Annotated in this window: 94 protein-coding genes, 3 tRNA genes, 1 other RNA gene and 3 pseudogenes (1 of these 101 running past the window's edge); 63 read left to right on the top strand and 38 right to left on the bottom strand. The window is 59.1% G+C overall.

The window, feature by feature from the left end; translation table 11 throughout:
• Positions 1-286 precede the first annotated feature (286 nt).
• The 6 genes and pseudogenes from recC to yfiB all read left to right on the top strand — a co-directional run bounded on the left by recC (position 287) and on the right by yfiB (position 12003).
• On the top strand, positions 287-3739 hold the full coding sequence (recC, locus tag AC1Q6D_RS20195; protein ID WP_103404070.1) for an exodeoxyribonuclease V subunit gamma: 3453 nt from the start codon (positions 287-289) through the stop codon (positions 3737-3739).
• Entirely contained in the window at positions 3736-7428 is a 3693-nt protein-coding gene (recB, locus tag AC1Q6D_RS20200; RefSeq protein ID WP_103404069.1) for an exodeoxyribonuclease V subunit beta, read from the top strand. The genes recC and recB overlap by 4 nt, the downstream gene beginning before the upstream one ends.
• Positions 7425-9533 (top strand): exodeoxyribonuclease V subunit alpha, encoded by a 2109-nt coding sequence (gene recD / locus AC1Q6D_RS20205; protein WP_103404068.1) that lies wholly within the window; start codon positions 7425-7427, stop codon positions 9531-9533. The genes recB and recD overlap by 4 nt, the downstream gene beginning before the upstream one ends.
• 119 nt (positions 9534-9652) lie before the next feature.
• Positions 9653-10228, top strand: coding sequence for a regulatory sequestration protein YfiR (yfiR, locus tag AC1Q6D_RS20210; RefSeq protein WP_103404067.1), 576 nt, complete (start codon positions 9653-9655; stop codon positions 10226-10228).
• Positions 10225-11493: pseudogene (dgcN, locus tag AC1Q6D_RS20215) on the top strand (diguanylate cyclase DgcN/YfiN). The gene yfiR and the pseudogene dgcN overlap by 4 nt, the downstream one beginning before the upstream one ends.
• Before the next feature lie 6 nt (positions 11494-11499).
• The gene (yfiB, locus tag AC1Q6D_RS20220; protein ID WP_256590213.1) at positions 11500-12003 is read left to right on the top strand and encodes an outer membrane lipoprotein YfiB; all 504 of its coding nucleotides are present in this window, start codon (positions 11500-11502) and stop codon (positions 12001-12003) included.
• Here yfiB and AC1Q6D_RS20225 read toward each other — a convergent pair.
• The gene (locus AC1Q6D_RS20225) at positions 12000-12947 is read right to left on the bottom strand and encodes a LysR family transcriptional regulator (RefSeq protein WP_103404066.1); all 948 of its coding nucleotides are present in this window, start codon (positions 12945-12947) and stop codon (positions 12000-12002) included. The genes yfiB and AC1Q6D_RS20225 overlap by 4 nt on opposite strands.
• A gap of 150 nt (positions 12948-13097) precedes the next feature.
• On the opposite strand from AC1Q6D_RS20225, the gene AC1Q6D_RS20230 reads away from it, so the two are divergent.
• Both AC1Q6D_RS20230 and mmsB read left to right on the top strand, forming a co-directional pair.
• Entirely contained in the window at positions 13098-14624 is a 1527-nt protein-coding gene (locus tag AC1Q6D_RS20230; protein ID WP_103404065.1) for a CoA-acylating methylmalonate-semialdehyde dehydrogenase, read from the top strand.
• A 10-nt stretch (positions 14625-14634) separates the two neighbouring features.
• Positions 14635-15522 (top strand): 3-hydroxyisobutyrate dehydrogenase, encoded by an 888-nt coding sequence (gene mmsB, locus AC1Q6D_RS20235; RefSeq protein WP_103404064.1) that lies wholly within the window; start codon positions 14635-14637, stop codon positions 15520-15522.
• Positions 15523-15673: 151 nt separating this feature from the next.
• On the opposite strand, the gene AC1Q6D_RS20240 is transcribed toward mmsB, so the two are convergent.
• From AC1Q6D_RS20240 to AC1Q6D_RS20255, 4 genes are all read right to left on the bottom strand, one after another.
• Complete coding sequence (locus AC1Q6D_RS20240; RefSeq protein ID WP_030128140.1) at positions 15674-16018, bottom strand: cupin domain-containing protein; 345 nt, start codon at positions 16016-16018, stop codon at positions 15674-15676.
• 153 nt (positions 16019-16171) lie between these two features.
• Positions 16172-16543, bottom strand: a complete 372-nt coding sequence (locus AC1Q6D_RS20245; RefSeq protein ID WP_103404063.1) for a MerR family transcriptional regulator — start codon at positions 16541-16543, stop codon at positions 16172-16174.
• A gap of 63 nt (positions 16544-16606) precedes the next feature.
• Positions 16607-17182 (bottom strand): NAD(P)H-dependent oxidoreductase, encoded by a 576-nt coding sequence (locus tag AC1Q6D_RS20250; RefSeq protein WP_103404062.1) that lies wholly within the window; start codon positions 17180-17182, stop codon positions 16607-16609.
• 46 nt (positions 17183-17228) lie between these two features.
• Positions 17229-18113, bottom strand: coding sequence for a LysR substrate-binding domain-containing protein (locus AC1Q6D_RS20255; RefSeq protein ID WP_103404061.1), 885 nt, complete (start codon positions 18111-18113; stop codon positions 17229-17231).
• A 215-nt stretch (positions 18114-18328) separates the two neighbouring features.
• Between AC1Q6D_RS20255 and AC1Q6D_RS20260 the strand changes: the two genes are divergently transcribed.
• Entirely contained in the window at positions 18329-19093 is a 765-nt protein-coding gene (locus AC1Q6D_RS20260) for a sulfite exporter TauE/SafE family protein (protein WP_103404060.1), read from the top strand.
• On the opposite strand, the gene AC1Q6D_RS20265 is transcribed toward AC1Q6D_RS20260, so the two are convergent.
• Positions 19083-19397, bottom strand: coding sequence for a putative quinol monooxygenase (locus AC1Q6D_RS20265; protein ID WP_103404059.1), 315 nt, complete (start codon positions 19395-19397; stop codon positions 19083-19085). The two genes, AC1Q6D_RS20260 and AC1Q6D_RS20265, sit on opposite strands and share 11 nt — an antisense overlap.
• Positions 19398-19561: 164 nt before the next feature.
• On the opposite strand from AC1Q6D_RS20265, the gene mdaB reads away from it, so the two are divergent.
• From mdaB to AC1Q6D_RS20295, 6 genes are all read left to right on the top strand, one after another.
• Positions 19562-20152, top strand: coding sequence for an NADPH:quinone oxidoreductase MdaB (gene mdaB, locus AC1Q6D_RS20270; protein ID WP_103404058.1), 591 nt, complete (start codon positions 19562-19564; stop codon positions 20150-20152).
• Positions 20153-20237: 85 nt separating this feature from the next.
• Positions 20238-21149 carry a LysR family transcriptional regulator gene (locus tag AC1Q6D_RS20275; RefSeq protein WP_103404057.1) on the top strand — a complete coding sequence of 304 codons (912 nt, stop codon included), beginning with the start codon at positions 20238-20240 and terminating at the stop codon, positions 21147-21149.
• Between the two features lie 103 nt (positions 21150-21252).
• A complete protein-coding gene (locus tag AC1Q6D_RS20280; RefSeq protein WP_103404056.1) occupies positions 21253-22146 on the top strand; it encodes an NAD-dependent epimerase/dehydratase family protein in 894 nt (297 codons plus the stop codon).
• 197 nt (positions 22147-22343) lie between these two features.
• A complete protein-coding gene (locus AC1Q6D_RS20285; RefSeq protein ID WP_103404055.1) occupies positions 22344-23789 on the top strand; it encodes a SulP family inorganic anion transporter in 1446 nt (481 codons plus the stop codon).
• A 103-nt stretch (positions 23790-23892) separates the two neighbouring features.
• A complete protein-coding gene (locus AC1Q6D_RS20290; protein ID WP_103404073.1) occupies positions 23893-25350 on the top strand; it encodes an N-acyl-D-amino-acid deacylase family protein in 1458 nt (485 codons plus the stop codon).
• 118 nt (positions 25351-25468) lie between these two features.
• Positions 25469-25837, top strand: a complete 369-nt coding sequence (locus AC1Q6D_RS20295; RefSeq protein WP_103404054.1) for a glyoxalase superfamily protein — start codon at positions 25469-25471, stop codon at positions 25835-25837.
• Positions 25838-25912: 75 nt separating this feature from the next.
• Here the strand turns inward: AC1Q6D_RS20295 and AC1Q6D_RS20300 are convergent, their stop codons facing one another.
• Entirely contained in the window at positions 25913-26776 is an 864-nt protein-coding gene (locus AC1Q6D_RS20300; RefSeq protein WP_404943280.1) for a methyl-accepting chemotaxis protein, read from the bottom strand.
• A gap of 42 nt (positions 26777-26818) precedes the next feature.
• Positions 26819-27832, bottom strand: a pseudogene (locus AC1Q6D_RS20305) (methyl-accepting chemotaxis protein); the annotation flags it as partial.
• Between the two features lie 292 nt (positions 27833-28124).
• On the opposite strand from AC1Q6D_RS20305, the gene pmrG reads away from it, so the two are divergent.
• Positions 28125-28796, top strand: a complete 672-nt coding sequence (gene pmrG, locus AC1Q6D_RS20310) for a lipopolysaccharide core heptose(II)-phosphate phosphatase PmrG (protein WP_103404052.1) — start codon at positions 28125-28127, stop codon at positions 28794-28796.
• Between the two features lie 27 nt (positions 28797-28823).
• On the top strand, positions 28824-29654 hold the full coding sequence (locus tag AC1Q6D_RS20315) for a phosphatase PAP2 family protein (RefSeq protein WP_103404051.1): 831 nt from the start codon (positions 28824-28826) through the stop codon (positions 29652-29654).
• Between the two features lie 51 nt (positions 29655-29705).
• On the opposite strand, the gene AC1Q6D_RS20320 is transcribed toward AC1Q6D_RS20315, so the two are convergent.
• The gene (locus tag AC1Q6D_RS20320) at positions 29706-31145 is read right to left on the bottom strand and encodes an ArnT family glycosyltransferase (RefSeq protein ID WP_103404050.1); all 1440 of its coding nucleotides are present in this window, start codon (positions 31143-31145) and stop codon (positions 29706-29708) included.
• An 83-nt stretch (positions 31146-31228) separates the two neighbouring features.
• Positions 31229-31816 (bottom strand): ribosomal protein S5-alanine N-acetyltransferase, encoded by a 588-nt coding sequence (gene rimJ / locus AC1Q6D_RS20325; protein WP_103404049.1) that lies wholly within the window; start codon positions 31814-31816, stop codon positions 31229-31231.
• A 443-nt stretch (positions 31817-32259) separates the two neighbouring features.
• Between rimJ and AC1Q6D_RS20330 the strand changes: the two genes are divergently transcribed.
• On the top strand, positions 32260-33192 hold the full coding sequence (locus AC1Q6D_RS20330; RefSeq protein WP_103404048.1) for an SDR family NAD(P)-dependent oxidoreductase: 933 nt from the start codon (positions 32260-32262) through the stop codon (positions 33190-33192).
• A 62-nt stretch (positions 33193-33254) separates the two neighbouring features.
• Positions 33255-33854 (top strand): annotated as a pseudogene (locus tag AC1Q6D_RS20335) (endo alpha-1,4 polygalactosaminidase); the annotation flags it as partial.
• A gap of 374 nt (positions 33855-34228) precedes the next feature.
• On the opposite strand, the gene AC1Q6D_RS20340 reads toward AC1Q6D_RS20335, so the two are convergent.
• The 8 genes from AC1Q6D_RS20340 to AC1Q6D_RS20375 all read right to left on the bottom strand — a co-directional run bounded on the left by AC1Q6D_RS20340 (position 34229) and on the right by AC1Q6D_RS20375 (position 44238).
• Positions 34229-35485 carry an integrase domain-containing protein gene (locus tag AC1Q6D_RS20340; protein WP_103404046.1) on the bottom strand — a complete coding sequence of 419 codons (1257 nt, stop codon included), beginning with the start codon at positions 35483-35485 and terminating at the stop codon, positions 34229-34231.
• Positions 35486-35669: 184 nt separating this feature from the next.
• Positions 35670-36059: a transfer-messenger RNA gene (gene ssrA, locus AC1Q6D_RS20345) on the bottom strand.
• 99 nt (positions 36060-36158) lie between these two features.
• Positions 36159-36434 carry a PA2433 domain-containing protein gene (locus AC1Q6D_RS20350; RefSeq protein WP_103404045.1) on the bottom strand — a complete coding sequence of 92 codons (276 nt, stop codon included), beginning with the start codon at positions 36432-36434 and terminating at the stop codon, positions 36159-36161.
• 204 nt (positions 36435-36638) lie between these two features.
• Positions 36639-39449 (bottom strand): FAD-binding and (Fe-S)-binding domain-containing protein, encoded by a 2811-nt coding sequence (locus AC1Q6D_RS20355; protein WP_103404044.1) that lies wholly within the window; start codon positions 39447-39449, stop codon positions 36639-36641.
• Complete coding sequence (locus tag AC1Q6D_RS20360) at positions 39446-40117, bottom strand: LutC/YkgG family protein (protein ID WP_103404043.1); 672 nt, start codon at positions 40115-40117, stop codon at positions 39446-39448. Before AC1Q6D_RS20360 ends, AC1Q6D_RS20355 begins: the two co-directional genes overlap by 4 nt.
• Complete coding sequence (locus AC1Q6D_RS20365; protein WP_103404042.1) at positions 40117-41571, bottom strand: LutB/LldF family L-lactate oxidation iron-sulfur protein; 1455 nt, start codon at positions 41569-41571, stop codon at positions 40117-40119. The genes AC1Q6D_RS20360 and AC1Q6D_RS20365 overlap by 1 nt, the downstream gene beginning before the upstream one ends.
• The gene (locus AC1Q6D_RS20370; protein ID WP_047537444.1) at positions 41568-42392 is read right to left on the bottom strand and encodes a (Fe-S)-binding protein; all 825 of its coding nucleotides are present in this window, start codon (positions 42390-42392) and stop codon (positions 41568-41570) included. The genes AC1Q6D_RS20365 and AC1Q6D_RS20370 overlap by 4 nt, the downstream gene beginning before the upstream one ends.
• A 151-nt stretch (positions 42393-42543) precedes the next feature.
• Positions 42544-44238 (bottom strand): lactate permease LctP family transporter, encoded by a 1695-nt coding sequence (locus tag AC1Q6D_RS20375; RefSeq protein ID WP_103404041.1) that lies wholly within the window; start codon positions 44236-44238, stop codon positions 42544-42546.
• Between the two features lie 264 nt (positions 44239-44502).
• Here AC1Q6D_RS20375 and AC1Q6D_RS20380 point away from each other — a divergent pair, with 264 nt between their 5' ends.
• The gene (locus AC1Q6D_RS20380; RefSeq protein WP_047537454.1) at positions 44503-45270 is read left to right on the top strand and encodes an FCD domain-containing protein; all 768 of its coding nucleotides are present in this window, start codon (positions 44503-44505) and stop codon (positions 45268-45270) included.
• Between the two features lie 72 nt (positions 45271-45342).
• Here the strand turns inward: AC1Q6D_RS20380 and smpB are convergent, their stop codons facing one another.
• Positions 45343-45825, bottom strand: coding sequence for an SsrA-binding protein SmpB (gene smpB / locus AC1Q6D_RS20385; RefSeq protein ID WP_047537457.1), 483 nt, complete (start codon positions 45823-45825; stop codon positions 45343-45345).
• Between the two features lie 118 nt (positions 45826-45943).
• Here smpB and AC1Q6D_RS20390 point away from each other — a divergent pair, with 118 nt between their 5' ends.
• From AC1Q6D_RS20390 to AC1Q6D_RS20400, 3 genes are read left to right on the top strand one after another with little or no spacing between them, the layout of a single operon-like run.
• A complete protein-coding gene (locus tag AC1Q6D_RS20390; RefSeq protein ID WP_103404040.1) occupies positions 45944-47347 on the top strand; it encodes a sodium-dependent transporter in 1404 nt (467 codons plus the stop codon).
• Between the two features lie 7 nt (positions 47348-47354).
• A complete protein-coding gene (locus tag AC1Q6D_RS20395; protein WP_047537463.1) occupies positions 47355-47789 on the top strand; it encodes a type II toxin-antitoxin system RatA family toxin in 435 nt (144 codons plus the stop codon).
• On the top strand, positions 47782-48096 hold the full coding sequence (locus AC1Q6D_RS20400; protein ID WP_103404039.1) for an RnfH family protein: 315 nt from the start codon (positions 47782-47784) through the stop codon (positions 48094-48096). The genes AC1Q6D_RS20395 and AC1Q6D_RS20400 overlap by 8 nt, the downstream gene beginning before the upstream one ends.
• Positions 48097-48155: 59 nt before the next feature.
• On the opposite strand, the gene AC1Q6D_RS20405 is transcribed toward AC1Q6D_RS20400, so the two are convergent.
• Positions 48156-48683 carry an outer membrane protein assembly factor BamE gene (locus AC1Q6D_RS20405; RefSeq protein WP_103404038.1) on the bottom strand — a complete coding sequence of 176 codons (528 nt, stop codon included), beginning with the start codon at positions 48681-48683 and terminating at the stop codon, positions 48156-48158.
• Positions 48684-48780: 97 nt separating this feature from the next.
• Here AC1Q6D_RS20405 and fur point away from each other — a divergent pair, with 97 nt between their 5' ends.
• The gene (fur, locus tag AC1Q6D_RS20410) at positions 48781-49185 is read left to right on the top strand and encodes a ferric iron uptake transcriptional regulator (protein ID WP_026013299.1); all 405 of its coding nucleotides are present in this window, start codon (positions 48781-48783) and stop codon (positions 49183-49185) included.
• A gap of 75 nt (positions 49186-49260) precedes the next feature.
• Here fur and recN read toward each other — a convergent pair whose 3' ends face one another.
• Complete coding sequence (gene recN, locus AC1Q6D_RS20415; RefSeq protein ID WP_103404037.1) at positions 49261-50934, bottom strand: DNA repair protein RecN; 1674 nt, start codon at positions 50932-50934, stop codon at positions 49261-49263.
• 240 nt (positions 50935-51174) lie between these two features.
• Between recN and grpE the strand changes: the two genes are divergently transcribed.
• From grpE to AC1Q6D_RS20455, 8 genes are all read left to right on the top strand, one after another.
• Positions 51175-51741, top strand: a complete 567-nt coding sequence (gene grpE / locus AC1Q6D_RS20420; RefSeq protein WP_047537475.1) for a nucleotide exchange factor GrpE — start codon at positions 51175-51177, stop codon at positions 51739-51741.
• 102 nt (positions 51742-51843) lie between these two features.
• Complete coding sequence (gene dnaK, locus AC1Q6D_RS20425) at positions 51844-53760, top strand: molecular chaperone DnaK (protein ID WP_103404036.1); 1917 nt, start codon at positions 51844-51846, stop codon at positions 53758-53760.
• Positions 53761-54058: 298 nt separating this feature from the next.
• Entirely contained in the window at positions 54059-55183 is a 1125-nt protein-coding gene (dnaJ, locus tag AC1Q6D_RS20430) for a molecular chaperone DnaJ (protein WP_090315903.1), read from the top strand.
• A gap of 9 nt (positions 55184-55192) precedes the next feature.
• A complete protein-coding gene (gene dapB / locus AC1Q6D_RS20435; RefSeq protein WP_047537484.1) occupies positions 55193-55999 on the top strand; it encodes a 4-hydroxy-tetrahydrodipicolinate reductase in 807 nt (268 codons plus the stop codon).
• 259 nt (positions 56000-56258) lie between these two features.
• The gene (carA, locus tag AC1Q6D_RS20440; RefSeq protein ID WP_103404035.1) at positions 56259-57395 is read left to right on the top strand and encodes a glutamine-hydrolyzing carbamoyl-phosphate synthase small subunit; all 1137 of its coding nucleotides are present in this window, start codon (positions 56259-56261) and stop codon (positions 57393-57395) included.
• Positions 57396-57513: 118 nt separating this feature from the next.
• Positions 57514-60735: a carbamoyl-phosphate synthase large subunit gene (gene carB / locus AC1Q6D_RS20445; RefSeq protein WP_047537489.1), complete on the top strand. Its 3222-nt coding sequence runs from the start codon at positions 57514-57516 to the stop codon at positions 60733-60735.
• A 2-nt stretch (positions 60736-60737) separates the two neighbouring features.
• Entirely contained in the window at positions 60738-61214 is a 477-nt protein-coding gene (gene greA, locus AC1Q6D_RS20450) for a transcription elongation factor GreA (RefSeq protein ID WP_047539307.1), read from the top strand.
• 34 nt (positions 61215-61248) lie between these two features.
• Positions 61249-61653 (top strand): MFS transporter, encoded by a 405-nt coding sequence (locus AC1Q6D_RS20455; protein ID WP_103404034.1) that lies wholly within the window; start codon positions 61249-61251, stop codon positions 61651-61653.
• A 9-nt stretch (positions 61654-61662) separates the two neighbouring features.
• Here the strand turns inward: AC1Q6D_RS20455 and AC1Q6D_RS20460 are convergent, their stop codons facing one another.
• Positions 61663-61971 (bottom strand): YhbY family RNA-binding protein, encoded by a 309-nt coding sequence (locus AC1Q6D_RS20460; RefSeq protein ID WP_007942889.1) that lies wholly within the window; start codon positions 61969-61971, stop codon positions 61663-61665.
• Between the two features lie 101 nt (positions 61972-62072).
• On the opposite strand from AC1Q6D_RS20460, the gene rlmE reads away from it, so the two are divergent.
• The 17 genes from rlmE to AC1Q6D_RS20545 all read left to right on the top strand — a co-directional run bounded on the left by rlmE (position 62073) and on the right by AC1Q6D_RS20545 (position 78248).
• Positions 62073-62702 carry a 23S rRNA (uridine(2552)-2'-O)-methyltransferase RlmE gene (rlmE, locus tag AC1Q6D_RS20465; RefSeq protein WP_047537498.1) on the top strand — a complete coding sequence of 210 codons (630 nt, stop codon included), beginning with the start codon at positions 62073-62075 and terminating at the stop codon, positions 62700-62702.
• Positions 62703-62903: 201 nt separating this feature from the next.
• A complete protein-coding gene (ftsH, locus tag AC1Q6D_RS20470) occupies positions 62904-64814 on the top strand; it encodes an ATP-dependent zinc metalloprotease FtsH (protein ID WP_047537502.1) in 1911 nt (636 codons plus the stop codon).
• Positions 64815-64822: 8 nt separating this feature from the next.
• Positions 64823-65674: a dihydropteroate synthase gene (gene folP / locus AC1Q6D_RS20475; RefSeq protein ID WP_103404033.1), complete on the top strand. Its 852-nt coding sequence runs from the start codon at positions 64823-64825 to the stop codon at positions 65672-65674.
• A 16-nt stretch (positions 65675-65690) separates the two neighbouring features.
• Positions 65691-67028, top strand: a complete 1338-nt coding sequence (gene glmM, locus AC1Q6D_RS20480; RefSeq protein WP_103404032.1) for a phosphoglucosamine mutase — start codon at positions 65691-65693, stop codon at positions 67026-67028.
• Positions 67029-67094: 66 nt separating this feature from the next.
• Complete coding sequence (gene tpiA / locus AC1Q6D_RS20485; protein WP_103404031.1) at positions 67095-67850, top strand: triose-phosphate isomerase; 756 nt, start codon at positions 67095-67097, stop codon at positions 67848-67850.
• 4 nt (positions 67851-67854) lie between these two features.
• Positions 67855-68238, top strand: a complete 384-nt coding sequence (secG, locus tag AC1Q6D_RS20490) for a preprotein translocase subunit SecG (protein WP_103404030.1) — start codon at positions 67855-67857, stop codon at positions 68236-68238.
• A 22-nt stretch (positions 68239-68260) separates the two neighbouring features.
• Positions 68261-68346, top strand: a tRNA-Leu gene (locus AC1Q6D_RS20495).
• A gap of 97 nt (positions 68347-68443) precedes the next feature.
• Positions 68444-68520: transfer RNA gene (locus AC1Q6D_RS20500), tRNA-Met, on the top strand.
• A gap of 139 nt (positions 68521-68659) precedes the next feature.
• Positions 68660-69118 carry a ribosome maturation factor RimP gene (rimP, locus tag AC1Q6D_RS20505; protein WP_047539309.1) on the top strand — a complete coding sequence of 153 codons (459 nt, stop codon included), beginning with the start codon at positions 68660-68662 and terminating at the stop codon, positions 69116-69118.
• Positions 69119-69165: 47 nt separating this feature from the next.
• Positions 69166-70647: a transcription termination factor NusA gene (nusA, locus tag AC1Q6D_RS20510; RefSeq protein ID WP_047537517.1), complete on the top strand. Its 1482-nt coding sequence runs from the start codon at positions 69166-69168 to the stop codon at positions 70645-70647.
• 27 nt (positions 70648-70674) lie between these two features.
• Complete coding sequence (gene infB / locus AC1Q6D_RS20515) at positions 70675-73203, top strand: translation initiation factor IF-2 (protein ID WP_047537520.1); 2529 nt, start codon at positions 70675-70677, stop codon at positions 73201-73203.
• Between the two features lie 159 nt (positions 73204-73362).
• Positions 73363-73764: a 30S ribosome-binding factor RbfA gene (rbfA, locus tag AC1Q6D_RS20520; protein WP_034148332.1), complete on the top strand. Its 402-nt coding sequence runs from the start codon at positions 73363-73365 to the stop codon at positions 73762-73764.
• A 3-nt stretch (positions 73765-73767) separates the two neighbouring features.
• A complete protein-coding gene (gene truB / locus AC1Q6D_RS20525) occupies positions 73768-74685 on the top strand; it encodes a tRNA pseudouridine(55) synthase TruB (RefSeq protein WP_047537524.1) in 918 nt (305 codons plus the stop codon).
• A 117-nt stretch (positions 74686-74802) separates the two neighbouring features.
• Positions 74803-75072, top strand: coding sequence for a 30S ribosomal protein S15 (rpsO, locus tag AC1Q6D_RS20530; RefSeq protein WP_046820615.1), 270 nt, complete (start codon positions 74803-74805; stop codon positions 75070-75072).
• A gap of 212 nt (positions 75073-75284) precedes the next feature.
• Positions 75285-77390: a polyribonucleotide nucleotidyltransferase gene (pnp, locus tag AC1Q6D_RS20535; protein WP_103404029.1), complete on the top strand. Its 2106-nt coding sequence runs from the start codon at positions 75285-75287 to the stop codon at positions 77388-77390.
• 138 nt (positions 77391-77528) lie between these two features.
• Positions 77529-77604, top strand: a tRNA-Thr gene (locus tag AC1Q6D_RS20540).
• A gap of 338 nt (positions 77605-77942) precedes the next feature.
• Complete coding sequence (locus AC1Q6D_RS20545) at positions 77943-78248, top strand: DUF6388 family protein (RefSeq protein ID WP_103404072.1); 306 nt, start codon at positions 77943-77945, stop codon at positions 78246-78248.
• 62 nt (positions 78249-78310) lie between these two features.
• On the opposite strand, the gene nadC is transcribed toward AC1Q6D_RS20545, so the two are convergent.
• Positions 78311-79159: a carboxylating nicotinate-nucleotide diphosphorylase gene (nadC, locus tag AC1Q6D_RS20550; RefSeq protein ID WP_047537530.1), complete on the bottom strand. Its 849-nt coding sequence runs from the start codon at positions 79157-79159 to the stop codon at positions 78311-78313.
• A gap of 247 nt (positions 79160-79406) precedes the next feature.
• Between nadC and AC1Q6D_RS20555 the strand changes: the two genes are divergently transcribed.
• From AC1Q6D_RS20555 to AC1Q6D_RS20575, 5 genes are all read left to right on the top strand, one after another.
• Positions 79407-81584 (top strand): DUF1631 domain-containing protein, encoded by a 2178-nt coding sequence (locus tag AC1Q6D_RS20555; RefSeq protein WP_103404028.1) that lies wholly within the window; start codon positions 79407-79409, stop codon positions 81582-81584.
• Positions 81585-81648: 64 nt separating this feature from the next.
• On the top strand, positions 81649-82218 hold the full coding sequence (gene ampD / locus AC1Q6D_RS20560; protein WP_090467112.1) for a 1,6-anhydro-N-acetylmuramyl-L-alanine amidase AmpD: 570 nt from the start codon (positions 81649-81651) through the stop codon (positions 82216-82218).
• Positions 82219-82220: 2 nt separating this feature from the next.
• Entirely contained in the window at positions 82221-83057 is an 837-nt protein-coding gene (gene ampE / locus AC1Q6D_RS20565; protein ID WP_103404027.1) for a regulatory signaling modulator protein AmpE, read from the top strand.
• 1509 nt (positions 83058-84566) lie between these two features.
• On the top strand, positions 84567-85271 hold the full coding sequence (locus tag AC1Q6D_RS20570; RefSeq protein WP_404943281.1) for a methyl-accepting chemotaxis protein: 705 nt from the start codon (positions 84567-84569) through the stop codon (positions 85269-85271).
• Positions 85272-85515: 244 nt separating this feature from the next.
• On the top strand, positions 85516-85905 hold the full coding sequence (locus tag AC1Q6D_RS20575) for a hypothetical protein (RefSeq protein WP_103404024.1): 390 nt from the start codon (positions 85516-85518) through the stop codon (positions 85903-85905).
• Here the strand turns inward: AC1Q6D_RS20575 and AC1Q6D_RS20580 are convergent, their stop codons facing one another.
• Together AC1Q6D_RS20580 and cra are read right to left on the bottom strand one after the other, a co-directional pair.
• On the bottom strand, positions 85906-86682 hold the full coding sequence (locus AC1Q6D_RS20580; protein ID WP_103404023.1) for a TatD family hydrolase: 777 nt from the start codon (positions 86680-86682) through the stop codon (positions 85906-85908).
• A gap of 3 nt (positions 86683-86685) precedes the next feature.
• A complete protein-coding gene (gene cra, locus AC1Q6D_RS20585) occupies positions 86686-87681 on the bottom strand; it encodes a catabolite repressor/activator (RefSeq protein ID WP_103404022.1) in 996 nt (331 codons plus the stop codon).
• 292 nt (positions 87682-87973) lie between these two features.
• Between cra and ptsP the strand changes: the two genes are divergently transcribed.
• Genes ptsP through AC1Q6D_RS20600 form a run of 3 tightly spaced genes read left to right on the top strand, consistent with a single transcriptional unit; the run spans position 87974 to position 93527 of the window.
• The gene (ptsP, locus tag AC1Q6D_RS20590) at positions 87974-90835 is read left to right on the top strand and encodes a phosphoenolpyruvate--protein phosphotransferase (protein ID WP_103404021.1); all 2862 of its coding nucleotides are present in this window, start codon (positions 87974-87976) and stop codon (positions 90833-90835) included.
• Complete coding sequence (gene pfkB / locus AC1Q6D_RS20595; RefSeq protein WP_047537557.1) at positions 90835-91776, top strand: 1-phosphofructokinase; 942 nt, start codon at positions 90835-90837, stop codon at positions 91774-91776. Before ptsP ends, pfkB begins: the two co-directional genes overlap by 1 nt.
• 11 nt (positions 91777-91787) lie before the next feature.
• A complete protein-coding gene (locus AC1Q6D_RS20600) occupies positions 91788-93527 on the top strand; it encodes a PTS fructose-like transporter subunit IIB (protein ID WP_103404020.1) in 1740 nt (579 codons plus the stop codon).
• A gap of 125 nt (positions 93528-93652) precedes the next feature.
• Here the strand turns inward: AC1Q6D_RS20600 and AC1Q6D_RS20605 are convergent, their stop codons facing one another.
• Both AC1Q6D_RS20605 and AC1Q6D_RS20610 read right to left on the bottom strand, forming a co-directional pair.
• Positions 93653-96181 (bottom strand): PepSY domain-containing protein, encoded by a 2529-nt coding sequence (locus AC1Q6D_RS20605; RefSeq protein ID WP_103404019.1) that lies wholly within the window; start codon positions 96179-96181, stop codon positions 93653-93655.
• Between the two features lie 248 nt (positions 96182-96429).
• Positions 96430-98748, bottom strand: coding sequence for a TonB-dependent receptor (locus AC1Q6D_RS20610; RefSeq protein ID WP_103404018.1), 2319 nt, complete (start codon positions 98746-98748; stop codon positions 96430-96432).
• A gap of 207 nt (positions 98749-98955) precedes the next feature.
• On the opposite strand from AC1Q6D_RS20610, the gene AC1Q6D_RS20615 reads away from it, so the two are divergent.
• Together AC1Q6D_RS20615 and AC1Q6D_RS20620 are read left to right on the top strand one after the other, a co-directional pair.
• Positions 98956-99636: a Fe2+-dependent dioxygenase gene (locus AC1Q6D_RS20615; RefSeq protein ID WP_047537568.1), complete on the top strand. Its 681-nt coding sequence runs from the start codon at positions 98956-98958 to the stop codon at positions 99634-99636.
• A 57-nt stretch (positions 99637-99693) separates the two neighbouring features.
• A complete protein-coding gene (locus tag AC1Q6D_RS20620; protein ID WP_371919900.1) occupies positions 99694-100434 on the top strand; it encodes a tetratricopeptide repeat protein in 741 nt (246 codons plus the stop codon).
• Positions 100435-100525: 91 nt separating this feature from the next.
• Here the strand turns inward: AC1Q6D_RS20620 and AC1Q6D_RS20625 are convergent, their stop codons facing one another.
• The 3 genes from AC1Q6D_RS20625 to AC1Q6D_RS20635 all read right to left on the bottom strand — a co-directional run bounded on the left by AC1Q6D_RS20625 (position 100526) and on the right by AC1Q6D_RS20635 (position 104159).
• Positions 100526-101539, bottom strand: coding sequence for an alpha-xenorhabdolysin family binary toxin subunit B (locus tag AC1Q6D_RS20625; RefSeq protein ID WP_103404017.1), 1014 nt, complete (start codon positions 101537-101539; stop codon positions 100526-100528).
• A gap of 77 nt (positions 101540-101616) precedes the next feature.
• On the bottom strand, positions 101617-102798 hold the full coding sequence (locus tag AC1Q6D_RS20630) for an alpha-xenorhabdolysin family binary toxin subunit A (RefSeq protein WP_103404016.1): 1182 nt from the start codon (positions 102796-102798) through the stop codon (positions 101617-101619).
• Positions 102799-102995: 197 nt separating this feature from the next.
• Complete coding sequence (locus AC1Q6D_RS20635; RefSeq protein WP_103404015.1) at positions 102996-104159, bottom strand: type III PLP-dependent enzyme; 1164 nt, start codon at positions 104157-104159, stop codon at positions 102996-102998.
• On the opposite strand from AC1Q6D_RS20635, the gene AC1Q6D_RS20640 reads away from it, so the two are divergent.
• On the top strand, positions 104158-104721 hold the full coding sequence (locus AC1Q6D_RS20640; protein WP_146041484.1) for a hypothetical protein: 564 nt from the start codon (positions 104158-104160) through the stop codon (positions 104719-104721). The two genes, AC1Q6D_RS20635 and AC1Q6D_RS20640, sit on opposite strands and share 2 nt — an antisense overlap.
• Before the next feature lie 88 nt (positions 104722-104809).
• On the opposite strand, the gene AC1Q6D_RS20645 is transcribed toward AC1Q6D_RS20640, so the two are convergent.
• From AC1Q6D_RS20645 to AC1Q6D_RS20660, 4 genes are read right to left on the bottom strand one after another with little or no spacing between them, the layout of a single operon-like run.
• Entirely contained in the window at positions 104810-105967 is a 1158-nt protein-coding gene (locus AC1Q6D_RS20645; RefSeq protein ID WP_047537579.1) for an osmoprotectant ABC transporter ATP-binding protein OsmV, read from the bottom strand.
• Positions 105964-106617: an ABC transporter permease gene (locus tag AC1Q6D_RS20650; RefSeq protein ID WP_103404014.1), complete on the bottom strand. Its 654-nt coding sequence runs from the start codon at positions 106615-106617 to the stop codon at positions 105964-105966. The genes AC1Q6D_RS20645 and AC1Q6D_RS20650 overlap by 4 nt, the downstream gene beginning before the upstream one ends.
• 13 nt (positions 106618-106630) lie before the next feature.
• Positions 106631-107524, bottom strand: a complete 894-nt coding sequence (locus tag AC1Q6D_RS20655; RefSeq protein ID WP_103404013.1) for a glycine betaine ABC transporter substrate-binding protein — start codon at positions 107522-107524, stop codon at positions 106631-106633.
• Positions 107525-107544: 20 nt separating this feature from the next.
• Positions 107545-108261 (bottom strand): ABC transporter permease, encoded by a 717-nt coding sequence (locus AC1Q6D_RS20660; RefSeq protein ID WP_103404012.1) that lies wholly within the window; start codon positions 108259-108261, stop codon positions 107545-107547.
• Between the two features lie 475 nt (positions 108262-108736).
• On the opposite strand from AC1Q6D_RS20660, the gene AC1Q6D_RS20665 reads away from it, so the two are divergent.
• The 3 genes from AC1Q6D_RS20665 to AC1Q6D_RS20675 all read left to right on the top strand — a co-directional run bounded on the left by AC1Q6D_RS20665 (position 108737) and on the right by AC1Q6D_RS20675 (position 112104).
• Complete coding sequence (locus tag AC1Q6D_RS20665; protein ID WP_103404011.1) at positions 108737-110320, top strand: peptide chain release factor 3; 1584 nt, start codon at positions 108737-108739, stop codon at positions 110318-110320.
• Positions 110321-110577: 257 nt separating this feature from the next.
• Entirely contained in the window at positions 110578-111465 is an 888-nt protein-coding gene (locus tag AC1Q6D_RS20670) for an Ig-like domain-containing protein (RefSeq protein ID WP_103404010.1), read from the top strand.
• 384 nt (positions 111466-111849) lie between these two features.
• Positions 111850-112104, top strand: a complete 255-nt coding sequence (locus tag AC1Q6D_RS20675; protein ID WP_103404008.1) for a hypothetical protein — start codon at positions 111850-111852, stop codon at positions 112102-112104.
• A 190-nt stretch (positions 112105-112294) separates the two neighbouring features.
• Here the strand turns inward: AC1Q6D_RS20675 and AC1Q6D_RS20680 are convergent, their stop codons facing one another.
• The 4 genes in view from AC1Q6D_RS20680 to AC1Q6D_RS20695 are tightly spaced (at most 11 nt apart) and all read right to left on the bottom strand, a layout consistent with a single transcriptional unit that may run on beyond the window.
• Complete coding sequence (locus tag AC1Q6D_RS20680) at positions 112295-113275, bottom strand: peptide ABC transporter ATP-binding protein (RefSeq protein ID WP_047537597.1); 981 nt, start codon at positions 113273-113275, stop codon at positions 112295-112297.
• The gene (locus AC1Q6D_RS20685) at positions 113275-114243 is read right to left on the bottom strand and encodes an ABC transporter ATP-binding protein (protein WP_103404007.1); all 969 of its coding nucleotides are present in this window, start codon (positions 114241-114243) and stop codon (positions 113275-113277) included. The genes AC1Q6D_RS20680 and AC1Q6D_RS20685 overlap by 1 nt, the downstream gene beginning before the upstream one ends.
• 10 nt (positions 114244-114253) lie before the next feature.
• Entirely contained in the window at positions 114254-115180 is a 927-nt protein-coding gene (locus tag AC1Q6D_RS20690; protein WP_103404006.1) for an ABC transporter permease subunit, read from the bottom strand.
• Positions 115181-115191: 11 nt separating this feature from the next.
• On the bottom strand, positions 115192-115343 hold the final stretch of the coding sequence (locus tag AC1Q6D_RS20695; RefSeq protein ID WP_047537606.1) for an ABC transporter permease subunit. Its footprint extends 859 nt past the window's final position; 152 of the gene's 1011 nt are visible here — the last part of the coding sequence; its start codon lies beyond the right edge, outside the window; it ends in the stop codon at positions 115192-115194.

The raw sequence follows: 115343 nt of genomic DNA on the forward strand, positions 1-115343 counted from the left end.
GCAGTGAAACGATGCATCGCCGATGGTAGTGTGGGGTTTCCCCATGTGAGAGTAGGTCATCGTCAAGATTAAATTCCGAAACCCCTATCTGCGTATGCAGGTAGGGGTTTTGTTTTTGTCCGCAGGAAAGTACTGCGCCGGAAATGGCCGCGGCAGCGATGACGTTACTGTCTGAGGCCACCCGCAGCCCTGAAGTTCTTCGCGAGCGAGCTCGCTCCTACAATGAAGCAAGTCGCCTTCAATGCTAAAGTCGTCCCTCGATTTTGAGCTTTCCAAGGAAGCCTTTATGCCGGATGCAACGTCCCTCAGTGCTGGTTTTATGGTGGTTCACGGCAACCGCCTCGACGAGTTACGCAGCCTGGTGGTGAGCTGGATGAGGCGTTACCCGCTGGCGCCCTTGGAAAATGAAATTGCACTTGTGCAGAGTAATGGCATTGCCCAGTGGCTCAAGTTGGCACTGGCTGAAGACTCTGAAGAAGATGACATGGGCGGCTGCGGTATCGCCGCTGCCATCGACGTACAGTTACCGGGCAGCTTCATGTGGCAGCTGTATCGCATGGTCCTTGGTCGTGACGAAATTCCGGTCACTTCCCTGCTCGATAAGGCTCCCTTGACCTGGCGCCTGATGCGTCTGCTTCCGCAACTGATCAATCAACCGCATTTCGAGCCCCTGCAGCGCTTCCTGACCCATGACACCGATCTGCGCAAACGCTATCAATTGGCTGAGCGGCTGGCGGATTTGTTCGACCAGTACCAGGTGTACCGTGCCGACTGGCTCGAAGACTGGGCTGAAGGCCGGCATCAATTACGCAACGGCAGAGGTGAAGCCAAACCGCTGACCCCGGCCAATTGCTGGCAAGCGGAATTGTGGCGCGCACTGCTGCTGGATGTCGGCGAAGAGGGCATGGCGCAAAGCCGCGCCGGTGTACACCAGCGGTTCATCGAGCGGATCAACCGCCTCGATGTTGCCCCTGTCGGGCTGCCTTCCCGGGTCATCGTTTTCGGCATTTCGTCTCTGCCCGCACAGGCCCTGGAAGCCTTGGCCGGACTGGCTCGTTTCAGCCAGGTGCTGCTGTGCGTGCATAACCCGTGTCGCCACCATTGGGCGGACATCGTCGCCGATAAGGACCTGCTGCGGCATCAATACAAACGCCAGGCTCGCAAGAACGGCATGCCGGTTGTACTCGACCCGCAAACCCTTCATCAGCATGCCCATCCGTTGCTGGCCGCATGGGGCAAGCAGGGGCGGGACTATATCAACCTGCTCGATAGCTACGATGATCCCAACAGCTATCGCTCTGCGTTTCGCGACGGCCGCATCGACCTGTTCAGTGACAACCAGCCCCTGAACATGCTCAATCAGTTGCAGGACGATATCCTTGAGCTGCGTCCCCTGAACGAGACTCGCGAACGTTGGCCGGCTGTAGATCTGGAGACAGATCAGTCGATCCGTTTTCACATCGCGCACGGCGCTCAACGTGAAGTCGAAATCCTTCACGATCAATTGCTCGCACGTTTCAGCGCCGATGCAGATTTGCGTCCACGGGATGTGATCGTCATGGTCCCGGATATCGACAGTTATGCCCCGCATATACGAGCAGTGTTCGGCCAGCTTGATCGTCATGATCCGCGTTTCATTCCCTTCACGCTCGCTGACCAAGGCCAGCGTGGCCGCGACCCGCTGCTGATCGCCGTCGAACATCTACTCAAGCTGCCGGACAGCCGTTTCCCTGTCAGCGAAATTCTCGATCTGTTGGATGTCCCGGCATTGCGCGCTCGCTTCGGCGTTGAGGAGCGTGATCTGCCCACCCTTCACCGCTGGATTGAAGGCGCGGGTATTCGCTGGGGCATGAATGCCGAGCAGCGGGCAGGATTGGGACTGCCGCAAGCGCTGGAGCAAAACAGTTGGCGTTTTGGCCTGCGCCGGATGTTGCTGGGTTATGCCGTGGGCAGTGGCAGCGCTTGCGAAGGTATCGAACCCTACGACGAGATCGGCGGGCTGGATGCCGCGCTCATTGGCCCGCTGGTGGCGTTGCTAGATGCGCTGGAGATCGCCCACCACGAACTCACGCAGCCGGCATCGCCCCAGCAATGGAGTGTGCGATTACAGGCGTTGATGTCATTGTTCTTCCAGGCCAGTAACGAGCATGACGACTATTTGCTGACCCAACTGGAAGCCTTGCGCGAAACCTGGCTCGAGAATTGTGAATCGGTAGGCTTGCAGGATGAACTGCCCCTGACCGTCGTCCGTGAGGCCTGGCTGGCCGGTCTCGATCAGGGACGCTTGTCGCAGCGTTTTCTGGCCGGAGCCGTTAACTTCTGCACCTTGATGCCCATGCGAGCCATTCCCTTCAAACTGGTCTGTCTGCTGGGGATGAATGACGGCGACTACCCGCGTGCACAGCCTCCATTGGATTTCGATCTCATGGGCAGTGACTACCGCCCCGGTGATCGATCGCGACGCGAAGATGACCGTTACTTGCTGCTGGAAGCGCTGTTGTCGGCCCGTGACCAGCTCTACATCAGTTGGGTCGGCCGTAGTATCCGCGATAACAGCGAACGCCCGGCGTCGGTGCTGATCGGCCAGCTCCGCGACCACCTGGCCAGCGGCTGGCGATTGACCGACGCCAACGAGGACCTGCTTGAGACCCTCACTCAGGAACACCCTTTGCAGCCTTTCAGCGCGCGTTACTTCCATGAAGGCGATGCGTTGTTTAGCTACGCCAATGAATGGCAGGTGCTTCATCACGCTGCCGAACAAGCAGTTGATATCGAAATACTGGAAGCCCACGTTCCGGAAGAGCCGCTGGGTCTTGGCCAATTGCAGGATTTCCTACGCAACCCTGTGCGGCATTTCTTCAGCCAGCGCTTGAAGGTGTTTTTCGAAGCTGCCGAAGTGCCCTTGGCGGATGAAGAGCCCTTTGTGCTCGATGCACTGCAACGCTATAGCCTCAGCGACAGTTTGCTCGACGCCGCACTGACGAAACCGGGCGAAGTCGATCAGGTATTGGAGGCGCAGGCCCGGCGCCTGCAAAACAGTGGGCTGCTGCCGATGGCAGGATTTGGCGAATGCCTTCAGCAAGAGTTGATAGAGCCGTTACCCGATCTGCTGCAACGCTACCATCAGCTCCTGGCCTTATGGCCGACGCCGCTGACCAGTGCCCTGCCGGTCAATCTGGAGCTGCATGGTCTGCCTGTCGAGGGTTGGCTCAGCGGTCTGCACCAACGAGCGGACGGTGGTTTGCTCTCGGTCACAACCATCCCCAACAGCATCGGCTCGATCAAGTCGCGCAAATGGCATCGCCTGACGCGACCCTGGGTCAATCATCTGGTCGCTTGCGCCAGCGGCATGGCCATGACGACTGCATTGGTGGCCAGTGACGACAGCCTGGTACTTGATCCGATGGAGCAGGCGTCTGCATCGCGAATTCTGGGGGACCTGTTGCTGGCCTGGCAATCGGGCATGCGCCAGCCGCTGCCGATTGCCGTCAAGACTGCGTTCGCCTGGTTGGGTCAAACCGAGCCGGTCAAAGCCGAAGCGGCCGCTCGCAAAGCGTATGAAGGTGATGGCGTGAACACTGACGGGGAGCGAAGGGAGAGCGTGGCACTGGCCCGTCAATTCGCTGATTACGATGCACTGACCGCCGATGAGACGTTCGTCGATTGGTGCAGCGCGTTGTATCGGCCGCTACTCGAGGCGCCTTGGCGCTCGTTGTCCAGCGAGGAGGCGCGCTCATGACCGGCAAGACACCTCTGGCCCTGGCATTCCCGCTGCGCGGCAGTCAACTGATCGAAGCCAGTGCCGGGACCGGCAAGACGTTTACCATTTCTGCCCTGTATCTGCGCCTGGTCCTTGGCCATGGCGGCGAACCGAGTGGTTTCGGGCGCGAGCTATTGCCGCCGCAAATCCTCGTCGTGACCTTCACCGATGCTGCCACCAAAGAGCTGCGCGAACGCATTCGCACACGGCTGGCAGAAGCCGCCCGGTATTTCCGTGATGAAACATCGGCACCCGATGGGCTGATTGCAGACCTGCGTAACGAGTACCCGCCCGAACAGTGGCCCGGTTGCGCGAACCGCCTGGACATCGCCGCCCAGTGGATGGACGAAGCCGCCGTTTCGACCATCCACAGTTGGTGTCAGCGGATGTTGCGTGAACACGCGTTCGACAGTGGCAGCCTGTTTACCCAGACCCTGGAAACCGATCACAGCGATTTGCTCGGCGAGGTCTTGCGCGATTACTGGCGACTGTTCTGCTACCCGATGCAAGGCGATACCCTGAACTGGGTGCGCAACAACTGGGGTGGCCCGGCCGCATTGTTACCGCGCGTTCGCGGACTGTTCGCCAGTGAGCGCGACAGTGTTGAAGGTAAAGAACCTGTCGAACTGATCACCGAATGTCTGCAGCAACGACGGGCGGCCTTGCTCGAACTCAAGAGGCCCTGGCGTCAGTGGGCGGACGAGTTGCTCGCCATCTGCCACGAGGGTGTTGCCAGCAAAAATGTCGACGGTCGCAAGATGCAGCCGCGTTACTTCGAGCCCTGGTTCGAGAAACTCAAAGCCTGGGCCGAGGATGAATCCCTTGAGCAACTGGACATCGGCACCGGTTTCACGCGCCTGACGCCCGAGGGTATGGCCGAAGCCTGGAAGAAGGGCGACGTGCCCAGTCACCCTGGCCTGGACGCAATGCCCGGCCTGAAAACCGCACTTGAGCAATTGCCGACGCCTGATGCCGCCGTGCTGCAACACGCCGCCCGTTGGGTCGGTGCACGCTTCGAAGAAGAGAAACGTCGCCGTGCGGAAATGGGCTTCGACGACATGTTGCTGCGTCTTGATGCTGCGTTGCAATCCGATGGCGGCGAGCGCTTGGCCGCCCTGATCCGCGAGCAGTTTCCGGTAGCGCTGATCGATGAGTTCCAGGACACCGACCCAGTGCAGTACCGGATCTTCGAGAGCATCTACTGCATCGAAGACAACAACCCCGAAAACGGCCTGTTTCTGATCGGCGACCCGAAGCAGGCGATTTACGCCTTCCGCGGTGCCGACATCTATACCTACCTTCGAGCGCGTCAGGCCACCGCTGGCCGACTGCACACCCTGGGCACCAATTTCCGTTCCAGTCATGGCATGGTCGGTGCCGTGAACCATGTCTTCGAGCGTGCGGAATCCCGTGAATCCGGGCGTGGTGCGTTCCTGTTCCGCGAAACGAACGGCGACAACCCGGTGCCGTTCCTGCCGGTTGACTCCCAGGGCCGTAAAGAAGTCCTGTGCGTCGATGGTCAGGTCGTACCGGCCCTGAACATCTGGCACTTGTCCGCCGAGCAACCGTTGTCCGGTGCGGTTTACCTGCAACAACTGGCGGCCGCCTGTGCCAGCGAGATCACCGGACTGCTTAATGGCGGGCAACAGGGGCGTGCGGGTTTCACTCAGGATGGCAAGGACTTCAGAGGGCTGTTACCCGCGGACATTGCGATCCTGGTCCGTGATGGCAAGGAAGCGCAGGCTGTGCGTACCGAACTCTCGGGCCGTGGCGTACGCAGCGTTTATTTGTCGGACAAGGACTCGGTGTTCGCCGCTCAAGAAGCTCACGATGTGCTGGCCTGGCTCAAGGCCTGTGCCGAGCCGGATGTCGAACGCCCTCTGCGGGCCGCATTGGCCTGCATCACGCTGAATCTGTCGCTGGCGGAACTGGAGCGGCTGAACCAGGACGAACTGGCGTGGGAAGCGCGGGTGATGCAGTTCCGCAGTTATCGCGAGATTTGGCGCAAGCAGGGCGTGCTGCCAATGTTGCGCCGTCTGCTGCATGACTTCCAGTTGCCCCAAGCGTTGATGGCTCGCAACGATGGCGAGCGAGTGCTGACCAACCTGTTGCACCTCTGCGAGTTGTTGCAGCAGGCGGCGGCCGAACTGGATGGCGAGCAGGCCCTGATCCGACATCTGTCCGAGCATCTGGCATTGTCCGGCCAGGCCGGCGAAGAGCAGATCCTGCGTCTGGAAAGCGATGAGCAACTGGTCAAGGTCGTGACCATCCACAAATCCAAGGGGCTGGAATATCCCTTGGTGTTCCTGCCGTTCATTTGTTCGGCGAAACCGGTGGATGGCAGCCGACTGCCGTTGCATTACCACGACGCCACGGGCAAGGCCCAGGTGACCTTGAGTCCGACCGCCGAGTTGATTGCCCTGGCCGATGATGAACGCCTGGCCGAAGATTTGCGCTTGCTCTATGTCGCCCTGACCCGGGCGCAGCATGCCTGCTGGCTGGGCGTGACGGACCTCAAGCGCGGCAATAACAACAGCTCGGTGCTGCACCTTTCGGCGCTGGGTTATCTGTTGGGCGGCGGCGCTGCATTGGCTGAGTCGGCAGGGCTGAAGCGTTGGCTGGAAGACCTGCAACAGGACTGTGCCGCGCTGGCTTACGGCGAAATGCCCGAAGCCACCGCCGAGCATTACCACCCACCGCAGAACGAAGCAGCGTTACTGGCCCCGTTGATGCCGAAGCGCAAGGCCAGCGAAAACTGGTGGATCGCTTCCTACAGCGCGTTGCGAATCAGCGACATCCTGAGTGTCGGCAGCGTTGAAGCGCCGGAGAGCCCGCAGGCGCAGAAACTCTTTGACGACGAACGTCTCGATCCACAAGCGCCCCATGAAATGGTCGCCGGGGGCGCCGATATCCATCGATTCCCTCGCGGTCCGAACCCGGGCACCTTTCTTCATGGATTGCTCGAATGGGCGGGCGGCGAAGGTTTTACCGCCAGCCCTCAGGCCGTGGAAGATGCGATCGCCCGTCGCTGCAATCGCCGTGGCTGGGAAGGCTGGATCACCACGTTGAGCGATTGGCTGCAGCACTTGCTCAAATCGCCGTTGCCGGTCGGTACAGGGCACCCGCCGGTGGTTTTCGAGCGACTGACCCAGTACCAGGTCGAAATGGAATTCTGGTTCGCCAGCCACAAGGTCGATGTGCTCAAGCTCGACGCGCTGGTGTGCCAATACACGCACAACGGCGTGGCGCGGGTAGCCGCCGAACCCGTGTTGCTCAATGGCATGTTCAAGGGTTTTATCGACCTGACCTTCGAGCACGACGGTCGTTACTACGTCGCTGACTACAAATCCAACTGGCTAGGCGTCGACGACGCGGCCTACACCGAACAGGCCATGGAGCAGTCGATCCTCGACAACCGCTATGACCTTCAATACGTGTTGTACCTCCTGGCCCTGCACCGGCAACTCAAGGCCCGGCTGGCCGATTACGACTACGACCGGCATGTCGGCGGCGCGTTGTACCTGTTCTTGCGCGGCACGCGTGCCTCCAGCCAGGGCGTGTACTTCGCCCGCCCTCCAAAAGAGCTGATCGAACGAATGGACCGGCTGTTTCAAGGTAAGCCAGAACCCAAGGCCGAACCCGCCTGGGAACAGGGAGTATTGCTATGAGCCGCACCTTCGCTGACCTGTTGCCCACTTCATTGGCCGCCGAGAGCCTCGCCGAGCTTGCCCCCCTGAGCCGTGCTGACGACTTGCTGTTGCTGCTCACCCGCTGGGTCGAACGTGGCTGGTTGCGTGCACTGGACAAAGCCTTCGTGGCCTTTCTTCATGAACTGGCGCCGGACGATGATCCATTGGTGCTGCTGGCCGCGGCATTGACCAGTCACCAGTTGGGCCACGGGCATGTTTGCCTCGACTTGTTCGAGACATTGAAGGAGCCGGACTTCGCCCTGTCGCTGCCACCGGAGGGTGATCTGCACAGTGGCGCGATGGTGTTGCCATCGCAGTTGCTGGTCGCGCTGGACGGCGCCCATTGGTGCAAGGTGCTGGCCTCCAGCAGTCTGGTCGCGTTGGCGGCCGACGGGTGTGAGGCGGTGCAAAGCCGTCCACTGGTGTTGTCGGGCAAGCGCCTGTACCTGCGCCGTTACTGGGCTTACGAGCGCCGTATTGACAACGCGCTGCGTCAACGCCTGGCCGAACACGAAGCAACCCCCGGCGACTTGTCCGAGCGCCTCAGCGGACTGTTCGGTGTGGCCAAACCGGGGGACGTGATCGACTGGCAGAAACTGGCCTGCGCCCTCGCTACCCGAGGCGCCTTCAGCATCGTCACCGGCGGACCGGGAACCGGCAAGACGACCACTGTCGTGCGCTTGCTGGCGTTGCTTCAGGCGCCAGCGGTGGAGGCGGGCAAACCGCTGCGCATTCGTCTCGCCGCCCCGACCGGCAAAGCGGCGGCGCGCCTGACCGAATCCATCAGTCAGCAAGTCAGAACGCTGAAAGTCACCGACGCCATACGCCAGAAAATCCCTTCGGATGTCACCACCGTTCACCGTCTGCTCGGCAGCCGCCCCGGTACGCGACATTTCCGTCACCACGCGGGCAATCGCTTGCCATTGGACGTGTTGGTGGTGGACGAAGCCTCGATGATCGACCTGGAAATGATGGCCAACCTGCTCGACGCGCTGCCAGCCCATGCTCGCCTGGTGTTGCTGGGCGACAAGGATCAGCTGGCATCGGTCGAGGCCGGTGCCGTGCTGGGCGATTTGTGTCGCGATGCCGAGGCCGGTTGGTACAGCCCGCAAACACGCCAGTGGCTGGAAGCAGTCAGTGGCGAAAGCCTGGCGGCCAGTGGCTTGCAGGAAGACACCCAGGGCACTCACCCACTGGCCCAGCAAGTGGTGATGCTGCGTCACTCGCGGCGGTTTGGCGAAGGCAGTGGAATCGGTCAACTCGCCCGTTGGGTCAATCAACAGCAACCGGATGAAGCCCGCAAATTGCTGGCGGCTCGCAGCCATGACGATGTGTTTTCCCTGTCCCTCAAGAACGAACAGGACCGGGCGCTGGAGCGCCTGTTGCTCGATGGCCATGGTGAAGGACCACAAGGTTACCGGCATTACCTGAGCCTGCTGCGCAACCAACGGCCAGCCCTCGACCGTCCGCTCGATGAGGCGTGCTGGATGGAGTGGGCGCGGGAAGTGCTGAACGCCTTCGACGCTTTTCAGTTGCTGTGCGCGGTGCGCAAGGGACCCTGGGGCGTCGAGGGCTTGAACCGGCGAGTGACCGACGCGTTGCTCAAGGCCCGTCTGATCGACAGCGACCAGCAGTGGTACGAGGGACGGCCAGTGCTGATGACCCGCAACGACTACGGCCTGGGCCTGATGAACGGCGACATCGGTATTGCGCTGAAGCTTCCCGAGCGTGATGGGCCTGACGCTGGCAAACAGGTGCTTCGCGTGGCGTTCCCGCGCAACGACGGACAGGGCGGGGTGCGTTTCGTCCTGCCCAGTCGACTCAACGACGTTGAAACCGTGTATGCCATGACCGTGCATAAATCCCAGGGCTCGGAATTTACCCACACCGCGTTGATTCTGCCCGATGCCCTGAACCCGGTGCTGACCAAAGAGTTGATCTACACCGGGATTACCCGGGCCAAGGACTGGTTCACCTTGATCGAGCCGCGCGCCGGGGTCTTTGAAGAAGCGGTCAGGCGCAAGGTCAAACGCTTGAGCGGGCTGATGCTGGAGCTCAAGAAAGAAGTCGAAACGATAGGCTGAGCCAGGCGTCACGAGGCTGCGCAAACGGTTCGAGGTACGATCGTGCACAGTCTCGCTGGCGTTTAAACGCTGTGCTATCGTTGCGGCATCATTTCGTTACGTTCGAAGAGAATCCCTGCATGAAGGTGGCTGTCAGGACGACAGGGCGTGTGGTTGGCTGCAAACAAGCGCTGCTTGCCGGTGTTCTCTTTGTGTTGTCTGGCGTGGTTTTCGCTCAGTCGCAAGCACCAACGGGCATGGCCGACCAGCGGGCCAGATCGGTCACGCAAGTGGTGCTCGGGATTCTCAGCTATGCCCGTTGGCCAGTTGAGCCTGCGCAACTTCGGCTGTGCATCGTCGGCCCCACCGAATACACCGACGATCTGGTCAAAGGCACGACCCAGTCGACCGGCCGGCCCGTGACGGTGCAGCGGCTTCTGGCTGGCAATCCGGCTATCACCAGTGAATGCGATGCGGTCTACATCGGCAAATTGACCCAGGGAGAGCGCGGACGGCTGTTTGCCTCGCTGACCGGTCGCCCGGTGCTGAGCATCAGCGAAAGCGACGATCAATGCGCAGTGGGCAGTCTGTTTTGCCTGCGGGTCAGTGATGATCAGGTGTCCTTTGACGTCAACCTCGACTCCGTTGCCCGCAGTGGTGTACGCATTCACCCAAGCGTGCTGCAACTGTCCCGACGCAAGCCGGCGGCACCATGAGCCTATTCAAACCGGGCAGTCGCCCGACTTTGCGCTCCGTCCTCGGCCGCGGTCATCTGATTGTCGCGCTGGTGGGCGTGGCGATGGCCAGTGTCTCCTTGACCTTGCTTGGCGTACTGGCCTTGCGCGTTTATGCCGACCACAACCTGCACCTGATCGCACGTTCGATCAATTACACCGTGGAAGCCGCCGTCGTGTTCAACGACAAAGCCGCCGCCACCGAGGCGCTGGCGCTGATTGCGTCCACCGAAGAAGTGGCCGATGCCCAGGTACTGGACGCACGTGGTCAATTGCTGGCGCGCTGGCAGCGGCCGGAAACCGGGTTATTTTCCAGACTCGAAATGCAGATCGCCAAGGCCTTTCTGGAAAAACCCATCAACCTGCCGATCATCCATCAGGATCGGCAGATCGGCAGCATTTTGCTGACCGGCCATGGCGGCAACCTGATGCGCTTTTTGCTCAGTGGCCTGATGGGTATTGTGCTGTGTACGGCGATCAGCGCCTAGGTCGCGTTCTCTCTGGCACGCCGACAGCTTCGCGGGATCATTGGTCCACTTCGTAATCTGGCCTCGGTGGCTCATGCCGTGCGCAGCGAGCGTGCCTTCGACCAACGCGTGCCCGCCGCTTCCATTGCCGAACTCGACAACCTGGGCAACGACTTCAATGCCCTGCTCGATGAGCTGGAATCCTGGCAAACCCACCTGCAAAGCGAAAACGAAACCCTGGCCCACCAGGCCAGTCACGACAGCCTCACGGGGTTGCCGAACCGGGCGTTTTTTGAGGGGCGGTTGATACGGGCATTGCGCAACGCCAACAAACTCAACGAGCGGGTGGCGGTGCTGTTTCTCGACAGCGATCGGTTCAAGGAAATCAACGACAACTTCGGTCATGCCGCAGGGGACGCGGTGTTGGTCGCCGTGGCCGATCGCGTGCGGGCGCAACTGCGGGAAGAGGATCTGGTCGCTCGCTTGGGCGGCGATGAGTTTGCCGTGCTGCTGACACCGCTGCACAAGATCGAAGACGCCGAGCGCATTGCCGACAACATCCTGGCCAGCATGGAAGTCCCCATCCCGTTGCCGGGCGATCATCAAGTGCTGACCTCACTCAGCATCGGCATTGCCGTCTACCCCGATCATGGCGCGACACCGGTCGCGTTACTCAACGCGGCCGACACGGCGATGTATCAAGCCAAGCGCCTTGCCCGAGGCGCTCAACACACGGCAGGGGCGGAGCACCCTGTCGCCGATGTTCAAATCAGGAGCTAATTTCCCGTGTCCTCACTCATTCAGCGTTCCCGGCGACTGTTCACGATCACCCTGGTAATGGCCATCCTGACCCTGACGGGTTGCCAGTCGGTCCCGCAAAAAGGTCTGACCCCGGCGCAGATTGCCGTGCTCAAGCAGCAAGGTTTCAAGCTGACCGATGAAGGCTGGGCGTTCGGCCTGTCCGGCAAAGTGCTGTTTGGCAGTGATATCGACAGCCTCAACCCGCAGAGCACCGCGATCGTCGAGCGCATTGGCAAATCGTTACTGGGTGTCGGGATCGAGCGAGTCAGAGTCGATGGTCATACCGATGCGTCCGGCAAAGAAGCCTATAACGAACAGCTTGCCCTGCGCCGGGCAAAAAGCGTCGCCACGGTGCTGGCCAGCACCGGTATGAAACAGGACAACATCCAACTGCGTGGGCTTGGCAGCAGCCAGCCCGTGGCCTCCAACGACACAGCGGACGGCCGCGCGGAAAACCGCCGCGTCTCCATCGTGGTGAGCGCCGACTAATCGGCGAACAACATCGCCCGACTCTTCCCCATCAACAGCTGCTGATTCTGCTCAGTGACCGAACGGATGTAATCCCACAACAGGGTAATCCGCTTGAGCTTGCGCAGGTCTTCGCGGCAGTACATCCAGAACTGCCGGGTGATGTTGATTTCTTCCGGCAGCACCGGCAGCAGGCGTGGGTCTTGAGCGGCGAGGAAGCACGGCAGGATCGCCAGTGACCGGCCCTGCTGCGCTGCCACGAATTGCGCGATCACGCTGGTGCTGCGCAGATTGGCACTGGCACCGGGTAGCACGTTGGCCAGGTACAGCAGCTCCGAGCTGAACGCCAGGTCGTCGACATAGCTGATGAATGAATGCTCACTGAGGTCGGCCGGGCGGCGGATTGCCGGGTGTTTGTCCAGGTATTCCTGGGTCGCATACAGCTGCAGGCGATAGTCCGTCAGTTTGCAGCAGACATACGGCCCGTGTTCCGGGCGCTCCAGGGCGATGACGATGTCCGCCTCGCGTTTGGACAGGCTGATGAAGTGCGGCAGCGGCAGGATGTCCACCGAAATGGCCGGGTAGGCGTCGACGAAATGGCTAAGCTGAGGCGTGATGAAAAAACTGCCGAACCCTTCGGTACAGCCCATGCGCACATGCCCTGACAACGCCACCCCGGAGCCGGACACCTGCTCGCAGGCCATGTGCAACGTGCTTTCGATCGACTCGGCGTAACCCAGCAATCGCTGGCCTTCGGCGGTCAGGACGAAACCGCTGGTCCGGGACTTCTCGAACAGCAACGTCCCCAATGAGGCTTCCAGCGAACTGATACGCCGCGACACGGTGGTGTAGTCGACGGCCAGGCGTTTGGCTGCGGTGCTGGCCTTGCGGGTCCGGGCAACTTCGAGGAAAAACTTGAGGTCGTCCCAGTTGAGCGAGCCTAAGGACGTGATGTTTTTTTGCATGATGGACCGGCTTTTATGTGCGTTCTTATTAGAAGTTTGCACATCTATACTCCAAAAACAGTCCCACAACCAATTCGCGACACACGCCTCATCGCAAGGCGACTTTTTCGCCTTGGCTCCCAAGATAAAAACAAGCATCCGGAGACCCACATGAACGCTTCGCTTACGCCTAACGAAACCACGCTGCACAAGGTCAAGCTGTTGATCGATGGCGAGTGGGTCGAATCCAAGACCACTGAATGGCACGACATCATCAACCCGGCGACCCAACAGGTGCTGGCCAAGGTGCCGTTTGCCACCACTGAAGAAGTCGACGCCGCGATCAGCGCCGCCCATCGCGCCTTCCAGACCTGGAAGCTGACGCCGATCGGCGCGCGGATGCGCATCATGCTCAAGCTGCAGGCGTTGATTCGCGAACATTCCAAACGTATCGCCGTCGTGCTCAGCAACGAGCAAGGCAAAACCATCGCCGACGCCGAGGGCGACATTTTCCGTGGCCTGGAAGTGGTTGAACACGCGTGCTCCATTGGCACCCTGCAAATGGGCGAGTTCGCTGAAAACGTGGCGGGCGGTGTCGACACCTACACCCTGCGTCAACCGATCGGCGTCTGCGCCGGCATCACCCCGTTCAACTTCCCGGCGATGATTCCGCTGTGGATGTTCCCGATGGCCATCGCCTGCGGCAACACCTTCGTGCTCAAGCCGTCCGAGCAGGACCCCCTGTCGACCATGCTGCTGGTGGAACTGGCGATCGAAGCCGGCGTTCCGGCGGGCGTGCTCAACGTCGTGCACGGTGGCAAGGACGTGGTGGATGCGCTCTGCACCCACAAGGACATCAAGGCGGTTTCGTTCGTCGGCTCCACCGCCGTCGGGACTCACGTCTACGACCTGGCCGGCAAGCACGGCAAGCGCGTGCAATCGATGATGGGCGCCAAGAACCACGCCGTGGTGCTGCCGGATGCCAATCGCGAACAAGCGCTGAATGCGCTGGTGGGGGCCGGTTTCGGTGCGGCCGGTCAACGTTGCATGGCCACGTCGGTGGTGGTGCTGGTGGGTGCGGCCAAACAGTGGCTGCCTGACCTCAAGGCGCTGGCGCAAAAGCTCAAGGTCAACGCGGGCAGTGAGCCAGGCACCGACGTAGGGCCGGTGATCTCGAAAAAGGCCAAGGCGCGGATTCTCGATCTGATCGAAAGCGGCATCAAGGAAGGCGCGAAACTGGAGCTGGACGGTCGCGACATCACGGTTCCCGGTTTCGAGCAGGGCAACTTTGTCGGCCCGACGCTGTTCTCCGGCGTGACCACCGACATGCAGATCTACACCCAGGAAATCTTCGGCCCGGTGCTGGTGGTGCTGGAGGTCAATACCCTCGACGAGGCCATCGCCCTGGTCAACGCCAACCCGTTCGGCAACGGCACCGGCCTGTTCACCCAGAGCGGTGCGGCGGCGCGCAAATTCCAGAGCGAAATCGACGTCGGCCAGGTCGGTATCAACATCCCGATCCCCGTGCCGGTGCCGTTCTTCAGCTTCACCGGTTCCCGTGGTTCCAAACTCGGCGACCTCGGCCCGTACGGCAAGCAAGTGGTTCAGTTCTACACTCAGACCAAGACGGTCACTAGTCGCTGGTTCGATGACGACAGCGTCAACGACGGTGTGAACACCACCATCAACTTGCGTTAAGGAGCCGGACATGAAAATCGCTTTTATTGGTCTGGGCAACATGGGCGCGCCGATGGCGCGCAACCTGATCAAGGCGGGCCATGCACTGCGCCTGGTCGACCTGAACAAAGCCGTGCTGGCGGAACTCGAGCAGTTGGGCGCCAGCATCAGTGCCTCGGCGCGGGAGGCGGCTGAGGGTGCAGAGCTGGTGATCACCATGCTGCCGGCGGCCGTGCATGTGCGCAGCGTCTGGCTGGGTGAAGACGGCGTTCTGGCCGGTATCGGCAAAGGCGTACCGGCTGTGGATTGCAGCACCATCGACCCGCAGACCGCGCGTGACGTGGCCGCCGCTGCCGCCAAACAGGGCGTGGCCATGGCCGATGCCCCGGTGTCCGGCGGTACGGGTGGGGCAGCCGCCGGGACGTTGACCTTCATGGTCGGCGCCACCCCGGAACTGTTCGCCACCCTGCAACCGGTACTCGCGCAGATGGGCCGCAACATCGTCCATTGCGGTGAGGTCGGCACCGGGCAAATCGCTAAAATCTGCAACAACCTGCTGCTGGGGATTTCGATGGTCGGCGTCAGCGAAGCCATGGCCCTGGGCGATGCCCTGGGCATCGACACCAAGGTGCTGGCGGGCATCATCAACAGCTCCACCGGGCGTTGCTGGAGTTCGGAGATGTACAACCCATGGCCGGGCATCGTCGAAACGGCGCCTGCGTCACGCGGCTATACCGGTGGTTTCGGTGCCGAACTGATGCTCAAGGATCTGGGGCTGGCCACCGAAGCGGCACGTCAGGCGCACCAACCGGTGGTGCTCGGCGCGGTGGCCCAGCAGTTGTATCAGGCGATGAGTTTGCGTGGGGAAGGCGGCAACGACTTTTCGGCGATCATCAACAGCTATCGCAAACCCTTGTAGGAGCGAGTTCGCTCGCGATGATCGTTAAGGATAACGCGACAAGCCTGACACCCCTTGGCGGTCTCAGGTTTTTCGCGAGCAAGCTCGCTCCTACAGGTATTGATGGACATTTACCGGGAGATCACGTCGGGTGATCTCCCGGTTTTTTGTATCAGGCAAACACGAAATACTTGCGCACGGTCTCCACCACTTCCCACGTGCCTTTCATGCCTGGCTCGATGACGAAAATGTCACCGGCGCGCAGGTGGATCGGCGCCATGCCTTCCGGGGTGATGATGCAGTAGCCTTCCTGGAAGTGGCAGTACTCCCACTTCACGTATTCCACGTACCACTTGCCCGGCGTGCAGATCCAGGTGCCCATGATCTTGCTGCCGTCTTCGCTGGTGTAGGCGTTGAGGTTGACGGTATGCGGATCGCCTTCGAGTTTTTCCCATTTGCAGGCGTCGAGCACCGGCAGCGGGTGAGTGTCGCGAAGAACAGTAATCGGTGCGGACATGATGACTCCGAGCGTTGGGGAGAACTGAAGTCGCACCCTATAGGGCTTGGTGGTGCGTCAGTTGTCTGTGCTCGACATCGAGGTATCCAGAAACGCAGCAGCCAGCGTCCGGCCGCGTAAGTCTTTCGAAGCCCTGTTGCCGGCCGATGATTATCAAAGTCTGTCGAGCCGGCACTGTTCTTGAGCATTCTGCAAGCTCGCCTCTAAGTCCTCCAGCGCCCGGTGGCGTTGTTGGAGAGCGTCGATGTTGTCCATCAGCTCGCGTTTTTTGTCGGCGATGGCGACTCGCGCAAGTGCCCATGGAAAGGCCTCGCCCCGGTGCTGTTCGAACATCGCCTGCATTTCCTTGAGCCTGAAGCCCAGCTGTTGGGCGCACTTGATGAACATCAGCAACTCGACGTGTTGCTGCGAGTAAGTGCGGTACTTTCCCTGGCGTTGCGCGGGGGGCAACAAGCCGATGGCTTCATAGTGGCGGATGCTTTTGACGGTGCTTCCCGAGAGTCGCGCGGCTTGACCGATGTACATGAAAGTCCCTTTTTAAATGTCCCGAACAATGCGCCTTTAGGCCCTGCGCATTATCCGGGACATTCAATGAGCGGCGATAGCATGCACCTGTTCGAGCCAGGTCTGCCGTTGCGCTGCGTTGGCCCCGAGAATCGGCCCGAACGTGAGGGTTTTGGTGGGCTTGATGCCGCAAAACTCCAGTGTGGTTTTGCGGACCTCGTGCAGCCCCGGCATGCGATAGATCCAGCGGTAGTACCAGGGTGGCGTATCCATGGTTACCAGCAAATGGGCGCTGCGACCGTGCAGCAGTTTGTCGGGAAAGGCCTTGCCTTCGCGGTACTTGAAGGCGAAACCGGACAGCAACACGCGATCGAAAAAGCCCTTGAGCAAGGCTGGAATCCCGCCCCACCAGATCGGATAGACCAGCGTCAGATGTTCGGCCCACAAAATATCTGCCTGTGCCTGGCGCAAGTCCGCTTCCAGTGGCTGAACCTGTTGATAGCCCTCGCGCAGGATGGGGTCGAAGTCCAGTTTCCCGAGAAGCAATTGGCGCACCTCGTGCCCGGCCTGCAGCGCCGATTGCGTGTAGCGCTCGGCGAGGGCGGCGCAAAAACTGTTGCTCGACGGATGACCCAGAATCACCAGCATTCGTTTGCCCATTGCCGCTGTCCTTGAAGTTGAAAGCCTCAAGGGTAAAGTCTGCCCCTCAGGGGAGAGTCAAGGCGTGCAGCAAGGCCTTGGCATAACCGGGCAGTGTCGCGAAATCCCTGGCGCAGAGCTGGAGCGTGCGTCGGGCCCAGGGTTCCTGCAGGGCGATGCAGTTGAAAGGGGCTTCTCCCGGCCAGCGTTCGACCGCCGCCAACGGCACAATCGCCAGCTCCGCGCCGCGAGCGACCATGCGCATCACGCCATCGAAACCGTCCGCACGGATGCGGATCTGCAAGCGCGCGCCGACGTGCAGCGCTTGTTCTTCGAGGTACGTCGCCAATGCGCTGTTGGCGTTCAATCCAACGTAATCGTGGTGCAGCGTATCGCTGAAGGCGATCGACCGGGTGTCGGCCAGAGGGTGATGACGGGGCACGATCAAACCCAGGGGATCGTCACGAAACGGCAGGGTCTGCAGGTTGTCGGTGTCCACGGCATCGGAGACGATACCGAGGTCGGCCGCGCCCTGACGCAAGGCATGGGTGATGCGGGCGCTGGGCAACTCCTGCAAGTCGATATCGAGGTTGGGATGTTCGCGCAGAAAGTCCGCGAGCAGTTCCGGCAGGTACTCGGTGAACGCGGTGGTGTTGCACAACAGCCGCACCTGACCTTTGACGCCATTGGCGTATTCGGCGAGGTCCTGCTGCATGCGTTCAGCGTGTTGCAGCAAGAGCCGGGCGTGCTGTGCCAGCGCTTTTCCCGCCGGCGTGGGAGTGACGCCACGCCGGCCACGCTCGAGAAAATCAATGCCGATTGATGCTTCCATGGCACGGATTCGTGCGCTCGCCGCCGCCAGCGACAAGTGACTGCGCGCGGCACCGGCGGTGATGTTGCCGCTGTCGAGGATATTCAGGTACAGGCGCAGGTCGGTCAGGTCGAAGTGCATCGTCAGCCTTTGGCTATCTGTTGTCTGAAGGGGACCTATCGCGACCAAACCCACTCCCACAAGGGATTGGTGTCGTTCGCAGGCCTCATGTAGGAGCGAGCCTGCTCGCGATGGCGTCAGTCGTCGCGCCTCATTTCTCAGCCTCTTGTTTTAAGAGAGGCAGCCTCAGTATATGGCAGATTTTCAAGCGACCACGGCGGGCTCACCATGGCCCCATGAATACACTTGCCGCGTTCTACCAAAATCTCGGTTTTACCCTGTCGTTGCTGGTCATGGTGACCTTTCTGCTGGCCGGCACGATCAAGGGTGTGATCGGCCTGGGTCTGCCGACCATCGCCATGGGCTTGCTCGGTCTGGCTATGGCCCCGTCACAGGCTGCTGCGCTGTTGATCATTCCCGCGACGCTGACCAACGTCTGGCAATTGGCATTCGGCGGACATTTGCGCGGTTTGATCAAACGACTCTGGCCGATGCTGCTGGCGATTTTCATCGGCACCGGGGCCGGCACTGTCTGGATCGGCATGGCGGGCGGGCACTGGGTGGTGCGGGGATTGGGGGCGGCGCTGTTGCTCTATGCGTTGAGCGGGTTGTTTCTGCCGACCTTGCGCGCAGGTGCCCGCAGCGAACCTTGGCTCGGTCCACTGTGCGGTGGACTGACGGGCATCATCACCTCGGCCACCGGCGTGTTTGTGATCCCGGCGGTGCCGTATCTGCAAGCGCTGGGCTTGAGCAAGGATGAACTGGTACAGGCGCTGGGCCTGTCGTTTACCGTGTCGACACTCGCCCTGGCGGGTGGCTTGTTATGGCGTGGCGCGCTCGGTGGCGGCGAGTTGAGCGCGTCCTTGCTGGCGCTGATTCCGGCAGTGCTCGGCATGTGGCTGGGGCAATCGCTGCGCCAGCGGATCAGCGCCGTGTTGTTCAAGCGCGTGTTCTTCATCGGCCTTGGCGTGCTCGGCGGCCACTTGCTAATCAACGGTTAGCGGACGACGGGCTGATCATCTCGATGGCGCGGATCTCGAAATCGCGCTCCAGGTATTCGTCGCGTTGATCGAGGAACTGCTTCATGTGCGGGAGATTAGCGTGCACGTCGAGGTGGGCCTGGGACTGCCAGATCTCATAGAAGATGAACAGGGTCGGGTCCAGCTTGTCGCGCAGCATGTGGTACTCGATACAGCCGGGTTCGGCGCGACTGGCTTCTACATAGCCGCTGAAAAAAGCTTCGAAGGCGTCGGATTTTTCCGGACGGGTCTTGGCGTGCAGGATGAAGCCTTGCAGTTCACTCATCGAAAAATGCTCCTCAAGTCAGAATGAGCGCCAGTCTAAGTCAACAATCACCAATCGATTCGTGCTTGTGGGTCAAATGAATTTTGCAATGAAGGCGCTTATTCCGCGCGAGGTGAATCGGTACGCTGCCGCCATCCAACTTTCTGACCTTTCCGAGATCCCCCATGAAAAAAGTCCTGTTGCTCAATGGCGGCAAAAAATTCGCCCATTCCGATGGCCGCTACAACACCACCCTCCACGAAACCGCATTGAGCGTGCTGGACCGTGGTGGCGTGGATGTCAAAACCACGTTCATCGACGAGGGCTACGACATCGCGGAAGAAGTCGCCAAGTTCCTCTGGGCCGACGTGATCATTTACCAGATGCCCGGCTGGTGGATGGGCGCGCCGTGGACCGTGAAGAAGTACATCGATGAAGTGTTCACCGAAGGCCATGGCAGTCTCTATGCCAGCGACGGTCGTACCCGTTCCGACGCTTCGCAGAAGTACGGCAGCGGCGGCTTGATCCAGGGCAAACAGTACATGCTGTCCCTGACCTGGAACGCACCGCAGCAAGCCTTTGACGACCCGACTGACTTCTTTGAAGGCAAAGGCGTGGACGCGGTGTACTTTCCGTTCCACAAGGCCAATGAATTCCTTGGCATGACCGGGTTGCCGACCTTCCTTTGTGTCGACGTGATGAAACGCCCGAACATCGAAGGCGATGTGGTGCGCTATGAGCAACATCTGATCGAGGTGTTTGGCCTGAAGGCGTGAGGCTCCGCTACTATCGATAGCTGGAGCGGGCACCTGGAGTCGGCTCGGCTTTGAAAATGAGCAGGACTATCGATAAGGAACACACGTGAAAGCCAGATCCGATGAGTTGCAGATTTTCGTCTGCGTGATTGAGTGCGGGTCGATTTCTGCGGCGGCCGAACAGGTGGGGCAAACGCCTTCGGCGGTCAGCCGCACGCTGTCGCGGCTGGAGGCCAAGCTCGATACCACGTTGATCAACCGCACGACGCGGCGCATGGACCTGACCGAGGAGGGCAAGTACTTCTTCGAACAGGCCAAGCTGATTCTCGATCAGATGGACGAACTCGAAGAACGCCTGTCCTCGCGCCAGCAAACGCCGTCCGGGCGTTTGCGCATCAACGCCGCATCGCCATTCATGCTGCACGCGATCGTGCCCTACATCGATGAGTTCCGCCGGCTCTATCCGGACATTCAACTGGAACTCAACAGCAACGACCTGATCATCGACCTGCTCGAACAGAGCACCGACATCGCCATCCGCATCGGCACCCTGGCCGACTCGACCCTGCATGCCCGCTCCCTGGGTTGCAGTCCGCTGCACATCGTCGCCAGCCCGGCGTACCTGGAAAAGCACGGCACGCCGACCGCCGTGACTGACCTCACCGCCCACACATTGTTGGGATTCACCCAGAACGAAGGCCTCAACCAATGGCCGCTGCGCTACGTGCACGGTGACCGCTGGCCAATCCAGGCCTCGCTCAGTGCCTCCAGCGGCGAAACCATTCGTCATCTGGCGCTGGAAGGGCAGGGCATCGCCAGTCTGTCGCATTACATGACCATCGACGACATCCGCGCCGGACGCTTGAAAGTCTTGCTGGCCGAGTTCAACAGTGGTTATCGCCAGCCGATCAACGCGGTGTATTACCGCAACTCGCAACTGGCCCTGCGAATTCAATGTTTCCTGGATTTCATCCAGAGCAAATTGGCGCTGTACGCAGCCGACGATTTCAGCGACTGATTCGTGATTCCTGCGCAAGAGTGAATTGGCCCGGCAGGGATTTTTCGTCAGGGATCGCTGCTTGATACTCGGTGCATCACTGATCAACGCAGGGAATTCCTCCATGAATGTATTCGTCACCGGCGCCGCCGGCTTCATCGGCGGCTCGATCGCCATGGGCCTGATCCGCGCGGGTCATCGGGTCACCGGTCTGGTGCGCAGCGCCGAACAAGCGGATGAACTGTCGGCGCTGGGCATCACCCCGGTCATCGGCACTCTTGACGACAGCGCACTATTGGCCGATCAGGCCCGCGCCGCCGACGCGGTGATCAACGCCGCCAGCAGTGACCATCGCGGTGCGGTGCAAGCCCTGCTCGATGCCTTGCGCGGTTCCAGTAAGGTATTCCTGCACACCAGCGGTTCGAGCATCGTCGGCGATGCGTCGGGCGGAAAGTCCAGCGATGTCATCTACTACGAAGACAACCTGCCGGAACCGACCGTCGACAAGGCTGCACGGGTGGCCATCGACAACCTGATCCTGGCGGCGGCCAGGGACGGCGTGAATTCGGCGGTCATCTGCAACACCCTGATCTACGGCCACAGCCTGGGCGTCCATCGCGACAGCGTGCAGTTGCCGCGTTTGCTGAAACAGGCGCGTAAAAGTGGCGTGGTGCGTCACGTCGGGACCGGCCAGAACATCTGGTCCAACGTGCACATCGAAGACGTGGTGGCCCTGTACCTGCTGGCGCTGAGCAAAAACGTCCCCGGCACGTTCTACTTTGTCGAAAGCGGCGAAGCGTCGTTCATCGACATGACCACGGCGATGGCCGAGGTGCTGAAACTGGGCAAGCCGCAAGACTGGGCGCTGAAAGACGCCGAAGCCGAATGGGGTTATGAAATGGCCAACTATGGCCTGGGCTCCAACAGTCGGGTTCGCGGCAAGCATGCGCGGGCGTTGCTGGGCTGGGTGCCGAAGCGCACGTCGGTGGTTGAATGGATTCTTAACGAGATGGTGTGAGTTCGCTCTGGACCGCGTCATCGTTCATCGCGAGCAGGCTCGCTCCCACATTAGACCGCGCCGGTATGGAGAACGCGGTTCACTGTGTGGCGAGCCTGCTCGCGATGGCGTTTTCGAAGTCGCATAAACTGGCCGGGCCGCCCTCGATTCCGTAACATCCGCAAACTCTTTCTTGCGACTCCCTGCATGCGGTCCCCATGAAACCAAAACATCTACGCGCCGATGCCCTGGCCGGCCTCACCACGTCTTTCGCCTTGCTGCCCGAATGCATCGCCTTCGCGCTGGTGGCCCACCTCAATCCGCTGATGGGGCTGTATGGCGCGTTCATCATATGCACCCTGACCGCGCTGTTCGGTGGTCGGCCGGGCATGGTCTCCGGGGCCGCGGGTTCGATGGCGGTGGTGATTGTCGCGCTGGTAGTGCAGCACGGTGTGCAGTACTTGCTGGCCACGGTGTTACTCGGCGGCCTGGTCATGCTGGCGTTCGGGCTGCTGCGGCTGGGCAAACTGGTGCGGATGGTGCCGCACCCGGTGATGCTCGGCTTCGTCAACGGCCTGGCGATCATCATTGCCCTGGCGCAACTGGAGCACTTCAAAAGCGGTGAGGCCTGGTTGAGCGGTGCGCCGCTGTACATGATGATCGGCCTGGTCGCGGTGACGATGGCGATTGTCTATGTGCTGCCGCGCCTGACCCGCACGGTCCCGCCAGCCTTGGTGGCGATTCTGGGCGTTGGCCTGGCGGTTTACCTGCTCGGCCTGCCGACCCGAACCCTGGGCGACATGGCGCACATCGCCGGCGGCCTGCCGACGTTTGCCCTGCCGGACCTTCCCTGGAACCTGGAAACCCTGCGCATCATCGCGCCTTACGCGATCCTGATGGCGCTGGTCGGTTTGCTGGAAACCCTGCTGACCCTGAACCTCACCGATGAAATCACCGAGAGCCGCGGCTACCCCGATCGCGAATGCGTGGCGTTGGGCGCGGCCAACGTGGTGTCCGGCCTGTTTGGCGGCATGGGTGGTTGCGCGATGATCGGCCAGACCGTGATCAACCTCAGTTCCGGTGGTCGTGGTCGCTTGTCCGGTGTGGTCGCCGGGGTGGCGATCTTGCTGTTCATTCTGTTTCTGTCGCCGCTGATCGAGCGCATTCCGCTGGCTGCTTTGGTCGGGGTGATGTTCGTGGTGTCGCAGCAGACCTTTGCCTGGGCCTCGCTGCGGGTGCTGAACAAGGTACCGCTCAATGACGTGCTGGTGATCATCGCAGTGACGGTGATCACGGTGTTCACCGATCTGGCGACGGCCGTGCTGTGCGGCATCATCATCGCGGCCCTCAACTTCGCCTGGCAGCAGGCCCGCGAGTTGTATGCCGACACTCACGTCGAAGCCGACGGCAGCAAGTTGTACCTGCTGCATGGCACGCTGTTCTTCGCCTCGACCACACCCTTTCTCAATCAGTTCGATCCTGCCAACGACCCTTCCGTGGTGACCCTTGATTGTCGCCACCTGAGCTTCGTCGATTACTCGGCCATCGCTGCGCTCAAGACATTGCGCGAGCGCTATGAAAAGGCTGGGAAGCACCTGCGGGTGTTGCACTTGTCCGAACGCTGCAAGAAGCTGCTCAAGCGGGCGCGCGTGCAGCACGACTGAGGTCCCGCCCGGGGCAGGCGCGATGAAAGTCCACCATCAAGAACGTCTGCGGCGGATCAAACTCGCCCTGGACGATTACCGCGGCGGCGGTTGGGAGACTGAGATGATGTACGACACGCTGATTCGCAACGCGCTGATCATCGATGGCAGTAACAGCCCCGGCTACCCCGCCGACCTGGCGATACTGAACGGTCGCATCGAGCGCATCGGCGACCTGCACGACGCCCGCGCCACCGAGGAGATCGACGCCGCCGGTCGCGTGCTGGCGCCGGGTTTCATCGACGTGCACACCCATGACGACACCGTAGTGATCCGCCAGCCGCAAATGCTGCCCAAGCTCAGCCAGGGCGTGACCACGGTGATCGTCGGCAACTGCGGCATCAGTGCTTCGCCGGTGAGTTTGCGCGGCGATCCGCCGGACCCGATGAACCTGCTGGGCAGCCGCGCCGCGTTTGTTTATCCGACGTTCAGCGATTACCGCGCGGCGGTCGAAGCGGCGAACACGACGCTGAACGTTGCCGCGTTGGTGGGCCACACCGCACTGCGCAGCAACCATCTCGACGATCTGTATCGCACCGCCACGGCCGATGAAATTGCCGCGATGCGCGAACAGCTGCGCGAGAGCCTGGAGGCCGGTGCGCTGGGACTGTCCACGGGCCTGGCTTATGCCAGCGCGTTTTCGGCGTCCACCGATGAAATCATGCAACTGACCGAAGAACTGACAGCTTTCGGCGCCGTCTACACCACCCACTTGCGCAGCGAATTCGAACCGGTACTGGAGGCCATGGACGAGGCGTTCCGGATTGGCCGTCATGCGAAAGTCCCGGTGATCATTTCCCACCTCAAATGTGCCGGCGCCGGTAACTGGGGCCGCAGCCCGCAGCTGCTGGAATCCCTCGAACGTGCCGCGCAAACCCACCCGGTGGGCTGCGATTGCTATCCCTATGCGGCGAGCTCTTCGACCCTGGACCTCAAACAAGTCACCGACGCCCATCGCATCACCATCACTTGGTCGACGCCGCATCCGGAGATGGGCGGCCGCGACCTGATGGACATCGCTGCCGAGTGGAACCTGTCGTTGCTCGATGCCGCCCGCCAACTGCAACCGGCCGGTGCGGTGTATTACGGGATGGACGAGGCGGACGTACGCAGAATCCTCGCGCATCCGCTGTCGATGGTCGGCTCCGACGGTTTGCCGGAAGACCCGTTTCCCCATCCTCGTTTGTGGGGCGCGTTCCCTCGGGTGCTCGGACATTTCAGCCGCGACGCAGGGCTGTTTGCGCTGCACACCGCCGTGCACAAAATGACCGGGCTCTCAGCGGCGCGATTCGGTTTGAAGGAGCGGGGCGAGATCCGCGAAGGACATTGGGCCGACCTGGTGTTGTTCGACCCGGCGACTATTCGCGACGTGGCGGACTTCAATGATCCGCAACGGGCCGCAGAAGGCATCGACGGCGTGTGGGTCAACGGGGTTCTGAGTTACTGCGACGGTCAGGCGAACGGGCGCAGGGCAGGGCGGTTTCTGGTGCGGGAAGGGGATTTGCGAGACGGGTTTGAGTGAGGATTGGGCGTTGCATCACAGTAGTGGCACATTGAGATTAAAGAATGCCATGACCAAGCCGAATTGCTGAGGTACAGCCCGGCTACACGCCGGGCAATTTCCGTCTGGGAGCAACGCGATGAGCTTGGGCAAAACCACCCCGATCCTGCGGATCTTCGATGAAATCAAGGCCGTTGAGTTCTACGTCGACTTCCTCGGGTTCAAGATCGATTGGCAGCATCGTTTCGAACCCGACTCCCCGTTGTACCTGCAGGTTTCCCATGGTGAATGCGTGCTGCATCTGTCCGGACACCAGGGTGACAGCATGCCGGGCTCGGCCCTGCGCATCGAGACCGATGAACTGGAAGCGCTCCAGCAACAATTATTGGCCAAGCAATACCCCTTCGCTCACCCGCAGATTCAGGCGATGCCGTGGGGCAGCCAGGACATGACCATCGCCGATCCGTTCGGCAATCGGTTGGTGTTTACCAACGCGATCAGTGTGTGAGCATGTGCGGTGACAATCAGATCGCCATCGCGGGCTTGCCCGCGATGGGATCTGTGGTTCAGCGCTGATCCAGCGTCAGACCCGAAAGTGGCTCACCATCGCTTGCAACTGATTCCCCAACCGCGCCAGTTCAACACTGGACGCTGCCGTTTCGTCGCTGGCCGCAGCGGTCTGTTCGGAGACGTCGCGCACGTTGATGATGCTGCGGCTGATCTCTTCGGCCACGGCGCTTTGCTGTTCGGCGGCGGCTGCGATCTGCTGGTTCATTGACTGGATGTTGGACACCGTGCGGGTGATGTTTTCCAGTGAAGCGCCGGCCTTGCGGGTCAGGGCCACGCTGCTGTCGGTCAGGACGCGGCTGTTGTTCATCACCATTGCCACTTGTTGGGTGCCGTTCTGCAGACCCGCCACCAGGCTTTCGATTTCTTCGGTGGATTTTTGCGTACGCTGGGCCAGGCCGCGGACTTCGTCGGCCACCACGGCAAAACCACGTCCGGCTTCACCGGCGCGCGCCGCTTCAATGGCCGCGTTGAGCGCCAGCAGGTTGGTCTGTTCGGCCACGGCCTTGATCACGTCCATGACGCTGCCGATCTTGTCGCTTTCCTGTTGCAGCACGCCCATGGCTTCGGTGGATCGCACCACTTCGCTGGCCAGGCGTTCGATCTGGTCGATCGCTTCGGCCACCACTTTGTCACCTTCGCGAGCTTCACCATCAGCCGCGGCTGCCGCTTGCGAGGCCTGCTCGGCATTGCGCGCAACTTCCTGCACGGTGGCGGTCATTTCGTGCATGGCGGTGGCGACCTGATCGGTTTCGACTTTCTGGCTGTTGACCCCGGCGCTGGTTTGTTCGGTCACGGCCGATAATTCTTCGGCAGCGCTGGCGATCTGGGTGACGCCGTCGCGGATGCCACTGATCAGGTCGCGCAGGGTCACGCCCATGCGCGCGATGCCTTGCTGCAATACACCGAGTTCGTCGCGGCGCGTCACCTGGACATCGTGGGATAAGTCGCCGCTGGCGATGCGATCGACCACGGCCAGGGTGTCGCGCAGCGGGCCGGTAATCTGTCGGGTAATGACGACGGCGGCAATGATGCCCACCAACAATGCCAGCAATGTGCTGACCAGTTGCAGGGTGCGGGCGTTGTCGCTTTCGGCGTCACGGCGGTCGAGTTGAATCTGATACAGCGCATCGCTCAGGCTGACGATGGCGGCACCCTCGTCAGTCATTTCCTTGCGTGCCTGTACCACATCACCGTTTGCGGTTTTGTAAGCCTGCAAGGCGCTACGGTAGTTGCCCAGCGCGGTTTCCAGTCGCTGCAGGGCGTCTGGCTGAACGTCGGCGAAATGCGCGTTGAGCTGTTTCAGGCTGGCGATGGCGGCGTCCAGTTGGGCGACGGCCTTTTGCTCGGTTTCGGCGTTGGTGGTCGCGGTGTAGCCGCGCACTTCGTAGCGGGCCAGCAAGAAGGCTTCCTTGGCGGCGGTGATGGCCTGGAACTGTTCGAAGCGCTGATCGCTCGGCGGCAGTTGTTGCACGCGGCTATTGAGATCGTTGATCAGCGTGTTGGCCGTTTCAGCATTGGCGATCATGACATCGCGGGCGCTGCTGCCGGCACGGTAGGCGCCGCGCATTTTGTTCAGGGACGTCTTGTAGGCGTCGATGACGGTGCCTTGCTCATTGAGCAGCTTGAGGTTCTCCGGGCTCTTGAACTTCACCAGCAGCGCTTGTTGTTGAGCGGAAAAGGCTTCGAGGGTGGTCTGCACGTTCTGGGCGGTGGCTTCGTCGCCGTTGGTCAGCATGTATTGCAGGCGCGCCACGCGCAGCTTGGTCAGGCTGGCGTTGAGCTGGGTGATGTCACTCATCCAGTTGCTGCGGTCAATCAAACCGCCCAGGCTGGTCCAGCCGGTCAAGGCGAGGATGCAAGTCAGTGCCAGAACCAGGCCAAAGCCCAGGCCCAGTTTCAGGTTCACGCTGATGTTGCCGAACCAGCTATTCATGAAAATTCCTCCAGTAACGCAGTGCTTCTTGATCGTCGGTGGCTGGAAGATTGTTGTTGTTGGGAGCCTCCAAGCTATGTAAGCAGGGTGTATCGGCCGCGATTCCTGGAGCTGAAACGTTTTTTGCAATGGCTTTTACGCGAAAGTGTTGCACTTTGTGTAGGGGCTGACCGTGCGTCGGACCGCGCCAATTCTTAAGCTTTTTTTCACATGGGTTTCACCTGTAGACGACGCCCGCCTCTCTAGCCTCGCCGCATAAAAATAATGGTGCATGCCGGCGAGGCGACTAGATATGGAATTGAGACTCACTCTGTTCGGAGTAAAACGCTCGATCGACCTGAGCCGATTTGCCCGTTATCGCAATACAATCGTGGTGCTGGCCTCGGCATTGCTGGTGGTACCCCTGATCCTTTTTCTGCTGCGGCCTGCCGCCGCGCCGGACCTGGCCCATGGTAATGTGGCCGGCGCTCAGGCATTGCTGGCCGGTTGGGCCAAGGGCGACATGATCGTGCTGGTACGCCATGTCGAGCGTTGTGATCACTCCAGCGCTGCCTGCCTGGTGGGCAACGATGGCATTACCGAACGTTCGCGTAGCGTCGCGGTGGAAGTCGGCAAGCACTTCGAGCAGTTGGGGCTGAGCAAGGCCGACATCTACAACAGCCCGATGCTGCGTACAGCACAGACAGCGGCCTTCATGTTCAACAAGGTCGGCACCGGTGAAGACTGGCTGATCAGTTGCAAGGGCACTATGCTGCGCGACGCTTTGGCGCATAAAGTGGCCGGACGCAACCTGATCCTGGTAACCCACAGCGAATGCATGGAGCAGCTCGAGAAAGACCTCAAGTTGTCAGGCTCCACTCCAGGCTATGGCGCTTCGTTGTTCGTTTCCGCCGAAACCCCACAGACACCTCGCATGCTAGGCTTCATCGACGCCTCGGACTGGCCATCGGTGACGAGTAAATGAATTCATCTTTTTTGATCAGGACACACGATGCAGAGTACTTCCCACCGTTTCTACTGGTTGAATTTCGGTATTCCGCTGGCCTGCGCCGCCGTGGTTTTCCTGATGTTCGACATGACCTCAATCGACATCGCGTTCAGCAATCTGTTCTTTGATCCGATTACCCAAACCTTCCCAATCGACCAGGTTCACTTCTTTGAGAAGCTCACCCACAAGTGGGCGCGGATCATTCCCAACTGGACCGCTGAAATTGCGTTGATCGGCGCGATCCTGTCGTTTGTCTGGCCATTGGTCACCCCGCAAAAACATCCACGCCTGGGCAACTTTCTGGAGCGGACCAAAGCCGCCCCTGTGCTTCGGTTTGCCAGGGACCATCGTCGGGATTTTCTGTTTGTGGTATTTGCGTTCGCGATTTGCACGGGAGTGATCCATTTCCTCAAGTCGCATACCAGCGTGTACTGCCCGATTGAAACGACGCTTTACGGTGGAAAAATCGCCCACATCGAGTGGTACCAGAACTTCCAGCTGTTCAGGGAAGCAGGCGATGGCCGTTGCTGGCCAGGCGGCCATGCCTCGGGTGGTTTCACCATGCTGGCGTTGTATTTCGTGGCACGTCGCTACCGCTGGCGCTTTTCCAAAGCGGTAATGTACGGCTCGCTGCTGCTGGGTTTCGTCTACGGCACCACGCGTGTTCTGCAAGGCTGGCACTACATGTCCCACACCTTCTGGGCCGGGATCTTCGTGTGGCTGGCGTGTTTGCTGACGGCGCTGGCGTTCTACGGCCGGGCGCGGCTGGATCAGCCGGTTCTGCAAAAGCACGAGCGGCGGGTAGCTGTAGCGCAGGCTCAAACGGCCAGTTAACTTCAGGCGCCGGATACGAAAAACCCGTGATCCCCAGGGATCACGGGTTTTTTATTGCCCGACAAAGTAGTAATGCTGTTTCCCGACCGTCATGGATTTGAGCACTTTCAATGGCGCGGGCGGCTCTGCATCGGCGCCCATGACCGCCACGTTGGAAGGCGACGCGGTCAGGAACTCATGCAGCTGCGCCTCGGTATCCAGTCCTTTGAGCACGCGGTGGGTGTAGAACACGCTGGCGCCGCCCAGTCGTTCGTTGGCCTGATACAGCGCGACTTGCTGACCGTTGGCCTGCAGGGCCCGGATCTGCTCGGTCAGCGGCAGGAACGACAATGTGCGATCGGCGTGGGGGAGCGCCCATTGTGCCGCGGCGAGGTAGCTGGCGATCACCACGGACAGCGTGCCAACCGCCACGCTGCGACGATGCCGGATAATGCTGCTCGCCAGGGGCGAGACGTCTTGCCGGGCCTTCAGTTTTGCGTACAGGACGCTCGCGTACTCGGCGGCGATGACGGCCGCTGCCGGTGTCATCGACATCAGGTACACCGTACGTTTACTCGACGCCAACGTCAGCATGACGAACTGGGCCAATATCCACAGGGTAAAGAACAACAGGTAACGGTTGGCCCTCAGGCTTTTGCGGAAATGCCACAGCCCCAGATACACCAGAATGTTCCAGGGCAAAAATGCCTCGGGCAGTTTGGCCAGGTAGTAGTAGAACGGTTCGTAATGACCGGCTTCCACGAAGGAGCCACTGAAGCGTCCGACGCTGTTGGTCAGCAGCAGTTCCGTCACTGCCTGGATGCCGCCGCGCTGATACAGCAGCGCCAGCCAGATCATCAGTGGCAGCAATCCCAGCAGCGTCAGCAGCCCTGGGCGTAGCCAGTGCGCCAGGTGCAGGCGCTTGTCCATCAGGCTTTCGGCCAGCAAAAAGGCGAAGATCACCACCCCCGGCATCGCCAGCCCCAGGATGCCTTTGCTCAAGGTGGCGATGGCGATTCCCAGGGCGAACAACAGCGCATTGCTCAGGCTCGATTGTCGGTGCCCCTGGAAGAACGCCAGTAGCGTCAGCGTCACACCGAGGGCGAGCAACGCGTCTTCGCCGACGCCGCGCACGTTGCTCCAGTAACTGGCCATGGTCGCCAACAGCAATGCGGCGGTCCACGCGAGGGTTGTCGGCCGGCCGAAGCGCCGCAGCATCGCGAACAACAGCATCACGCTGAACAACCCTGCACAGGCCGAGGTCAGCCGCACCGCCCACGGCGTGCTGCCGAACGCGCCGATGGCTCCGGCGTCGAGCCACAGGCTCAGGGGCGGTTTTTCCAGGAAGGGTTCGCCGAACAGGCGAGGGGTTACCCAGTCGTTGTCCAGGTGCATTTCCATGGCAATGCCGGCGACCCGCGCCTCGGTGGAGCCTTGCAGCTGGTGATTGCCCAGGGCGAAGAAAAACAGCAGCACGGCAAGCAATAACAGTGAGGAAGTGGAGCGCGACATAGGCGTTCGGGGACCGGGGAGGGAGTACGAATCCCGAGCATACGAAGCGAATCCTTAACAAAACGTGAACGAGGTGTGAAAGCTTAGGAAAGCTGTCTTGACCAGCATTGATCAGGGTCTTCGTAGACCTTGCTGACCAGCGCCGTCAGCACATGATCCTGCCAGCGCCCGCCGATGTTCAGGTACGCCTTGGCATAGCCTTCGCGCTCGAAACCCAGGCGCTCCAGCAACCGGGCGCTGCGCTCGTTGTCGGGGATGTAGTTGGCCATGATCCGGTGCAGGTTCATTGTCTCGAACATGTAACGGATACCCGCTTGCAGGGCTTCATGCATCAAACCCTGGCCCTGGTGGGATTGGTCGATGTGATAGCCGAGGTAACACGCCTGAAATGCCCCGCGAATGATGCCGCTGAAATTGCATGCGCCGATCATCTGCTGGCCGTCGCGATCCAGCACTGCAAAGTGCACCGCGTAGCCGTCCTCGAAGGCAAAGGCCTGTTGCGCCAGGCGCGAGCGGATTTTTTCCGGACGGTAGTAGTCGTCGGGGCGAACCGGTGACCAGGGGGCGAGGTGTGCCTGATTGCGCTGGTAGAAGTCGCTTTCCAGCGCAGCCTGGCTGGGGCTGAGGATGGCCAGCGTCAGGCGTTTGCAGGGGAGGGTGAGGATCGTCATCGGGCGCTCGAGGTTACGGTGGACGACCCACAATTTACAGGCAAAAAAAAGCCCGCGGGAGGGCGGGCAAACCGTAGTTTCTTGAATGAGCGAGAAAAATGTACAGGTTGTGGCCAATCGATGGGGTGAAGAAAAGTTCATTTGTCAGAGGGTTGGCGCTCCCCCGAGGCCGGACAAATGATCCGGCACGAAATCTGGAATAAATGTCGTCAAGAAAATGACAAATTTTCTATGGTTTTGAAAGCAATGAGAAAAATAGACGGTCTATTGACAGTTATCGCCCGATCTCCCATTATCGGCGGCGTTTTGATGGCCTACCGCCATAAAAATGTCACTCGCGACTGGCAAGTTTCACGGGGCATTCGCGACTGTGATGGCGCGAGCTCAAACCGTTGGCGGACTTCAAATCCAAGTATCCGCTTGATTTTTCAGGAAGAATTTTCATGTTTGTTGAGCGAATACTCGTTACTGGCGGTGCTGGTTTCATCGGATCACACCTGGTGGAAGCGTTGCTGGCGAAAGGTTACAAAGTGCGTGTGCTGGATAACCTGTCCTCCGGCAAAGTCAGTAACTTGCCAATGGATAATGCCAACCTGAACCTGGTCGTCGGTGATGTCGCCGACAGCGCCGCGGTGAGCCAGGCCATGCGTGATTGCAGCGCGGTCGTTCACCTGGCCGCCGTGGCCTCCGTTCAAGCGTCGGTGGACGATCCGGTCAGCACCCATCAAAGCAATTTTGTCGGCACCCTCAACGTCTGTGAAAACATGTTGAAGGCCGGGATCAAGCGTGTCGTGTTCGCCTCCAGCGCGGCCATCTATGGCAACAACGGCGAAGGTTCGGCCATTGATGAAAACACCGCCAAGTCGCCGCTCACGCCCTATGCCAGCGACAAACTGGCCAGCGAGTATTACCTGGATTTCTATCGCCGCGAACACGGCCTGGAACCGGTGATCCTGAGATTCTTCAACATCTTTGGCCCGCGCCAGGATCCGTCTTCGCCGTACTCCGGTGTGATCAGCATTTTCACCGAGCGGGCGATGAACCGGCAGCCGGTTTCGATTTTCGGTGACGGTGAGCAGACCCGCGACTTCGTCTACGTCCTGGACCTGGTGAGCATCCTGCTCCAGGCGGTGGAGGCGAGCGAACCGCAATCCGGTGCGGTGAACATCGGCTTGAGCCGCTCCACCAGCCTCAATGATTTGATCGCTGAACTGGGCGCGGCCACCGGCAACCCCTTGACGGTGAATTATCAGGCGCCACGTCAGGGCGATATTCGCCATTCGCGCGCCAATAACGCGCGCCTGCTCGAGCGCTTCAATCTTCCGGAACCGACGTCCATCGGCAATGGTCTAGCGCAACTTATCCGCAGTCTTTGATTCGGCCGGTTTTACTGCCCGATGTTCAAGCGGTAACGGTTCAGTCATTTCAAGAGTGAGTTATGGAAATCGTTTTTCGCAGGACGCGTGTCCGCTCGGTCGCCAAGCGACTGTTAGCCGCTCTGGCATTGTGTGTCAGTGGCCCCGCCGTACAGGCTGCCGCATTGACGCCACCTTCCAGCGTGACCTTTTGGTATGCCGACGAGCCGCCGATCTCCGAGCTGGCCCAGTTCGACTGGTCGGTGGTCGAGCCGGGGCATGTGTCGGCGGGGGACGTCAAAACCCTGCGCAAGTTGGGCAGCCAGCCGTTTGCCTACCTGTCCGTCGGTGAATTCAGCGGCAACAAGGCGGCCATCGACAAGGCCGGCCTGGGCAAAGCCGTCAGCCCGGTTCGCAACGGCGCCTGGGACAGCCAGGTCATGGACCTCGCCGCGCCGGCCTGGCGTGAGCATTTGTTCAGCCGCGCCAAGGCACTGCAAGCCGAAGGTTACGCCGGGCTGTTCCTCGACACGCTCGACAGCTTCCAGTTGATGCCGCAAGCGGAGCAAGAAGCGCAACGCCATGCCCTGGCCAGTTTTCTGCGGGAGCTGCACCAGCGTCAGCCGGAACTCAGCACACTTAACGAGAACTATCAGCGCATCTCCACGTTGTTGGGTACGAGCAAAGGAGAGCTCAAGTTCCAGGACGTCGTTGGTAGCATGGGCGCAGAAAGCGCGTTCGCGGCGTTCGAAGACGATATTAATCTTCCCGCTGTGCTTCAGTTCATCGCAAAAGAGTTGCCGGAGGACATGCAGCTAATTGTTGGACTGGAGACTCCAACGGACTTCCCCTTCGATAGAGAGATACACTTGGACGTGAAGTACTCGATGCTTCGTGAAGACTACTGGGACGAGGCGGAGCGCATCATTGAGCCACTGCTCAAGAAGATGTACGCAACGATGAAATCCGATGTCGAGGAGTCCAGCGACGATGTGTCGGAGCAATGACGTTCTCTCTATCCGAGAACCATGGGTTTTGTCCGACACCGGGCCGTAGATCAACGTATCGACACGACTTTTCTGTCCCTGTTTTCCTTGATTGCTGACACTGAGAGGTTGCCGGTGGCAGCTTCCTGGATGTGCTCGCTCCACCACTTCATCATTGGGCGTCTGCGCTCTATGTAGTCCGCTCGGTTATAGGCGCTGCGTACCTCGTCTTTATCGACGTGGGCAAGCGCAACCTCGATCAACTCAGGATCACAGCCCTGCTCGTTGAGGATGGTGCTCGCCATTGATCGCATGCCATGACTTACCAAACGCCCTTCGAAACCCATACGCTTTAGCGCCATGTTGGCGGTCTGGCTGTTGCAGTGAGTGCGAGGGTTCCGGTCTGCAGGAAAAACGTACTCCCTGTTTCCACTGTAGGGCTTGATGGCCTCTAGGAGTGCCAGAGACTGCTCCGTGAGAGGGATAATGTGTATGCGACGTTTCTTCATGCGCTCCGCTGGGATCGTCCAGATTTTCTTCTCGAAGTCGATGTCAGCCCAGCGAGTGGTGGCGGCCTCTGCGGGTCGGGTCATCGTGTGGAGCTGCCATTCGATTAGGCAGCGAGTTGTTCTTTTGATGCTGGCATTGGCAATTGCCACCATGAGCTCATTTAGCTCATCGGGCGGCAGTGCCGCCATATTTTTCTTTTTTGGTTTCTTAAAGACCGAGCGAATCCCGCTAAGGGGATTAGCATGGATGAGCCCGTAATTCACCCCATAAGTCATGATCTCGTTGAGGCGCTGGGTCAGCCGTTTAACAGTCTCCAAACTACCTTTGGTCTCAAGAGGTCTGAGCAAATTGATGACTTTAGGGGCGCTGATTGCGGAAATTGGGGTTGAGCCCAGGTCCGGGAAGATGTGGAGCGTGAGCGAGCGCCAAATATCTTCAGCGTAGGCAGTTGTCACTGAGTCTTTCTTTAGTTCAAACCATGCCGTCGCCACGTTTTGAAACGTGTGCTCTGTCGCGGCTTTTTTCACTTGGCGATCAGCATCGCGCTGCTCTTTCGGATCTAGTCCCTGGGCGACAAGCTCCCTAGCCTCAACAGTCCGTTTGCGGGCTTGGGCCAGGCTGACCTCGGGAAAGGTACCTAATCCCATATTGATCCGTTTTTTGGTCACGGGATGGATATAGTTGAAATTCCATAGCCTTGAGCCATTCACTCTCACTCGCATTTGGAGGCCGTTGCCATCCGTGAGTGTGTAGTCCTTTTCCTTAGGCTTGGCGGCTTTGACTTTCATGTCTGAAAGGCGCGTGGCTTGGGCGCACATGGTGTATTCCAATGCTGTTTGTGTATTCCAAAAATTACCAGCTGGGAGCTTGGAATACCACTTGGAATACACGTTTGCATGGATGTCTATGGACGCTGATAGATCATGATGGCGCTGAAGGCCCCATGTTTGCTGGGTTTAAGGCACAAAAAAAGACGTCCTTGGACGTCTTTAGATGTTTGATTGGTGGAGCCGGGGGGATTTGAACCCCCGTCCGCCAGTACTCCGCTGTCGGTACTACATGCGTAGCCGTGTCTATTAAGTTAACCCTCAGCGACCCGACGGGCAGGGTGCTTTGGGCGAGTTGTGTAAGTTTTAGCCGCTTCGTCCACAACGTACTGCACGGCGATTCTGTTCTATATGACAATCATTTCGGGTTTACAGACATCCCCTGATGATTGCTGGACCCGAAGGCACCAGGAGTGCATGTCAGCTGCAATTAAGCAGCGAGAGCAGCACCGTATTGGTCGTCATTGGCAACTATAAGTAGTTGCAACAGTGGATTTACGAGTTCTGTTACCAACTCGGCATGCACCTAAAGTTTCGCGACCGGCGTCGAATCCTAAACGGCCCCGAACTCATTGCTCGTGAATCTGAATGAGCAACAAGCCTGCGTAGTCTACGCCAATGTAGCCCGGAAGGCCAACCCGAAGGTTGGCCTGGCCGAGCGGTATTACTTGTTGGTTGGGTTTCGCAGTTGAATTTTCTCCAGCAAACCGCCGGTGATTCCAAGGCACCCCTTATCGTCTCCTTTGGCCTGGGCTGCTTTTGCTTTGTCCAGGCCTGCTTGTATGTTGTCATCGGAGTTTTCTGATATGGCGGGATCAGAGTCCAAGGCCGCTTGAATCTGCTTGATATTGTTTTCGCAAAGATCTTTATCCGCCGCGAATACCGGCGACGCCAACAGTGCAGCGGTGATGAACAATCCAGCAATTGCAGAGTGCTTCATGGGTGATCTCCTTGCGCATGAGGGCTCGGTGCTGCCGGCAGAAGAGGCCGCTGGCCGAGGTGGTTATAAGCCCGTTCACAGGGCCTAGCTAAATGACTATAGCTGCAAGGAGGAATTCGGTTTTTTTTTGCCGGTTTGCGCAAACCCTGTCGCAAATCGCAGTTGCATGAAAAAGGGGCTGAGGCCCCTTTCAATCCATTACCTTCAAGCCGGACGCGCTTGCGTCACGCGGTCCACCAGATAAACCAGCCCGTGATAGTCGATCCCGCCATGCTGGCTCAGGCCGATTTCACAAGTGCGACTGGTGGAGATGCCTTCCCCACAGTATTGAACGGCGTCTTTCAAGGTGCGCAGCGAATGGGCATTCAACTCGGGCGTGGTGAAGCCCTTGTCGCCGGCAAACCCGCAGCAGTGAATGCCTTCGGGGATGACCACGGTTTTGCTGCATTTGCGCGCCAGATCGATCAGCGCCTGGCTTTCCCCGAGGTGCTGGGTGCTGCAGGTGACATGCACCGCGATCGGCGTGTCCTGCGGGGTGAAGTCCAGTCGATCCATCAAATGCGTACGGATGAAGCGCACCGGGTCGTACAGGTCAAGGCGCACATCGCCCAGGTCCTGGGTCAGGCGCAAGGTGCAGGGGCTGGTGTCGCAGTAGATGGGATCGAGCCCGCCACGACTGGCGTGCAGTAGCGCGCCAATCAGTTCCTGGCGTTTGTGTTCGGCTTGTTCGGCATAGCCTTTGGAGGCGAAGGGCTGGCCGCAGCAGAGGTTGTCCAGATTGTCCGGGAACACCACCTGATAACCGGCCTTTTCCAGCAGGCCGCGAGTTTTGTCGTAGAGCGACATTTGTTCCTTGTCGCCGGCCGACGGCCCCATGGCCCGTGAGACACATGCGGCCAGGTACACCACGCGCGGGCGCTCGTCCGACACGGTCGGGCTGAAACGGATCGCCCGTTCAGGCTGCGGCATGGCATTGGTCCATTGCGGGATTTGCCCTTTGGAAAGTCGCGTGACCGTAGCGGACAGCCTGGTCAACCGCGGTGCGCCGAGCAACATCCGTGCACCATTGGCCACGTGCAGGGTCAAGCGCGCACCTTGCAGTGCCGTAGCGAAATTTCCTTCCAGCCAATTGGCGGTTTTCGTATGCGTGGCGTGTCGGCCGCGAAGCTTTTTCACCAGTTCGCCAGTGTTGATGCCTACAGGGCAGCGTTGAGCACAAAGACCGGTGGCGGCACAGGTGTCGATGCCTTGATATTCGTAAGCCGCTTCGAGTTCGGTGGTGTCCACACCCGCGCGTTTCTTCGCCTGAATGTCGCGCCAGATCACGATGCGTTGGCGCGGGCTCAGGGTCAGGCCTTTCGACGGGCAAACCGGTTCGCAGAAGCCGCATTCGATGCACTTGTCCACAATCTCGTCGGCGGCCGGCAAGGGCTTGAGATGCTTGAGATGGATCTGCGGATCTTCGCTGAGCACCACGTCCGGGTTGAGAATGCCGTTGGGATCGAGCAGGCGCTTGAGTTGCCACATCAACTGATAGGCATCGCTGCCCCACTCCAGTTCGACGAACGGTGCCATGTTGCGTCCGGTACCGTGTTCGGCCTTCAGCGAACCCCCGAACTCCACCGCGACCAACTGCGCGACGTCGTCCATGAACGCCTGATAACGTGCGACCTCTTCCGGGTTATTGAAGCCCTGGGTGAAGACGAAGTGCAGATTGCCTTCCAGTGCGTGTCCGAAGAGGATCGCTTCGTCGTAGTGATGTTTGTCGAACAACTCGATCAGCCGGTTCACGCCAATGGCCAGTTGTTCCACCGGGAAGGTCACATCCTCGATGATCACCGTGGTACCGGTTTTGCGCACCGCGCCGACGGCGGGGAAGGTGTCTTTGCGGATCGCCCAGAGACGTGCGTTTTCCAGTGGGTCCTCAGTGAAATCGACCTGTTTTTCCACCGGGAACGATGCCAGCGACGCCATGATCTGCGCCAGTTGTTCATGCAGTAGCGTGGACGACGCCGCGCGGGATTCGATCAGCAGGGCGCAGGCATTATTCGACAGCTGCTGTACGAAAGCCGGCATGCCGGGTTTGTTCTGTACCGAACGCAAACTGCGGCGGTCCAGCAACTCTACTGCCGACACCGGTTGGCTTTTCAGCACCGTGACCGCGTTGCAGCAGGTTTCCACATCCGGGAACACAATCAGCGCCGAGGCCTTGTTCGGGTGATCGATCACCGTGTCGTAAGTCACGGCGCTGATGAAACCGAGTGTGCCTTCGGAGCCCACCAGCAAGTGGCTCAAGATATCCACAGGCTCGTCGAAATCAACCAGGGCATTGAGTGACAGGCCGGTGGTATTTTTCAGACGGTATTTGTGGCGAATCTTCGCAGCCAGTTCGGTGTTTGCGCGTGTCTCGCGGCCCAATGTCGCCAGACGCTCCAGCAGCGCGGCATGGCTTTGGCGAAACGCCGCGACGCTGGCGGCGTCTTCGGTATCGACGCGACTGCCATCGGCCAGCACCAGACGAATCCCGGCCAGCGTGTGATAGGTGTTTTGCGCCGTGCCGCAGCACATGCCGCTGGCGTTGTTAGCGACGATGCCGCCGATTTTGCAGGCATTGATCGAGGCCGGATCCGGGCCGATCTTGCGCCCGAACGGCGCCAGCCAGGCATTGGCCTGGGCGCCGATCACGCCGGGTTGCAGGCGGATTTGTGTGCCCTGGCCACGGATCTCGCGACCGTTCCAGTTATCGCCCAGCACGATCAGCACCGAATCGCTGATCGCCTGACCAGAAAGGCTGGTACCGGCAGCGCGAAACGTCACCGGCACCCGGTCACGCTGGGCCAGTTTCAGCAGCGTGACGACTTCTTCTTCGGATTCGACGCGTATTACCAGTTTTGGAATCAGTCGATAGAAACTGGCGTCGGTGCCAAAGGCCAGCGTCGACAACGGGTCGTCGAAGCGTCGTTCCTGTGGAATCAGTTGCTGTGCATCACGCAAAAAAGCGGCCGGTAGACTCATTGCTCCTCCAGGATCAATACAACCAGGTCTTTCGGACCATGGGCGCCGTAGGCCAGCACCTGTTCGATGTCGGCCGTCTTCGACGGGCCGGACACCAATAACGCATTGGTCGGCATGCCTTCGGCCCATTCGAACTCCTGCTGCACCTGATAGAAGTTGTCGCGAATCTCGCTCGCCTTGAGCAGGGCGAAATGCACCGGTGGCGCGAGGCTCATCAATCGCGGCTCTTCACGCGTCGGCCAGAGGATCAGGCTGCCTGTGGCAGCGATTGCGCCGAGGGTGGCGGTCAGGCTGGCCGGGGTGTCGTTGAACAGTTCGGCTTTCCACTCCTCGACGGGACGGTCGTAGGCTTTGAGTGTCGGCAGGTGCGGATTATTCGACCAGTGTTGAGTGATGCGTTGACCATGGGGCGTCGTCGGTGCGATCAGCAGACTCGGTAACTGTCGTTCTTGCAGCAATTGCGCGAGCAGCGCAGGCCAGTCTTCACCCGAGGTCAGATGGATTTCCGTGTGTACCGCTTCCATCAATTTGCGCAATTGAGCGATGCGTTGCTCCGGCGCGTAGGTGTAGGGCTGCGTCACCAGATCGACATCGAAGTTGTCAGGCACCGGCGTGGTGCCTGTCAGACTTTTACGCAGTTTGGCGAGGATGTTTTGCTTGGCGCTCATCAACGATCTCCCTGTTTGGCCAGATGCTCGCGGGCCATGTCATGCAGTGAGCGGGCAGCGGGTTTTGGTGCGCTGTGGTTCTGTGTCCACGGGCCAACATTATTCGGTGTGAGGGCGCGCAGGCGTGTGGCGAAGAATCCGAACAGGCGATACAGCGTCGGCGAACTGTTTAGTTTCGCCCAGGCGTTCCAGATGAATCGCTCTTTGCGCGAATATTTGCTGCCCTGGCCGCGCATCACTTGATGAGGGCTGTCCGGGGCTTTGACGTTTTCTTCGCGCAGGCGACGCAGCAATGAAGGGATCGGAATCTTTACCGGGCACACTTCACCACAGGCGCCGCACAGCGACGAGGCGCTCGGGTGGTCCGGGACTTTCGCCAGGCCGACCATGTGCGGGGTGATGATTTTTCCGATAGGGCCAGGGTAAACCTCGCCGTAGGCATGGCCGCCGATTCGGGTGTAGACCGGGCAGTGATTCATGCAGGCGCCGCAGCGAATACAGTTCAGGGTCTGGCGCAATTCGCTGTCGGCAAAGGCCTGGCTGCGACCGTTGTCGAGCAAGACCAGATGCACTTCCTGCGGGCCGTCGAGCTCATGCTCCTTGCGTGGGCCGGAGATCATGTTGACGTAAGTGGTGATCGGAATGCCCAGGGCCGAGCGGGTCAGCAGTGACAGCAGTGGCACCACGTCGCGCAGGTTCTCCACGACTTTCTCGATGCCGGTGACGGCGATATGCACCGGCGGCACCGTGGTGGTCATGCGGCCGTTGCCTTCGTTTTCCACCAGCAGCAGGGTGCCGGTTTCGGCCACGGCGAAGTTGACACCGGAGACGCCGATGTCCGCTTCGAAGAATTTCTGCCGCAGGACCCTGCGACCGATCTGAATGAGTTGGTCAACGTCCTTGGTGTATTCCACGCCAAGTTTGTCGTGGAACAAGGACGCGACCTGACCGGCATTCTTGTGGATTGCCGGCATAATGATGTGTGAAGGCTTCTCGTTGTCGAGCTGGACGATGTATTCGCCCATGTCCGATTCAAGGCATTCAATGCCCTGATCAGCGAGGAAATGGTTCATCTCCATTTCTTCGCTGACCATCGATTTGCCCTTGATCACTTGCCGCCCCTCGTGAGCACGGATGATCGAGAGGACGATGCCATTGGCTTCGTCCACCGTTTCCGCCCAGTGCACTTTCACACCGTTGCGGGTCAGGTTCTGTTCAAGTTGCTCGAGCAGGTCGGGCAACTTGGATAATGCTCGGGCGCGGACGGCATTGCCCAGCGCTCGCAAATGTTCTCTTTCATGGGCATCGCTGAACGCCGCTGCCCGTTTTGTCATCAGTGAATCCATCGCCTTGCGAAAGTTGTTTCGCAATTGCGTGTCACCCAACGCCTCGTGAGCGCGGGTGCGGAAATCTTCTTCTACGGCGACCGTAGGAATAATCGTGGAAGTGCTCATCGGGCACCTCCGGTACGCTGCCAAAGGAAGCTGGCCAGATGTTGGCCGCGCAGCGCTTCCTTCTGTTTTTCCAGCGAGCCATTGATGTTCATCAGGCAACCGCAGTCGGCACTGAGTACCTTGTGCGCGCCGGATTCTTTCAATGACCGGGTCTTGTCGGCCACCATCGCGCCGGAAATGTCCGGCATACGGACGCTGAAAGTCCCGCCAAAGCCACAGCATTCACTTTCGTGACTGTGCTCCACTCGCTCCACATTGCTCAGTTGCGCCAGCAACTCGCGGCCATGCAAGTGGGTGTTCATTTCCCGGCGTGCCGAACACGAGGTATGCAACGCCACTTTCACGGGCTCGCCGCTGTCCTTGAGCCGCACCTTGCAGACATGCAACAGGAATTCGGCGAGTTCGTAGGTTCTGGCCGCCAGTGCCTGAACCTGTTTCAACGTTTGCGGCTCGTCCTTGAACAAGTCGGCATAGTGTTCACGCAGCATGCCCGCGCACGAACCGGACGGTACCACCACCGGATAATCCCCGGCGAACAGCGCCAGTTGCGAGCGCGCCACGGTCCTTGCCTGCTCGGTGTAACCAGAGGTGTAGGCCGGTTGGCCGCAGCAGCTTTGCCCTTGCGGATACTCGACACGGATGCCTTCGCGCTCCAGCAAGTGGATCGCGTCCATTCCGGCTTCCGGGTAGAACAAATCCACTACGCAGGTCCCGAACAGGTAGACCCTTTGCGGTTTTTCGCTGGGGTATTGCCGAGGCTCGGGCAGTGGCGGGGCGACACGGGTCGCATTCGGCACAGCGTTGTAAAAAAGTTCGCTCATCAGGCGTGTCTCCGGGTGATCCCGGTTATCCGTCCGCTGAGGCCGCTGAATATAGAGAGTGATTCTTTCAGCAGCCTTACAGACCGGGTGGTGAATAGCTGACGCCGGAATCGTGGTCCGGCGTCGGTTTTTTCCATGCCGCTTGTGGCGTTTAGTGCACCAGCATGCCGGTGAACCAGTAGGCCTGGGCCAACGTGATCAGGCCGACGATCGTTGCAAAGAATAGGCTGTGCTTGAGGGTGAAGCGGAACAGGTCCGATTCTTTGCCCACCAGGCCCGTCGCGGCGCAGGCCACGGCGATCGATTGTGGCGAGATCATCTTGCCGGTCACGCCGCCGCTGGTGTTCGCCGCCACCAACAGGGTGTCGTTAACGCCGATCTGGTGCGCGGTGGTCGCCTGCAACGAGCTGAACAGGGCGTTGGACGAAGTGTCGGAACCGGTCAGGAACACACCGAGCCAGCCGAGGAATGGCGAGAAGAACGGGAACGCGGCGCCAGTGGCTGCCAATACCAGGGCCATGGTCGAGGACATGCCCGAGTAGTTGGTGACGAAGGCGAACGCCAGCACCATGCCGATGGACAGGATCGGCCAGCGCAGTTCGTAGAAGGTCTCTTTCAAAGTGGTCAGACCAGTTTTGATGTTGATCTTCAGAATCAGCATCGAGATCAGCGCCGAGAAGAAAATCGCCGTGCCGGTCGCAGAAATCGGGTCAAGCTTGAACACCGCCGGAATAGCCGTCGGCGCTGAGACGATCGGTGCAACCTTGATCACCATTTGATCCAGGTGCGGAATGGCGAAGTTGAACACCCAGCTGTACATCGAGCCGCCGGCGGCGAACATGGCCTTGAACGGTTTCAGGGTCCAGATGGTGACCAGCACGGTCAGGATCAGGAACGGCGACCAGGCTTTGAAGATTTCACCCAGGCTGTAAGGCGAAGCGACGGTGGTGCGCTTCTGGCCAAAGCCGCCAGCGCTGGCGGTGACCACGGACGCCGAGACGGCGCCGGCGATGTGTTGGCCGGCGGCGCGTTTCGGCTGCCAGACCTTCAGGAACAGCGTCAGGGAAATCAGGCTGGCCAGGGCCGAGGTGATGTCCGGCAGTTCCGGGCCAATGAAGTTCGAGGTGAAGAACTGGGTGACGGCAAAGCTCAAGCCCGCCACCAGTGCTGCCGGCCAGGTCTCACGGACACCCCGCAGGCCGTCCATCATGAACACCAGCCAGAACGGTACGAACAGCGACAGCAGCGGCAGTTGACGACCGGCCATGGCGCCGATCTTGAACGCATCGATACCGGTCACTTGCCCGGCAACAATGATCGGAATGCCCAGGGCGCCAAACGCCACCGGGGCGGTGTTGGCGATCAGGCACAGGCCTGCGGCGTACAGTGGATTGAAGCCCAGCCCGACCAGCAGCGCGGCGGTAATCGCGACCGGCGCGCCGAAACCGGCTGCACCTTCCAGGAAGGCGCCGAAGCAGAAGCCGATCAGCAGCACTTGCAGGCGCTGGTCGTCGGTAATCGACAGCACGGAGCTGCGAATGATTTCGAACTGCCCGCTCTTGACCGTCAGTTTGTAGAGGAACACGGCGGCCACGATGATCCAGGCAATTGGCCACAGACCGTAGGCGAAGCCGTAGCCGGCGGCGGCGAATGCCATGTCGACCGGCATCTGGAAGGCAAAGATTGCCACCAGAATCGACAAGGCCAGGGTGATGCTGCCGGCCACGTGCCCTTTGAGGCGGAACACGGCCAGGGCCAGGAAGAAAAATACGATAGGGATAACGGCCGCGAGGGCGGACAAGCCGAGGCTGCCGAGCGGGCTGTAGAGCTGTTGCCAGGTTTGCATATGGGGTGGCCCCTAATTGTTGTTGGTCAGGCACTGATCAGCGTTCTTGGTTAATTGGTAATACCAATTTACAATCGCTGTTGGCTAGGGTAAAAGCCTTGGAGGCGGTGTGTCAATTTGCCGCTCTAAAATTCTTGTCGAATGCCTGTGCGTTCGGGTCGTCTGATCTGCTTGTGCAATGGCTGTCTGGCAGGTGTCGGCGCTGCGCCGATAGGCCAGAATAGAGCCGCCGGCGAATCGTCGGGGCCGTGGAGAAATTGAGTTATGGGGTTTGATCAGATTCGTCAGCGCCGTTTGTCTGACGATATTGTCGAGCGGCTTGAGGGCATGATTCTCGAGGGCACGCTGAAGGCAGGCGAGCGCTTGCCGGCCGAGCGCGTATTGGCCGAGCAGTTCGGTGTGTCTCGCCCTTCATTGCGTGAAGCCATACAAAAGCTGGCTGCCAAGGGGTTGTTGGTCAGTCGTCAGGGTGGCGGCAACTACGTCGTGGAGTCCCTGGGCACAACCTTCAGCGATCCATTGCTGCACCTGCTGGAGAGCAATCCTGAAGCGCAGCGTGATCTATTGGAGTTTCGCCATACCCTTGAAGCGTCCTGTGCCTATTACGCTGCGTTACGCGCTACGGATGTCGATCGTGAGCGGCTGACGGCGGCGTTTAACGAGTTGCAGGACTGCTACTCACGTCACGATGAAGTGAGCCGGGCGGAAGAGGGCGCGGCGGACGCGAAGTTTCACCTGGCGATCGCTGAGGCCAGTCATAACGCCGTGTTGTTGCACACCATTCGTGGGTTGTTTGATTTGCTCAAGCGCAACGTGGTGACCAACATTGGCGGCATGTACAAGCAGCGTACCGAAACCCGGGACATGCTGATCACACAGCATCGCGAGTTGTACCTGGCGATTGTCGAAGGTCGTGCGGAACAGGCGCGCGAAGTTTCCAGTCGACACATCCTGTATGTGCAGGAAGTGCTGGAGGAAGTGCGTCAGGAAGTGCAGCGCATGGCTCGGGCGGAGCGGCGCAAGGGGATGTAGCTGTCGTCATGAGATTCAATGTGGCGAGGGAGCAAGCTCCCTCGCCACAAAAGCAGTGACCAGGCTGGAAAATTACTCTTCCTTGCCCTTGTTGCGCACCGCACGCTGCAACTCGCGGCCGGCATCGCGCTCGCGCTCGGTATCACGCTTGTCGTATTCCTTCTTGCCCTTGCCCAGAGCGATCTCGCACTTGACCATGTGCTTGCTCCAGTACCAGGACAGACACACGCAGGCGTAACCCTTTTGCTGCACGGCGGCGGACAGCTTGTCCAGCTCGCGCCGGTTGAGCAGCAGCTTGCGGGTGCGTGTCGGGTCAGCGATGACGTGGGTGCTGGCGGTCATCAGAGGCGTAATGTGACTGCCGAGCAGCCAGGCTTCGCCATCCTTGAGCAGCACGTAACTGTCGACCAGTTGCAGCTTGCTCGCCCGCAGACTTTTTACTTCCCAGCCGGCCAGGACCAGACCAGCCTCGAACCGATGTTCGATGAAGTAATCGTGTCGCGCCTTTTTATTTTGCGCGATGGTCCCTGTTGGGTGTTTCTTCTGTTTAGCCATAGGGGCGGCATTATAGGGAGTTGCACGCGAGTCGGCTACGGTGTTGCTGCGTGCTTGAGCAGGTTGATTGAATCCCGGACAATGCGCGCTCATTTTTGAACGCTTGGTCGTAATAACGATGTCGACAGACAAGGTTTCTGTCCACGGCAGTTGGGCTAGCCGCTGGGTCTTCATACTCGCCGCGACCGGTTCGGCCGTGGGCCTGGGTAGTATCTGGAAATTTCCGTACATGGTTGGCGTCTATGGCGGCGGCGCCTTCGTGCTGATGTTCCTGGCCTGTATTGCGTTGATCGGGGTGCCAGTCATGCTGGCTGAAACCCTGATTGGTCGGCGTGCCCGGCAGAGTCCTGCCAACGCGCTGAAGGCGCTCGCGCGCGAAGCGGGGCGTTCGGGCAAGTGGTCCTGGGGGGCCTTTGCCGGGATGATCACGGCTTTGCTGATCCTGTCCTTCTATAGCGTTGTCGGCGGTTGGTCGCTGGATTACATCATCGATATGGGGCGTGGCGACTTCCAGGGTGTGACGCCGGATCAGGTGGGCGCTTACTTCGGCAATGTGATCGCTGATCCATGGCGGCTGACACTTTGGCACACGATTTTCATGCTGTTATCTGCCGTGGTGATCGCCAAAGGCGTGGTGGCGGGGCTTGAGCGCAGTCTGCGGATCATGATGCCGTTGCTGTTCGTCATGATCCTTGTACTGCTGGGGTACAGCATGACCACCGGGCATTTCATGGAGGGCGTGCATTTCATGTTCGACTTCCACCCGGAAAAAGTCCTCGATGGTTTGTTGCCAGCCATGGGGCATGCGTTCTTTTCCCTGAGCGTGGGCGTCGGCTCGATCATGATCTACGGCGCCTATATGCCGAAGAGCTCGTCGATTACGCGCACTGTGGTTGGCGTGGCGCTGCTCGATACCCTGGTTTCTCTCGTGGCCGGCATGGCACTTTTTCCGATTGTGTTCGCCGCAGGCCTGAACCCGAGCGAAGGCCCTGGCCTGATGTTTGTCAGCTTGCCATTTGCCTTTGGTAACGTAGTCTTCGGCCAATTGATGGGCGTCGTGTTCTTCGTGCTGGTAGCCATTGCGGCATGGAGTTCGGCTATTTCGCTGCTCGAGCCGATGGTGGCTTATCTGGTTGAGCGGACAAAAGTCAGCCGCGCCTGGGTTACCTTCTGGCTGGCGTTCAGTTGCTGGTTTGTCGGTCTCGGCACGGTGTTTTCTTTCAATATCTGGAAGCAAGCGAAGTTTTTCGTGAACGAAGGCGGTTTTTTCCACCTCTACCAATGGGGAGCCGCGGGCGGTCTGGATTTCTTTGGCGTGATCGATTTCTTCACCTCGCGGATCATGTTGCCACTCGGTGGTTTGTGTTTCGTGGTGTTCGCAGGCTGGGTGATGGGGCGGGAGGCGGTGCGCGACGAATTGGCGACCCGCAACCCAGCGATTTTTGCCCTGTCCTTGTTCTTGATGCGCTATGTGGCGCCCATCGGCATTCTCGTAGTGTTTGCCGCACAGCTGTGGAAATAACGCTGACATGACGACACACATTTCACGTTCGGCCTTGCTGCCCTATCCGGCGCAAGCGCTGTATGACCTGGTTAACGACGTAGCACGGTATCCGGAATTCCTGCCGTGGTGCTCGACAGCCGAAGTGCTGGATGCCTCCACCGAGCACATGCGTGCGAGTGTTGGGGTGGCCAAGGGGGGGCTGAGCCAGCATTTTGTGACGCGTAACACCCTGGTTCCCGGTCAGTCGATTGAAATGAACCTTGAAGAGGGGCCGTTCACTCAGTTGCATGGTGTGTGGGTGTTCAAGCCGCTGGGTGAGAAGGCCTGCAAGATCAGCCTGGATCTGTCGTTCGACTATGCGGGGCCGATTGTTCGCGCGACCCTGGGGCCGTTGTTCAATCAGGCGGCCAACACACTGGTGGATGCATTCTGTCAGCGGGCCAAGCAAATGTATGGTTGAGGCATTGAAAGAAGTCGAAGTGGCGTATGCCGCGGTTGATCGTCAAGTGCTTCTGTCAGTGGCGGTGCCGGCAGGAACGACTGTTCGTGCGGCACTGGTGGCATCCGGTATTGGAATGGTATTTCCGGACCTTGACTTGGCCGAGTGCCCGGTGGGGATCTTTGGAAAGGTGATCACCGATCCCGACACTCGTGCGGTTCAGTCAGGGGATCGCATCGAGATTTATCGGCCATTGCTCGCCGATCCGAAAGAGGTTCGACGGCTGCGTGCGGCCAAGGCGGCCGAGGCCAGATCGCGGAATCAGTAACTCGTATGAAACCAGACAATAAAAAACCCGGCATGCCGGGTTTTTTATTGTGTTGCAAATTATTGTGGCGAGGTGTCCAGCGGTTGTGGCGTCGGAACCGGCACGGTTTCTACACCGTCGACGTCTTTCTGGATCTGATCGAGCAGCGAGCCCGGTTTGACCGGTTTTTCCGGTTTTGGCTTCTCGGCGTTCTCTGCTGGAGCGGCCACTGTCGTGGCGCTGTCCTTGCCGAGAATTGCCTCGTCGCGACTCACGCCTGGCATGAAATCACCAGAGAGGCTGACAAGCTGATCATTAGGGTTGAAGATGACGCTAATGCGTTCTTGTTGGCGTTCACCGCCACCCGGTTGCAGGCTGTACAGATAATCCCAGCGATCGGCATGGAACGTGTCGGTCAGCAGAGGGTTGCCCATGATAAACCTTACTTGCTTACGGGTCATTCCCGGGCGCAACTGGTCTATCATGTCCTGCGTGACGACATTGCCCTGCTGGATGTCGATTTTGTAAACCCCGGGGAATGAACAACCGGCGAGTGCGAGCAGTCCCACAAAGGTGAAACTGGTTAGCAAGAGCTTGGTGTTTTGCATCGGTGGGCGACTTCCACTATCTTGGCTGGGACAACGTAAACGCCGATCATACCCGCATTAAGAGAAGCTGCGAAGCAGCATCGCGAGAAAGCTGACCATGGTTGAAAATAGCGAACTACGCAAAGCCGGCCTCAAAGTGACCCTTCCACGGGTCAAAATTCTGCAAATGCTCGATTCCGCCGAGCAGCGTCATATGAGTGCCGAGGATGTGTACAAGGCATTGATGGAGGCTGGCGAGGACGTCGGTCTGGCCACGGTTTACCGTGTACTGACTCAGTTCGAGGCAGCTGGCCTTGTGGTGCGGCATAACTTCGACGGAGGCCACGCGGTCTTCGAGCTGGACGACGGTAAGCACCACGACCATATGGTCAACGTCGAGACTAGCGAAGTGATCGAATTCTTCGACGAAGAAATCGAACGCCTGCAGAAAGCCATCGTCGAGAAATACGGTTTCGAAATGGTTGATCACAATCTTGTGCTGTACGTGCGCAAGAAAAAGTAAGCATGTCGCGCGAATCTGAGATTCGTGAAACGAACGAAGGCGACCCCAGGGTCGCCTTCGTGCTTTCGGCCGAACTTAAATCTTCGCGGTGACGACCATTTTCCTGGCGTGAGCCAGGGATTCCTTGGTCAGGTCGATGCCTCCCAGCATCCGTGCGACTTCTTCGACACGATCATTTTTGCTCAGTCTGGAGACGGCAGTGTGGGTGGCGTCGTCGCCGCGCACTTTGTGCACAAACAGATGTTGGTGACCTTGTGCGGCTACTTGTGGCAAGTGAGTAACGGTCAGAACCTGCCCTCGTTCCCCCAGGCGACGTAGTAGCTGGCCGACGATTTCGGCTGTTGGGCCGCCGATGCCCACGTCCACTTCGTCGAATACAAGGGTCGGTACACGGGAAGTTTGTGCGGTGATCACCTGAATGGCCAAGCTGATACGCGATAGCTCGCCGCCTGAAGCGACCTTCGCCAAGGCTTTCAGTGGCTGACCGGGGTTGGCGCTCACCAGCAGTTCTACCTGTTCCAGGCCGTTGGGCAAAAGCTCATCACTGCTGTTAGGGCGTAGCTCGATAGTGAAGCGTCCACCGGGCATGCCCAGTCGCTGAATTTCCTGCTCCACGGCACTGGCCAGGCTGCTCGAGGCCTGGTGGCGCAGCTCGCTGAGCTCCCGGGCTTTTTCCTGGTAGTGACGCGCATAGGCGGCCAACTCATCGCTCAGTCGCTCGATGGATTCGTCGTTGGCGTTCAGGGTTTCAATCTCATCCAGCAGCTTCTGTTGCATCTCGGCGACTTCGGTCGGCTGGATGCGATGTTTGCGCGCCAGGGTATAGATCGAATCAAGCCGCTCCTCGAGATATTGAAGGCGTGATGGGTCGGCATCGAAATTGTCGAGGAAGCGGTTCAGTTCGCCCACGGCTTCTTCAACCTGGATTTGCGCGCTGGTCAGCAGGCTGCTGGCTTCGCCCAGGGCGCCGATCGAGTTGTTCACGCTCGACAAACGGTTGAGGCTGGCGGTCAGGGCGTTCAGGACATTGCCCGAATCACTCTCGCTGCATTGCTCGACGACTTGCCGGCAGATGCCCAGCAAGGTTTCGGCGTTAGTCAGGTTCTTGTGTTCCTGTTCCAGCTGCTCCAGCTCATTGTCGCCCAGGCCCAGGTTTTCAAGCTCTTCGAGTTGATAGCTGAGCAATTGATGGCGGGCTCGCTGCTCGTCGCCCGAGTTGGAGAGACGCTCCAGTTCCTGGCGGGTCTGGCGCCAGCGTTGGGCAGCCAGTTGAACCTGGCGGGCGAGGTCCGTTGCGCCGGCGTATTCGTCGAGCAGGCGGCGGTGAGTGTCGGTCTTGAGCAGGGATTGGTGTTCGTGCTGGCTGTGGATGTCGATCAGCAGCTCACCCAAAGCCTTGAGATCGCCCAGGGGGCAGGGCGTGCCATTGATGTAGCCGCGCGAACGACCTTCGGCGGTGATCACCCGGCGCAGGATGCACGGGCCGTCATTTTCCAGGTCGCGCTCGGCGAGCCAGATGCGGGCTTCGGGAATGTCACACAGGTCGAAGGTGGCGAGGATATCGGCCTTGTCGGCGCCGGGGCGGACCACGCCACTGTCGGCGCGATCGCCCAGGGTCAGGCCCAGCGCGTCGAGCATGATCGACTTGCCGGCGCCGGTTTCCCCTGTGATCACGCTCATCCCGCGATCGAGTTCGAGATCGAGATGTTCAACGATGGCGTAGTTATGTACTGACAGGTGCACCAGCATAAAGGCCGCTCCCAGGCGTTAGGTCTGGTTATTTATACAGTGTTTTGTTTCGGGCTGACAATGCCCCCCATTAGCTCGATTTGCTTAATCCGACGAAATCCTTAGTGCGCCCCGGAATGATAATGCAGGTGTTTTTGTAGGGTTAATGCAAGGAGACCCCTTGAAGCTGGATTTTGCGGCCCCATATAGCTGGGCAGAAGCGTGAGTTGAGCTCACGGACGATATTGAAAGGAGAATTCTATGGCTGACGAACAGGCAGTGGATACGCAAAATCTGGACGCCGATCAGGCCTCCCAAGCCTCGGGTGATGATTTGGCAGCTCGTGTAAAAGTGCTCGAAGAACAGCTGGCAGGTGCGCAGGATCAGGCTTTGCGTGTGGCCGCCGATCTGCAGAACGTCCGCCGTCGCGCCGAGCAGGATGTAGAAAAGGCTCACAAATTCGCGCTGGAAAAATTCGCCGGCGATCTGCTGCCGATCATCGACAGCCTGGAGCGTGGCCTGGAGTTGTCCAGCCCGGATGATGAAAGCATCCGTCCGATGCGCGAAGGCATCGAGCTCACACTGAAAATGTTCCAGGACACCCTGAAGCGTTATCAGCTGGAAGCGATCGACCCGCACGGCGAACCGTTCAATGCCGTTCTTCATCAGGCAATGGCAATGCAGGAAAGCGCCGACCTCGAGCCGAACAGTGTGCTCAAGGTGTTCCAGAAGGGCTATCAGCTCAACGGACGCCTGCTGCGCCCGGCGATGGTCGTGGTCAGCAAGGCTCCGGCACCTGTTTCGCCTTCGATTGACGAGCAGGCTTGAAATTAGCCGCAAGGCCCCCATTTAGAAGTCAAGCGTTTAATTACTACCGCAGTTATCCATCACTGCTGCGGCAACCAAATCCAAAGTTTCGGGAGAGTGAACATGGGCAAAATCATCGGTATCGACCTGGGGACTACTAACTCCTGCGTCTCCGTACTTGAAAACGGCGTAGCCAAAGTTATCGAAAACGCCGAAGGCGCGCGTACCACGCCGTCGATCATCGCTTACGCCAACGATGGCGAGATTCTGGTTGGCCAGTCGGCCAAGCGTCAGGCAGTGACCAATCCGCACAACACCCTGTACGCGGTGAAGCGTCTGATCGGTCGCAAGTTCGACGAAGAAGTCGTACAAAAAGACATCAAGATGGTCCCTTACAAAATCGCCAAGGCTGACAACGGCGACGCTTGGGTTGAGGTGAACGGCCAGAAGATGGCTCCGCCACAAATCTCGGCTGAAATTCTGAAGAAGATGAAGAAAACCGCCGAAGACTACCTCGGCGAGTCAGTGACTGAAGCGGTGATCACCGTTCCGGCCTACTTCAACGACAGCCAGCGTCAAGCCACCAAAGACGCCGGACGCATTGCTGGTCTGGACGTAAAACGTATCATCAACGAACCAACCGCAGCTGCGCTGGCTTACGGCATGGACAAGGCCAAGGGCGATCACACCGTGATCGTTTACGACCTGGGTGGCGGTACTTTCGACGTTTCCGTAATCGAAATCGCTGAAGTCGATGGCGAGCACCAGTTCGAAGTGTTGGCCACCAACGGTGATACCTTCCTGGGCGGTGAGGACTTTGACATCCGTCTGATCGACTACCTCGTCGACGAATTCAAGAAAGAAAGCGGCATGAACCTCAAGGGTGACCCGCTGGCGATGCAGCGCCTGAAAGAAGCTGCTGAAAAAGCCAAGATCGAGCTGTCTTCCGCTCAGTCGACCGACGTGAACCTGCCGTACATCACTGCAGACGCCACCGGTCCTAAGCACTTGAACGTGAAAATCTCGCGCGCCAAGCTGGAAGCGCTGGTTGAAGACCTGGTTCAACGCACCATCGAACCTTGCCGCATCGCTCTGAAAGACTCCGGTATCGACGTTGGCGCAATCAACGATGTGATCCTGGTGGGCGGTCAGACCCGTATGCCACTGGTGCAGAAGCTGGTGACCGAGTTCTTCGGTAAAGAAGCTCGTAAAGATGTTAACCCGGACGAAGCGGTTGCCATGGGTGCTGCTATCCAGGGCGCGGTACTGGCCGGTGACGTGAAAGACGTCCTGCTGCTCGACGTTAGCCCGCTGACCCTGGGTATCGAAACCATGGGTGGCGTGATGACTGCGCTGATCGAGAAAAACACCACGATTCCTACCAAGAAATCGCAAGTGTTCTCGACGGCCGACGACAACCAGGGCGCCGTGACCATTCACGTGCTGCAAGGTGAGCGTAAGCAAGCGGCGCAGAACAAGTCCTTGGGCAAGTTCGACCTGGCCGAGATTCCGCCAGCACCACGTGGTGTGCCACAAATCGAAGTGACCTTCGACATCGACGCCAACGGCATCCTGCACGTAGGCGCCAAAGACAAGGCTACCGGCAAGACTCAGTCGATTGTGATCAAGGCCAACTCCGGTCTGTCCGATGAAGAGATCGAACGCATGGTGCGTGATGCCGAGGCCAACGCCGAGGAAGATCGCAAGTTCGAAGAGCTGGCCGCTGCCCGTAATCAGGGTGATGCACTGGTTCACTCGACTCGCAAAATGGTTGCCGATGCTGGCGACAAGGTGAGCGCTGAAGAGAAGGCTGCGATCGAGGCCGCTGTCGTTGCTTTGGAAGCCGCTGTCAAGGGCGACGACAAGGCTGCGATCGAAGCCAAGGTTGAAGAGCTGTCCAAGGTCTCCGCGCCAGTGGCTCAGAAGATGTACGCCGATCAGGCTCAACCCGCTGAAGGCGCTGCACAGCACGCTGAATCGGCTGAAAAAGCTGATGACGTCGTCGACGCTGAGTTCGAAGAAGTCAAAGACCACAAGTAAGTTGTTGGTCGGCCGGTTGGCTGCCTTGGGGCGGTGACTGGTAGGATGTCGCCGCGCGGGAGCTTGCTCCCGCGTTGGCGTGTCTGGAGCAAGCGAATTTTTACAGCATGCGACAACGTTCGAGTGCTGAGGGTATGGCCGGGAATGCTCCTGCTTTCCGAGCCGCAAGTACCGCATCGAATCAAAGACCAGGATCGTTGAATTGACGTGAGTTGGGTCCGGGCCTGTATTGGGGCTCAACGAGTTTGGCGAGGCTCAGGAGAGGTTTGTCGAACGTCCTCAAGAGTGCAAAAGACTTATGGCAAAGCGTGACTATTACGAAGTATTGGGTGTTGAGCGAGGCTCAAGCGAGGCAGACCTGAAAAAGGCCTACCGCCGCCTGGCGATGAAGCACCACCCGGACCGTAATCCCGATGACAAAGCGTCGGAAGAGAAATTCAAAGAGGCCAACGAGGCCTACGAAGTGCTGTCCGATTCCAGCAAGCGTGCGGCCTACGATCAGTATGGTCATGCGGGTGTTGACCCGAGCATGGGTGGCGGTGGTGCCGGTTTTGGCGGTCAGAACTTCTCCGATATCTTTGGTGATGTCTTCAGCGACTTCTTCGGTGGCGGTCGCGGTGGTTCCCGTGGCGGTGCTCAGCGCGGCAGTGACCTGCGTTACACCCTGGAGCTGGACCTGGAAGAAGCGGTGCGCGGCACGACCGTGAATATCCGTGTGCCAACACTGGTCAACTGCAAGCCATGCGATGGTTCGGGTGCCAAGAAAGGCTCCTCTCCGGTGACTTGCCCGACCTGTGGCGGTATTGGCCAGGTGCGCATGCAGCAGGGTTTCTTCTCGGTGCAGCAGACCTGCCCGCGGTGCCATGGCCAGGGCAAGATCATTTCCGATCCGTGCGACTCGTGCCACGGCGAAGGTCGCGTCGAAGAGTACAAGACCCTGTCGGTGAAAGTGCCTGCCGGTGTTGATACCGGTGATCGCATTCGTCTGTCTGGCGAAGGCGAGGCGGGTGCGCAGGGCGGTCCGACCGGCGACCTGTATGTCGTGATCAATGTGCGCGAACACGCGATCTTCCAGCGCGATGGCAAGCATCTGTTCTGCGAAGTACCGATCAGCTTCGTCGATGCGGCGTTGGGTGGTGAGCTGGAGATTCCGACCCTCGATGGTCGGGTCAAGCTGAAAATTCCTGAAGGGACTCAGACCGGCAAGCAATTCCGTGTTCGTGGCAAGGGCGTTGCGCCTGTACGTGGCGGCGGTGCCGGAGACTTGATGTGCCGCGTGGCGGTCGAGACACCGGTCAACCTGAGCCGTCGTCAGCGTGAAATGCTCGAGGAGTTCCGTAGCTCGCTGGCGGATGATAACAGTCACTCGCCGAAAACCACTGGCTGGTTCGAAGGCGTGAAGCGCTTCTTCGGCGATCTGTAAGGAGTTGTCATGCGACGTATAGCTGTGATGGGCGCTGCCGGGCGCATGGGCAAGATTCTGGTCGAGGCGGTGCAGCAGCGCGCGCCGCTCACTGGTCTGACGGCGGCTATCGTTCGCCCCGGCAGTACGCTGATTGGCGTGGATGCCGGTGAGCTGGCTTCGCTGGGGCGTATCGGCGTGCCGTTGTCCGGTAACCTGGATGCGGTAGCGGATGAGTTCGACGTATTGATCGACTTCACCCTGCCGGAAGTCATGCTGAAAAACCTGGCGTTCTGCCGCAAGGCGGGTAAAGCCATGGTGATTGGCACGACGGGGCTGGACGCTGCGCAAAAGCAGTTGCTGGCCGAGGCTGGTAAGGATATCCCGATCGTGTTCGCCGCCAACTTCAGCGTGGGTGTGAACCTGTCGCTGAAGTTGCTTGATATGGCGGCTCGTGTGTTGGGTGACGAGGCGGATATCGAAATCATCGAAGCTCATCACCGGCACAAAATCGACGCGCCTTCAGGCACGGCGTTGCGCATGGGTGAGGTCATTGCCAGTGCTCTTGATCGCGACTTGCAGAAGGTTGCCGTCTATGGTCGCGAGGGCCACACCGGTGCGCGCGAGCGCGAGACCATCGGTTTTGCCACTGTTCGTGGTGGTGATGTGGTGGGTGATCATACTGTGCTGTTTGCCTGTGAAGGAGAGCGCCTGGAGATCACTCACAAGGCTTCCAGTCGCATGACCTTCGCCAAGGGTGCGGTACGTGCTGCATTGTGGCTGGAGGGGCGTGAGCCTGGTCTTTACGACATGCAAGACGTGCTCGATCTGCGTTAAAATGTTGTTTAAACCGGGCTTGAGTCATGTGCTTGAGTCCGGTTTTACACCGCCAAGCGACGTCCTGTCGCATTCTCTGGCCTTTCGGGCTCATTGGCGGTAGACCAAAAATGCCTTTTTCTGTAAGCTACAGCTTTAGTGTGTCCACTAAAAGCGCGCAGAATAATTCAGTGAAGAAGCGGGGTGACGTGTCCATACGTCACTCCGCTTTTTTACAACCTGCGATCGCCCTTTCAGGCTTTATTTACGGGAGGTCTTCTTGACTAAGCCAGCCATACTCGCCCTTGCTGATGGCAGCATTTTTCGCGGCGAAGCCATTGGAGCCGACGGTCAAACCGTTGGTGAGGTGGTGTTCAACACCGCAATGACCGGCTATCAGGAAATCCTTACCGATCCTTCCTACGCCCAACAGATCGTTACCCTGACTTACCCGCACATCGGCAACACTGGCACCACGCCGGAAGACGCCGAGTCCAACCGCGTCTGGTCCGCTGGCCTGGTCATCCGTGACCTGCCACTGGTTGCGAGCAACTGGCGTAGCACCATGCCTCTGTCCGACTACCTGAAAGCCAACAACGTTGTGGCAATCGCCGGTATCGACACCCGTCGCCTGACTCGCATCCTGCGTGAAAAAGGCGCACAGAACGGCTGCATCATGGCCGGTGACAACATTTCCGAAGAGGCCGCCATCGCCGCCGCCCGGGGCTTCCCAGGCCTCAAAGGCATGGACCTGGCGAAAGTCGTCAGCACCACAGAGAATTACGAGTGGCGTTCGACTGTCTGGGACCTGAAAACCGACAGCCATGCCACCATCGAAGCCTCCGAGCTGCCGTATCACGTGGTCGCCTACGACTACGGCGTCAAGCTGAACATCCTGCGCATGTTGGTCGAGCGCGGCTGCCGAGTCACCGTGGTGCCGGCCCAAACGCCAGCGGCTGACGTGCTCGCTCTGAAGCCGGACGGCGTATTCCTGTCCAACGGCCCTGGCGATCCGGAGCCTTGCGACTATGCGATCCAGGCGATCAAGGATGTGCTGGAAACCGAGATTCCGGTATTCGGCATCTGCCTTGGTCACCAGTTGCTGGCCCTGGCCTCAGGCGCCAAGACCCTGAAAATGGGTCATGGTCACCACGGTGCCAACCACCCGGTCCAGGATCTGGACACGGGCGTGGTAATGATCACCAGCCAGAACCACGGTTTTGCCGTAGACGAAGCTACCCTGCCGGCCAACGTTCGTGCGACTCACAAATCGCTGTTCGACGGCACCCTGCAAGGGATCGAGCGTACCGACAAGAGCGCCTTCAGCTTCCAGGGTCACCCTGAAGCCAGCCCTGGCCCGAACGACGTAGCGCCTTTGTTTGATCGCTTCATCAACGAGATGGCCAAGCGACGCTGATCGCTCGCCCTGATGTTGCAAAGCTTGAGGGTGGTCCCGATACCGGCGGCCCCCTCAAGTCTTCAGAGATTGAACAAGACGGCTTGCCGACTGACCTGCGGATTTGAGTGACAAACCCATGCCAAAACGTACAGACATTAAAAGCATCCTGATTCTCGGCGCTGGCCCGATCGTGATCGGCCAGGCCTGCGAATTCGATTACTCCGGCGCCCAGGCCTGCAAGGCCCTGCGCGAAGAGGGTTACCGCGTCATCCTGGTGAACTCCAACCCGGCCACCATCATGACCGATCCGGCCATGGCCGACGCTACCTACATCGAACCGATCAAGTGGCAGACCGTTGCCAAGATCATCGAAAAAGAGCGTCCGGACGCGCTGCTGCCTACCATGGGCGGTCAGACCGCCCTGAACTGCGCCCTGGACCTCGAGCGCGAAGGCGTTCTGGAGAAGTTCGGCGTAGAGATGATCGGTGCCAACGCCGATACCATCGACAAGGCTGAAGACCGTTCGCGTTTCGACAAGGCGATGAAGTCCATCGGTCTGGCGTGCCCGCGCTCCGGTATCGCTCACAGCATGGAAGAGGCCAATGCGGTCCTCGAGAAGCTTGGCTTCCCGTGCATCATCCGTCCGTCCTTCACCATGGGCGGCACCGGCGGCGGTATCGCTTACAACCGTGAAGAGTTCGAAGAAATCTGCGCCCGTGGTCTGGACCTGTCGCCGACCAAAGAACTGCTGATCGACGAATCCCTGATCGGCTGGAAAGAATACGAAATGGAGGTTGTCCGCGATAAAAAGGACAACTGCATCATCGTCTGCTCCATCGAAAACTTCGACCCGATGGGCGTGCACACCGGTGACTCGATCACCGTGGCGCCTGCACAGACCCTGACCGACAAGGAATACCAGATCCTGCGTAACGCCTCCCTGGCGGTGCTGCGCGAGATCGGCGTGGAAACCGGCGGTTCCAACGTCCAGTTCGGCATCTGCCCGAACACTGGCCGCATGGTCGTCATCGAAATGAACCCGCGCGTATCCCGTTCCTCGGCCCTGGCGTCGAAAGCCACCGGTTTCCCGATCGCCAAGGTCGCAGCCAAGCTGGCCGTGGGTTACACCCTGGATGAGCTGTCGAACGACATCACTGGCGGTAAAACTCCAGCATCCTTCGAGCCGTCCATCGACTACGTCGTGACCAAGCTGCCACGTTTCGCCTTCGAGAAGTTCTCCAAGGCAGACGCCCGCCTGACCACGCAAATGAAGTCGGTCGGTGAAGTCATGGCCATCGGCCGTACCTTCCAGGAATCCCTGCAGAAAGCCCTGCGTGGCCTGGAAGTCGGCGTTTGCGGTCTGGACGAGAAGGTTGACCTGAGCAATCCGGAAAGCATGAGCGTCCTCAAGCGCGAGCTGACCGTACCGGGCGCCGAGCGTATCTGGTATGTGGCGGATGCCATGCGCGCCGGCATGAGCGTTGAAGATATCTTCGGCATGACCATGATCGATCCATGGTTCCTGGTGCAGATGGAAGATCTGATCAAGGACGAAGAGAAGGTCAAGACCCTGGGTCTGACCAGCATCGATCGCGACCTGATGTTCCGCCTCAAGCGCAAAGGTTTTTCCGACATGCGCCTGGCCAAGCTGTTGGGTGTGACCGAGAAGGCCCTGCGTGCTCACCGTCACAAGCTGGAGATCTTCCCGGTCTACAAGCGCGTCGACACCTGCGCCGCCGAGTTCGCTACCGACACCGCTTATCTGTACTCGACGTACGAAGAAGAGTGCGAAGCCGCCCCATCGGGTCGCGACAAGATCATGATCCTGGGTGGTGGCCCGAACCGTATCGGCCAGGGCATCGAGTTCGACTACTGCTGCGTACACGCGGCGCTGGCTCTGCGCGATGACGGGTACGAGACCATCATGGTCAACTGCAACCCGGAAACCGTTTCTACCGACTACGACACTTCCGATCGCCTGTACTTCGAGCCAGTGACCCTGGAAGACGTGCTGGAAATCGTCCGCGTCGAGAAGCCGAAAGGCGTGATCGTCCAGTACGGCGGCCAGACCCCGCTGAAGCTGGCGCGTGCCCTCGAAGCCGCAGGCGTGCCGATCATCGGCACCAGCCCTGATGCCATCGACCGTGCCGAAGACCGTGAGCGCTTCCAGCAAATGGTCCAGCGCCTGAACCTGCGTCAGCCGCCTAACGCTACCGTGCGCAGCGAAGACGAAGCGATCCGTGCAGCTGCCAAGATCGGCTACCCGCTGGTGGTGCGCCCGTCCTACGTACTGGGCGGTCGTGCGATGGAAATCGTTTACGAAGAAGAAGAACTCAAGCGCTACCTGCGTGAAGCGGTTCAAGTGTCCAACGACAGCCCGGTGCTGCTGGACCACTTCCTCAACTGCGCCATCGAAATGGACGTTGATGCGGTCTGCGACGGCAAAGACGTGGTGATCGGCGCAATCATGCAGCACATCGAGCAGGCTGGCGTTCACTCCGGTGACTCCGCATGTTCGCTGCCGCCGTACTCGCTGCCTGCGCATATCCAGGACGAGATGCGCGAGCAGGTCAAGAAAATGGCCCTGGAGCTGGGTGTGGTCGGCCTGATGAACGTACAGTTGGCGCTGCAGGGCGACGACATCTACGTGATTGAAGTCAACCCGCGTGCTTCGCGTACCGTTCCTTTCGTATCCAAGTGCATCGGTGTTTCCCTGGCAATGATCGCGGCTCGCGTCATGGCCGGTAAAACCCTGAAGGAAATCGGTTTCACCAAGGAAATCATTCCTAACTTCTACAGCGTGAAAGAGGCGGTGTTCCCATTCGCCAAATTCCCTGGCGTTGACCCGATTCTCGGCCCTGAGATGAAGTCCACCGGTGAAGTGATGGGCGTGGGCGACACCTTCGGCGAGGCGTTTGCCAAAGCCCAGATGGGTGCAAGCGAAGTGCTGCCGACCGGCGGTACTGCGTTTATCAGTGTGCGTGACGACGACAAGCCGCTGGTTGCAGGCGTGGCCCGTGATCTGATCAACTTGGGTTTCGAAGTGGTTGCTACTGCCGGTACTGCCAAGCTGATCGAAGCCGCAGGCCTGAAAGTGCGCCGCGTGAACAAGGTGACCGAGGGTCGTCCGCACGTGGTCGACATGATCAAGAATGACGAAGTCACCTTGATCATCAACACCACCGAAGGTCGTCAATCGATCGCTGACTCCTATTCCATTCGTCGCAACGCCCTTCAGCACAAGATCTACTGCACCACGACCATTGCTGCTGGCGAAGCGATCTGCGAAGCGCTTAAGTTCGGTCCCGAGAAGACCGTACGTCGCTTGCAGGATCTACACGCAGGATTGAAGGCATGAGCATAACGAAGTACCCAATGACCGTTCAGGGCGCTCGCGCCCTGGAAGAAGAACATGCTCACCTGACCAAGGTCGTTCGTCCGAAGCTCAGCCAGGACATCGGTACGGCCCGCGAGTTGGGTGACTTGAAGGAAAACGCCGAATACCACGCTGCTCGCGAGCAGCAGGGTATGGTTGAGGCAAGGATCCGTGACATCGAAGGCCGCATGCAGAACGCAGTGGTGATTGATGTCACGACCATTGCTCACACCGGCAAGGTGATTTTTGGCACGACTGTGGAGATTGCTAACGTCGAGACCGATGAAAGCGTGACCTACCAGATCGTTGGTGAGGACGAGGCAGACATCAAACTCGGCAAGATCTCCGTTGGTTCGCCTATTGCCCGCGCCTTGATTGCCAAGGAAGAGGGTGACGTGGTGGCGGTCAAAACGCCGAGCGGCGTTATCGAGTACGAGATTGTCGAAGTTCGCCACATCTGAAACTAAAAGCAGACGCCTGCTTCGTGCAGGCGCGATGCTTTGGCAGCTGGCCCAGATGTTGTGGGTTGGCGGTCTGTGGTTGCTGCATATCGGTTTGCTGCCGGTGCTGGGGCTGATTGGCCTGGCACCGCTGTTGATCGACGAAATTGTGGGCACCCTGAATGCACTGTTGGTAGGGTTTACCACAGTGTGTCTGGTTTTCCAGGCTTTGGTGCTGATTCAGGCCGAGGGCCGTGCCAGTCTATGGCGCGATATTCGTGGCCAGTTGTTGCTGGTGGGGTTGTGTGCCTGCGCGATGTACTTCGCCGTGCGTGTCGGGTGGCCCGATGCGGTGCGTTGGCAGGTGTTCAGCTATCTTGTTTTGGGCTTTTCCGGACTGGTGCTGGTCATGCAGCCGGTGCCTGGATGGAGTGGCAGGGTGCGCGAAGCACACCCTTGACCCTTGCCATCACTTGAAGCGATGGACGTTCGACAGCTGTTTGTTGACGCTGAAGTTCTTGCGGTAAATCAGTGCCATCTTGCCGATGACCTGAACCAGGTCCGCCTTGCCGACCTTGCACAGTTCTGCAATGGAGGCCAGGCGCGATTCGCGATCGAGAATGTTGAGCTTGATTTTGATCAGCTCGTGATCCGCCAAAGCGCGTTCAAGTTCGGCTAACACACCTTCAGTCAAACCGTTGTCAGCCACAATCAAAACTGGTTTCAGATGGTGGCCAATGGATTTGTACTGTTTCTTCTGCTCTTGAGTGAGCGGCATAATCTGACCCTTTCGTCTGGATTCTGTAAAATGGCGGCCATTTTACCCGAGGGTTCGTGGATCCGCCCAATTAATCACGACCCTTATCATCGAGGTGCCCAATGGCGCGTTCCAAGACAAGCCTTGGTTGGCTGAAAAGACATGTCAATGACCCCTATGTGAAGCAGGCGCAGAAGGATGGCTACCGCTCGCGTGCGAGTTACAAACTTTTGGAGGTCCAGGAGAAGTACAAGCTGATCCGTCCGGGTATGACTGTTGTCGACCTGGGGGCGGCGCCCGGTGGCTGGTCGCAGGTCACTAGCCGGCTGATCGGTGGTCAGGGGCGCCTGATTGCCTCGGACATCCTCGAAATGGACAGCATTCCGGACGTGACTTTCATCCAGGGCGACTTCACCCAGGACGAAGTGCTCGCTCAGATCCTGGACGCCGTGGGTAATTCGCAGGTGGACCTTGTGATTTCCGATATGGCCCCCAATATGAGTGGTACGCCCGCCGTAGATATGCCCAAAGCCATGTTTCTTTGCGAGCTGGCTCTTGATCTGGCAGCTCGGATACTCAAGCCAGGTGGAAATTTTGTGATCAAGGTTTTTCAGGGTGAAGGGTTTGATGCTTATGTGAAGGACGCTCGTCAGAAATTCGACAAGGTCCAGATGATCAAGCCGGACTCTTCCCGCGGCAGTTCCCGCGAGCAATACATGCTGGCTTGGGGCTACCGCGGCCGGAGTGAGTAAAGCGAGGTTTTTTTGCGGGGCAATAGGAATTTCGTATTTCGCCCTGTGAGAAATAGCGAATATTGTGTAGGAAGAGTTTCACAAAGGGTTACAGACGGCGCCTGCCAAGTTGTAGGTAATGTAGTAAGTTAGGCCGGTGAATATCATGCGAAGCGCGCGCCATCAGCGGCGCTTGCTTCAGAGGGTAGTTAATTGAACGATATGGCAAAGAATCTGATCCTGTGGTTGATCATCGCGGCTGTCCTGGTGACGGTGATGAACAACTTCTCCAGTCCTAACGAGCCGCAGACCCTCAACTATTCCGACTTCATCCAGCAGGTCAAGGATGGCAAGGTCGAGCGCGTGGCGGTTGATGGCTACGTGATCACCGGCAAGCGCAACGATGGCGACAGCTTCAAGACCATTCGTCCGGCGATCCAGGATAATGGCTTGATCGGCGATCTGGTGGATAACCACGTCGTGGTCGAAGGCAAGCAGCCTGAGCAGCAAAGCATCTGGACTCAACTTCTGGTCGCCAGCTTCCCGATCCTGGTGATCATTGCCGTGTTCATGTTTTTCATGCGGCAGATGCAGGGCGGCGCAGGTGGCAAGGGCGGGCCAATGAGCTTTGGCAAGAGCAAGGCGCGCCTGCTCTCCGAAGACCAGGTGAAAACCACGTTGGCTGACGTTGCCGGTTGCGACGAAGCCAAAGAAGAAGTGGGCGAATTGGTCGAGTTCCTGCGTGATCCGGGCAAGTTCCAGCGTCTGGGCGGTCGCATCCCTCGCGGCGTGCTGATGGTTGGTCCTCCGGGTACCGGTAAAACCTTGCTGGCCAAGGCGATTGCTGGCGAAGCCAAGGTGCCGTTCTTCACTATTTCCGGTTCTGACTTCGTCGAAATGTTCGTCGGCGTCGGTGCCAGCCGTGTTCGCGATATGTTCGAACAGGCCAAGAAACACGCGCCATGCATCATCTTCATCGATGAAATCGACGCCGTCGGTCGCCACCGTGGTGCCGGCATGGGCGGCGGTCACGACGAGCGCGAGCAGACTCTCAACCAGTTACTGGTGGAGATGGACGGCTTCGAAATGAACGACGGCATCATCGTGATCGCAGCCACCAACCGTCCAGACGTACTGGACCCTGCGCTGCTGCGTCCGGGCCGTTTCGACCGTCAGGTTGTGGTCGGTCTGCCGGATATCCGTGGTCGCGAACAGATTCTCAAAGTCCACATGCGCAAAGTGCCAATGGGTGATGACGTCGCTCCGGCGGTGATCGCTCGTGGTACTCCTGGTTTCTCCGGTGCCGACCTGGCCAACCTGGTCAACGAGGCGTCGTTGTTCGCCGCGCGTGCCGGCAAGCGCATTGTCGAGATGAAGGAATTCGAACTGGCCAAAGACAAGATCATGATGGGTGCCGAGCGCAAATCCATGGTCATGTCCGAGAAAGAAAAGCAGAACACGGCTTACCACGAGGCGGGTCACGCCATTGTTGGTCGCGTCGTACCTGAGCATGATCCGGTGTACAAGGTATCGATCATCCCGCGTGGTCGTGCGCTGGGTGTGACCATGTTCCTGCCGGAAGAAGATCGCTACAGCCTGTCCAAGCGAGCGCTGATCAGCCAGATCTGCTCGCTGTACGGCGGTCGTATCGCAGAAGAAATGACACTGGGCTTCGATGGTGTGACCACCGGTGCTTCCAACGACATCATGCGTGCCAGTCAGATTGCGCGGAACATGGTGACCAAGTGGGGTCTTTCGGAGAAGCTCGGACCATTGATGTATGCCGAAGAAGAAGGTGAAGTTTTCCTTGGTCGCGGCGGCGGTGGTCAGAGTGCAAGTTTCTCCGGCGAAACGGCCAAGCTGATCGACTCCGAAGTGCGCAGCATTATTGATCAATGCTATGGCACGGCTAAGCAGATCCTTACGGACAACCGCGACAAGCTCGATGCCATGGCTGATGCCCTGATGAAGTATGAGACGATCGATGCCGATCAGATCGATGACATCATGGCGGGTCGTACGCCTCGCGAACCTCGCGATTGGTCGGGTGGCACGGGTACTTCCGGAACCCCTCCGGTGGTGCAGGATGAGCGTCCGGAAACACCGATTGGCGGTCCGGCTGCTGACGTTTAAGGTTTGAAATGACTTCTGTTCAGTCCTCGACCCGGTTGCCTTGCGGCAACCGGGTTCTTGATTTGGCCCAGACTCATGTCATGGGTATTCTCAATGTCACTCCCGATTCTTTCTCCGACGGTGGTCAATACAGCCATCTCGACGCGGCTTTGCGCCATGCTGAAGCCATGGTGGCGGCTGGCGCGACCCTGATCGATGTGGGCGGTGAGTCCACGCGACCGGGTGCCAGGGCGGTTTCGCCGTTGGAAGAGCTGGAGCGTGTTGCGCCGGTCGTGGAGCGGATCAGTCGTGAACTGGATGTGATCATCTCAGTGGATACTTCCACGCCAGCCGTCATGCGCGAGACCGCGCGACTGGGGGCCGGTTTGATCAATGACGTTCGGGCGCTGCGTCGGGAAGGCGCGCTGGATGCGGCGGCGGCAAACGGGTTGCCAGTCTGTCTGATGCATATGCTCGGCGAGCCGGACGACATGCAGGACAATCCGCAATACCGGGACGTTACGAAGGAAGTGGGCGAGTTTCTCGCTGAGCGCATGGCCCGGTGCGCAGCGGCGGGGATTGGCGCCGATCGGATCATTCTCGATCCAGGCTTCGGCTTCGCAAAAAACTTGCAACACAATCTTAGCTTGTTCAAGCATATGGACGCCTTGCATGCCTTGGGGCGACCCCTGTTGGTCGGGGTTTCGCGAAAGAGCATGATCGGGCAAGCATTGAATCGCCCCGTGGGTGAGCGCTTGTTTGGCGGTCTTGCCCTTGCGGCGCTGGCTTCGCATAAGGGCGCGCGTATATTGCGCGTCCATGATGTAGCAGAAACTATCGATGTGGTGAGGATGATCGCCGCAGTGGAATCAGCCGAATAAGAGTTATGGAGAGCTTATGACTAGGAAATACTTTGGTACTGACGGCATTCGTGGTCGAGTCGGTGAATACCCGATTACTCCTGATTTCATGCTCAAACTCGGCTGGGCCGCGGGCATGGCGTTTCGCAAGATGGGTGCCTGCAAGGTGCTTGTCGGCAAGGACACCCGCATTTCCGGTTATATGTTTGAGTCGGCACTCGAGGCCGGGCTCACCTCGGCAGGCGCAGATGTAATGTTGTTGGGGCCGATGCCAACGCCAGCCATCGCTTACCTGACGCGCACCTTTCATGCTGAGGCTGGGATTGTGATCAGTGCTTCGCATAATCCTCACGATGATAACGGCATCAAGTTCTTCTCCGGAAAGGGCACCAAGCTGCCGGATGAAGTCGAGCTGATGATCGAGGAGCTGCTGGACACGCCGATGACCGTGGTTGAGTCGAGCAAGATCGGTAAGGTCACGCGAATCAACGATGCGTCGGGTCGTTATATCGAGTTCTGCAAGAGCAGCGTGCCGACTGGCACCAGCTTCGCCGGGATGAAAATCGTCATCGACTGTGCCCATGGTGCGACTTACAAGGTGGCGCCTAGCGTGTTCCGTGAGCTGGGTGCCGATGTCGTTGTTCTGTCCGCGCAGCCCAATGGTTTAAACATCAATGACAATTGTGGTTCGACCCATATGGGGCAACTGCAGGCTGCCGTTCTTGCCGAGCATGCTGATCTCGGGATTGCGTTCGATGGTGATGGTGACCGTGTTCTGATGGTCGATCACACGGGGGCCATCGTCGATGGGGATGAGCTGCTGTACATCATTGCTCGCGATTTGCATGAGCGCGACAAGCTGCAAGGCGGTGTGGTCGGCACCCTGATGAGTAACCTGGGGCTGGAGCTGGCTCTGGCGGACCTGGCGATTCCTTTTGTTCGTGCCAATGTTGGTGACCGTTATGTGATTGCTGACCTGCTGGAGCGTAACTGGCTGGTAGGAGGCGAGAACTCGGGGCACATCGTTTGCTTCAATTACACCACTACGGGTGATGCGATCGTTGCTGCATTGCAGGTTCTGATGGCGCTCAAGACGCGCTCGGAAAGTCTGGCTCAGTCTCGTCAGGCGTTGCGTAAGTGCCCGCAGGTATTGATCAATGTACGTTTTGGGGGGGGAGCGAGTCCTCTCGAGCATTCGTCGGTCAAGGAAGCCAGTGAGCGAGTGACCAAGGCCATGGCGGGTCGTGGACGCGTGCTCCTGCGCAAGTCCGGGACAGAGCCACTGGTGCGCGTCATGGTCGAAGGCGAAGATGAAACTCAGGTTCGCGGCTACGCCGAAGAGCTGGCAAAACTGGTTACTGAAGTTTCTGCCTGAATTCGGCTTGCCAGCCATGATTGTGTTGGGTAACATCTGCGCCCACTTTGACCGACGAGGTACAGCATGCGTCGCCCTATGGTAGCTGGTAACTGGAAGATGCACGGTACCCGCGCCAGCGTCGCTGAGCTGATCAAAGGCCTTCGTGATCTGGCCTTGCCGAGCGGTGTTGATGTTGCGGTATTCCCGCCTTTTCTGCATGTCAATCAAGTGATTGATGGCTTGGAAGGAAAGCCGATTTCGATTGGCGCGCAGAACTCTGCGGTGGAATCAATGCAGGGTGCGTTGACGGGTGAGATTGCACCGAGTCAGTTGGTGGATGCGGGTTGTTCCCTGGTGCTTGTCGGGCACTCCGAGCGCCGCCAGGTACTTGGCGAGCAGGACGGAATGCTGATTCGCAAGTTTGCGGCGGCACAGGCGTGTGGCTTGACCCCGGTGTTGTGTATAGGGGAAACCCTTGAACAGCGCGAAGCCGGGAAGACTCTTGAGGTTGTCTCGCGTCAGCTTGGCAGTATCATTGAAGAGTTGGGCGTCGGTGCTTTTGCAAGCGCAGTCATCGCTTACGAGCCGGTCTGGGCCATTGGTACCGGGCTGACTGCTTCGCCGCAACAAGCTCAGGATGTGCATGCAGCCATCCGTGCGCAGTTGGCGGTAGAGAATTCTGAAGTCGCACAAGGTGTGCGGCTTCTATACGGCGGCAGCGTGAAGGCGGCCAATGCGGTCGAACTGTTCGGCATGCCGGATATCGATGGGGGGCTCATTGGTGGAGCTTCCCTGAATGCAGATGAGTTCGGTGCGATTTGTCGCGCCGCGGGAAACTGAAAAAATGCTGGAAACAGTCGTAGTCGTTTTTCATCTGCTGGGTGCATTGGGCGTAGTTGCTCTGGTATTGCTGCAGCAGGGTAAAGGTGCGGATGCTGGCGCGTCTTTCGGAGCAGGTGCTTCAAATACTGTGTTCGGAAGCCAAGGTTCCTCTACCTTTCTTAGTAAGTTTACTGCTATACTTGCCGCAGGTTTCTTCATAACCAGCTTAGGGTTAGGTTACTTTGCTAAAGAGAAAGCTCACCAGCTGATTCAAGTAGGTTTGCCAAGCCCGGCAGTGTTGGAAGTTCCAAAGCAACAACCGGCTTCTGATGATGTACCGGTGCTTCAAGAGCAAAAGTCGGCCAACAGTGCGACTGACGTGCCTCCAGCTCAAGAGCAGAAGTAAGAAGGGTTTCAAACGTAGTATTGCCGAGGTGGTGGAATTGGTAGACACGCAACCTTGAGGTGGTTGTGCCCATAGGGTGTAGGGGTTCGAGTCCCCTTCTCGGTACCAATTAGTCAGGATAGCCCGCTGTTGCGGGCTTTCTTGCAGGTGGAAGGTTACATTGACCCTGTCAAGGATCGGTCGTATACTTCCGCCCCAGCTTTGTCGCGGGGTGGAGCAGTCTGGTAGCTCGTCGGGCTCATAACCCGAAGGTCGTCGGTTCAAATCCGGCCCCCGCAACCAGTTTAAGGAGCCCCTTTTAAGGGGCTTTTTGTTAGCTGGACACTTTATAACGCCGCTGTTCGACGGCGTTTCAGGGATGGGCGTTTCGCCCATTTTTTTATTTTGCATAGCATGCATTTACATGCACGAGGGGGTTCAGGTGTCGAGCAAGCTAGAACAGTTGCAGGCCTTGTTGGCCCCGGTGGTCGTGGCCCTTGGCTATGAATGCTGGGGTATTGAGTTTTCGGCTCAGGGTCGCCACTCACTGTTGCGCGTTTATATCGATAAAGAAGGCGGTGTGCTGGTGGACGACTGTGCCATCGTCAGCCGTCAGATCAGCGGTGTCCTGGATGTTGAAGATCCGATTTCCGTTGAGTACACCCTTGAAGTTTCCTCGCCTGGCATGGAACGCCCTCTGTTCACTATTGAGCAGTTTGCAAAATTTGCCGGTGAACAAGTGAAGATCAAGCTGCGTTCGCCTTTTGAAGGTCGACGCAACTTTCAGGGCCTTCTGCGCGGTGTAGAAGAGCAGGATGTCGTGGTGCAGGTAGAAGACCACGAGTTCCTGTTGCCGATCGATATGATCGACAAGGCCAACATTATTCCCAGTTTTGACTGAGACGCGGATCCCGCGGATCCAATGGCTTGCGAAAGGCGAGGCGTACGATGAGCAAAGAAGTACTGCTGGTTGTTGAGTCGGTATCCAATGAAAAGGGCGTACCGGCAAACGTAATTTTTGAAGCGCTGGAGCTGGCTCTGGCCACTGCTACCAAAAAGCGTTTCGAGGACGAAGTTGATCTGCGTGTGGAAATCAATCGCCACACCGGTGCTTATGAGACTTTCCGTCGCTGGACGGTTGTCGAAGAAGCAGACCTGGACGATCCGGCCATTGAAACCTGGCCGAGCAAGGTTGCTGAAACGCATCCGGGTGCCAAGGTGGGTGACGTCGTCGAAGAAAAAATCGAGTCGATCGAATTCGGCCGTATCGCTGCACAGACTGCCAAGCAAGTCATCGTGCAGAAAGTCCGCGAAGCCGAGCGTGCCCAGGTTGTTGACGCTTACCGCGAGCGCTTGGGTGAAATCATCTCCGGTACCGTGAAGAAAGTGACCCGCGACAACGTGATCGTCGATCTGGGTAACAACGCTGAAGCGTTGCTGGCTCGTGAAGACATCATTTCTCGCGAAACCTTCCGTGTTGGCGTGCGTCTGCGTGCGCTGCTCAAGGAAATCCGCACCGAGAACCGCGGCCCGCAGTTGATCCTGTCGCGTACCGCGCCGGAAATGCTGATCGAGTTGTTCCGCATCGAAGTGCCGGAAATCGCTGAAGGCTTGATCGAAGTGATGGCGGCGTCCCGTGACCCGGGTTCGCGCGCCAAGATCGCCGTCCGCTCGAAGGACAAACGCATCGACCCGCAGGGCGCTTGCATTGGTATGCGCGGCTCGCGCGTCCAGGCAGTGTCGGGCGAGCTGGGCGGTGAGCGTGTTGATATCGTTCTGTGGGATGACAACCCGGCTCAGTTCGTGATCAACGCCATGTCACCGGCCGAGGTTGCGGCAATTATCGTCGACGAAGATGCCCATGCAATGGACATCGCCGTTGGCGCAGACAATCTGGCTCAGGCCATCGGTCGCGGTGGTCAGAACGTGCGTCTGGCCAGCCAATTGACTGGCTGGACCCTGAACGTGATGACCGAATCGGACATCCAGGCTAAGCAGCAAGCAGAAACCGGCGACATCCTGCGCAACTTCATCGACGAGCTGGAAGTCGACGAAGAATTGGCCCAGGTGCTGGTCGATGAAGGCTTCACCAGCCTGGAAGAGATTGCCTACGTACCGTTGGAAGAAATGCTCAACATCGACGGCTTTGACGAAGACATCGTCAACGAGCTTCGCGCTCGTGCCAAGGATCGTTTGTTGACCAAAGCCATCGCTACTGAGGAAAAGCTGGCAGACGCCCATCCGGCCGAAGACCTGCTCTCGCTTGAGGGTATGGACAAGGATTTGGCGATGGAACTGGCGGTGCGCGGCGTAATTACCCGCGAAGACCTGGCCGAGCAGTCTATTGACGACCTGCTCGACATCGACGGCATTGACGATGATCGTGCCGGCAAGTTGATCATGGCCGCCCGAGCCCACTGGTTCGAGTAATTAGGCGCGGCCTGAGGAGAGAAGTGCATGACGCAAGTCACGGTGAAACAACTGGCCGATGAGGTCAAAACACCGGTAGAGCGCCTGTTGCAGCAGATGCGTGAGGCAGGTCTGCCGCACACCGCCGCCGAAGAAAGTGTGACTGACAGTGAGAAGCAATCGTTGCTGACTCACTTGAAAAGCAGCCACAAGGCGAAAGTGGAAGAACCACGCAAGATTACGCTGCAGCGTAAAACCACCAGCACCCTGCGTGTTGCTGGCAGCAAAAGCATCAGCGTAGAAGTACGCAAGAAGAAAGTCTTCGTACAGCGCAGCCCGGAAGAAATCGAAGCCGAGCGCAAGCGTGAACTGGAAGAGCGTCGCGCAGTAGAAAATGCTGCACGTCAGAAGGCTGAAGAAGAAGCCAAGCGTCGCGCCGAAGAAGAAGCTCGTCGCCAGCCAGCTGCTGCGCCGACCGCTCCAGCCGAACCTGTAGCCGCGCATGCAGCAGTGGCCGAACCTGTGCGCGAAAGCGCGCCGGTCGTGGCAGCTGCTCCAGCTGCGCCTGCGGCGGACACTCGCAAGCGTGACGAACAGCGCCGTCCGGACAAGCCACGTGCCGACGATAACAATCGTCGCGGTAGTGGCGATGGCGAGCGCAAAAACGCTCCGCATCGTGCGTCGGTCAAGGAAAAAGCGCCTGCTCCACGCGTTGCCCCTCGTACTACCGACGAAGAAAGCGATGGCTTCCGTCGTGGTGGTCGCGGCAAGGCCAAGCTGAAGAAGCGCAATGCCCACGGTTTCCAGAGCCCAACCGGCCCTGTCGTGCGCGAAGTGAAGATCGGCGAGACCATTACTGTGGGCGATCTGGCCCAGCAGATGTCGGTCAAGGCTGCTGAAATCATCAAGTTCATGTTCAAGCTGGGTACTCCGGCGACCATCAACCAGGTGCTCGATCAGGAAACTGCTCAACTGGTTGCCGAGGAGCTGGGCCACAAAGTGACCCTGGTCAGCGACACCGCCCTGGAAGATTCCCTGGCTGAGTCCCTGAAGTTTGAAGGCGAGGCCGTTGCCCGTGCGCCAGTCGTGACCGTAATGGGCCACGTTGACCATGGTAAGACTTCCCTGCTCGACTACATCCGTCGTGCCAAGGTTGCAGCTGGCGAAGCCGGCGGTATTACCCAGCACATCGGTGCATACCACGTTGAAACCGACCGTGGCATGGTGACGTTCCTCGATACCCCGGGCCACGCCGCGTTTACCGCGATGCGTGCCCGCGGTGCCAAGGCGACGGACATTGTGATCCTGGTCGTTGCAGCGGACGACGGCGTGATGCCGCAAACCATCGAAGCTGTTCAGCATGCCAAGGCCGCGGGCGTTCCGCTGGTCGTGGCGGTGAACAAGATCGACAAGCCGGGCGCTGATCTCGATCGCATCCGTAGCGAATTGTCGGTACACGGCGTGACGTCGGAAGAGTGGGGCGGTGACACGCCATTCGTACCGGTCTCGGCGAAGATGGGTACCGGTGTCGACGAATTGCTCGAAGCCGTTCTGCTGCAAGCCGAAGTTCTGGAATTGACAGCTACGCCTTCGGCTCCTGGTCGTGGTGTGGTGGTTGAATCGCGTCTCGACAAGGGCCGTGGCCCGGTGGCGACCGTTCTGGTTCAGGACGGTACCTTGCGTCAAGGCGACATGGTGCTGGTCGGTTCCAACTACGGCCGTGTTCGCGCCATGCTCGACGAGAACGGCAAGGCCATCAAGGAAGCCGGTCCAGCCATCCCTGTCGAGATCCTCGGCCTGGACGGTACCCCGGATGCTGGCGACGAGATGAGCGTGGTTGCCGACGAGAAGAAAGCCCGTGAAGTGGCTCTGTTCCGTCAAGGCAAGTTCCGCGAAGTCAAACTGGCTCGTGCTCACGCAGGCAAGCTGGAAAACATCTTCGAAAACATGGGTCAGGAAGAGAAGAAGACGCTCAACATCGTCCTCAAATCCGACGTCCGTGGTTCGCTGGAAGCGTTGAACGGTGCCTTGAACGGCCTGGGTAACGACGAAGTGCAAGTGCGCGTTGTCGGTGGCGGTGTCGGTGGTATCACCGAGTCCGACGCCAACCTGGCACTGGCCTCCAATGCTGTACTGTTCGGCTTCAACGTGCGTGCCGATGCCGGCGCTCGCAAGATCGTCGAGCAGGAAGGTCTGGATATGCGTTATTACAACGTGATCTACGACATCATCGAAGACGTCAAGAAAGCCCTCACCGGTATGCTTGGCAGCGATGTTCGCGAGAACATCCTCGGTGTGGCCGAAGTGCGTGACGTGTTCCGTTCGCCGAAGTTTGGCGCGATCGCCGGTTGCATGGTGATCGAGGGTACTGTTCACCGTAACCGTCCAATCCGTGTACTGCGCGAAGACATCGTTATCTTCGAAGGCGAGCTGGAATCCCTGCGCCGCTTCAAGGATGACGCTTCCGAAGTGCGTGCCGGCATGGAATGCGGTATCGGCGTGAAGAGCTACAACGACGTCAAAGTCGGTGACAAGATCGAAGTCTTCGAGAAGGTTCAGGTTGCTCGCAGCCTCTAACTCGCGCACTTCAAGAGCCGTGATGGGCAGCCGCATGCAAATGCACGGCGCATCACCCGGACTCTAAACGCAACGCCCGGTCTGGCTTCTGTCAGGCCGGGCGTTTGCCGCTTTCAGACCTCACGGGTTTCGCCGTGGGGCAGTAACAGGTAACAAGACATGGCAAAAGAATATAGCCGTACCCAACGTATCGGCGATCAGATGCAGCGCGAGCTGGCACAACTGATCCGTCGTGAAGTCAAAGACCCGCGCGTCGGCCTGGTCACCATTACCGCAGTGGAAGTCAGCCGTGACGTCGGTCACGCCAAGATTTTCATCACCGTGATGGGGCAGGACAGCGCCGAAGACATCGCACAGAGCATCAAGGTGCTCAACTCCGCCGCCGGTTTCCTGCGCATGCAGTTGGCTCGCGAGATGAAGCTGCGCAGCGTTCCACAGTTGCACTTCCATTACGACGAAAGCGTTGTGCGTGGTGCGCATCTGTCGGCCTTGATCGAGCGCGCAGTGGCTGAAGACAATCAGCATCCGGTTGCGGCAGAAGCCGAAGACACCAAGGAGTAATCGGTGGCTCAGGTCAAACGTATCCGTCGTAACGTCAGCGGTATCATCCTGCTGGACAAGCCGCTGGGGTTCACCTCCAATGCGGCCTTGCAGAAGGTCCGCTGGTTGCTCAATGCCGAGAAGGCGGGACACACCGGCAGTCTCGATCCGCTGGCCACCGGCGTGTTGCCGTTGTGCTTCGGTGAGGCCACCAAGTTCTCGCAATACCTGCTCGATTCCGACAAGGGTTACGAAACCCTGGCGCAACTGGGCAAAACCACGACCACGGCGGATGCCGAGGGCGAAGTTTTGCAGGAGCGTCCTGTGACCGTTGGTCGCTCCGATATCGAAGCTGTATTGCCGAATTTTCGTGGGCAAATCAGTCAGATACCGCCGATGTACTCGGCGCTCAAGCGTGATGGCCAGCCGCTGTACAAGCTGGCCCGTGCAGGCGAAGTAGTGGAGCGTGAACCGCGTTCTGTTACTATTACGCGCTTGGAATTGCTGGCCTTCGAAGGTGATACTGCGCGGCTGGCAGTGGATTGCAGCAAAGGCACCTATATTCGCACCCTGGTGGAGGATATTGGTGAGCAGCTCGGTTGTGGCGCTTACGTTGCAGAACTGCGACGTACCCAGGCCGGGCCTTTCACGCTGGCCCAGACGGTCACCCTGGAAGAGTTGGAAGCGGTACATGCCGAAGGCGGCAACGAAGCGGTCGACCGCTTCCTGATGCCATCGGACAGCGGTCTGCTGGATTGGCCGCTTTTGCAGTTCTCGGAGCACAGCTCGTTCTACTGGCTTAACGGCCAGCCGGTACGTGCTCCGGATGCACCGAAATTCGGTATGGTACGGGTACAGGATCACAACGGTCGCTTCATCGGTATCGGTGAAGTGAGCGAAGACGGGCGCATCGCGCCGCGTCGACTGATTCGGTCAGAATGACCGGACGAGGGTGGCTGTCAACAGGCACGGTCACTACTCATTTTTAGATACAGGGATTTGTCCCTGGCCTGTTGAAACTGTTTTTCTGAAACAGTTTCCTGATAAAAGGATTGCCTCATGGCTCTCGACGTTCAAGAAAAAGCCCAAATCGTAGCTGACTACCAGCAAGCTGTTGGTGACACTGGTTCGCCAGAAGTGCAAGTTGCACTGCTGACCGCCAACATCAACAAACTGCAAGGTCACTTCAAGGCCAACGGTAAAGATCACCACTCCCGTCGTGGTCTGATCCGCATGGTAAACCAGCGTCGTAAGCTGCTGGACTACCTGAAAGGCAAAGACGTGAGCCGTTACAGCGCTCTGATCGGTCGCCTGGGTCTGCGTCGCTAATTCAGCGATTGCGCTAGAGGTTGGTTGTCTGTCGTGCGTCCGCGGGTTTCCCGCTGGCACATGGCAGGCTTCCAGCCTCAAGTTTTATCTGGATATCTGCTTTGCCTGAGTCGCTGCACCCTGGACATCCCGATCGGGCCGACTCCCGACGTTGCCCAAGAATTTCGCAAGAAACCAGTTTCCCCAAGAGCCACAAAAGAAGGTAGGACACCGTGAACCCGGTCATCAAAAAATTCCAGTTCGGTCAGTCGACCGTTACCCTCGAGACTGGCCGTATCGCCCGTCAGGCCTCCGGCGCAGTATTGGTCACCGTTGACGACGACGTCAGCGTATTGGTGACCGTAGTCGGTGCCAAGCAAGCCGATCCAGGCAAGGGCTTCTTCCCTCTGTCTGTTCACTACCAGGAAAAAACTTACGCTGCCGGTAAGATCCCTGGTGGTTTCTTCAAGCGCGAAGGCCGTCCTTCCGAGAAAGAAACCCTGACTTCCCGACTGATCGACCGTCCGATCCGTCCGCTGTTCCCGGAAGGCTTCATGAACGAAGTGCAGGTCGTCTGCACCGTCGTTTCCACCAGCAAGAAGACCGATCCGGACATCGCTGCGATGATCGGTACCTCGGCTGCGCTGGCGATCTCCGGCATTCCGTTCGATGGTCCGATCGGCGCTGCCCGCGTTGCGTTCCACGAAAGCACCGGCTACCTGCTGAACCCGACTTACGAGCAGCTGGCTGCTTCGAGCCTGGACATGGTCGTTGCCGGTACTTCTGAAGCCGTTCTGATGGTTGAATCCGAAGCCAAAGAACTGACCGAAGACCAGATGCTGGGCGCCGTACTGTTCGCCCATGACGAGTTCCAGGTCGTTATCCAGGCCGTCAAAGAGCTGGCCGCCGAAGCTGCCAAGCCAACCTGGGCCTGGGCTCCGCAAGCCGAAGCCACCGAGCTGCTGGGTGCCATTCGCGCCGAGTTCGGCGAAGCGATCTCCCAGGCTTACACCATCACCGTCAAGGCCGACCGTTATGCTCGCCTGGGCGAGCTGAAGGATCAGGTCGTTGCCAAGCTGTCCGGCGAAGAAGGCCAGCCTTCCGCTGCTGACGTCAAAGCTGCTTTCGGTGAAATCGAATACCGCACCGTTCGCGAAAACATCGTAAACGGCAAGCCACGTATCGACGGCCGCGACACCCGCACCGTACGTCCGCTGAACATCGAGGTCGGCGTTCTGCCGAAGACCCACGGTTCGGCGCTGTTCACCCGTGGCGAAACCCAGGCTCTGGTCGTTGCAACTCTGGGTACTGCCCGTGATGCACAACTGCTGGACACCCTGGAAGGCGAGAAAAAAGACCCGTTCATGCTGCACTACAACTTCCCTCCGTTCTCGGTGGGCGAGTGTGGTCGCATGGGTGGTGCCGGTCGTCGCGAAATCGGTCACGGCCGTCTGGCCCGTCGTTCGGTTCAGGCCATGCTGCCTGCCGCCGACGTGTTCCCGTACACCATCCGCGTTGTGTCGGAAATCACCGAGTCCAACGGTTCGAGCTCCATGGCTTCGGTCTGCGGTGCTTCCCTGGCTCTGATGGACGCTGGTGTTCCAATGAAGGCGCCGGTTGCCGGTATCGCCATGGGTCTGGTTAAAGAAGGCGAGAAATTTGCCGTCCTGACCGACATCCTGGGCGACGAAGACCACCTGGGCGACATGGACTTCAAGGTAGCCGGTACCGCCAAAGGCGTGACCGCGCTGCAGATGGACATCAAGATCAAGGGCATCACCGAAGAAATCATGGAAATCGCTCTGGGCCAAGCCCTGGAAGCGCGCCTGAACATCCTCGGTCAGATGAACCAGATCATCGGCCAGTCGCGTACCGAACTGTCGGCCAATGCACCGACCATGATCGCGATGAAGATCGACACCGACAAAATCCGTGATGTCATCGGTAAAGGTGGCGCGACCATTCGTGCGATCTGTGAAGAGACCAAGGCTTCGATCGATATCGAAGACGACGGTTCGATCAAGATCTTCGGCGAGACCAAGGACGCCGCTGAAGCAGCACGTCAGCGCGTTCTGGGTATCACCGCGGAAGCCGAGATCGGCAAGATCTACGTCGGTAAGGTTGAGCGCATCGTCGACTTCGGCGCATTCGTCAACATCCTGCCGGGCAAGGACGGTCTGGTTCACATCTCCATGCTGAGCGACGCTCGCGTAGAGAAAGTGACCGACATCCTCAAGGAAGGTCAGGAAGTGGAAGTACTGGTACTGGACGTGGACAACCGCGGCCGCATCAAGCTGTCCATCAAGGACGTAGCAGCAGCCAAGGCTTCGGGCGTTTAATCCGCTCCCCCGCCTGACCGCTTCAACGTTGTAAAAAGACCCCGCCGTGAAAACGACGGGGTCTTTTTTTGCCTGTAGACAATCGAGGCGCTGGCTAAAGTTGCCGGTATGCCTTCGCGATGCTAGGTTTAGCGCACTGCCCGTGTAGCTCAGTCGGTAGAGCAGCGCACTCGTAACGCGAAGGTCGCAGGTTCGATTCCTGTCTCGGGCACCATCTCCCCTGTTGTTTCGCCTGTCTGCTTCAATCCTCGATCGTACTGTTGAGTTCGTCCCCTTCGTTGCGGCTGGCGTCTTGGCTGGAATCGCTGCCGGCCTGTTTCCAGGCGCGACTGAAGATGAGTGCGGTTTATTTGTGGATTGATGTAAAGAGTCGTGTAAATCGTCTGATAAACATCCTATATTCGGAACCTGCATGAGCTTAGCCCAGCAGTTTTCAGATGATCCCGAATGGTTCTGAAGGCCAGACAAACCAGGTTGAACACGGTTATTTGCGTCAGAGAGATCCTTGATGATCCAGATCCATCTTCCATTCCCCAGATCAGCGAGAACACCATGACCGTTAAAGAAATGAGCCAGGAAGCCCGGCACGAAGAGGCGCTCAACAAGTATTTGCTGGATTCGCCCCAGTTAGCCGAAGAGATCAAGGACTTGCCAGCCGACGATCAGAAAGACCAGATCCAGTGGGCCTTCGAAGATGAGGCTGAAGCCCAGAGCCTGCAGCCGTGGGAGCTGACGCTCAAGTACACATCAAGCCCCGAAGAGTACGAGGCCGCGCGCCTGGCTCTGCACAAGGAGGCGGCTGAAGTGTTGGGCGTCGAGTGGGATGAGTACTGCGAGATGAATAATCTGGTGGTCTGAAAAAGCACCCACCACATGCAGGAGCGAGCAAGCTCGCTCCTGCAGTTTCTCATTGCGTGTGATCAGAGGCTCAGACGCATCGACAGATCGACAGCCTTCACATCCTTGGTCATTGCACCAATCGAAATGTAATCCACGCCGGTTTCGGCGATAGGCAGCAAGGTGCTTTCGTTGATGCCGCCGCTGGCCTCCAGTTTTGCCTTGCCAGCGTTCAAGCGCACGGCTTCGCGCATGTCATCCAGGCTCAGTTCATCGAGCATGATGATGTCGGCACCGGCCGCCAAGGCCTCTTTCAGTTCATCCAGGTTTTCCACTTCGATCTCAACCGGTTTGCCCGGTGCGATTTTGTGCGCGGCGGCGATGGCCTCAGGAATGCCTCCGCAAGCGGCGATATGGTTTTCCTTGATCAGGAACGCGTCATACAAACCGATGCGATGATTGTGACAACCGCCACAGGTCACGGCGTACTTTTGCGCCAGACGCAGGCCCGGCAGGGTTTTGCGAGTGTCGAGCAGCTTGACCTGGGTCTGGGCCACGAAATCTGCCAGGTATTGCGCGCGGGTGGCCACGCCGGACAGCAGTTGCAGGAAGTTCAAGGCACTGCGTTCACCGGTCAGCAACGAGCGCGCGGGGCCTTCGAGGTGGAACAGCACCTGGTTGGGTTTGACCCTTTCGCCATCGGCGACCTGCCAGTGCACCGCCACTCGTGGGTCCAGTTGCCGAAACACGGTATCGACCCAAGCGGTACCGCTGATGACGGCGGCGTCGCGGGTGATGATGGTGGCTTTGGCCAGGCGTTCGGCCGGGATCAGCTGTGCGGTGATGTCGCCGCTGCCAATGTCTTCGAGCAGCGCGCGGCGCACGTTGGCTTCGATTTCGGTGGTCAAATCGGCGAGGCGTAGATTCGGCATAACGGACTCCACAAACAAAGTGGCCCGATTATAGGGCCATGGTGCGAAGCAACCCAAGGCATCCGAGCTATCGCCAATGCTCAGACGCCTGCATTTGGTCGAATCCCAAGAACCTGCCTGTAGGCAAGGGAGGGGTCTATTTACGCAGAAGCCGAAGAGTCCTCTGGCGCAAGCGCTATCTTTTACAAGATAATTCGCCTTGTATTTGACGTCATGACTTTGACGATTCGGATTTTCTGGAGGCTGGATGCACAAAGACGGGAATGTAGTGCCTCTGCGCAAGGCGACTACCGATCAGGCGATCCACTTGCCGCTCGCCCGCCTGCCTGTGATTCTGCTTCAGGTTCGCGACAAGGCTACGCAACAACTGCGGCAGAGTTTGCAAGAGCTGTTCGATAACGCTGATGACACGCTTTTCGAGTTGGCCGACCGTGCTCGTAGCGACGTCGAACACAACATCTTCTTTCAAGCGATGCGCGACTTGCGTCTCAAGCGCAAAAGTATCGAGCGGGTTTTTTTCGAACAGTTCTTCGACGGGTTTATCAGGCTGGCCCAGTACGAAACCACGCCTACCATCCTGACTCGTGTATCACCGGTCGACGTCAGCGTTGCACTGGAGAATGACGAACTGGAGCGCAATGTTGCGGTGGAGTCGATGGTCAACAAAGTGTTGCATCGCGATGGTTACGCCCTCGACCAACTCACCGCCCGCCTCAGCACATTACTGGGTGGGGCATTGATCGAACGACACAACCCCATGGGGCCGACGATGCTCTGCGAGTTTTTCCTGCAGGCCGCGCGTCACCTGGGGGTAACGTTCAAGGTCAAGCTGATCATTCTCAAACTGTTCGATCGTTACGTACTCAGTGGTGCCGACCAGCTTTACGCTGAAGCCAATCAACTGTTGATCGCCACCGGCGTGCTGCCTGGCCTCAAGCCTGCGCCAGGGCGCCGGATGGCGGATCAGCCGCCCTCCAGCACATCCCATGATTGCGCCGAAGGGCAAAACGAAGACGCTGTGCCGCCGGTGTTCCCGGCGCTACAGCAATTGTTGCTCGGAGTGCGCGGCAGCGTCGTCCCCACTCTGGATGCCAGTACCGCGGGAGAGCCGATTTCCAGCCAGGACCTGTTGCGTCTGCTCTCGCATCTTCAGGAATCTACACCCGCGCCGAACGCGCGCAATGACCTGGATCTGCGCACCCGGCTGCAACAGTTGCTGACAGGGGCCCAGGCCAGAAGCGGCAGGTTGCGCGTCGTCGGTGCGGCCGATGCAGATGTGATCAATCTGATCGCCATGTTGTTCCAAAGCATCCTCGACGACCGTCATTTGCCGGATGCGCTCAAGGCCTTGATGGGGCGGCTGCAAATACCGATGGTGAAGGTGGCGGTGCTCGATAAGCGTTTGTTCAGCCGCAGCAACCATCCGGCGCGACGCCTGCTTAATGAAATCGCCAGTGCCGCCCAGGGCTGGAGCGAGTGCGATGACCTCGAACGTGACAGCCTTTACGTGCGCACGGAGCAGGTGGTGCAGCGCCTGTTGAACGATTTTGTTGACGACCCGGCGATATTTTCCGAAGTGCTGGCCGACTTCCTGGCTTTCACCAGTGATGAGCGTCGTCGCAGTGAGTTACTGGAACAGCGCACCCGCGATGTCGAAGAGGGGCGCGCCAGAACCCTGCTGGCCCGTCAGCGTGTCGAACAGGCGCTGAACCAGGCGCTACTGGGCAAAGTGTTGCCGCAAAGCGTGGTGCTGTTTGCCCGGGATGCCTGGAGCAAAGTGTTGCTGTTGACCTGCCTCAAGCATGGCGATCAATCCACAAAGTGGCACGCCGATGTGCAAGTCATGGAGGATTTGATCTGGAGCGTCCAGCGTCATGAAGAGCCCGACGCCGGTACACGATTGTTGGCGCGGGTGCCGGGTTTGCTCAAATCCTTGCGCGAGGGTTTGAGTGGTTCGGCGTACGACCCTTTCGCCACCAGTGAGTTTTTCAGCGAACTGGAAAGCCTGCATGTGCAATTGTTTGAGCGGCCCGAATGCCCGCTCGCGGATGCGGCGGTCATGATCGAAGTGCTGGAAAGAATCGTATTGCCCAGCGCCGATGAAGGCCCTGTGGATAAGGGGCTGCCGCTGCCGGCAGACGATGCCGGAATGCGCCACGTCAATCAGCTGCATTCTGGCTGCTGGGTCGAGTTCCAGACCGGTCCGGAAAACTCCCTGCGCTGCAAACTGGCGGCGATCATTGAAGCCACCGGTCAATACATCTTCGTCAACCGCACCGGCATGAAGGTGCTGGAGCGCAGTCGTTCGTCCCTGGCGCGGGAATTTCGCCAGGGGGCGGCACGGGTCCTCGATGACACCTTATTGTTTGATCGGGCGCTGGAGTCGGTCATCGGCCACCTGCGGCGCCTCAATCGCGGCAAGTGATCGCGTTCGGACGGGCTATCGCGGCATACTGGGCACTCACACGGTCGTCGTTGAAGGAGCCTGTATGCAGTTGGACCCCGCAAGCGGTTGGTGTCAGGACGTGCGTCTTTGCCCCTCGCCCAACTTCAATGCGCGCCCCACGGGCGAAATTTCCCTGCTGGTGATCCACAACATCAGCCTGCCGCCGGCGCAATTCGCCACGGGAAAGGTGCAGGAATTTTTCCAGAACCGACTGGATGTCACGGAGCACCCCTACTTTGAAGGGATTGCCGATCTGCGGGTGTCGGCGCATTTTCTGATCGAGCGTGACGGCACTGTCACCCAGTTTGTCTCTTGCCTTGAGCGCGCCTGGCACGCCGGCGTTTCGAGTTTCGAGGGGCGGGAGACCTGTAACGATTTTTCCGTGGGAATTGAACTCGAAGGCACGGATGATCTGCCGTTCACCGACGCCCAATATGACGCGTTGACGGCCCTTACCCGGCAACTGCAAAGCGCCTTCACGGCCATTACCACGCAGCGCATCTGCGGGCACAGTGACATCGCGCCCGGGCGCAAGACTGATCCGGGACCGGCGTTCGATTGGGCACGCTATCGTGCGGCCCTGGCAAAAGCCGCCATGGAAAAAGAGGAGTAACAATGAGTTTTCTGGTGCTGCTGTTGGCGGTCTGGATCGAGAAGTTCTCGGCCCTGCGCCACCGGGTACAACGCGACGGTTTTTGGTTGCGCGAACTGGCCAGGCTTGAGGTCAACGCGCGTCTGGTCAATCGGCCGTGGCTGATCCTGGCCATTTCGGTATTTTTGCCGGTGGCGTTGTTGGGGTTGCTGTTGGTAGTACTGCAGCCAGTGGCCTACGGCTTGCTGGTGTTACCGGTGCACCTGCTGGTGGTGATTTACAGTCTGGGTCGTGGCGATCTGCTCGCTGGCCTGGGTCCGTTTCGCGATGCCTGGCGTCGCGAAGACCTGCAAGCCGCGGCCCATGTCGCCAAACGCGATGTGGATATCTGCGCCGACAGTGGCGAACAACTGCTGGAACGGGTTGAAGGACATCTGCTGTGGGAGGCCTACCAGAGCTTTTTCGCGGTGATTTTCTGGTACTTCCTGTTGGGGCCGGTCGCGGCTCTGAGTTATCGATTGCTCGCGCTGGTTGAGGAGCATGGGAAAAACCCGGCCGTGGTCGAACGCGCGGCGCAACTGCGTCATGCCTTCGATTGGCTGCCGGTGCGCTTGCTGGCGGCAAGTTTTGCCTTGGTCGGCAACTTTGTCGCCGTCGGCCGGGTGATGTTGCACGAGTTGTTGAACTGGAACATCAGCGCCGCGCAATTGATCGAGAAGGCCGGGCTGGTGGCGGGTGAAATCCCGGCACCGGTGGTCGGGCCTGAAGGCATCAATAATCTTGACCGGATCTGGGAACTGCTGTTGCGGGCTGCAGTGCTTTGGTACGCCGGGTTCGCCTTGTGGACCGTTCTGGCCTGATTTCTTTTTAGCGGCCAAAAGCTTGTCCGGGCGCAGCCTGAGCCCCGGACAAACTTTTGCCGTTAACCTTAAGTTACAAAACCTCCCTTCGATTTACGCTATACAGAAATAGCGCCGGGTAGTGGCTATCTGCTGTCGGTCTGCGCCTGCCAATAAAAATAAGAAATCATGGGGAGACTTCCAGTGAAGAGCTTGCTCTATCCCGCTGTCGCACTGATGAACCGTCTGAGCTTTGGCATGAAGTTCAGTCTGATCAGCGTCCTGTTCCTGGTGCCGATGCTGGTGACCAACTTCTACCTGGTGCGTGACTCCTATCGCGAATTCCAGGGTACCCGTACCGAACTGCAAAGCCTCGACCTGCTGGGCAGCAGCCTGGCGTTGCGGCGCGATCTGGAAACCCTCAACAACCTGGTGCAGATCAATGTCACCCTGGGCCAATCGGGCAAGGCGGGCAATGTCGAGTCGCAGATCAGCGCCCTGGAGCAAAGCCTTCTGGCCCGTTTGCAAGGGCTGACCGCGATGAGCACGGACCCCGAGCAAATCGCGGTATTCGATACCAAGCGCGATGAAATGATCGCTGCCTTCAAGGCGCAACACAGCGAAACGTCCCTGCAAAGCAAAAGCGGAATGATTGGCAAGTTGCTCGGCAGTGCGCAGATTTTCAGCCAGATCGTCGCCAGTCAGGCCGGACTGAGCCGCGATTCCCAGAGCGACATGCGCCAACTGAGCGAACTCATCACCAATGTCACCCCGCCAGTGACTCAGCTTCTGGGTGAAGGTCGGGCGATGGGCTCCTTCTCGCTGGGCCAGGGGTTTCTCAATTCGGCGTCGAGTACCCGTTTCGATGAGCTGTTGGCGCAGATCGAAAAGCTGCAAGGCGAGTATGGGCTGAAATTGCAGGACGCATTGGGCTCCAGCAAAGCGGCGCGGGAAACCCTGGCAGCCCTGGCCGATGGCAGCAGGGCGACGTTGAAAAAGGCCAGTGAATTGTTCGAAGAACAAGTGGTAATGGCCGACACCCTGGATACGCCCTGGCAGGGTTTCTACGATCAGGTCACTGGCCTGATGGACCAGACGTATCAGCTCAACGAAGCCACGCTGAAATTTCTCGGCGTGCAGTTGCAGCAGCGCCTGGATCAGAACCGCACGCACATGGTCTTGCAGGCAGTGGCGCTGTCGGTGGTGTTTGTGCTGATCTTCTACCTTTACGGCGGCTTCTACGCCTCGACCCGTACCACGCTCAAACGCCTTGGCGGGGTGATGGATAAAGTCGCGGCCGGCGACATGACGGTGACGTTCAGCGCCCACAGTCGCGATGAATTGGGCGAGTTGGGCGAGGTATTCAACGGCACCGTGAAAAAAATCCATGACCTGATTGAGCGTGTGGGGCAAACCGTCAGTGAGGTCGAACGCCAGGCCGGGCAAGTAGAAAACGTCTCGGCGCAAAGCAACCATGCCGTGGCCGGGCAACGGAGCCAGATCGAACAAGTCGCCACGGCAATGAACCAGATGTCGGCCACGGCCCTCGAGGTCGCGCGCAGCGCCGCCGCGGCGGTCAGTAGCGCCCACAGTGTCAACGACGAAACCATCAGCGGGCGTGGGCTGGTCGAGTCCCAGCAAGGCAGCATCGCGGCACTGGCCAGCGAAATAGATCAGTCGGTGCTGGTGATCAATCAACTGGCCAGTGACAGCCAGTCCATCAGTCGCGTGCTGGAGGTGATCAAGAGCATCGCCGAACAAACCAACCTGCTGGCGCTCAATGCCGCCATCGAAGCGGCGCGGGCCGGCGAGCAGGGGCGTGGATTCGCGGTGGTGGCGGACGAGGTCCGGACACTGGCCAAGCGAACCCAGCAATCGACCGAAGAAATCGAACAGATGATCACCAGGCTCCACAGTGGGGTCGGCGCTGCCGTGAAGGCGATGGGTGTGAGTCATGAGATGGCCAATGGCACGGTAGGGCAGTCGGAAAAGGTCCAGCAGGCGCTGGAAAACATCCTCGGTGCCGTCGGTATGATCGTCGACCAGAACCAGCAGATCGCCGCAGCCGTGGAACAGCAAACGGCGGTGGCCCACGATATCGACCAGAACATTGTCGAAATCAATCGTGCCGGTGAACGGACTGCTGAAGGTGCGCACCAGACCGAGGATGCCAGTCGCGTGTTGTCGGCTCAGGTGGTGGAACTCAAACAGCTGATTAGCGCATTCCGGGTCTAGATAGCAGCAGTCCGCCAGCTGTATAAACGCTTGCTTGCGATGATGGCGTGATGGCCGACGTTGATGCCGTCGGGCATCCCGCGTTCGCAAACAGGCTCCGTTTCAAAGGTCCTGTGTGTCGCTGAAAATTTTGTAATACCTTTCTCAAATTTCGTAAGAACCTTGCTGTTTTTCTCCATGTTCCTGTATTTCAACTTCAATGAACGGAGATTCATTTCAGTGCCCACACGGAGGAGGCCTTTCTATGCCTGTTGCAACCCTTGGAATCCAGGGACGCTGCGCCCATTGCCAGCGAACATCGCTGCTTGAGTCCTGGCAGATCAACGCCATTGCAATCAACGAAGCGTTCAGATGCACACATTGCCGAAAAGCCTTGGAACTGAACGACCCGAAACAAATCAAGCGCTTCAAGTCGCTGGATTCCCTGGCCATGCTGAAGGCGAGCCTGCTGGTGATGATTTGCACCGCTTTACTGGTGGCGCTGGTGCTGGAGTGGCTTGGCATGATCAGCGTTCTGGAACAGCTCAATTTCTCGCTGCTGGCGATTTTCGTCTACTTCATCGCCATGCGCTTTGCCCGTCAGCGTCAGCACATGACATTGATTCTTGAGGCCGCCAAGGCTCACGCCGACTGATTACCAGTTGAACAACTCACAGGCATTGGCCGTGCTGACCGCCGCCAATCGCTCGGGGCTGATCGCCATGATGCCGGCCAGTGCCGCGCAAATGGCGGGCAAGTGGGCCGGGCTGTTGCGTTGACCGGGGTACATGGCGGGTGCCATGTCCGGTGAGTCGGTTTCCAGGACCACTGATTCTAGCGGCAGCTCGGCGAGGACACGGTGCATGCGCAGCGCTTGGGGCCAGGTCGCGGCGCCGCCCAGGCCGAGTTTGTAACCGAGCTTGATGTATTCGCGCGCCTCTTCCTTGCTGCCGGCGAAGGCGTGGATGATGCCCGCGCGTGGCAGGCGAAACCGCTTGAGCGTGGCAATGACCGCCGCATGACTGCGTCGCACATGGATCAGTGCCGGCAGATTGAAATCCGCGGCCAGTTGCAGTTGTGCGTCGAACAACGCTTGCTGGCGTTCGCGGTCGAGGGTTTCGATGAAGTAATCCAGGCCAATCTCGCCCACTGCGCACAACTGTCGGTGACCGGCCAGACGGGTCAGCCACTCACCGAGTTCGCGTAAATCATCGGGCTGATGATCGTCCAGATACACGGGATGCAGGCCGAACGCGGCATGCAGGTCGGGATCGCTTAGCACCAGATCCCAGACGCGCTGCCAATTGCCCTGATATACCCCCAGCACCACCATCCGTCGCACCCCGAGGGCGCGGCTTTCGAGCAGCAGCGCCTGACGATCCTTGTCGAAATCGGGAAAGTCCAGATGGGTGTGGCTGTCGATCAGCTCCACGTTTCAGTCCTGGCGGATACGCTGCTTGAAGGTGCGCGGGATGGCCTGCACGCCGGGTTGGTAATCGGACTGCTCGATGGCGGCCAGGGCCAGTGCGAGGGCCTTGTCGGCAATCAGCTGATGTTGCTGGGCCATGGCATTGACCGGCAGAGGCAGGAAATCCAACAACTGAGTGTCGCCGAAAGTGCCGAGGCGCAACGGGCGGTTTTTCAGCGGGAAGTCGTGCAAGGCATCGAACACGCCCTGCAACAGCACATAGGACGTGGTCACCAGCGCTTCGGGTAAATGCCCTACACGCTGGAGTAATTCTTCCATCAGTTGTTTGCCGCATTCGCGGCTGAAGGATTCGCCCTGTTCGACCAGCACCTCGCCGTCGAAACCTATCAAGGCCTCTTTGAAACCGGCGGTACGTTCCTGGCTGATGCTCAGTTCCGGGCGGGCACCGATCAAGGCGATTTGCTTGGGCAACGGGTCCAGCAGGCTGCGGGTCAATTGCAGGCTGGCTTCGCGGTCGTCGCTGATCACCGAGCAGAAGTGTTCAGGCTCCATGACACGGTCGATCGCGATGATAGGAATCCCCTTGGCTTGCAATTGGCGATAGCTGTCATCGCCCGGTGGCAGGCAACTGGCAACGATCAGGGCATCGCAGCGGCGGGCGCGGAACAGCTTCAGCAATTGGCGCTCGCTGTCTGGTGCGTCGTCGGAACTGGCGATCAGCAGCTGATAGCCGCGAGCGCGTGCGCCTTGTTCCAGCAGTTTGGCGATTCGCGCGTAACTGGGGTTTTCCAGATCCGGCAAAATGAACCCCAGGGTACGGGTGTGCCGACTGCGCAGACCGGCGGCCTGGGGATTGGGCGTGAAGCCATGTTGCTCGACGACTGCGCGTACACGTTCGACGGTAGCGCTACTGATGCGTTGCTGTTCGGCCTTGCCATTGATGACGTAGCTGGCGGTGGTAACGGACACACCGGCCAACTGGGCAATATCACTGAGTTTCAACCCGGGATTTCCTTGTTTTTTCGAGCTTGCCTCGACAATTTTGCCAATCCTAACCGATTCACGCAGGCGATCCCGCCTTCACGCAGCCGACAAGTTGGACTTCAAGGATGGGCCATTATCGAGTAACGTGCCAATCAATCTAGATTAAACGATTCAGCAAGCGTATTTTCTACGTTATGGGCGCCTTTGGCCGGTTCTGCCACGAAACCGCTGAAGACTGTCGCAGGACAAGCGCCTAAGCTGAATCAATCAAAACAATACCTGGTGCCAACAGGTGCCAAAAGGAGAAAGCATGCTCGAGCTCACCATAGAGCAGATATCCATGGGCCAGTCGGCTTTGGATAAGTCCGCAGCCTTGCAGTTGCTGGCCCGGCATCTGGTTACCGATGGTCTGGTTGCCGAGGGTTATCTCGCTGGCCTTCAGGCGCGTGAAGCCCAGGGCTCGACCTTTCTCGGTCAAGGTATCGCCATCCCCCACGGCACCCCGGAAACCCGCGATCAGGTATTCACCACGGGTGTGCGCCTGATGCAGTTTCCCGATGGCGTTGACTGGGGCGACGGGCAGATCGTCTACCTGGCCATTGGCATCGCCGCCAAGTCCGATGAACACCTGCGCCTGCTACAACTACTGACCCGCGCCCTCGGCGAGACCGATCTGGGCCAGGCCCTGCGCCGCGCCAGTTCCGCCGAGGCCCTGCTGAAACTGCTGCAAGGTGCGCCGCAAGAATTGGCGCTGGATGCGCAAATGATCGGCCTGGGTGTGGCAGCCGAAGATTTTGAAGAGCTGGTCTGGCGCGGTGCGCGTTTGTTGCGTCAGGCCGACTGCGTCAGCAACGGTTTCTCCGCCGTGTTGCAACAGGTCGAAGCACTGCCACTGGGCGATGGCCTGTGGTGGCTGCACAGTGAGCAAACAGTCAAGCGCCCCGGTCTGGCGTTCGTGACCCCGGACAAACCGCTGCGTTACCTCGGTCAGCCGCTGAACGGGTTGTTTTGCCTGGCCAGCCTGGGTGAGGCCCATCAAGCGTTGCTGGAACGACTGTGCGCATTATTGATTGAAGGTCGCGGCCATGAATTGGGCCGTGCCACCAGCTGCCGCGCGGTGCTTGAAGTGCTCGGCGGTGAACTGCCGGCGGACTGGCCGAGTACGCGGATCGCGCTGGCCAATGCCCACGGTTTGCATGCACGGCCGGCGAAAATCCTCGCGCAACTGGCAAAGAGTTTTGAAGGTGAAATTCGCATCCGCATCGTCGATGGTCAGGACAGCGCGGTGTCGGTCAAGAGCCTCAGCAAGCTGCTCAGCCTCGGCGCCCGTCGTGGTCAGGTGCTGGAAATCATCGCCGAGCCGAGCATCGCCGCCGATGCGCTGCCTGCGTTGTTGGCTGCCATCGAAGAAGGCCTCGGTGAAGAAATCGAGCCGCTGCCGCCCGTCAGCCAGCCGCGTGAAGAAATTGTCGAGGCGGCCCAGGTACTGCTCGCCCCGGCGTCCGGTAGCGTGATTCAGGCCATCGCCGCCGCGCCGGGAATCGCCATCGGCCCGGCGCATATTCAAGTGCTGCAAGCCATCGAGTACCCGCTGCGCGGTGAGTCCGCCGCCATCGAACGCGATCGGCTCAAGCAGGCGCTGGCGGATGTGCGGCGCGACATCGGTGGTTTGATCGAACGCAGCAAGGCCAAGGCCATTCGCGAGATTTTCGTCACCCACCAGGAGATGCTCGACGACCCGGAATTGACCGATGAAGTCGACACCCGTCTCAAACAGGGCGAAAGCGCCGAAGCGGCGTGGATGTCGGTGGTCGAAGCGGCGGCCCGGCAACAGGAAGCGCTGCAGGACGCCTTGCTTGCCGAACGCGCTGCCGATTTGCGCGATATCGGTCGTCGGGTGTTGTCGACGCTCTGCGGGATCGAAACCCCGAGCGAACCCGAGCAACCGTACATTCTGGTGATGGACGAAGTCGGTCCATCCGACGTCGCGCGTCTGGACCCCACTCGCGTGGCCGGCATCCTCACCGCCCGCGGCGGCGCGACTGCCCACAGTGCGATCGTGGCCCGAGCGCTCGGTATTCCGGCGTTGGTCGGTGCCGGTCCGGCCGTGTTGCTGCTGGCGCCGGGCACGCCGTTACTGATCGATGGCCAACGCGGTCGCCTGCACGTGGATGCCGATGCCGCAACGCTGCAACGGGCCACTGAAGAACGCGACACCCGTGAACAACGATTGAAGGTGGCCGCTGAACAGCGCCATCAACCCGCCTTGACCCGCGACGGCCATGCGGTCGAAGTGTTCGCCAACATCGGTGAAAGCGCTGGCGTGACCGGTGCGGTGGAGCAGGGGGCCGAAGGCATTGGCCTGTTGCGTACCGAACTGATTTTCATGGCGCACTCGCAAGCACCGGACGAGGCGACCCAGGAAGTCGAATACCGGCGTGTCCTCGATGGCCTGGCGGGTCGACCCCTGGTGGTGCGTACCCTGGATGTCGGCGGCGACAAACCGCTGCCCTATTGGCCGATCGCCAAGGAAGAAAACCCGTTCCTCGGTGTTCGTGGCATTCGCCTGACCCTGCAACGGCCACACATCATGGAGGCGCAGTTACGCGCCTTGCTGCGAGCAGCCGACAACCGTCCGCTGCGGATCATGTTCCCGATGGTCGGCAGCGTCGATGAGTGGCGCCAGGCCCGGGACATGACCGAACGCCTGCGTCTGGAAATCCCGGTCGCGGACCTGCAACTGGGGATCATGATCGAAGTGCCGTCGGCGGCATTGCTGGCGCCGGTGTTGGCCAAAGAGGTGGACTTCTTCAGCGTCGGCACCAACGACCTGACCCAATACACCCTGGCCATCGACCGTGGTCATCCGACCTTGTCGGCCCAGGCCGATGGCCTGCATCCGGCGGTATTGCAACTGATCGACATCACCGTGCGCGCCGCCCATGCCCATGGCAAGTGGGTCGGTGTCTGCGGTGAACTGGCGGCCGACCCGCTGGCGGTGCCGGTGCTGGTGGGGCTCGGAGTGGACGAGTTGAGCGTGTCGGGGCGCAGCATTCCCGAGGTCAAGGCGCGAATCCGTGAACTCAGCCTGAGCCAGACCCAAACCCTTGCCCAAGCGGCGCTCGCCGTGGGCAGCGCCAACGAAGTGCGCGCATTAGTGGAGGCCCTGTAATGGCCAGGATCTTAACCTTGACCCTCAACCCGGCGCTGGACCTCACCGTCCAGTTGCCGCGCCTGGAACCGGGTCAGGTCAATCGCAGTGACGTCATGCACACCCATGCCGCCGGCAAAGGGTTGAACGTGGCGCAGGTATTGGCGGACCTCGGGCACCAACTGACGGTCAGCGGATTTCTCGGTGAAGACAATCTGCAAGCGTTCGAAACCCTGTTCGCCAAACGGAATTTTGTCGATGGGTTTATCCGCGTGCCGGGGGAGACCCGCAGCAATATCAAACTGGCGGAAAGCGATGGTCGCATCACCGACATCAATGGCCCGGGGCCGCAGGTCAGCGCAACGGCCCAGCAGGCGTTGCTTGATCGTCTTGACCGGATCGCTCCGGGGCATGACGCCGTCGTCGTCGCCGGCAGCCTGCCTCAGGGCGTGAGTCCGCAATGGTTGCAGGCGTTGATCCTGCGCTTGAAAGAACTCGGTCTGAAGGTCGCGCTCGACACCAGCGGCGACGCCTTGCGGGCCGGGCTCAAGGCCGGTCCATGGCTGATCAAGCCGAACACAGAAGAGCTGGCTGAAGTGCTGGGTTGCGAGGTGGTATCTGTCACCGCGCAGGCCGCAGCGGCGAATCGTTTGCACGCGCAGGGTGTCGAGCATGTGGTGATTTCCCACGGCGCCGATGGCGTGAACTGGTTCAGCGTCGGTTCGGCGCTGCACGCCACACCACCTAAAGTCAGCGTCGCCAGTACGGTGGGCGCGGGCGACTCGTTGCTGGCGGGGATGCTCCACGGCCTGGTCAGCGCCGACCTGCCTGAGCAGACCTTGCGCCGCGCCACGGCAATTGCCGCGATGGCCGTCACGCAGATCGGTTTCGGTATCAGCGACGCGGCGCAACTGGCGCAGCTCGAACAGGGTGTGCGCGTACGTCCCCTGACAGAACAATAAGAGGGTTGGTCATGAAATTAGCCATTGTTACTGCCTGCCCGAACGGCATGGTCACCAGTGTGCTGTGCGCTCGTCTGCTGGATGCAGCGGCCCAGCGTCAGGGCTGGAGCACCAGTGTCGAAGTGAACGACGCGGCGCATCCTGAACGGCAATTGTCGGCGGCGACGATCGAGGCCGCCGAGTGGGTACTGCTGGTGACCAGCGCCCCGGTGGACATGTCGCGATTCGTCGGCAAGCGGGTGTTCCACAGTACTCCGGCGCAAGCCCTGCAGGACGTCGAGGCGGTGTTGCGCCGTGGCGCCGAAGAGGCCCGGTTGTACGTCGCACCTGAAACCGTCGCAGCACCGGTTGCAGTGAGCAAAAACGCACCGCGCCTGGTCGCGATCACGGCATGCCCGACCGGCGTCGCCCACACGTTCATGGCCGCCGAAGCCTTGCAGCAAGCGGCCAAGCGCCTGGGTTACGACCTGCAAGTGGAAACCCAGGGTTCTGTTGGCGCGCGCAACCCGCTGAGTGCGCAAGCCATCGCCGAGGCCGACGTGGTACTGCTGGCTTGCGATATCGAAGTTGCCACCGAGCGTTTCGCCGGCAAGAAAATCTATCGCTGCGGCACCGGCATTGCCCTCAAACAGGCCGAAGCCACGCTGAACAAAGCGCTGGCCGAAGGCACGCAGGAAAGCACCGCCAGCGGCGCCAATGGCCCGGTCAAGGCAGAGAAGACCGGCATCTACAAACACCTGCTGACCGGCGTGTCGTTCATGTTGCCGATGGTGGTGGCGGGCGGTCTGATGATTGCCCTGTCGTTCGTGTTTGGCATCACCGCGTTCAAGGAACCCGGCACCTTGGCGGCGGCTTTGATGCAGATCGGCGGCGAGACCGCGTTCAAGCTGATGGTGCCGTTGCTGGCGGGTTATATCGCTTACTCCATCGCCGACCGTCCGGGTCTGGCGCCGGGGATGATCGGCGGGTTGCTGGCGAGCTCCCTCGGTGCCGGTTTTATTGGCGGGATCATTGCCGGTTTCCTCGCCGGCTACGCCGCCCAGGCGATCAATCGTTATGCGCGTTTGCCGCAAAGCCTTGAAGCGCTCAAGCCGATCCTGATCATCCCGTTGCTGGCCAGTCTGTTCACGGGCCTGGTGATGATCTACGTGGTCGGCAAACCCGTGGCCGGGATGCTCGAAGGGCTCACGCATTTCCTCGACAGCATGGGCACCACCAATGCGATCCTGCTGGGCGTGTTGCTGGGCGGAATGATGTGCGTCGATCTTGGCGGGCCGATCAACAAGGCGGCCTATGCGTTCTCGGTCGGGCTGCTGGCCTCGCAGAGTTATGCACCGATGGCTGCGACCATGGCGGCCGGCATGGTGCCGCCGATTGGCCTGGGCATTGCCACGTTCATCGCCCGGCGCAAGTTTGCCCAGACCGAGCGCGAGGCGGGTAAAGCGGCGCTGGTGCTGGGATTGTGCTTCATCTCCGAAGGGGCGATTCCGTTCGCTGCCAAGGACCCGTTGCGGGTGATTCCGGCGAGCATCGCCGGTGGTGCGCTGACCGGCGCGTTGTCGATGTACTTCGGCTGCAAGCTGATGGCGCCCCACGGTGGATTGTTCGTGCTGGCCATCCCGAATGCGATCAACCATGCGTTGCTGTATTTGCTGGCGATCGTGGCGGGGAGTTTGTTGACGGCGGTGGTGTATGCGCTGGTCAAGCGGCCTGAGGTGACGGAGTTGGCGATCGAGCCCGTCAGCGCCTGATCCCCACCCTGTAGGAGCGAGCCTGCTCGCGATGGTGGTCAACGATAACGCGGGGAATCTGATAGCCCGCGGTGTCTTTGAGTTCATCGCGAGCAGGCTCGCTCCTACAGGGGGTTTGTGCCGCGTCAGTAAACGTCGCGGCGGTAGCGGTCCTGTTCGATCAGGCGTTCCACTTCGGCAGCGCCGAGCACATCGATGAGCACGTTATCGACTCCCGAAGCCATGCCCTGCAAGCTGCCGCAGATATAAATCACTGCACCATCCGCCAGCCACTTCTTCAGCTCGGCGGCTGATTCGCGCAGGCGATCCTGTACGTAGATTTTCTCTACCTGATCCCGCGAGAACGCCAGGTCCAGGCGCTGCAGATCACCCGAAATCAACCACTCTTCCAACTCGTCGCGACACAGATAGTCGTGTTCCCGATTGCGCTCGCCGAACAGCAGCCAGTGACGTTGTTGGCCGTCGGCAATCCGCGCTTTGAGCAGGCTGCGCAGCCCGGCCAGCCCGGTGCCGTTGCCCAGCAGGATCATGGGCACGGGGTCTGACGGCAGATGGAAACCACTGTTGCGGCGCACACGCAGGCTGATGGTGCTGCCCACCGGCGCGTGTTCGGTCAACCAGCCGGAGCCGACGCCCAGGCTGCCATCGGGGTGCAGTTCCTGGCGAACGATCAGCTCCAGTACGCCATCGGCGGCAATCGAGGCAATGGAGTATTCGCGCAGGGCCAAAGGCACCAGCGCATCCACCAGCGCCTGGGCATGCAAACCGACCAGATGCGCACGATTCGCCGGCAGTTGGCGGCTGGCGAGGGCTTGCTCCAGCGGCTGCGACCGGCCATCGAATTCAATCGTGGCGCGACCGTCAATCCCCATGCCGTCGAGGAAATGCTCGATCGCCCAGGAGCCATTGCGCGGTAACACTTCCACCAGATCGCCTGCCAGCCAACTGCTGGTGGTGGGCGGTTTGAGGCCCAGCAAGTACACGGGCGAGCCGCTGCTGTCCGGGTTGAGCAACTCGCGACGAACCAGCGGCCAGTTGTCATAGCTCGGCGCTTGCCAGGTATCGACCGGTGCTTGTCCGGTCAGCAGCCCCAGTTGTTGCTGCCAGTGACGCAAGGCGTAAGGGTCGCCGCTGTCGACTTCCACCGGGGCGAACAGGGTCTTGCCGCCGTGTTCGCCCAGCCAGGTGTGCAGGCGCCGGGCGAAGCCGCAGAAGTGCTGATACTGTCGGTCGCCGAGACCGAGCACCGCGTAGTTCAAGCTCTCCAGGCTCGACGCTCGCCCCAGCACCTTGCGTTCAAAACCACGGGCGCTGTCCGGTGCCTGGCCGTCGCCGAAGGTGCTGACCACGAACAGCGCGTTGTTCGAACTCCGCAGGTCCTGCTCGCTGACCGTCGCCAGCGGTAGCACTTTCACTGGCAGGCCGGCCGCTTGTAATTGGCCGGCCGTCTGCCAGGCCAGTTGCTCGGCAAAGCCACTTTGGCTGGCGAAACTGATCAGCCACGCCGGGGCCTCGCCACCGGGTTGGGCGAGGTCTTTACGGGCGTCTTTGATCTGGCGTTTTTTGCGGCGACGATCGAGGTACAACAGCCAGCCCGTGACGAAAAACAGCGGCATGCTCAGGGCGGTGATTGTCAGGATGATCCGCCCGACGATGCCGAAGTAGCTACCGACGTGCAGCGCATAGAGGCTGGTCAGCAATTGCGCCTTGAAGCTTTTGTCGCTGTAGCGCTCGTGCCGTTTGATTTCGCCGGTGACCGGATCGAGGGTGATCTGGTTCAGCGCGCGGTCATGGGGTGAGTTTTTCAACAGGTAGAACACGGTCGCCGGTTGCCCGGCGACGGGCGGCATGCGCGTGTTATAGAAGCTCAGGTCGGGACCGGCAGCGCTATAGATACTCAGCCACATGGCCGAATAATCGGCCGTCGGCGCCGGACCGCCGGGCGCCGGGCCACGACCACCGCGAACGCGCTCGTTCTGCGGCGAATCGGAGAGCAAACGGGTCAGGCCCTTGTTGTACCACTCGTAGGACCAGGACAACCCGGTCAAGGCGGCCAGGAGGTAAAACACCAGGCACCAGGTGCCGGCGACCGAGTGCAGGTCCCAGTTGAAGCTGCGACCTTTTTTCTTCCAGTCGAGGGTCAGCCAGGCGCGCCAGCTTTTCCATTGGCGGGGCCAGCGCAAGTACAGGCCGGAGAGGCAGAAGAACACCAGGATCAACGTACAGGCCCCGGTGATTTGCCGACCGGTATCGCCCATGGCGAGGAAACGGTGCAATTGCAGCATCAGGCCGAAGAAGTCCTGGCCAGTGGCGTCGCCCAGCAGCTCGGCGGTGTAAGGATCGAAGTAACGCATCGGTCCGCGACGTTGGCCCGGTGGCGGTGTGAAGAACACTTTCGCGGCAATGCCGCTGTCGATGTCGACCGAGAGCCCCGCCACTTTGTTACCCGTGGCCGCTTCGATTTTCTCCACCAGTTCGGCGGGCGGCAGCACCCCGGCGACCTGCTTATGGACCTGCAAGACCGATGGGTTCAGCGCATACAGGATTTCATCCTGAAACGATACCGTCGCCCCGGTGATGCCCATCAGGGCCAGGACGAGTCCGGCGCTGATGCCAAAAAACCAGTGCAACTGGAACAGGGTTTTCTTCAACACGTCGCTCGCCTTGTTCGTTCAAAAGTCATCACGGCGCGCATTATGCCGTGGGTTGTCGAGAAGCATTCTTTTTTACACGCAAAAGCCCCGTTCATCTGGATGAACGGGGCCAGGCGCGGTTTCGGCCTTCACCCTCCTGTAGGAGCGAGCCTGCTCGCGATGAACTCCAGAACGATGCGGGGCGTCAGGTTAACCGCGTCATCGTTGGCGACCATCGCGAGCAGGCTCGCTCCTACAGAGGTCGCGTATCAGAAGTGGAAGTTGGTGCTCAGCAACGCCGTACGGCCCGCCGCCTGGTTGGCGAAGTGAGTCGAGAAGGCCTTGTCGTAGTAGGTTTCGTCGGTCAGGTTCTGCACGTTCAGTTGCAGGTCGATGTTTTTGGTCAGCTTGTAGGCGGCCATTGCATCGTAACGAACGTAGGAATCGACCATGGTGGTGTTGGCCACGCTGCCGAACACGTCATCGACGTAGAACGCGCCGCCGCCGATGGTCAGCTTCGGCGTGACCTGATAGGTCGTCCAGAGGCTGGCGCTGTTTTTCGGCGTGTTAGGCAGTTCGTTGCCATCGTTGGCCTTGCCCAGCGGACCGCCATCGATCTGTTCGCTGTCCATGTAGGCGTAACCGGCGAAGACCTGCCATTTGTCGGTGATTTTGCCGGTAGCCGACAGTTCAACACCTTGAACGCGGGTTTTGCCGACGTTTTCATAGGACGTGGTGTTGGTCTGTACCCGGGCGTTTTCCTTCTCGGTGCGGAAGATATCGGCGGTCAGCGACAGACGATCATTCATCAGATCCCACTTGGTGCCGATTTCGTAGTTCTTGGTGGTTTCCGGCTCCATGTCGCTGCTCAGCAGGTTGCCGTTGCGATCAGGCGTGCCGCCCAGCGGGTTGCCTTCCTGACCGTCGCCGAGGGTCGTGCCCGGTGGGGTGGCGGACGTCGCGTACGACGCATAGATGCTGCCGTTCTGCGCCGGTTTGTAGACCACACCGAATTGACCGGTCACGAACTCACTGACGTCGTCGCCCTTGGAGGTGGTGGTGCCGGCGTTGGTGTAGGTTTTGTAGCTCGTGTCGAAATGGTCGTAACGCAGGCCCATGTTCACCAGCCATTGTTCGGACAGCTCAAGCGTATCGAACGCGTACAACGCATAGGTGTCGGCCTTGGTGTCGGTGCCGGCGTAGTTGCGCGAGATGGCACCGTTCCACGGATCGCTCGGGATCGGGTTTGCCAGCGAAGTACAGTTGTATCCGCTGCGAGGACCAATCAACGCAGGACTGCAATTGGTGGTCGCGGCGGCTGTTGCCGGGGTGGTATCGGTGTTGACGTTGTACGAGGATTTCCGGTTCTCCTCGTGGGAGAACTCGATGCCGGTGGCGAAACTGTTCTTGAACCCGGCGATATGGAAATCGCCGAACAGATCGGTCTGGTTCGTGGTCGTCTCGGTGTTGCTCACGCGGGTGTTGGCACGACGCCAGACGCTGCCGTTGTTGACGTTGCCCTTGCTGTCGTCCGGCTGGGTCAGGATGTAGTCCTGCATGCTGGTGCCGTGGCGCAGGGTGTTCTTGACGGTCAGCGCGTCGTTCAGGTCGTGCTCGATGGCGATGGTCGCGGTGTCGGTGCGGCCCTTGCGGAAATCGCGGTTGTCCAGGCCGTAGAAATTGCTGCTGTCGCCGCCGTCGTTTGGTTTGTCCGGGTTGGACTTGGTGCGGGCAGCGGAGCCTGCAGTCGGAATGGAGTAGGGGATACCCGAGTCCGGCGTGTCGTTACTTTCCAGATGGTAGTAGTCGAGATTGACCCGGGTATCGGTGCCCAGGCCAAAGGCCAGCGACGGAGCGACGCCCCAGCGATCGTAATCGACGCTGTCGCGGCCGGCGACGTTGCTTTCATGGCTCATCAGGTTCAGACGGCCAGCGGCGGTGTCGGAGAACTGATAGTTGCCGTCCATGGTGTAACGCTGGGTCTGGTCAGAACCCCAGGTAAATCCACCGTCGAACGAATCGCCCAGGTGCGCTTTTTTGCTCACCAGGTTGATGCTGCCGCCGGCAGCGCCACGGCCGCCAATGGCCGAGTTCGGTCCTTTGCTGACTTCGATCGATTCGACGGCGAAGATCTCCCGGCTCTGCGAACCGGTATCGCGCACGCCGTCCAGGTAAGTATCGCCTTGGGCATCGAAACCACGAATGAACGGACGGTCGCCTTGTGGGTTGCCGCCTTCACCGGCACCGAAGGTGATGCCGGGAACGGTACGCAGCGCGTCCTGCATGTTCATGGCGCCGGTGTCCTTGAGCACTTGCTGCGGGATCACTGTGATCGAGCGCGGTGTGTCCACCAGCGGCGCGGTGTACTTGGGCGAGGAGGCTTTTTCGACGTTGTAGGAGGTCTGGTCTTGCGCTTCGCCGGTGATAGCGGTTGCACCGAGGGAGATGGTGTTGCTCGGTGCTTTCTCGTCGGTCTTTTCAGCCGCGAATACCATGTGGCCCGCGGAGCCGGCGGTGATCGCCATGCCAATCGCAGAGGCGAGTAGACGCGGTGAACTGACAGGTAGCTGTGGTTGTTGGCGTGACATTTTTATTCCCCTCCCCAAGGATTTGAGGCGGCGGAATATAGGGTAAATACGTATTCGTATCAATTGCGAAACATTACTATTCGCACTGAATTTACATTCTTTACAATTTACCCTTACGGTTTTTACCGTTTCATTCGTCTGGCGGGTTTTACACAGGCAATAAGAATCAATACCATTGGCACCCCTTTGCTTTCTGGTGCCTTGCCCATGTTGCTGCACATCCCCGGCTTGTTCGAAAAAGAAGAAGTGCAGCGCATTCGCGAGGCTCTGGAGCAGGCCGATTGGGCGGACGGCAAAATCACCGCCGGTTACCAGTCAGCCAAGGCCAAGCACAATCTGCAATTGCCGGAAGGCCATCCGTTGGCCAAGGAGATCGGCGCGGCGATGCTGGAGCGGCTGTGGAAAAATCCGCAGTTCATGTCTGCCGCGCTACCGCACAAAGTCTTTCCTCCGTTGCTGAACTGTTACACGGCCGGTGGCAGTTTCGATTTCCATATCGACAACGCGGTGCGTCAACCCAAGGGCAGCATTGAGCGGGTACGAACAGATCTGTCGGCAACGGTGTTTTTCAGCGAGCCAGCCGATTACGACGGCGGCGAACTGGAAATCCAGGACACCTACGGCACCCAGCGCGTGAAGTTGCCGGCCGGTGACATGGTGCTGTACCCCGGCACCAGCCTGCACAAGGTCAATGCGGTCACTCGCGGTGCCCGCTACGCTTCTTTTTTCTGGACCCAAAGCCTGGTGCGCGAAGACAGCCAGCGTGCGTTGCTGTTTGAAATGGATGGCGCGATTCGCCAACTGACCCAGGACCTGCCCGACCACCCTTCGCTGATCCGCCTGACTGGCACCTATCACAACCTGTTGCGCCGCTGGGTCGAGGTGTAAGTGCTGGATTTCAGGTCGCACCGCGAAGAGATTCTCGACACTGATGCGCTCAACGCCATGCTCGATGAAAGCCCGGCCCGTGCCGCCCAGGCGATTCTGCTTGCCGCCCGTGCAGGGCTTCTCGATGCGCAGGCCTTGCTGGGACAGATTCTGCTGGAGGGCCGGGGCATCGCCCGGGATCAGTCACTGGCGGTGCGCTGGTTCGGGATCGCCGCCCAAGGCGGACATCTGATGGCGCGCAATATGCTCGGTCGATGCCATGAACATGGCTGGGGTTGCACGGCCGATGCTGCTATCGCTGCCAGACATTATCGTCAGGCCGCCGAGGGTGGGCTGGATTGGGCGATGTACAACTACGCCAATCTGCTGGCGACCGGGCGTGGGGTCATCGAGGATCAAGCACAGGCGCTGAAGCTGTATCAGCGTGCCGCCGAACTCGGGCACGCCAAATCGATGAACCTGTTGGGGCGCTACCTCGAGGAAGGCCAGCACTGCCCGGCTGACTCGGCAGCGGCATTTGAGTGGTATCGACGTTCTGCCGAAGGCGGGGATTTTCGGGGGCAATTCAGTTATGCGTCCGTTCTGGCGGACGACGGGAGAGTCGAGGAGGCATTGTTGTGGCTGCACCGGGCGTTGGCCGCCGGCAATCTGAACTTCCTGCGCGTCAGTAGCCGAACGCTGTTGCAGGCTTCTCATCCGCAACTCCGGGCGTTGGCGCAGGACTACCGGCAACGCGCTGCTCACCTGGAAGACGAGGCGCTCAGAGCCGAGGCTGGAGTGATGAGTTCTCTTCAATAGGAAGTTGCCATCCAGGTGGAGCGAAAAAGCACGGTTTGCTTTTTCGCTCGCATTGTCCTGGTCGGCTGAGGTCAACCGGATGGATCCCGGTTTAGCTGCGCCATTCCTTGCGAAGGCTGTTCAGGTGCGCCACGAACACATTTGTCTGCTCGATGAAACGTTTAACAACGGCGTGCAAGTCGTCTGAAGCTTCGTAGCTGTTGATCTGCAGAAATTTTTCGACGGATTCGGTGAGCGTGCTTATTTCATGCGTATAAGTCTCTCTTGGGTTTTTGATCGCTTGCAGCTCCAGTAATTGAAACTTTCGATCTTCCAGTGTTTTTAGTTCTTTCTTGATGCCGGCGAGATTGAGACGACGATTATCCAGTTTTGTTTGAGTCTGGCGCCTGGCTGTGACCAGATTGTCATACTTGATGGCGTTGCTGACCAAATCCAGGATTTTTCCGGCCGCGCCAATACCTGCTTTAACCAGTTCAAGTTGAGGTGCGGACAAATTGAGTGTCGCCAGTTTTTCGAGGCTGAGAAAAGCATCTTTTATCAAGGAAAAGGTGTCGGTTGCCTCAATGACTTTGATTGCCTCGTTCAGCGCCGTTTCATCGGCTACCAGACGTTCGATGGCACTTTCCTCTTCGGAAAGTAGCGGGGAAATTTTGAGGATCGATGTGTCCAGTTCATTGATTCGATATTGGTTGTCGCTGAGCGTAACGGCCTGCAGATTTGTCAGGCTGTTGTTGAGTTCTGTGAAGAGCTTAAGTGTCTCGGTGGTGGAGTTGCCGATCAGCGATTTTATCTCGCCATAAAAACTGTCAATGGCTTCTTTCTGTTCGCTTGTCGGGTTCTCGTTTTTAAGGTTTTCGATAATGGTGTAGTACTGTTGAATTTCACTTGTTTGCAATGCTGAAGGTATCAGGGTGATTGCTTTAAGTGCCTGGGCGTCAGTAGTGTTTATTTCTTTTTCCAGTCCTCTCAGCTCATCGGCGAGTACGGGTAAGTAAAGGTTGCCGAGTGTGCGGATCTTGTAATTGAGTTCTTCCCTGCTTTTGTAAATCTTGTTCATGTCGGGTGCAGGGTACTGAAACGAGGTGTCGATGGTATGTACGGTCATGGTGATCTCGATGTCTAAAAGATGGATGCATGAAGATTAATAAATATCGCAAAGGCGCTTTATTTGCTTTCCAGGTCTCAGGACTCATGTGATGCATTGTTAAAGGCGGTCAATAAATCACCTGCCTGTTTCTTGATCGCTTTCCAATTCTCCGTCATGCTGGTCAACCTCGAAACGAAAGACACCAAGTACATGGCGTTGGTCACACCATCGAGTCTTTTACTGGAAGACTCGACATAGGCCTGGATAAGTTCCCAGAGGCTTTCCAGATTCGACGAGCTGCCCGAGGCGCCTTCCACCCGGACCTGCAGGTCCTGGAGGTTGGTTTCAAATGCGAGCAGCGATGCAAGGAATGTGTTGGTTGTCGCAAGTTTTTTTTCGATATCGCGCCGTTCGTCAGTCAACTGGTCCAGTTCATTTCGTGCCTGCTGGGCTTTGCTGCCGTAAATCGACGAGGTGATAATAAAACCGACGACCCCGCCGATAACACCCCACCATTTATTTCTGCTGTATTCTGCGATTTCCGCGTTTTTTTGATCGATCCTGGCGTTAATGACGTCAAGTCGTTGGTTGTATTGTTTTATCTCATCGCTAAAATTCTGACTGTTGCAAAGGGCAATTTTTAAACCGAGTTCCGGTTTGATAATGTTTGTTATGCCGTGTTTGAAATCGGTGATTGCTGTTTTTGTGAGTTTTGTGCTTTGGCTGTGCGCGGTGATGACGATTTTAAGTTCGTCGACCAACTCAAGTAAGGTCGGGATTTTTTTCCTCTCTTCCCCGGTTAATATGATCTCTGGAAGCTTGTCGATTTCTTCCGGGGGCAGGCCGCCAATTTTACCCACGCCACTCACATAGCTTGGAAGCGTCTTGAGGTATTCAATAATGGCTGTGCAGTTGGATGTAATGTTGTCGGAAAATACGTGAAGGTCAGAACCGACGGCCTTCATGCTGGACTCAAGTGCTGACCAGGTTCCAGCATGATCTTTCATTTTCATGAATAAAAGTTGCAGGTCCGCCGATTTGAGGCCGCTGATATTCAGCTGGTCTAATTTGTGAATCTGCTCGATTTCTTTTTCATCGATAGGGAGTTCTAGCCCGCCCTTGACGTAGCGTTTGATCTTCCGTATGTCTTCGTTCGTGACTAATAGTCCTGGATCACGCTCGACGCCAGGGAGGGTTCCGGAGACCGCGTCCATAAATTCAGTGGTAAGTTTGTTAAGGTCTTCGGAAGTTATCTTTAATTCTTGAGTGGCTAACATGAAAATCCTTTTTATGTTTTAGCATTGTGAAATTGATTTTATTGCAGGCGAAAAGTAGCGCTGATTGTTATTAAAGTTAAGTGCATAAGGTTTTCAGTGTGTGTCGTATAAAACGAACAGGCGGGGGCGTATTATTTTGGAAGAAATAAAAAAGGCCTGTGAATATTCACAGGCCTTTTGGGTGTGACTCGCGAGACTTAGACGTAATACGACTTCAGCGGTGGGAAGCCATTGAACTCAACGGCGCTGTAGCTGGTGGTGTAGGCACCGGTCGACAGCCAGTACAGGCGATCACCGATGGCCAGGTTCAGCGGCAGGCCGTACTTGTAGTTTTCGTACATGATGTCGGCGCTGTCGCAGGTTGGGCCGGCGATGACGACTTCTTCCATCTCGCCTTTCTTCTCGGTCCAGATCGGGAACTTGATGGCTTCGTCCATGGTTTCGATCAGGCCAGAGAACTTGCCCACATCCGTGTACACCCAACGCTCTACAGCGGTACGGGATTTACGGGCGACCAGTACCACTTCGCTGACCAGGATGCCGGCGTTGGCGATCAGCGAACGGCCGGGTTCCAGGATGATTTCCGGCAGGTCGTCACCGAAGTCTTCCTTGAGGAAGCGGATGATTTCTTCCGCGTAGGTTTCCAGGCTGTTGGTGCGGGTGATGTAGTTGGCCGGGAAGCCACCGCCCATATTGATCAGCTTCAGTTCAATGCCGTCTTCTTCCTTCAAGCGCTCGAAGATCACTTTGACCTTGGCGATGGCCGCGTCCCAGACGCTGATATCGCGCTGTTGCGAGCCGACATGGAACGAGATGCCGTAAGGCACCAGACCGAGGTCGCGGGCGAGAATCAACAGGTCCATGGCCATGTCGGTCTGGCAGCCGAATTTGCGCGACAATGGCCAATCGGCGGTGGTCGAGCCTTCGGTCAGGATGCGCACATAGACTTTCGAACCCGGCGCAGCCTTGGCGATGTTGCGCAGGTCGGCTTCGGAGTCGGTTGCGTAAAGACGCACGCCCTTCTCATAGAAGTAGCGGATGTCCTTGGATTTCTTGATGGTGTTGCCGTAGCTGATCTGGTCGGCGCTGACGCCACGGCTCAGCACTTTGTCCAGCTCATAGATCGAGGCGATGTCGAAGCTCGAGCCTTTTTCCTTGAGCAGGTCGATGATTTCGACGGCCGGGTTGGCCTTGACCGCGTAGTAGACCTTGGCGAATTCGAAACCGGCGCGCAGGTCGTCATAAGCCTTGCTGATCATTGCGGTGTCGATCACCACGAACGGGGTTTCTTGCTTGTCGGCGAACGCCTTCATTTTTTGAAAGGTTTCGCGCGCGAAATAGTCTTCGACCTGGATCGACATGCTGGGAACTCCTACTGGCAAACTAAAATTATCAATGGGTGCAAATGAACGTCCTCCGTATCCCCACTTTGGTTCGCCTACTTCCCAAGGCATGTCGCCGAAAGCAAAAAGGCCATGGGTAGCGTTGCTTCCCTTGGCCTTGCTGTCTCGTCGTCAGTACTTGAGCCGGATGGATCGTTTCCAGCATGGACGTTCGGCGCGAACTTTAGGGCGTGAGGGGCTTGAGATCAACAAAAAATGTCGCAATTTTGCACTCGTCTGTCGCACGGTAACGACACAGTCCTTTTTAACTGACACAGATGACAGGCGGATGTTCCGAACGATTTATGAAGTGTTAAAAATACCTGCACGTTCGACGCTTTTGTGCGCCAAGTCGCTAGAAAGTGCAATGTCGTCAACTTCGGCGACGTTGGCTGCTAGAATCTGGACTGAGAGGGAATTTGATTATTTAAGTGAGTGTTTGTGGATGGCTTTTGCAGGCTCTACTGTTGATATTTTTTTCCGGCCTGTGAATCACTCAAAAATCGCACAGAACCTGTGGGAGCCAGCCTGCTGGCGATGACAATTTCATCATCAAAACAGTGTTGACTGGTATTCCCCAATCGCTAGCAGGCTAGCTCCCACAGAGATTTGTGTTTTTTACTCGATTATCAGGCAACCACTGCCTCAGCCGGCGAGACGATATTGGTCTTCATCCCGCGCGAACGCCCGGAACTCAGATAAGCCGCGATCGACTCCTGTGTCACCTCACCCAGGAACACCCGCTCTGCATCCATCACTGGCAGCCACGAACGGTTGAACTCGTACATGCGCGACAACAGGATGCGCAAATGCTCGTCGTAGGCGGCCGTGGCATTGAACTCGCGCAAGTATTGCCCGCAGGTGCCGGTCTGGCGGTGCAGATCGCGGCGACGTACATAGCCCAGCGCCTTGTTCTCGCCATCGGTGACGACCACGTAACGCCGGTCATGTTCGTCCATCAATTCCAGCGCGTCGGCCACTGGGGTGTCCGGGCTGACCGATGGCGCGTTGTCCGCCGCATCTTCAGCTTTCACCAGCAACAGGCGCTTGAGGGTGCTGTCCTGGCCGACGAAGTTGCTGACAAAGTCGTCCACCGGATGGGCGAGCAGGGTGTCCGGATGGTCGATCTGCAACAGTTTGCCGGCACGGAAGATCGCGATCTTGTCGCCCAGCTTGATCGCTTCGTCGATGTCATGGCTGACCATGATCACCGTCTTGTTCAGCGCCCGCTGCATCTCGAAGAACTCGTTCTGGATCATTTCACGGTTGATCGGGTCGACCGCGCCGAACGGTTCGTCCATCAGCAGCAACGGAGCATCTGCCGCCAGGGCGCGAATCACACCGATGCGTTGCTGCTGGCCACCGGACAATTCCCGAGGGTATCGATGCAGATACTGCTTGGGCTCAAGCTTGATCATGCTCATCAGTTCTCGAGCGCGGTCGTGGCATTTCTGTTTGTCCCAACCCAACAGGCGCGGAACCACGGTGATGTTTTCCTCGATGGTCATGTTCGGGAACAGACCGATCTGCTGGATGACATAACCGATGTTGCGGCGCAGGGTCACTTCGTCCAGAGCGGTCGTGTCTTCGCCATTGATCAGGATCTTGCCCGAGGTCGGCTTGATCAGGCGGTTGATCATTTTCAACGTGGTGCTTTTGCCGCAACCCGATGGCCCGAGGAACACGCAGATTTCGCCTTCATTGACGGTCAGGCTTACGTCGTTCACGGCCGAAATAGTTTTGCCGTTGCTTTGAAAAGTCTTGGTCAGGTTTTGAAGTTCAATCATTTGAGTAGTCCTTTCGGAGTCAGCGAACGTTGCAGCCATTGCAGAAGCAGGTCGGCGAAGATGGCCAGCAGGCTGACGAGTAAGGCGCCGACGATCAGCATCGACATGTCACTGCGGCTGATGGAAGCGAGGATGAGCACGCCGAGGCCGCCGGCGCCGATGGTCGCGGCGATGGTCATGACACCGATGTTCATGACCACGGCGGTGCGCACGCCGGCGAGGATCACCGGCACGGCGATGGGCAGCTCGACCATGCGCAGGCGCTGGCCGAAGGTCATGCCGATACCGCGCGCGGCTTCACGAATGCCCGGTTCGACGCTGGTCAGGGCCAGGTAGGTGTTACGCATGATCGGCAGCAGTGAGTAAAGAAACACGGCGGTGATCGCCGGCATCGGGCCCAGGCCCTGGCCGAATTTGGAGTAGAAGGGCAGCAGCAGGCCGAACAGGGCAATCGACGGCACGGTCAGCAGCACCGTGGCGCCGGCTTGCAAAGGCCCGGCGAGGGTCGGGAAGCGGGTCATCAAAATGCCCAGGGGCACGCCAACGACAATCGCCAGCGTCACCGCGATGCCAACCAGGGTGATGTGCTGCCAGGTCAGGTGCAGCACCAGCGGCCAATCGAGATGGGAAAAGGCGTTCAAGAATTCCATGGCTTTTCCTCGTTCAGTTCAGTGGATGCTGGCGCAGGAAATCGGCGGCCACGGCGGAGGGGCTTTCGTGATCGACATCAACCCGCGCGTTGAGCTGGCGCATGGTGTCGTCGTCAAACAGTTCGGCCAGTGGCTTGAGCTGCCCGGCCAGTTGCGGGTGCGCATCGAGGTACGCCTGGCGCACCACCGGGGCGGCGGTGTAGTCGGGGAAGTAGTGCTTGTCGTCTTCGAGCAACTTGAGTTTGAAGGCGTTCAAGCGACCGTCGGTGGTGTAGACCAGGCCGGCAAATACCTGACCGTTGCGCAGCGCGGTGTAGACCAGGCCCGCGTCCATCTGGCGGATGTTTTTACGGGTCAGGTTCATGCCGTACAGCTTGACCATGCCATCGAGTCCATCGGAACGGTTGGCGAACTCGGTGTCCAAAGCCACCAGGTGGTTGGTCTTGGCCTCGTCCCGCAGGACCCTGTTGAGATCGCTGATGGTGTTGATCTGCGGATACGCATCGGCGACGTTCTTCGGCAGTGCCAGGGCGTAGGTGTTGCTGAATTTCGACGGTGTCAGCCAGACCAGGCCTTTTTTACCGTCGAGTTCTTTTACCCGGGTGTAGGACTGTTCGCTGTCGAGTTTTTCAGTCACATGGTTGTAGGCCACCAGCGACACGCCGGTGTATTCCCAGAGCATGTCCAGTTGACCGCTTTCGTGGGCGCTGCGGGCCAGATTACTGCCCAGGCCACCAGTGACTTGCACGTCGTAACCCTTGGCGCGCAGGTATTGGGAGGTGATTTCTGCCAGCAGGGTCTGTTCGGTGAACACGCGGGCGCCGATGCGGATCAGCGGCTTGTCCGCCGCTTGGGCAAATCCTGCGCACAGCAGGATGCAGCCTAATAAAAAGCTTGATGTCTTCATGAGCGTTCCTTTACCGGGGCTTAAGACGGGCGCAAGCCGCGTTCGAGCCAGGTTCGGCTGGCCAGTGTCACCAGGCCGTCGAGCAGCAGGGCCAGCAGGGCGGTGCAGGCCGCGCCCAGCAGCAGTTGCGGCTGATTGTTCAAGGCGATGCCGGGGAAAATCAGGCTGCCGAGACTGTTGGCGCCGATCAGGAACGCCAGCGGCGCCGTCCCGACATTGATGGCCAGTGCCACGCGCACACCACCGATGATGATGGGCACGGCGTTGGGCAATTCGACTTTCCACAGCACCTGGCGCGGGGTCATGCCGATGCCGACGGCGGCTTCCTTGAGCGACCCCTGGACGTTTTTCAGGCCTTCATAGGTGTTGCGCACGATCGGCAACAGCGAGGCGAGGAACAGGGCGAAGATCGCGGGACCGCTGCCAATCCCCAGGATGCCGAGGGCGATGGCCAGCACGGCGAGAGGCGGCACGGTGTTGCCGATGTTGAAGACCTGCATGAAGCGTTCGGCGCGGCCGACCATGGTCGGGCGGCTGAGGAAGATGCCGGCGGGGATGCCCACGACGAGGGCGGCCAGCATGGAAGCGAGGACGAGAATCAGATGAGCTTGCAGGTAAAACAACAAATCGTCGCGGTAGTGTTCGATCGTGTTGATGCCGATCCAGTGGATCAGCAGGGCCAGGAGGGCGATTACCAACGCGCCTCCTGTCAGCCCTTTGCCATAGCGAATAGCCACAGGCGGACTCCTTTTTTTCAGTCGGCGAACGCAGTCCCGTGTGGCATGCCATTCCTGGCTGCCGGGAAATCAACGTTCGCGAGAAGCAGCTCGTGCCGAGCGCGTTCCACTGTAGGAGCGAGCCTGCTCGCGAAAAACGTCCAGACAACGCGTACATTCAGGTACCCGGCGTTATCGTTGACGTCCATCGCGAGCAGGCTCGCTCCTACAGGCCGAACGCGTACAGCTTATCGAGCCATAAGCGCAGCCTCGTCAGGCTAACTTGCTGATTTTTCAGCCCCTGACGAAAGCCGTAACAGGGGAGTGGACGCCTCCACCTTTTAAAAGGTTCCATAATTGGCAGCAATTAGCCACCCTTCATGTCCTGCAAGGGTTCTGTTGATCGACGCGGCCGACGGGCCGAGCGGTGGTCTGTGGCGGACGGTTTGCGCTATACTCGCCGCCCTTTTTTGAATCACCTGCCAGGCGATTTCCCATGACCAAACAGGCCGCCGAAGTCGCGAAACGCCGCACTTTCGCCATTATTTCCCACCCCGATGCCGGTAAAACCACCATCACCGAGAAGCTCTTGCTGATGGGCAAGGCGATTGCGGTAGCCGGCACGGTGAAATCTCGCAAATCCGACCGCCATGCCACCTCCGACTGGATGGAAATGGAAAAGCAGCGGGGTATCTCGATTACCACGTCGGTCATGCAGTTCCCGTATCGCGAGCATATGATCAACCTGCTCGACACCCCGGGTCACGAAGACTTCTCCGAAGATACCTACCGCACCCTGACCGCGGTCGACTCGGCGTTGATGGTCCTCGATGGTGGTAAGGGTGTAGAGCCACGGACCATCGCCCTGATGGACGTCTGCCGTCTGCGTGACACGCCGATTGTCAGCTTCATCAACAAACTCGACCGCGACATCCGCGACCCCATCGAACTGCTCGACGAAATCGAAGCGGTCCTGAAGATCAAGGCTGCGCCTATCACCTGGCCGATCGGTTGCTACCGCGACTTCAAAGGCGTGTATCACCTCGCCGATGACTACATCATCGTCTACACCGCCGGTCATGGCCACGAGCGCACCGAAACCAAGATCATCGAGAAACTCGATTCCGACGAAGCCCGCGCCCACCTGGGTGACGAGTACGAGCGCTTCATCGAGCAGCTGGAACTGGTGCAGGGCGCCTGCCACGAGTTCAACCAGCAGGAATTCCTCGACGGTCAGCTGACCCCGGTGTTCTTCGGTACGGCGCTGGGCAACTTCGGTGTCGACCATGTACTCGACGCCGTGGTCGACTGGGCGCCGCGTCCGCTGGCACGTGTGGCCAACGAGCGCACCGTGGAACCGATCGAAGAGAAGTTCTCGGGCTTCATCTTCAAGATCCAGGCGAACATGGACCCGAAACACCGTGACCGCATCGCCTTCATGCGTATCTGCTCCGGCAAGTACGAAAAAGGCATGAAGATGCGCCACGTGCGTACCGGCAAAGACGTGCGGATCGGCGACGCGCTGACCTTCTTCTCCTCCGAACGTGAGCAACTGGAAGAAGCCTACGCCGGCGACATCATCGGTTTGCACAACCACGGCACCATCCAGATCGGCGACACCTTCAGCGAAGGCGAAACCCTGGGCTTCACCGGTATCCCGCACTTCGCCCCGGAACTGTTCCGCCGCGTACGCCTCAAGGATCCGCTGAAATCCAAGCAACTGCGCCAGGGCCTGCAACAACTGGCCGAAGAAGGCGCGACCCAGGTGTTCTTCCCGGAGCGCAGCAACGACATCATTCTCGGCGCCGTCGGTGTGCTGCAGTTCGACGTGGTCGCCAGCCGCCTGAAAGAGGAATACAAGGTCGAGTGTTCCTACGAGCCGATCACCGTCTACTCGGCGCGTTGGGTCGAGTGCAGTGACAAGAAGAAGCTCGAGGAGTTCTCCAACAAGGCGGTGGAAAACCTGGCACTGGACGGCGGCGGTCACCTGACCTACCTGGCGCCTACACGGGTCAACCTGGCACTGATGGAAGAGCGCTGGCCGGACGTGAAATTCCGCGCGACGCGCGAGCATCACTAAGCGCTGATCCCGAAGTACCCAAAACCCCGTTGCGAAAGCTTCGGGGTTTTTTGTTGTTCTCTAGCACGACTTACTAGACGTTCTGGTATCGAACCTTTTTTGGCCGGGCTGCGGTGTGCGAAGTTAAACAACAAAATCTTGGCGATTCCGCTTGTCGGAACTGTCATTTTTGACAGGTGTAATTGAGACGATTCAGTATTAAAAACTGTTCAGATTGCAGGCGTAAAGCCCCGAAAATAGAACAGGATAATTGAATCATGGCAGACGAAACTGATATCAAAGACGGTGAAGAGCAAAGTCCAAACTGGGTAAGGCCTACTATTTATTACCCGAGTTCTGGAACTGTTTTGCCAGGATTTCTGGTTCAGGCCAGCATCGATGTCTTCAATCCCTCTAAATGGCAATTGAAAATCATGGAGGGTGATCAGCAGTTGTATTTTGTTGAGCAAAGCGCAGGGCGAACTTTTAGTCATTATGTAAAAAATGATGCAATTAAGTTCGGCGCAAAATTTGTCGTTCACGTCCACTATTTCGTTTTTCCCGGCTGGAGTGAGTGGGCAAGCGTGGGCAATTTGGTAATGGCAGACCCTAAGCCGGTAATTACAGAACCCTTAAAGGGCGCTCATACAGGTCCAAGACCAAGGGTCGCTGGCCGAGGTGTTCCTGGCGCTACCATCAATCTGTACCAGGCTAACTCAGGGACTGTGCTTTTCGGCACGGCAGTCGTTGATTCGATCGGTGATTGGCAAATCACACCTGTCGTTGATTTTTTTGAAGGGCCTTTTGAGTTGGTAGTGAATCAAAAGCTCAATAATACGGAGTACTGGTCTGACAATGTACGAATTACCGTGGGCTATTTTAGAGTTTCTCCACCCACTATTACCGCACCTGCCAATGATGAAATAGTTAGAGGAAACAAGCCTGAGGTTATCGGGCGAGGCTTACCCGGTGCGCTCGTTAAGCTCTTTCAGGCAAATGTCGGGGATACTGTCTTTGGTACCACATACGTTGGTATGGACGGCGTTTGGAGGGTCAGACCTGAAGTGGCTTTTCCGAAGGGGCGCTTTTCTCTGACAGCTAATCAGTCGTCAGTAAATGGTACTTCTGATTGGGCGGATGTCGTCACTTTTACAGTTGATGTGTAAATTTATACCTTTGAGTCTGAATGGAGAACCAAATTCCGCGCGACGCGCGAGCATCACTAAGCGCTGAGTTGAAACACCCGAAACCCCGTTGCGAAAGCTTCGGGGTTTTTTGTTGCCTGTTGCAATTTCCAGTAGGAGCGAGCGTGCTCGCGATGGTGTCGGCTGGCCCGCGTTTATTCAGGAGGCGCGCATCATCGTTAACATCCATCGCGAGCAAGCTTGTTATCTTTTCGGCATAACCCTTATCGCAAACCAATCTCCACGCCCATGGCATTTCCGTCGAGTCGATAGCGTCCTGTCTGGAGAACCCGGCTGATCGGAACTAGATTTTACTCAGCGCCAGCCAGGCACTTGAGTTTCACCTGCGAAAGGATGGAATCGGTTATGAACAGGTTGCTACGCGTTGTATTGCTGTTGAAGGTTTTCGTGATGCTGTCCCTCGGCAGTGCGGCGGTCTGGGCCGAGTGTGAGAACCACGCTACCCAGGCGATGAGCGGGCAGAGCGGAGACAGTGGATTGATGCTCGCCAAGTCCGAATCCGAACCGGGTGATCAGGGCCAGGGCGGCGCGGATAACGGTGATGACTCGACCACCGACGAACCGGATTCCGGCGACGAAGAAGGCGATAGCCAGTCTTAAATTGCAGACAAAAGAAAACCCCTGCTTCTTCGATTGACGCGCAGTCGAAGAAGCAGGGGTCAGGTTAACGCTTGACTACCTGGAACTACACAATCCCTGTGGGAGCTAGCCTGCTGGCGATAGCGGTGCCAGTGAACAGAAATTGTTGAATGGTGTACCGCAATCGCCAGCAGGTTGGCTCCCACGGTTTTTATGCCGCGCCGTCGAGGAATTGCTCGGCGTAGTGGCAAGCCACCTGACGACTGTCGAGCAGACGCAGGGCCGGCTCTTCGGTTTTGCAACGGTCGGTGGCGTACGGGCAACGCTTGTGGAACGCGCAGCCGGGCGGCGGGTTCAGCGGGTTGGGCAGTTCGCCGACGATCTTGATCTTCGGCTTGTCCGGATCCGGGTGAATGGTCGGCGTCGCCGACAACAGCGCCTGGGTGTAGGGGTGCAGAGGACGGGTGTAGATGTCTTCTTTCGGGCCCATTTCCACCGGACGACCGAGGTACATCACCATCACGTGATCGGCGACGTGCCGCACCACCGCCAGGTTGTGTGAGATGAACACGTAGGCGGTGTTGAACTCTTGCTGCAGGTCCATGAACAGGTTCAGTACCTGGGCCTGAATCGACACGTCCAGCGCCGAGGTCGGTTCGTCCGCCACCAGCACTTTCGGTTGCAGCATCATGGCGCGGGCGAGGGCAATCCGCTGGCGCTGACCGCCGGAGAACATGTGCGGATAGCGCTGGTAGTGCTCGGGACGCAAACCCACTTGTTTCATCATCGCCTGAACTTTCTCGCGACGTTCGGTGGCCGACAGGTTGGTGTTGATCAGCAGCGGTTCGGCCAGTTGATCACCGATTTTCTGCCGTGGGTTCAACGACGCGTACGGGCTCTGGAACACCATCTGCACGTCTTTGCGCAGTTGCTTGCGCTGGGCCTTGTCGGCACCGGCCACTTCCTGGCCGGCGATTTTCAAGGAACCCGAGGACGGCTCTTCGATCAGTGTCAGGGCGCGGGCCAGGGTGGATTTGCCGCAGCCGGACTCGCCTACGACGGCGAGGGTCTTGCCGGCTTCCAGCTCGAACGACACACCATTGAGGGCGCGAACGGTGGCGTGACCCTTGAACAGGCCACGGGACACTTCGTAGTGACGGGTCAGGTCGCGGGCGGTAAGAACGACGGCCATTACGCCACCTCCTGGTTCAGCGGGTAGAAGCAGCGGGCGAGGCTGTTGCTTTTCGGGTCAAGGGTCGGACGCTGCGCACGGCAGTTGTCCTGCACATACGGGCAGCGCGGCGACAGCAGGCAGCCCTGCGGGCGGTCGTAACGACCGGGCACGATGCCCGGCAGGGTCGACAGGCGCGAGGCCCCCAGGCTGTGTTCCGGAATCGCCTTGAGCAGCGCTTCGCTGTACGGGTGCGCCGGGATGTCGAACAACTGGGGCACCTGGCCGACTTCGACCGCTTGACCGGCGTACATCACGCACACGCGCTGGGCGGTTTCGGCCACGACCGCGAGGTCGTGGGTGATCAGTACCAGGCCCATGTTCTGCTCTTTCTGCAACGCCAGCAGCAGGTCCATGATCTGCGCCTGAATCGTGACGTCCAAGGCAGTGGTCGGTTCGTCGGCGATCAGCAGTTTCGGTTCGCCGGCAATGGCCATGGCGATGGCGACCCGCTGGCTCATACCGCCGGACAGTTGGTGCGGGTAGGCATCCATACGGCTGGCGGCACCCGGGATTTCAACTTTTTCCAGCAGTTCGATGGCACGCTTGCGCGCGGCCTTGCCGGACATTTTCAGGTGCAGGCGCAGCACTTCTTCGATCTGGAAGCCGACGGTATAGCTCGGGTTCAGCGCGGTCATCGGGTCCTGGAAGACCATGGCCAGGTCTTTGCCGACGATTTGCCGACGCTGACGGTTGCTGAGCTTGAGCATGTTCTTGCCATCGAAATTCAGGGCGTCGGCGGTGACGATCCCCGGATGCTCGATCAGGCCCATCAGCGCCATCATGGTCACGGACTTGCCGGAACCCGATTCGCCAACGATGGCCAGGACTTCGCCCTTGCCCACTTTCAGGTCGAGGCCATCGACCACGGGAACGGCGTTCTTGTCGCCGAAGCGAACGTTGAGATTCTTGATTTCTAACAGTGACATTGGAATCTCCTCAGGCGGCGTTCTTGAGTTTCGGGTCCAGCGCATCGCGCAGGCCGTCACCCATCAAGTTGATTGCCAGCACGCTGAGCAAAATGGTCAAGCCAGGCAGGCTGACGACCCACCAGGCGCGTTCGATGTAGTCGCGGGCCGAGGCCAGCATGGTGCCCCACTCAGGGGTTGGCGGTTGTACGCCGAGGCCGAGGAAGCCCAGTGCGGCGGCATCGAGAATCGCCGAAGAGAAGCTCAGGGTGGCCTGAACGATCAGTGGCGCCATGCAGTTGGGCAGCACGGTCACGAACATCAGGCGCGGCAGACCGGCACCGGCCAGGCGTGCGGCGGTCACGTAGTCGCGGTTCAGTTCGCCCATCACCGCAGCACGGGTCAGACGAACGTAGGACGGCAGGGACACCACGGCGATGGCGATCACGGTGTTGATCAGGCCAGGGCCGAGGATGGCGACGATCGCCACGGCCAGCAGCAGGGATGGCAGGGCCAGCATGATGTCCATCAGACGCATGATGGTCGGGCCGACCATGCGCGGGAAGAACCCGGCAAACAGACCCAGCAGGATTCCCGGGATCAGCGACATGACAACCGACGACAGGCCGATCAGCAAGGACAGGCGCGAACCCTGGATCAGGCGCGACAGCAAGTCACGACCCAGCTCATCGGTCCCGAGCAGGAACTGCATCTGCCCACCTTCCAGCCAGGCCGGAGGGGTCAGCAGGAAGTCGCGGTATTGCTCGCTCGGGTTATGCGGCGCGACCCACGGGGCGAAGATGGCGCAGAAAATCACCAGCAGCATGAACAGCAGGCCGGCGACGGCGCCTTTGTTCTTGGAAAACGCTTGCCAGAATTCTTTGTACGGCGACGGGTACAGCAGGCTTTGATCCGCGGCGGAGGCGGTGGCGGCTACTGAGGAAGTTGGAGTGCTCATGGGTATGGACCTCAGCGCTGATGACGGATGCGTGGATTGGCAAAGCCGTAGAGGATGTCCACTACGAAGTTGACCAGAATCACCAGGCAGGCGATTAACAGGATGCCGTTTTGCACAACCGGGTAATCCCGGGCGCCAATGGCTTCGATCAGCCATTTACCGA

This window comes from Pseudomonas sp. MT92 (genome assembly GCF_058792515.1).

Excerpts from the sequence above, each read along its gene's own strand:
- nusA (WP_047537517.1), top strand. The coding sequence starts at position 69,166 with ATGAGCAAAGAAGTACTGCTGGTTGTTGAGTCGGTATCCAATGAAAAG.
- AC1Q6D_RS20665 (WP_103404011.1), top strand. The coding sequence starts at position 108,737 with ATGACCAAACAGGCCGCCGAAGTCGCGAAACGCCGCACTTTCGCCATT.
- AC1Q6D_RS20635 (WP_103404015.1), bottom strand. The coding sequence starts at position 104,159 with ATGTCGATCCAGGTCGAAGACTATTTCGCGCGCGAAACCTTTCAAAAA.
- AC1Q6D_RS20280 (WP_103404056.1), top strand. The coding sequence starts at position 21,253 with ATGAATGTATTCGTCACCGGCGCCGCCGGCTTCATCGGCGGCTCGATC.
- rlmE (WP_047537498.1), top strand. The coding sequence starts at position 62,073 with ATGGCGCGTTCCAAGACAAGCCTTGGTTGGCTGAAAAGACATGTCAAT.
- AC1Q6D_RS20250 (WP_103404062.1), bottom strand. The coding sequence starts at position 17,182 with ATGGGCAAACGAATGCTGGTGATTCTGGGTCATCCGTCGAGCAACAGT.
- recN (WP_103404037.1), bottom strand. The coding sequence starts at position 50,934 with ATGCTGGTGCACCTGTCAGTACATAACTACGCCATCGTTGAACATCTC.
- AC1Q6D_RS20255 (WP_103404061.1), bottom strand. The coding sequence starts at position 18,113 with ATGCACTTCGACCTGACCGACCTGCGCCTGTACCTGAATATCCTCGAC.
- mdaB (WP_103404058.1), top strand. The coding sequence starts at position 19,562 with ATGAAAAAAGTCCTGTTGCTCAATGGCGGCAAAAAATTCGCCCATTCC.
- AC1Q6D_RS20225 (WP_103404066.1), bottom strand. The coding sequence starts at position 12,947 with ATGCAAAAAAACATCACGTCCTTAGGCTCGCTCAACTGGGACGACCTC.
- AC1Q6D_RS20295 (WP_103404054.1), top strand. The coding sequence starts at position 25,469 with ATGAGCTTGGGCAAAACCACCCCGATCCTGCGGATCTTCGATGAAATC.
- glmM (WP_103404032.1), top strand. The coding sequence starts at position 65,691 with ATGACTAGGAAATACTTTGGTACTGACGGCATTCGTGGTCGAGTCGGT.
- AC1Q6D_RS20320 (WP_103404050.1), bottom strand. The coding sequence starts at position 31,145 with ATGTCGCGCTCCACTTCCTCACTGTTATTGCTTGCCGTGCTGCTGTTT.
- folP (WP_103404033.1), top strand. The coding sequence starts at position 64,823 with ATGACTTCTGTTCAGTCCTCGACCCGGTTGCCTTGCGGCAACCGGGTT.
- AC1Q6D_RS20645 (WP_047537579.1), bottom strand. The coding sequence starts at position 105,967 with ATGATTGAACTTCAAAACCTGACCAAGACTTTTCAAAGCAACGGCAAA.
- AC1Q6D_RS20265 (WP_103404059.1), bottom strand. The coding sequence starts at position 19,397 with ATGAGTGAACTGCAAGGCTTCATCCTGCACGCCAAGACCCGTCCGGAA.
- recB (WP_103404069.1), top strand. The coding sequence starts at position 3,736 with ATGACCGGCAAGACACCTCTGGCCCTGGCATTCCCGCTGCGCGGCAGT.
- secG (WP_103404030.1), top strand. The coding sequence starts at position 67,855 with ATGCTGGAAACAGTCGTAGTCGTTTTTCATCTGCTGGGTGCATTGGGC.
- rimJ (WP_103404049.1), bottom strand. The coding sequence starts at position 31,816 with ATGACGATCCTCACCCTCCCCTGCAAACGCCTGACGCTGGCCATCCTC.
- ampD (WP_090467112.1), top strand. The coding sequence starts at position 81,649 with ATGCAGTTGGACCCCGCAAGCGGTTGGTGTCAGGACGTGCGTCTTTGC.
- AC1Q6D_RS20360 (WP_103404043.1), bottom strand. The coding sequence starts at position 40,117 with ATGAGCGCCAAGCAAAACATCCTCGCCAAACTGCGTAAAAGTCTGACA.
- AC1Q6D_RS20405 (WP_103404038.1), bottom strand. The coding sequence starts at position 48,683 with ATGCAAAACACCAAGCTCTTGCTAACCAGTTTCACCTTTGTGGGACTG.
- recC (WP_103404070.1), top strand. The coding sequence starts at position 287 with ATGCCGGATGCAACGTCCCTCAGTGCTGGTTTTATGGTGGTTCACGGC.
- AC1Q6D_RS20355 (WP_103404044.1), bottom strand. The coding sequence starts at position 39,449 with ATGAGTCTACCGGCCGCTTTTTTGCGTGATGCACAGCAACTGATTCCA.
- AC1Q6D_RS20340 (WP_103404046.1), bottom strand. The coding sequence starts at position 35,485 with ATGTGCGCCCAAGCCACGCGCCTTTCAGACATGAAAGTCAAAGCCGCC.
- rpsO (WP_046820615.1), top strand. The coding sequence starts at position 74,803 with ATGGCTCTCGACGTTCAAGAAAAAGCCCAAATCGTAGCTGACTACCAG.
- AC1Q6D_RS20330 (WP_103404048.1), top strand. The coding sequence starts at position 32,260 with ATGTTTGTTGAGCGAATACTCGTTACTGGCGGTGCTGGTTTCATCGGA.
- AC1Q6D_RS20245 (WP_103404063.1), bottom strand. The coding sequence starts at position 16,543 with ATGTACATCGGTCAAGCCGCGCGACTCTCGGGAAGCACCGTCAAAAGC.
- AC1Q6D_RS20230 (WP_103404065.1), top strand. The coding sequence starts at position 13,098 with ATGAACGCTTCGCTTACGCCTAACGAAACCACGCTGCACAAGGTCAAG.
- AC1Q6D_RS20455 (WP_103404034.1), top strand. The coding sequence starts at position 61,249 with ATGCTTTGGCAGCTGGCCCAGATGTTGTGGGTTGGCGGTCTGTGGTTG.
- AC1Q6D_RS20685 (WP_103404007.1), bottom strand. The coding sequence starts at position 114,243 with ATGTCACTGTTAGAAATCAAGAATCTCAACGTTCGCTTCGGCGACAAG.
- AC1Q6D_RS20300 (WP_404943280.1), bottom strand. The coding sequence starts at position 26,776 with ATGGGCGTGACCCTGCGCGACCTGATCAGTGGCATCCGCGACGGCGTC.
- AC1Q6D_RS20610 (WP_103404018.1), bottom strand. The coding sequence starts at position 98,748 with ATGTCACGCCAACAACCACAGCTACCTGTCAGTTCACCGCGTCTACTC.
- AC1Q6D_RS20655 (WP_103404013.1), bottom strand. The coding sequence starts at position 107,524 with ATGAAGACATCAAGCTTTTTATTAGGCTGCATCCTGCTGTGCGCAGGA.
- AC1Q6D_RS20630 (WP_103404016.1), bottom strand. The coding sequence starts at position 102,798 with ATGTTAGCCACTCAAGAATTAAAGATAACTTCCGAAGACCTTAACAAA.
- AC1Q6D_RS20555 (WP_103404028.1), top strand. The coding sequence starts at position 79,407 with ATGCACAAAGACGGGAATGTAGTGCCTCTGCGCAAGGCGACTACCGAT.
- infB (WP_047537520.1), top strand. The coding sequence starts at position 70,675 with ATGACGCAAGTCACGGTGAAACAACTGGCCGATGAGGTCAAAACACCG.
- AC1Q6D_RS20545 (WP_103404072.1), top strand. The coding sequence starts at position 77,943 with ATGACCGTTAAAGAAATGAGCCAGGAAGCCCGGCACGAAGAGGCGCTC.
- fur (WP_026013299.1), top strand. The coding sequence starts at position 48,781 with ATGGTTGAAAATAGCGAACTACGCAAAGCCGGCCTCAAAGTGACCCTT.
- AC1Q6D_RS20285 (WP_103404055.1), top strand. The coding sequence starts at position 22,344 with ATGAAACCAAAACATCTACGCGCCGATGCCCTGGCCGGCCTCACCACG.
- carB (WP_047537489.1), top strand. The coding sequence starts at position 57,514 with ATGCCAAAACGTACAGACATTAAAAGCATCCTGATTCTCGGCGCTGGC.
- dnaK (WP_103404036.1), top strand. The coding sequence starts at position 51,844 with ATGGGCAAAATCATCGGTATCGACCTGGGGACTACTAACTCCTGCGTC.
- dapB (WP_047537484.1), top strand. The coding sequence starts at position 55,193 with ATGCGACGTATAGCTGTGATGGGCGCTGCCGGGCGCATGGGCAAGATT.
- dnaJ (WP_090315903.1), top strand. The coding sequence starts at position 54,059 with ATGGCAAAGCGTGACTATTACGAAGTATTGGGTGTTGAGCGAGGCTCA.
- pfkB (WP_047537557.1), top strand. The coding sequence starts at position 90,835 with ATGGCCAGGATCTTAACCTTGACCCTCAACCCGGCGCTGGACCTCACC.
- rbfA (WP_034148332.1), top strand. The coding sequence starts at position 73,363 with ATGGCAAAAGAATATAGCCGTACCCAACGTATCGGCGATCAGATGCAG.
- AC1Q6D_RS20690 (WP_103404006.1), bottom strand. The coding sequence starts at position 115,180 with ATGAGCACTCCAACTTCCTCAGTAGCCGCCACCGCCTCCGCCGCGGAT.
- yfiR (WP_103404067.1), top strand. The coding sequence starts at position 9,653 with ATGAAGGTGGCTGTCAGGACGACAGGGCGTGTGGTTGGCTGCAAACAA.
- grpE (WP_047537475.1), top strand. The coding sequence starts at position 51,175 with ATGGCTGACGAACAGGCAGTGGATACGCAAAATCTGGACGCCGATCAG.
- tpiA (WP_103404031.1), top strand. The coding sequence starts at position 67,095 with ATGCGTCGCCCTATGGTAGCTGGTAACTGGAAGATGCACGGTACCCGC.
- AC1Q6D_RS20650 (WP_103404014.1), bottom strand. The coding sequence starts at position 106,617 with ATGGAATTCTTGAACGCCTTTTCCCATCTCGATTGGCCGCTGGTGCTG.
- pmrG (WP_103404052.1), top strand. The coding sequence starts at position 28,125 with ATGGAATTGAGACTCACTCTGTTCGGAGTAAAACGCTCGATCGACCTG.
- AC1Q6D_RS20290 (WP_103404073.1), top strand. The coding sequence starts at position 23,893 with ATGATGTACGACACGCTGATTCGCAACGCGCTGATCATCGATGGCAGT.
- ftsH (WP_047537502.1), top strand. The coding sequence starts at position 62,904 with ATGGCAAAGAATCTGATCCTGTGGTTGATCATCGCGGCTGTCCTGGTG.
- AC1Q6D_RS20570 (WP_404943281.1), top strand. The coding sequence starts at position 84,567 with ATGTCGGCCACGGCCCTCGAGGTCGCGCGCAGCGCCGCCGCGGCGGTC.
- mmsB (WP_103404064.1), top strand. The coding sequence starts at position 14,635 with ATGAAAATCGCTTTTATTGGTCTGGGCAACATGGGCGCGCCGATGGCG.
- AC1Q6D_RS20670 (WP_103404010.1), top strand. The coding sequence starts at position 110,578 with ATGGCAGACGAAACTGATATCAAAGACGGTGAAGAGCAAAGTCCAAAC.
- AC1Q6D_RS20625 (WP_103404017.1), bottom strand. The coding sequence starts at position 101,539 with ATGACCGTACATACCATCGACACCTCGTTTCAGTACCCTGCACCCGAC.
- AC1Q6D_RS20615 (WP_047537568.1), top strand. The coding sequence starts at position 98,956 with ATGTTGCTGCACATCCCCGGCTTGTTCGAAAAAGAAGAAGTGCAGCGC.
- AC1Q6D_RS20400 (WP_103404039.1), top strand. The coding sequence starts at position 47,782 with ATGGTTGAGGCATTGAAAGAAGTCGAAGTGGCGTATGCCGCGGTTGAT.
- AC1Q6D_RS20395 (WP_047537463.1), top strand. The coding sequence starts at position 47,355 with ATGACGACACACATTTCACGTTCGGCCTTGCTGCCCTATCCGGCGCAA.
- AC1Q6D_RS20675 (WP_103404008.1), top strand. The coding sequence starts at position 111,850 with ATGAACAGGTTGCTACGCGTTGTATTGCTGTTGAAGGTTTTCGTGATG.
- AC1Q6D_RS20260 (WP_103404060.1), top strand. The coding sequence starts at position 18,329 with ATGAATACACTTGCCGCGTTCTACCAAAATCTCGGTTTTACCCTGTCG.
- AC1Q6D_RS20375 (WP_103404041.1), bottom strand. The coding sequence starts at position 44,238 with ATGCAAACCTGGCAACAGCTCTACAGCCCGCTCGGCAGCCTCGGCTTG.
- smpB (WP_047537457.1), bottom strand. The coding sequence starts at position 45,825 with ATGGCTAAACAGAAGAAACACCCAACAGGGACCATCGCGCAAAATAAA.
- AC1Q6D_RS20640 (WP_146041484.1), top strand. The coding sequence starts at position 104,158 with ATGCTGGGAACTCCTACTGGCAAACTAAAATTATCAATGGGTGCAAAT.
- AC1Q6D_RS20620 (WP_371919900.1), top strand. The coding sequence starts at position 99,694 with ATGCTCGATGAAAGCCCGGCCCGTGCCGCCCAGGCGATTCTGCTTGCC.
- nadC (WP_047537530.1), bottom strand. The coding sequence starts at position 79,159 with ATGCCGAATCTACGCCTCGCCGATTTGACCACCGAAATCGAAGCCAAC.
- AC1Q6D_RS20380 (WP_047537454.1), top strand. The coding sequence starts at position 44,503 with ATGGGGTTTGATCAGATTCGTCAGCGCCGTTTGTCTGACGATATTGTC.
- AC1Q6D_RS20240 (WP_030128140.1), bottom strand. The coding sequence starts at position 16,018 with ATGTCCGCACCGATTACTGTTCTTCGCGACACTCACCCGCTGCCGGTG.
- ptsP (WP_103404021.1), top strand. The coding sequence starts at position 87,974 with ATGCTCGAGCTCACCATAGAGCAGATATCCATGGGCCAGTCGGCTTTG.
- AC1Q6D_RS20315 (WP_103404051.1), top strand. The coding sequence starts at position 28,824 with ATGCAGAGTACTTCCCACCGTTTCTACTGGTTGAATTTCGGTATTCCG.
- AC1Q6D_RS20600 (WP_103404020.1), top strand. The coding sequence starts at position 91,788 with ATGAAATTAGCCATTGTTACTGCCTGCCCGAACGGCATGGTCACCAGT.
- AC1Q6D_RS20370 (WP_047537444.1), bottom strand. The coding sequence starts at position 42,392 with ATGAGCGAACTTTTTTACAACGCTGTGCCGAATGCGACCCGTGTCGCC.
- AC1Q6D_RS20575 (WP_103404024.1), top strand. The coding sequence starts at position 85,516 with ATGCCTGTTGCAACCCTTGGAATCCAGGGACGCTGCGCCCATTGCCAG.
- AC1Q6D_RS20350 (WP_103404045.1), bottom strand. The coding sequence starts at position 36,434 with ATGAAGCACTCTGCAATTGCTGGATTGTTCATCACCGCTGCACTGTTG.
- AC1Q6D_RS20365 (WP_103404042.1), bottom strand. The coding sequence starts at position 41,571 with ATGAGCACTTCCACGATTATTCCTACGGTCGCCGTAGAAGAAGATTTC.
- AC1Q6D_RS20680 (WP_047537597.1), bottom strand. The coding sequence starts at position 113,275 with ATGGCCGTCGTTCTTACCGCCCGCGACCTGACCCGTCACTACGAAGTG.
- AC1Q6D_RS20460 (WP_007942889.1), bottom strand. The coding sequence starts at position 61,971 with ATGCCGCTCACTCAAGAGCAGAAGAAACAGTACAAATCCATTGGCCAC.
- recD (WP_103404068.1), top strand. The coding sequence starts at position 7,425 with ATGAGCCGCACCTTCGCTGACCTGTTGCCCACTTCATTGGCCGCCGAG.
- ampE (WP_103404027.1), top strand. The coding sequence starts at position 82,221 with ATGAGTTTTCTGGTGCTGCTGTTGGCGGTCTGGATCGAGAAGTTCTCG.
- AC1Q6D_RS20390 (WP_103404040.1), top strand. The coding sequence starts at position 45,944 with ATGTCGACAGACAAGGTTTCTGTCCACGGCAGTTGGGCTAGCCGCTGG.